This is a genomic window from Duganella sp. CY15W, assembly GCF_009857555.1.
In the GTDB taxonomy this organism is placed as follows: Bacteria; Pseudomonadota; Gammaproteobacteria; order Burkholderiales; family Burkholderiaceae_D; genus Rugamonas; species Rugamonas sacchari.
The window spans coordinates 1,774,501-1,889,843 of the sequence record NZ_WWCQ01000001.1; the positions used below are offsets into that span (position 1 = coordinate 1,774,501).

Annotated in this window: 67 protein-coding genes and 1 pseudogene (2 of these 68 only partly in view); 36 read left to right on the forward strand and 32 right to left on the reverse strand. The window is 63.2% G+C overall.

What is annotated here, in order from left to right; genetic code table 11:
- Together GTP58_RS07845 and GTP58_RS07850 are read right to left on the reverse strand one after the other, a co-directional pair.
- Positions 1-177 carry the 5' end (the start) of an XrtA-associated tyrosine autokinase gene (locus GTP58_RS07845; protein ID WP_161076923.1) on the reverse strand. 561 nt of this gene lie to the left of the window's left edge, so 177 of the gene's 738 nt are visible here — the first part of the coding sequence; it begins with the start codon at positions 175-177; the stop codon falls past the left edge of the window.
- A 9-nt stretch (positions 178-186) separates the two neighbouring features.
- Complete coding sequence (locus tag GTP58_RS07850; protein WP_161076924.1) at positions 187-1,713, reverse strand: XrtA system polysaccharide chain length determinant; 1,527 nt, start codon at positions 1,711-1,713, stop codon at positions 187-189.
- Between the two features lie 126 nt (positions 1,714-1,839).
- On the opposite strand from GTP58_RS07850, the gene GTP58_RS07855 reads away from it, so the two are divergent.
- Complete coding sequence (locus tag GTP58_RS07855; protein WP_161076925.1) at positions 1,840-2,433, forward strand: XrtA/PEP-CTERM system exopolysaccharide export protein; 594 nt, start codon at positions 1,840-1,842, stop codon at positions 2,431-2,433.
- A 78-nt stretch (positions 2,434-2,511) separates the two neighbouring features.
- Positions 2,512-3,273, forward strand: coding sequence for a long-chain N-acyl amino acid synthase (locus tag GTP58_RS07860; RefSeq protein ID WP_373924710.1), 762 nt, complete (start codon positions 2,512-2,514; stop codon positions 3,271-3,273).
- Here GTP58_RS07860 and prsT read toward each other — a convergent pair.
- A complete protein-coding gene (prsT, locus tag GTP58_RS07865) occupies positions 3,251-5,800 on the reverse strand; it encodes an XrtA/PEP-CTERM system TPR-repeat protein PrsT (protein WP_161076926.1) in 2,550 nt (849 codons plus the stop codon). The two genes, GTP58_RS07860 and prsT, sit on opposite strands and share 23 nt — an antisense overlap.
- 131 nt (positions 5,801-5,931) lie before the next feature.
- Between prsT and GTP58_RS07870 the strand changes: the two genes are divergently transcribed.
- Complete coding sequence (locus GTP58_RS07870) at positions 5,932-7,212, forward strand: nucleotide sugar dehydrogenase (RefSeq protein ID WP_161076927.1); 1,281 nt, start codon at positions 5,932-5,934, stop codon at positions 7,210-7,212.
- Positions 7,212-8,279, forward strand: a complete 1,068-nt coding sequence (locus tag GTP58_RS07875; protein ID WP_161076928.1) for an SDR family oxidoreductase — start codon at positions 7,212-7,214, stop codon at positions 8,277-8,279. The genes GTP58_RS07870 and GTP58_RS07875 overlap by 1 nt, the downstream gene beginning before the upstream one ends.
- Here GTP58_RS07875 and GTP58_RS07880 read toward each other — a convergent pair.
- The 10 genes from GTP58_RS07880 to GTP58_RS07925 all read right to left on the reverse strand — a co-directional run bounded on the left by GTP58_RS07880 (position 8,273) and on the right by GTP58_RS07925 (position 17,175).
- Positions 8,273-9,175, reverse strand: coding sequence for a LysR family transcriptional regulator (locus GTP58_RS07880; protein WP_161076929.1), 903 nt, complete (start codon positions 9,173-9,175; stop codon positions 8,273-8,275). The genes GTP58_RS07875 and GTP58_RS07880 overlap by 7 nt on opposite strands.
- 9 nt (positions 9,176-9,184) lie before the next feature.
- Positions 9,185-9,607, reverse strand: coding sequence for a hypothetical protein (locus tag GTP58_RS07885; protein WP_161076930.1), 423 nt, complete (start codon positions 9,605-9,607; stop codon positions 9,185-9,187).
- Between the two features lie 369 nt (positions 9,608-9,976).
- Positions 9,977-10,399 (reverse strand): Hpt domain-containing protein, encoded by a 423-nt coding sequence (locus GTP58_RS07890; RefSeq protein WP_229215459.1) that lies wholly within the window; start codon positions 10,397-10,399, stop codon positions 9,977-9,979.
- A 34-nt stretch (positions 10,400-10,433) separates the two neighbouring features.
- Positions 10,434-11,306, reverse strand: a complete 873-nt coding sequence (locus tag GTP58_RS07895) for a proteasome-type protease (protein ID WP_161076931.1) — start codon at positions 11,304-11,306, stop codon at positions 10,434-10,436.
- Between the two features lie 40 nt (positions 11,307-11,346).
- On the reverse strand, positions 11,347-12,150 hold the full coding sequence (locus GTP58_RS07900; RefSeq protein WP_161076932.1) for a transglutaminase family protein: 804 nt from the start codon (positions 12,148-12,150) through the stop codon (positions 11,347-11,349).
- Positions 12,151-12,165: 15 nt separating this feature from the next.
- Positions 12,166-13,113 (reverse strand): alpha-E domain-containing protein, encoded by a 948-nt coding sequence (locus tag GTP58_RS07905; RefSeq protein WP_161076933.1) that lies wholly within the window; start codon positions 13,111-13,113, stop codon positions 12,166-12,168.
- A gap of 11 nt (positions 13,114-13,124) precedes the next feature.
- Complete coding sequence (locus GTP58_RS07910; protein ID WP_161076934.1) at positions 13,125-14,555, reverse strand: circularly permuted type 2 ATP-grasp protein; 1,431 nt, start codon at positions 14,553-14,555, stop codon at positions 13,125-13,127.
- 75 nt (positions 14,556-14,630) lie between these two features.
- The gene (locus GTP58_RS07915) at positions 14,631-15,377 is read right to left on the reverse strand and encodes an ABC transporter substrate-binding protein (RefSeq protein ID WP_161076935.1); all 747 of its coding nucleotides are present in this window, start codon (positions 15,375-15,377) and stop codon (positions 14,631-14,633) included.
- Between the two features lie 44 nt (positions 15,378-15,421).
- Complete coding sequence (locus tag GTP58_RS07920; RefSeq protein ID WP_161076936.1) at positions 15,422-16,489, reverse strand: ABC transporter substrate-binding protein; 1,068 nt, start codon at positions 16,487-16,489, stop codon at positions 15,422-15,424.
- A 110-nt stretch (positions 16,490-16,599) separates the two neighbouring features.
- Positions 16,600-17,175: a PRC-barrel domain-containing protein gene (locus GTP58_RS07925; RefSeq protein WP_161076937.1), complete on the reverse strand. Its 576-nt coding sequence runs from the start codon at positions 17,173-17,175 to the stop codon at positions 16,600-16,602.
- Between the two features lie 186 nt (positions 17,176-17,361).
- Between GTP58_RS07925 and GTP58_RS07930 the strand changes: the two genes are divergently transcribed.
- Positions 17,362-18,198 (forward strand): ferritin-like domain-containing protein, encoded by an 837-nt coding sequence (locus GTP58_RS07930; RefSeq protein ID WP_161076938.1) that lies wholly within the window; start codon positions 17,362-17,364, stop codon positions 18,196-18,198.
- On the opposite strand, the gene GTP58_RS07935 is transcribed toward GTP58_RS07930, so the two are convergent.
- From GTP58_RS07935 to GTP58_RS07965, 7 genes are all read right to left on the reverse strand, one after another.
- Positions 18,156-19,679: a PepSY domain-containing protein gene (locus tag GTP58_RS07935; RefSeq protein WP_202413514.1), complete on the reverse strand. Its 1,524-nt coding sequence runs from the start codon at positions 19,677-19,679 to the stop codon at positions 18,156-18,158. The two genes, GTP58_RS07930 and GTP58_RS07935, sit on opposite strands and share 43 nt — an antisense overlap.
- Before the next feature lie 8 nt (positions 19,680-19,687).
- Positions 19,688-19,963 (reverse strand): hypothetical protein, encoded by a 276-nt coding sequence (locus GTP58_RS07940; protein WP_161076939.1) that lies wholly within the window; start codon positions 19,961-19,963, stop codon positions 19,688-19,690.
- Entirely contained in the window at positions 19,960-20,235 is a 276-nt protein-coding gene (locus tag GTP58_RS07945; RefSeq protein WP_161076940.1) for a hypothetical protein, read from the reverse strand. Before GTP58_RS07945 ends, GTP58_RS07940 begins: the two co-directional genes overlap by 4 nt.
- Positions 20,236-20,237: 2 nt before the next feature.
- Positions 20,238-21,143 (reverse strand): alpha/beta hydrolase, encoded by a 906-nt coding sequence (locus tag GTP58_RS07950; RefSeq protein WP_161076941.1) that lies wholly within the window; start codon positions 21,141-21,143, stop codon positions 20,238-20,240.
- Positions 21,143-23,557, reverse strand: a complete 2,415-nt coding sequence (locus GTP58_RS07955) for a TonB-dependent receptor (RefSeq protein WP_161076942.1) — start codon at positions 23,555-23,557, stop codon at positions 21,143-21,145. Before GTP58_RS07955 ends, GTP58_RS07950 begins: the two co-directional genes overlap by 1 nt.
- 91 nt (positions 23,558-23,648) lie before the next feature.
- The gene (locus tag GTP58_RS07960) at positions 23,649-24,641 is read right to left on the reverse strand and encodes a FecR domain-containing protein (RefSeq protein WP_161076943.1); all 993 of its coding nucleotides are present in this window, start codon (positions 24,639-24,641) and stop codon (positions 23,649-23,651) included.
- Positions 24,632-25,126 (reverse strand): sigma-70 family RNA polymerase sigma factor, encoded by a 495-nt coding sequence (locus GTP58_RS07965; RefSeq protein WP_229215460.1) that lies wholly within the window; start codon positions 25,124-25,126, stop codon positions 24,632-24,634. The genes GTP58_RS07960 and GTP58_RS07965 overlap by 10 nt, the downstream gene beginning before the upstream one ends.
- Before the next feature lie 173 nt (positions 25,127-25,299).
- Here GTP58_RS07965 and GTP58_RS07970 point away from each other — a divergent pair, with 173 nt between their 5' ends.
- Positions 25,300-26,955, forward strand: coding sequence for a hypothetical protein (locus GTP58_RS07970; protein ID WP_161076945.1), 1,656 nt, complete (start codon positions 25,300-25,302; stop codon positions 26,953-26,955).
- Here GTP58_RS07970 and GTP58_RS07975 read toward each other — a convergent pair.
- The gene (locus tag GTP58_RS07975) at positions 26,942-29,314 is read right to left on the reverse strand and encodes an acyl-CoA dehydrogenase (RefSeq protein ID WP_161076946.1); all 2,373 of its coding nucleotides are present in this window, start codon (positions 29,312-29,314) and stop codon (positions 26,942-26,944) included. The two genes, GTP58_RS07970 and GTP58_RS07975, sit on opposite strands and share 14 nt — an antisense overlap.
- Before the next feature lie 219 nt (positions 29,315-29,533).
- Between GTP58_RS07975 and GTP58_RS07980 the strand changes: the two genes are divergently transcribed.
- The 18 genes from GTP58_RS07980 to GTP58_RS08065 all read left to right on the forward strand — a co-directional run bounded on the left by GTP58_RS07980 (position 29,534) and on the right by GTP58_RS08065 (position 62,369).
- Positions 29,534-30,259, forward strand: a complete 726-nt coding sequence (locus GTP58_RS07980; protein WP_202413517.1) for an autoinducer binding domain-containing protein — start codon at positions 29,534-29,536, stop codon at positions 30,257-30,259.
- A 96-nt stretch (positions 30,260-30,355) separates the two neighbouring features.
- Entirely contained in the window at positions 30,356-30,985 is a 630-nt protein-coding gene (locus tag GTP58_RS07985; RefSeq protein ID WP_161076947.1) for an acyl-homoserine-lactone synthase, read from the forward strand.
- A gap of 56 nt (positions 30,986-31,041) precedes the next feature.
- Positions 31,042-31,824 (forward strand): class I fructose-bisphosphate aldolase, encoded by a 783-nt coding sequence (locus GTP58_RS07990; RefSeq protein WP_161076948.1) that lies wholly within the window; start codon positions 31,042-31,044, stop codon positions 31,822-31,824.
- Positions 31,825-31,834: 10 nt separating this feature from the next.
- A complete protein-coding gene (locus tag GTP58_RS07995; RefSeq protein WP_161076949.1) occupies positions 31,835-33,472 on the forward strand; it encodes a class I adenylate-forming enzyme family protein in 1,638 nt (545 codons plus the stop codon).
- A gap of 50 nt (positions 33,473-33,522) precedes the next feature.
- Positions 33,523-33,987, forward strand: coding sequence for an OsmC family protein (locus tag GTP58_RS08000; protein ID WP_161076950.1), 465 nt, complete (start codon positions 33,523-33,525; stop codon positions 33,985-33,987).
- 8 nt (positions 33,988-33,995) lie between these two features.
- Positions 33,996-38,168 carry a beta-ketoacyl synthase N-terminal-like domain-containing protein gene (locus tag GTP58_RS08005; protein ID WP_161076951.1) on the forward strand — a complete coding sequence of 1,391 codons (4,173 nt, stop codon included), beginning with the start codon at positions 33,996-33,998 and terminating at the stop codon, positions 38,166-38,168.
- A complete protein-coding gene (locus tag GTP58_RS08010; protein WP_161076952.1) occupies positions 38,158-46,950 on the forward strand; it encodes a non-ribosomal peptide synthetase in 8,793 nt (2,930 codons plus the stop codon). The genes GTP58_RS08005 and GTP58_RS08010 overlap by 11 nt, the downstream gene beginning before the upstream one ends.
- Before the next feature lie 60 nt (positions 46,951-47,010).
- Positions 47,011-53,229, forward strand: a complete 6,219-nt coding sequence (locus GTP58_RS08015) for an alpha/beta fold hydrolase (RefSeq protein ID WP_161076953.1) — start codon at positions 47,011-47,013, stop codon at positions 53,227-53,229.
- Positions 53,222-54,862: a 4-hydroxyphenylacetate 3-hydroxylase family protein gene (locus GTP58_RS08020; protein WP_202413518.1), complete on the forward strand. Its 1,641-nt coding sequence runs from the start codon at positions 53,222-53,224 to the stop codon at positions 54,860-54,862. The genes GTP58_RS08015 and GTP58_RS08020 overlap by 8 nt, the downstream gene beginning before the upstream one ends.
- On the forward strand, positions 54,852-56,189 hold the full coding sequence (locus GTP58_RS08025; protein WP_161076954.1) for an MATE family efflux transporter: 1,338 nt from the start codon (positions 54,852-54,854) through the stop codon (positions 56,187-56,189). The genes GTP58_RS08020 and GTP58_RS08025 overlap by 11 nt, the downstream gene beginning before the upstream one ends.
- A gap of 56 nt (positions 56,190-56,245) precedes the next feature.
- Positions 56,246-56,689, forward strand: a complete 444-nt coding sequence (locus GTP58_RS08030) for a GyrI-like domain-containing protein (protein ID WP_161076955.1) — start codon at positions 56,246-56,248, stop codon at positions 56,687-56,689.
- A gap of 41 nt (positions 56,690-56,730) precedes the next feature.
- A complete protein-coding gene (locus GTP58_RS08035; RefSeq protein WP_161076956.1) occupies positions 56,731-57,378 on the forward strand; it encodes a DUF6434 domain-containing protein in 648 nt (215 codons plus the stop codon).
- Between the two features lie 110 nt (positions 57,379-57,488).
- Entirely contained in the window at positions 57,489-58,229 is a 741-nt protein-coding gene (locus tag GTP58_RS08040; RefSeq protein ID WP_161076957.1) for a 4'-phosphopantetheinyl transferase superfamily protein, read from the forward strand.
- 1 nt (position 58,230) lies between these two features.
- Positions 58,231-59,040 carry a thioesterase II family protein gene (locus GTP58_RS08045; protein ID WP_161076958.1) on the forward strand — a complete coding sequence of 270 codons (810 nt, stop codon included), beginning with the start codon at positions 58,231-58,233 and terminating at the stop codon, positions 59,038-59,040.
- On the forward strand, positions 59,037-59,879 hold the full coding sequence (fabD, locus tag GTP58_RS08050; RefSeq protein ID WP_161076959.1) for an ACP S-malonyltransferase: 843 nt from the start codon (positions 59,037-59,039) through the stop codon (positions 59,877-59,879). Before GTP58_RS08045 ends, fabD begins: the two co-directional genes overlap by 4 nt.
- A gap of 53 nt (positions 59,880-59,932) precedes the next feature.
- A complete protein-coding gene (locus GTP58_RS08055) occupies positions 59,933-60,592 on the forward strand; it encodes a TenA family transcriptional regulator (RefSeq protein ID WP_161076960.1) in 660 nt (219 codons plus the stop codon).
- Positions 60,589-61,032: a cupin domain-containing protein gene (locus GTP58_RS08060; protein ID WP_161076961.1), complete on the forward strand. Its 444-nt coding sequence runs from the start codon at positions 60,589-60,591 to the stop codon at positions 61,030-61,032. Before GTP58_RS08055 ends, GTP58_RS08060 begins: the two co-directional genes overlap by 4 nt.
- Positions 61,033-61,052: 20 nt before the next feature.
- Complete coding sequence (locus GTP58_RS08065; protein ID WP_161076962.1) at positions 61,053-62,369, forward strand: 3-dehydroquinate synthase II; 1,317 nt, start codon at positions 61,053-61,055, stop codon at positions 62,367-62,369.
- An 84-nt stretch (positions 62,370-62,453) separates the two neighbouring features.
- On the opposite strand, the gene GTP58_RS08070 is transcribed toward GTP58_RS08065, so the two are convergent.
- A complete protein-coding gene (locus tag GTP58_RS08070; protein ID WP_072782024.1) occupies positions 62,454-62,762 on the reverse strand; it encodes a hypothetical protein in 309 nt (102 codons plus the stop codon).
- A 178-nt stretch (positions 62,763-62,940) separates the two neighbouring features.
- On the opposite strand from GTP58_RS08070, the gene GTP58_RS08075 reads away from it, so the two are divergent.
- Positions 62,941-63,789 carry a cysteine synthase family protein gene (locus GTP58_RS08075; protein WP_229215461.1) on the forward strand — a complete coding sequence of 283 codons (849 nt, stop codon included), beginning with the start codon at positions 62,941-62,943 and terminating at the stop codon, positions 63,787-63,789.
- 5 nt (positions 63,790-63,794) lie between these two features.
- Here GTP58_RS08075 and GTP58_RS08080 read toward each other — a convergent pair whose 3' ends face one another.
- Complete coding sequence (locus GTP58_RS08080; RefSeq protein WP_161076963.1) at positions 63,795-64,040, reverse strand: hypothetical protein; 246 nt, start codon at positions 64,038-64,040, stop codon at positions 63,795-63,797.
- 244 nt (positions 64,041-64,284) lie between these two features.
- On the opposite strand from GTP58_RS08080, the gene GTP58_RS08085 reads away from it, so the two are divergent.
- A complete protein-coding gene (locus GTP58_RS08085; protein ID WP_161076964.1) occupies positions 64,285-65,682 on the forward strand; it encodes a hypothetical protein in 1,398 nt (465 codons plus the stop codon).
- Positions 65,683-65,686: 4 nt separating this feature from the next.
- Here the strand turns inward: GTP58_RS08085 and GTP58_RS08090 are convergent, their stop codons facing one another.
- The 5 genes from GTP58_RS08090 to GTP58_RS08110 are packed head-to-tail and all read right to left on the reverse strand — an operon-like array spanning position 65,687 to position 71,432.
- Complete coding sequence (locus tag GTP58_RS08090) at positions 65,687-66,715, reverse strand: ABC transporter substrate-binding protein (RefSeq protein WP_161076965.1); 1,029 nt, start codon at positions 66,713-66,715, stop codon at positions 65,687-65,689.
- Positions 66,712-68,553, reverse strand: coding sequence for an SLC13 family permease (locus GTP58_RS08095; protein WP_161076966.1), 1,842 nt, complete (start codon positions 68,551-68,553; stop codon positions 66,712-66,714). The genes GTP58_RS08090 and GTP58_RS08095 overlap by 4 nt, the downstream gene beginning before the upstream one ends.
- Positions 68,550-69,842, reverse strand: a complete 1,293-nt coding sequence (locus tag GTP58_RS08100; RefSeq protein WP_161076967.1) for a TAXI family TRAP transporter solute-binding subunit — start codon at positions 69,840-69,842, stop codon at positions 68,550-68,552. The genes GTP58_RS08095 and GTP58_RS08100 overlap by 4 nt, the downstream gene beginning before the upstream one ends.
- A 17-nt stretch (positions 69,843-69,859) precedes the next feature.
- Positions 69,860-70,672, reverse strand: coding sequence for a substrate-binding domain-containing protein (locus tag GTP58_RS08105; RefSeq protein WP_161076968.1), 813 nt, complete (start codon positions 70,670-70,672; stop codon positions 69,860-69,862).
- Complete coding sequence (locus tag GTP58_RS08110; protein WP_161076969.1) at positions 70,665-71,432, reverse strand: substrate-binding domain-containing protein; 768 nt, start codon at positions 71,430-71,432, stop codon at positions 70,665-70,667. Before GTP58_RS08110 ends, GTP58_RS08105 begins: the two co-directional genes overlap by 8 nt.
- Positions 71,433-72,115: 683 nt before the next feature.
- On the opposite strand from GTP58_RS08110, the gene GTP58_RS08115 reads away from it, so the two are divergent.
- The 10 genes and pseudogenes from GTP58_RS08115 (at position 72,116) to GTP58_RS08160 (ending at position 107,579) form a co-directional block, all read left to right on the forward strand.
- Positions 72,116-73,489, forward strand: a complete 1,374-nt coding sequence (locus GTP58_RS08115) for an MFS transporter (RefSeq protein ID WP_161076970.1) — start codon at positions 72,116-72,118, stop codon at positions 73,487-73,489.
- A 64-nt stretch (positions 73,490-73,553) separates the two neighbouring features.
- Positions 73,554-89,558, forward strand: a complete 16,005-nt coding sequence (locus tag GTP58_RS08120) for a non-ribosomal peptide synthetase (RefSeq protein ID WP_161076971.1) — start codon at positions 73,554-73,556, stop codon at positions 89,556-89,558.
- Positions 89,555-93,061 carry a non-ribosomal peptide synthetase gene (locus tag GTP58_RS08125; protein ID WP_161076972.1) on the forward strand — a complete coding sequence of 1,169 codons (3,507 nt, stop codon included), beginning with the start codon at positions 89,555-89,557 and terminating at the stop codon, positions 93,059-93,061. Before GTP58_RS08120 ends, GTP58_RS08125 begins: the two co-directional genes overlap by 4 nt.
- 227 nt (positions 93,062-93,288) lie before the next feature.
- Positions 93,289-100,863 (forward strand): annotated as a pseudogene (locus tag GTP58_RS08130) (amino acid adenylation domain-containing protein); the annotation flags it as partial.
- A gap of 454 nt (positions 100,864-101,317) precedes the next feature.
- On the forward strand, positions 101,318-102,268 hold the full coding sequence (locus GTP58_RS08135) for a TauD/TfdA family dioxygenase (RefSeq protein ID WP_161076974.1): 951 nt from the start codon (positions 101,318-101,320) through the stop codon (positions 102,266-102,268).
- A gap of 28 nt (positions 102,269-102,296) precedes the next feature.
- Positions 102,297-103,214, forward strand: a complete 918-nt coding sequence (locus GTP58_RS08140; protein WP_161076975.1) for a TauD/TfdA family dioxygenase — start codon at positions 102,297-102,299, stop codon at positions 103,212-103,214.
- 57 nt (positions 103,215-103,271) lie between these two features.
- Entirely contained in the window at positions 103,272-104,423 is a 1,152-nt protein-coding gene (locus tag GTP58_RS08145) for a hypothetical protein (protein WP_161076976.1), read from the forward strand.
- Positions 104,424-104,425: 2 nt separating this feature from the next.
- Positions 104,426-105,826, forward strand: a complete 1,401-nt coding sequence (locus tag GTP58_RS31300; protein WP_161076977.1) for an alpha/beta fold hydrolase — start codon at positions 104,426-104,428, stop codon at positions 105,824-105,826.
- Positions 105,827-105,831: 5 nt separating this feature from the next.
- Positions 105,832-106,824 (forward strand): isopenicillin N synthase family oxygenase, encoded by a 993-nt coding sequence (locus tag GTP58_RS08155; RefSeq protein ID WP_161076978.1) that lies wholly within the window; start codon positions 105,832-105,834, stop codon positions 106,822-106,824.
- A gap of 14 nt (positions 106,825-106,838) precedes the next feature.
- Complete coding sequence (locus tag GTP58_RS08160; RefSeq protein WP_161076979.1) at positions 106,839-107,579, forward strand: SDR family NAD(P)-dependent oxidoreductase; 741 nt, start codon at positions 106,839-106,841, stop codon at positions 107,577-107,579.
- A 31-nt stretch (positions 107,580-107,610) separates the two neighbouring features.
- Here the strand turns inward: GTP58_RS08160 and GTP58_RS08165 are convergent, their stop codons facing one another.
- The 4 genes from GTP58_RS08165 to GTP58_RS08180 form a co-directional block, all read right to left on the reverse strand.
- The gene (locus tag GTP58_RS08165) at positions 107,611-110,505 is read right to left on the reverse strand and encodes a patatin-like phospholipase family protein (protein ID WP_161076980.1); all 2,895 of its coding nucleotides are present in this window, start codon (positions 110,503-110,505) and stop codon (positions 107,611-107,613) included.
- 164 nt (positions 110,506-110,669) lie between these two features.
- The gene (locus tag GTP58_RS08170) at positions 110,670-111,254 is read right to left on the reverse strand and encodes a cohesin domain-containing protein (RefSeq protein ID WP_161076981.1); all 585 of its coding nucleotides are present in this window, start codon (positions 111,252-111,254) and stop codon (positions 110,670-110,672) included.
- A 70-nt stretch (positions 111,255-111,324) separates the two neighbouring features.
- Entirely contained in the window at positions 111,325-114,237 is a 2,913-nt protein-coding gene (locus tag GTP58_RS08175; RefSeq protein WP_229215462.1) for a M12 family metallo-peptidase, read from the reverse strand.
- Between the two features lie 283 nt (positions 114,238-114,520).
- A protein-coding gene (locus GTP58_RS08180; protein ID WP_161077325.1) for an NAD(P)/FAD-dependent oxidoreductase crosses the window boundary here: on the reverse strand, positions 114,521-115,343 show its 3' portion. It continues 362 nt past the right edge of the window; the window shows 823 of its 1,185 coding nt (coding positions 363-1,185); its start codon lies beyond the right edge, outside the window; it ends in the stop codon at positions 114,521-114,523.

A 115,343-nucleotide genomic window follows, 5' to 3' on the forward strand; every position in this document is an offset into this window, starting at 1 on the left:
ATTGCCGTGATGAATGGCGGGAACATCGTGTTCACCGCGGGCGTTGCGCAGCAGCGGTCTTTTGATCAAGCGAAAATCCTCCGCCACTGCAGTACGGCCGCCATCCTGGGTGACCATGCCAAGCTGCTGCAGGCGGGCCAGGTTAATCTCAACACTGCGCGGAGCAATCACGTCCATGCGGCTCTCCTAGTAGCGCAACAAGGTGACACCAATGACGCCAAGGTAAGCCAGCAGCAGGCTGGCCACGGCCGCGAAAAACAGCCAGTTGCCGCGTCGGCGCCGGCGCTTCTGCGCCTGAGTCCAGTTCATCGAAACGGTGCCGATGACATGTATTCCTGTGCGGCTGAGCAGTTCTGCCGGGCTAAGAAAAGTCGGGCGTATCTGGCTGATCAGCAATGCCGCCGCCACGCCGGTTAGTAGTGCTGCGCCAAGCGTGACGGTATCGAGCAGCAGGCGGTTGGGGCCGATGGGGGCGAGCGGCACGGTGGGCGGGTCGATGATCTTGAACGACATCATGTCGGTTGTGGCGCTGAGGTCGCCCGAGAGCCTGGCCGCTTCACGTCGGCCGATAAGTTTTTCGTAGTTCTCCTTGTTGATCTGATAGTCCCGGTTGAGCTGTGCCAGTGCCGACTCCACTTCCGGTACCGCATTGGCCTGGGCCAGCAGGCGCTGATGGCGTTGCGTGTACTCTTGCACGCGTGCCGTCATCGCCGCCACGCGCGCTTCCGCCTCGGTCTGTGCAATCTTGAGCTGTTGCAGCATGGGGCTATAGTTTTTGCCAGGATCGTTATTCTGCTTGAGCTTGCTTTCCTCGCGTTTGCGCGCCTCCAGCTGGGCGACCAGCCGCTTGGCAGCGATAATGTCGGGATGTAACTCGGTGTATTGCAGGCGCAAGGCATCAAGACTTTTGTTAAGCGCGGTAATCCGTCCGTCAAGTTCGGGATTGTCGACGGCAGCCGGCCCGGCAGCGGCACCCAGTATCGGTTCGTCGCCACTGATCTGGCTGGCGATGGCGTTGCGGGCTTGTTCGGCCTCGGCCAGTTCAAGCCGCGCGGCATTGAGCGCGTCGGATGATTGCATCAGCTGGCTGCCATAGTCCGTCCCTTGGCGCGGCAGCAGGCCGGTATGCCTGAGTTTGAATTCCTTGACGTTGTTCTCTGCGGCAGTCAGCTTGTCTTCATACGACTTGATCTGGTCATCGATAAACTGCACTGCCTTGCGCGTCTCACCACTCTTGCCTTTGAAACTGCCTTCCACAAAAATCGTTAGCAGCGCCTGCACCACGTCGCGCACCGTACGTGGATTGCGGTTGTTGTAGGTGATCGTATAGATATCGTAGTTGGCCGTGCCGTTGATTTTGATTTTATTCATCAGTTCATCCAGCTGTTGCTGCTGGTCGCGTGGCGTGCGGTCGTTGAGGTCCAGATCCACCATGCGCATCACACGCTCGACATTGGGGCGGCTCAGCAGGGTACGGCTCATGATGGCGACCTGCTGTTCAACGTTGGGCACGCTGGTCATGCCGGCCAGCAGGGGTTTGAGGATGCTCTGGGTGTCCACGAACACGCGTGCGGTGGTCTGGTAGTCGTCCGCCAGCATGGCCACCTTGACCCAGCCGGCGGCGGCGACCAGCCAGGCGATGGCGACTGCGTACCAGCGGTATTTCCAGATGCCTTTCAGGCTGGATATCAGCTGACTGATCAATTCCTCCATATTCCAGTCTCCAGACGCAAGGCCACAGTGAATTCCGATTATATTTTTCTCAACTGGGCAGTCGTTGAGGCAGATCAAGCAGCGTCTGGCAGGATTTCTCAATCATTGCAGTGAGGAGGAACCATCATGCGTGCCTTGATTGTTTTATTGCTGCTGCTGACAACCGGCTGTGCCCATCACGTATCGCTGGACGCGCCGGACGTGGTGCCAGTCCAGGCCGACTACCAGATCGGCGCTGGCGATGTAGTCAACATCAATGTCTGGCGCAATCCCGAAGTTTCGCTGAGTGTCCCGGTGCGGCCGGACGGAAAAATTACCACGCCATTGGTGGAGGACTTGCAGGCGGCGGGGAAAACCGCCACGGCGCTGGCGCGCGATATCGAAAATGCGCTGAGTAAATACATACAGCAGCCGGTGGTGACCGTGATTGTGACCAGCTTTGTCGGCCCCTACACGCAACAGATACGCGTGATCGGTCAGGCCGCCAGGCCACAGGCGCTGGCCTACCGCCAGGGCATGTCGCTGATGGACGTGCTGATTGCGGTCGGCGGCATCACCGATTTCGCTGCCGGGAACAAGGCCAGCATCATCCGCACGGTAGAGGGCAAGCGCCAGAGCGTTGCCGTGCGGCTCAAAGACTTGCTGCGTGACGGCGATATTTCCGCCAATGTTGCAATGCTGCCCGGCGATATTCTGGTGATCCCGGAAGGCTGGTTCTGAAAAAAATCGAATTTTTCGGGAACTTTCGAGCTGAGCGGGAGGTCTGACTGTCATGTACTACTCGACAGGAAGCCAACCGTGCAATACGACGACGCTATTGTTTCATTTGAGGTCAACAGCGAAATGCGCGACCTCGTGGTCGGCGAAGGCCAGGCCGAAGCCGCACTGGATCATCCCTTGGATCAGCAAACCTTTCATATCCGTATGGCGAATTCTGAAGGACGACGCGAGGCCGCCAGCCTGTTGTTAAAGAAGATGTATGGCTGGCGCGGTTATTCGGTCGATCCTGCGGCAAGCCATGTGCCGAATAAAATCACACTGTTTGCCGAAACTGGCGGCGAAACCGTGGGAACGATGTCGCTGTGCCTGGACGATGCCGAAATCGGCCTGCCCGCCGACGAAAACTTCCGCGACAAACTGGACCAGCTACGCGCCGACAGCCGGCGGCTATGCGAACCATCCAAGTTGGCCATCGACAAGGGGGTCTCCAAGCGCGTATTCGCGGCGCTGATACACATTTCCTACATCTATGCCCACAACATCCACGGTTATACCGATTACGTGATCGAGGTCAATCCACGTCACGTCATGTTCTATAAGCGTATGCTGGGCTTCCGTGATTTCGGCGGCAAGCGCGAATGTACCAGGGTGGGCGCGCCCGCCGTGCTGCTGCGGCTGGAACTGGATTATATGGGCGAGCAAATCCGCAAATACGGCGGCCTCATGGAGCAGAGCGCCGACGTGCGCTCCTTCTACCCATATTTCTTCCCTACCGGGGATGAGCCCGGTATTACGGGGCGTCTCATGAAGGATGGAATTATTGGGCCAGCAATGCCTTGACGGCGTCGCGATGATCGAAGTCCTTGATGGCAAGCAGCGGCTCCAGCTGTTCACGCGCGGCGCGCTGGTCACCCGACTTCGACAGCGCCACCCCATAGTGAAAGCGCAGCTCCGTGCTGGTGGGCGCTTTCGCCACCGCCTGTTTGAGCAAGGGTAAGGCGCGGTCCAGCCGACCCTGTTCTACCAGCAGCCAGGCCAATGTATCGCTCATCGCCGGGTTGTCCGGCGCGAGTTTATACGCCTGCTCGGCGTACGCCAGCGCCCGCGGATCGCGCTGTTGCTGATACAGCCAGGCCAGATTATTCAAGGCGACGGCATGGCCGGGCACTTGTTTCAGCACTTGCTCGAATTGTGTGGTGCTGGCGGGATAGTCCTTCATTGCCAGCAGACTGCTGGCGTAATAGAGGCGGGATGCATGGTCGCCCGCATGACTGGCCAGCCATTTTTTCATATGGATGGCGGCTGCCGCAGTCTCTCCGCCCTGAATGAGCGCGCTGTACAGCGCTTGCGCCGTGACCGGAGATGGCTGCGCTTCGTACGCCTTGATATATAACGCGACCGCCTTGCGCAAGGCTTCCCGGGCGCCGTCGCGATCGTGTACCGCGTCGCGGGCCGCTGCAAGCTGCAACAGGGTGTCAGGCGATTCTGGTTGCAGACTTGCCAGCTTAGTCCAGCTATCCAGGGCAGCTTCCGTCTGGCCGCTGCGGGACTGCAAGCTTGCCACCAGCGTCAGCAGCTGCGCATGCGAGGGATAACTGGTCAACAGCTTTTGTCCCAGCATGAGCGCCTTGGCGGTATCGTTGCTCCGCGCATAGAACTGCACCAGTCTGAGCGCGGGTTCCAGCGCCTCCGGTCTGGCTTGCGTGGCGCGCTCCAGCCAGTTCCTGACGATGTCTGGCCGTCCCTGCGTCGCGGCCAGACTGGCAAGCGCCAGCATGAGATCCGCGTTACTCTTATCCTTGGCCAGCGCCGCTTCCAAGCGCTGACGTGCTTGCTCAGGTTTTTTAGTGTTGATGTCCATGGTGGTCAAGTTATCCATTGCGGGCAAGAAGAGGGGATCCAGTTGCAAAGCGCGCTCAAAGCTGGCGCGGGCGCTGGTGGTGTTACGTTTCATGAGCAGCACGCCGCCTTTGAGGTTGTGCACCATGGGATTGTCGGGATACTGGGATTCCAGCCGCAGCACTGCGGCCAGCGCTTTGTCATATTGATGGCTGCGCAGCAGACTCATCACCAGCAACGCGCCAATCCGTGATGATTTGCTGTCCAGCCCTGCCGCTTGCTCCAGCTCGGCAATCGCCAGATCGTTATTGCCTTCCCCCAGATGACTCATGCCCAATGCCGCATGCAGCATCGGTGCCTGCGGCGACAGCTTGCTGGCGCGCTCGAAATAATCGGCGGATTTGGCGTACTCGCGCAGCCGCATGTACAGCTCACCGGCCAGCGCCATCATTTCCGGATCGCGCTGCTGGCTGTCAAATAGCGGCTCAACCACGGCCAGCGCCTGTGCCGGCGTGCCGGTATTGATCAGTACCGAGGCCAGCAGTTTGCTGGCGTAGGGATGGCCGGGAGAAGCCTGCAGAAATTTACGCAGATGCTGTTCCGCCTGCGCATACGCTTTCTTGCTGCGCAATACCGCCCCCATCAGCAAATTGCTGGGCAGGTGGTCCGGTGCCGCGCGTAGCACCAGCGCCAGATGATCCTGGGCTTGCGTCATTTTTCCTTCACGGAACTCCAGCAAGGCCTGCGTGTAGATCAGCATGAGGCTGTTTGGGGTTGTCTGACGCGCAATCTGGAGTTCTTTGCGTGCCTCCTCCAATTTGCCGGACTGGATGTATAAACTGGCCAGGTCCACATGCGCTTGCACCTGGGCCGGGTGCAGTTTCAGGATGCGTTGGTAGGCCGTCAGCGCCTCGGCATTGTTGTCCAGCAAACGCAGCACATCGCCGAGCAAACGTAGCGCCTCAACGTCGTTGCCTTGCTGGGCCACTGCCTTGCGCACCAGCGCCAGAGCGTCTTCCTTCCTGTCATCCTGTAGCGCAAGCCGGGCCTGGCCGAGCAAGGCGGCGACGGTGCCTGCATGCTGCGCGGCGATACGCGTGAAGACCGCGCGCGCCTCGTCGTCGTGATGAAGGCCGAACAGGGCATGTCCGCGCAACGCAAGCCAGTCCGCTTGTTGATCGTCCGCCGGTAGTTCGTCGAGCAGCCGTTGATACTGTCCTTGCAGCAGCAATACTTTGCCGAGCGGCGGCCACACGGCGGCCGGGGGCACTTTTAACGCCAGCGCCCGGCGCAATTCCTTGTCGGCGGAGGGCATATCGCCGATATCCAGATACAACTGCCCCAGCATCAGGCGTGCCTGGCCATTGTCTGGCGCGCGTTGCAACACATTTTTCAGCTGGATGATGGCTGATCGCGCCTCGCCGCGGGCAGCGTATTGCCGCGCGTCCGCCAACAATTCGTTTTCACCGTGCGTACGGCTGCAGCCAGTCAGCAGCACCAATACCAGACAAGTTCGCATCAGCATCATGAGGATCTCCCGAAAACCCTAGAGTAAAAACGATGGGCGCAGCACTCGTTGATCGGCCGCAAACGGCGCAGCGATGGGCTTTCGTAAAATCGGTTGACGCAGGTTCAACATTCTTTCAAGGGGTGGCTCAAATGGACGTTGTTGCCGTTGTCGGACTGGGTTATGTGGGCTTGTCGCTGGCCGTTGCTTTTGGCGCCAAACGCCGTACCATCGGCGTGGATTTGTCCGCGCGCAAAGTGGCAAGCTACCGCCGCGGCATCGATCCCAGCGGCGAGGTCAGCGCCGCACAGTTTGCCGCCGCACGCTGGCTGGAAGTGGGTTGCGATCCGGCCGCGCTTGCCGAAGCGGACTACATCATCATTGCCGTACCGACTCCAGTCGACCCTGCGCACAATCCGGATTTCTCCGCCTTGCTGGGCGCCAGCCAATCCGTCGGGCGATATATGAAACCGGGGGCGGTGATCATTTACGAGTCCACCGTCTATCCCGGCGCCACGGAAGAAGTCTGCATTCCCGTCCTCGAGCAATGCTCGGGCCTGCACTGGCAGCGCGACTTTCATGTGGGTTTTTCGCCGGAACGCATCAATCCAGGCGATACCGAGCATCGCCTGGCGACCATCTGCAAGGTGGTTTCCGGGGATGATGTAGCCACGCTGGACCGCGTGGCCGCGCTCTACGAAGAGGTGGTTACTGCCGGCGTGCATCGCGCCTCCTGCATCAAGGTAGCGGAGGCGGCCAAGGTCATCGAGAACACCCAGCGCGACCTCAACATCGCGTTGATGAACGAACTGGCGATTATTTTTGACCGGCTCGACATCGATACGGCGGAAGTGTTGCAGGCGGCCGGCAGCAAATGGAATTTCTTGCCGTTCCGTCCCGGGCTGGTGGGCGGGCATTGCATCGGCGTTGATCCCTATTATCTGACCCATAAAGCCGTCATGCTTGGCTATCATCCCGATGTCATTCTGGCGGGGCGGCGCATCAATGATGGCATGGCCAAGTTTGTGGCTGAAAAAACCGTCAAGGAAATGGTCCGCGCCGGCTTCAAGCTGCGTGGTTGCCGCGTCAATGTGCTGGGGCTGACCTTCAAGGAAAACTGTCCGGACCTGCGCAATTCCAAAGTAGCGGACCTGATCCGCGAGCTGGAATCCTATGGTTTGCAAGTCCATGTGCACGACCCGGTGGCCGATGCCGACGAAGCCATGCACGAGTATGGCATCCGCCTGCGTCACTGGGACGAACTACCGTGCGCCGAAGCCTTGATCAGCGCGGTCGCCCACAAACAGCTGATTGAGCGCCCGCTGGGCCAGATGCTGGACAAGGTAGCGCCCAGCGGCTGCTTCATCGACCTCAAATCCCAGTTTGATGCGCAGGCGTTGCGTCAGGGCGGACTCAGCGTGTGGAGGTTGTGATGAGCGACTACGAAAACGGTACGCCCACCACGAGCACTTACCAGATCGTCCGCGAGCAGTTGGGGCAGGCGCAGCATCGTTGGGTTATCACGGGAGTGGCCGGCTTCATCGGCTCCAACCTGCTGCAGGCGCTGCTGGAACTGGGACAGCACGTGGTCGGTGTCGATAACTTCCTGACCGGCTACCGGCACAATCTGGATCAGGTGCGGGACCTGGTTGGCGACAAGGCATGGCGCCATTTCGAGTTGATCGAAGGCGATATCCGCGATCTTGCCGTTTGCCGTCAGGCGTGTGACCATGCTGATTACGTGCTCCATCAGGCCGCGCTCGGTTCCGTGACGCGCTCGCTGACCAAGCCCTTGCTGTACAACGAAATCAACATCACAGGGTATTTGCAGGTGCTTGACGCGGCGCGCATGGCAGGGGTCAAGCGTCTGATCTACGCGGCATCCAGCGCCACGTATGGCGATCATCCGGGATTGCCGAAGCAGGAGCAGCACATCGGCGCGGCCTTGTCGCCCTACGCACTGACCAAGCACGTCAACGAGCTGTATGCCGGCGTGTATGCGCGCTGCTATGGGCTGGAAACGATCGGGCTGCGTTACTTCAACGTATTCGGCCCACGCCAGGATGCACTCGGAGCCTATGCAGCAGTCATACCGCAGTGGGTGCGGGCCATGATAGAGCAGCGTCCGCTGGTCATCAACGGCGATGGAGAAACCAGCCGGGATTTTTGCTATGTCGCCAACGTCGTTCAGGCCAATCTGCTGGCTGCGCTGACCGGCACATCCGGCGCCGTCAATCAGGTGTATAACGTGGCGTTGAACACCCGGACCAGCCTGAACAATCTGTATCTGCTGCTGCACGAACTGTTGGTGGATCGTTACCCCCATTTGCACGACTATCAGCCAAGCTACGGTCCCTTCCGCGCAGGAGATGTGCAGCATTCGCAGGCGGATATTTCCAAGGCGACGGAGCTACTCGGCTACGCGCCCACGCATGATTTGCGGCGTGGGCTCAGGCAGTTCTTGCACTGGTACGAGCGACACCTCGCCACCCATCACTGATCCCAGGGCGTGCCCGCCAGTTCCTGCACCAGGAAATCGATCATCACCCGTACCTTGGCGCTCAAGTGGCGGCGGCTGGGGTAGACCGCCAGCACATCCATATCCGGCATCTGATAGTCGGGCATCACACGCTGCAGCCTGCCGGCGCGCAAGTCATCGCCGACCAGGAAAGTCGGTTGCCAGATAACGCCCAGGCCGCCCAGGGCGGCGGCGCGCGCGGTATCGCCGTTGTTGGTGTGCATCGCGCAGCGCACCTTCACCGCATGCGGCTGGCCGCTGGCGTCCAGCATCTGCCATTCATCGGCGCTGGCGGCGTAGCTATAGCCTATGCAGGTGTGACGCAGCAGGTCGGACGGGGTTTGCGGCATGCCGTGCTGCTGGATGTAATCCGGTGACGCGCACAGCACGTTGCGCGAGGTTGCCAGCTTGCGCGCCACGTTGGACGCCGAACCGGCGCGCGAGATACGCACCGCCATGTCATAGCCTTCCTCGACGATGTCAACCACGCGGTCAATCAAAGACACATCCAGTTGCACTTCGGGATACAGCCGCATGAACCTGGCCCACAGCGGCGCCAGATGCAGCACGCCAAAACTCAGCGGTGCATTGATGCGCAACACACCGTGCGGCTGCATGGTGGCGGACGAAACGATCGCTTCCGCCTCGGCGACATCATCAAGAATGGATTTGGCGCGCTCAAACAACGCTTCGCCGCTGGACGTCAGCGACATCTTGCGCGAGCTGCGGTTCAGCAAGCGGGTCTGGAGATGGGCTTCCAGGTCGCTGATATAGCGGGTGACATTGGCAGGAGAGGTGTCCAGCGCCTCGGCGGCGCGGGCAAAGCCGTCGCGCTTGACGACTTCCACGAACACTTCCAGTGCGCGTAGCCGGTCCATGCCGGGCTCTTAGTGCGCTACATAATTGGCGGTAGCCGCTTCCTTGAGGACGCGGCTGGTGTTCAGCGTTGTCCCGGCGCTGCCGGAACTGGCGACACCGGTTTCGTGGGCCATACCGACCAGGCCGACGGCAGCCTGGGCATCGCCCGCACTGGCAGCACGTTCAAACAGGGCCATGGCTTCCCGGCGCTTGGAGGGATTGGACAGGTAGCGCAGCGCCAGCTCGCGCTGGGCCACTGGCGACCCTTGATCGGCCCACTCCTGCAGGCGGCGTTCGGCAGCTGGTTGGCCGTTAGGGCCGATTTGCATGGCAGCAGCTTCAATCACCGATGACGATGGAATTGCGTCTTCCTGAGCCTGGCAGGCGATGAGTGCACCGATGAGCACCAGCACCGAAGATACCAATACACCAGACTTGTTGAATAATTCCATAAATTTAACATCCTTGATTAAAGCTTGGCCACCGGTCACCGATGGGCCACGATGCGCTGCACCATTATACTTGCGCCTGGGCAAATTGTCGATTACGCAATAGCATGCAAAATGCAATCCAAGACGCAGCATTCTACAAAGTCGCTGCAAACCGTGGCGCACGCTCTGACATTTGACAAGCTTGCCGACCCAGACTTCAGTTGCTGGCGATATTAGCATGAAGAATTTCTACCGCCCGTTCTCAGATGGCGAATGGGGGTAACAATTGTAACCATTCGTTAATGGCCAAAATAACCATGCGCAGCCTGCTCCTGCTGTGCAATGCAGCAAAAACAGGGCTTCATAAATCGTGAATGATAGAGGTGGGTACTACACGCCCTGAGGCATATTACGTTGCAGCCAGTCATCAGCATTGCGTAATACCAATTGATACTCGGATTCAAGCGTGGTCAGCAAGGGAGGGATGAGCTCGGTATGTTGTTCGGCAATCGCCTTTTCCAATGACAGCGAGGCCGTCACCAGGCGCTTGGCGCCCAGCGTACCGATGGAACCGCGCAGCGTGTGCAGGATTTTGCCCGCATCGGCCAGGCGCTGCTCACGCAAGGCCGTCGCCGCCAGCTCAATCGGCGCCATGCGGGGTGCGACAGCGTCGCGGACGATTTTCGACACCACAGCCAGCGCCTTATCGTCATTCCCCATATATTTCAACAACATATCGACCGAAAAGATGCTTTCTGCGGAATTGGATGGAATGGCGTCGGTCATGCGGTACTCCGGGGACAGGGTTGTCATTATCCTATCATACGCCTTGGTGGCGCCACCCCAATTACTGTTGCCCGTCGTGAAATTGTTGCGACAAAGTTTGCAACGGCCCATGCGCGCTCGCCGGCACCGTCCCGCCCGGTGGTGTCACACGTACAGGCTGATTGACGGTGTTGGCCGCATGCAACACATTGTCCGCGATGCCGGGCGCCGCATTCCAGACCGGTGCATCCAGCCCCTCAAAGACGCTCTTCAACTGCTGGCCCCAGGTGTTGCGTATCATCTGGAAGTACGCATTACGGTCATCAATTGTTACAAAATGGGTCAGCGCCAGCTGATCGCTCTCATATACCAGCAGGTCCAGCGGCAGGCCGACCGACACATTCGAGCGCAGCGTTGAATCCATGGAAATCAGCGCACACTTGGCCGCGTCATCAAGCGAGGTGGCTGGTGTGACCACGCGGTCGATGATCGGTTTGCCATACTTGGCTTCTCCGATCTGGAAATAGGTGTTCTCGTCACGCGCCTCAATGAAGTTTCCGGCCGAATAAATCTGGAACAGCCGGCAGCGCTCGCCCTTGATCTGGCCGCCGAAGATCATGCTGACGTTGAACTCAATCCCGAACTCCGACAGCGCCTGCGCATCGCGCGCATGCACCTGGCGCACCGCCTGGCCCAGGATGCGCGCCGCCTCATACAGATTCGGCGCGGTCCAGATGCTATGGCCATCGTCGGTTTTGAGCTCTGCCACCAACTGGCGTATCGATTGCGAGATCGACAGATTCCCCGCCGTCATCATCACCATCAGGCGCTCGCCGGGTATTTCAAACACGCTCAGCTTGCGGAACGTGCCGACCTGGTCCACACCAGCATTGGTACGCGAATCGGATAAAAATACCAGCCCGGCATTCAGGCGCATGCCCACACAATAAGTCATCGTCGCACAGTTTTAAGATGGTTAATCGAGGTTATCCGGCTCATTGCGGCACGATCTGTACGTCCACACTCAGCGACTCGGTACCGCCGCCGCGCCGCACGCCGCGCACAGGTGCAGCGCCGTCGTAATCGCGGCCTATGGCGAGGCGGCAATAGGCATCGGACATCAGGCGCGCATGGGTGACGTCGATGCTGACCCAGCCCGCATACCCCTTGTCATCGGCCCAGGCATCCACCCAGGCATGGCTGGCAGCATGGCCGGTATTGCCTGGATCGATATAGCCGGACACATAGCGCGCCGGAATCCCGTGCGCGTGGCAGCAGGCCAGGAATAAATGGGCATGGTCCTGGCACACCCCCTGGCCCAGGGCGAGCGCGTCGCTGGCCGTAGTGGACACCGCCGTCGCACCGCTTTGATACCGGACTGCACCAAAGATGTGCTCGGCCAGCGACATCAGATCCCGCGTCATCGCCTGGCCGTCCGGCAGGCAGGACGCTGCCAGCTCCTGGATGCCGGGCGTGGCGGCGGTCAGACGTGTCGGCACGGTAAAGATCAGCGGCGATTGCGTATCGCCGGCCGGCACACGCCCGCGCTCGGGCGCCGTGGTTTCCACCACGCCCGTGGCCACGATCGACAGCGTCTGATGCGGCGTCTCCATGGTCATCATGTGCGACAGATTGCCGTAGGCGTCGGTATAGGCGTGCAGATGGCCCGGCGCCGACAGCTGCCAGGACAGCACATGCTGCTGCGGTTCAATACGCGGCGTCAGATGCAGCTGCTGGATGGTGTAGGCCAGCGGCAAACTGTAGGTGTAGCGTGTTTCATGCCGGATGGTCAGTTGCATGGAAGGGCCTTTCGCTTATGCCGCCAGCGGCACCAGGAAATCGCGGCTGACGCGGTTGCCCAGTTCGTAAATATCCGCCAGGAAGCGGGTCAGGGTATCGTGCAGGCCCTCGGCCAGGATGTCCTCGATCTTGCCGAATTGAAGCTCCGCGCGCAGACGTCCGGCAAAGCGCTCGGTATCGGCCGATACATCATTCCGCACCTCGTGCAGGTTCTGCACCACTTCGTCCATGCACGCCAGCAGCGAGCGCGGCATGTCAGGGCGCAGCATCAGCAGCTCGGCGATGCGGGCCGGCGTGATGACATCGCGGTAGACCTTGCGATAGATTTCGAAGCCGGAAACCGAGCGCAGCATCGCGCCCCAGTAGTAAAAGTCGCGCTGGCTCATGCTTTCGCCGCTCTCCGGCGCGCCGCTGTGGTATTTGACGTCCAGGATGCGCGCCGTGTTGTCGGCACGTTCAAGAAAAGTGCCCAAGCGGATGAAATGCACCGCCTCATCGCGCAACATGGTGCCCAGCGTGACGCCGCGCGACAGGTGGGAGCGGTACTTGACCCATTCGAAGAACTTGCTGGGATCGGTTTCCAGCAAATCCGTTTGCAGCCGGCGCTGCATGTCCAGCCAAGTCTGGTTCTGGATCTCCCAGACTTCGGTGGTCAGCGTGCCGCGGACAGCGCGCGCGTTCTCCCGCGCCTGCGTCAGGCAGGCAACAATCGACGACGAGTTACCGGGATCGCGCACCATGAAGTCGATCACCTCGCGTCCTTCGAGCGACTGGTATTGCTGATCGAACGCGTATTGCAGCTCGGAGATGCCGAGCAGGGCACGCCAGCCCTGCGTCTGCTCCTGCACCGATTGCGGCAGCATCGAGGTTTGCACGTTCACATCCAGCATGCGGGCGGTATTTTCAGCGCGTTCGGTGTAGCGCGCCATCCAGAACAAATGGTCGGCAGTGCGGCTCAGCATGGCATGTCTCCTTATCGTTCCAGTATCCAGGTGTCCTTGGTGCCGCCGCCTTGCGACGAGTTCACCACCAGCGAACCTTCCTGCAAGGCCACGCGCGTCAGGCCGCCGGGCACCATGGAAATGGTCTTGCCGGACAGCACAAAGGGACGTAAATCGATGTGACGCGGGGCAATGCCGTTTTCCACATAGGTCGGGCAAGCGGACAAGGCCAGCGTCGGTTGGGCGATGTAACCGTCCGGCCTGGCAATCAGGCGCCGGCGGAAGTCTTCGATCTGCGCCTTGGTCGAGGCGGGGCCGACCAGCATGCCGTAGCCGCCGGCGCCATGCACTTCCTTGACCACCAGCTCGGGCAGATGCGCCAGTGTGTACTCCAGCTCTTCTTTCTTGCGGCACTGATACGTCGGCACATTGTTCAATATCGGCGCTTCCGACAGGTAAAACTGGATCATGTCCGGCACATAGGGATAAATCGACTTGTCGTCGGCCACACCGGTGCCGATGGCGTTGGCCAGCGTCACGCGCCCGGCGCGGTAGACCGACAGCAGCCCCGGCACGCCAAGCGAGGAGTCGGGCCGGAAGGCCAGTGGATCGAGGAAATCATCGTCGAGACGGCGATAGATGACGTCCACCCGCTTCGGCCCGCGCGTGGTACGCATGAACACCGTGTTATCGCTGACAAACAAGTCCTTGCCTTCCACCAGCTCGACACCCATCTGCTGCGCCAGGAAGGCGTGCTCAAAATAGGCGGAGTTGTACATGCCCGGCGTCATGACCACCACCGTGGGATCGTTGATGCCCATGGGCGCGACCGAACGCAGGTTATCCAGCAGCATGTCGGGATAATGGTCGACCGGCGCAATCTTGTTGCGCGCGAATAGCTCCGGGAACAGCCGCATCATCATCTTGCGGTCTTCCAGCATATAAGACACACCGGACGGCACGCGCAGATTGTCTTCCAGCACGTAGAATTCGCCCTGGCCGGCGCGCACGATGTCGACGCCGGCGATATGCGCGTAAATGTCGGACGCTACATTAATCCCTTGCATCTCCGGCCGGTACTGCGCATTGCGGTAGATCTGCTCGGCCGGAATGATGCCTGCCTTGATGATGTTCTGCTCGTGATAGATATCGTGGATAAACATATTCAGCGCCTTCACGCGCTGCACCAGCCCGGTTTGCAGCTGCTTCCATTCAGGCGCTGGAATAATGCGCGGGATGGTATCGAAGGGGATCAGCCGCTCGGTGCCGGCATCGTCGCCATACACGGCAAACGTGATGCCGACGCGGCGGAAGGTCAGATCCGCTTCGGCGCGCTTGCGTTCGATGGTTTCCGCCGACTGGCGTTGCAGCCAGCCGCAGAATTCGCGGTAGTGTTCACGGACGTCGGCGCTGGCTGTGTGTGCCAGGCCGTCAACAGTCATTTCATTGAAGAATTTTTCCATATCGAACATTCCCAGTTGAGCACACATATCCTTCTATCAAGAAGTGTGCCAATGGAAATGCCCGGTTTTGGTGCATCAGCGCGAATCGGCCAATGCCTGTTGTCGGTAGCGCTCGATCAGGCCGCTTTCGCGCATCTTTTTCAACACCACGCCGAGCCGGCCTGCCAGATCGGCGTGTTTGCGGTTCAGATAGCAATAGACGGCGCTCCGCTCGATGACCGAGGCCTGCCGTATGCCAAGGTTGCGGAATTCGTCCGACGACAGCAAGGGTTCCACCACCTCGATATTGTCCACGTACACATCGATGCGTCCCAGCGCCAGTTTACGCAAGCCCAGCTGTGCGCTGCGTACGCTGGTCAGATTGGCGGCGGGAACCACGGCGGCCAGCTTCTTGCCCATGACCAGGTAGCCAGCGCGGTATTCAACGTGATAGCGGGTATCGCGCAATCCCTCCCAGCCGGCGGCGGGTGTGATGTCGGTCCGATGGACATAGCTGGCGGTGGTCACAAACATGGTGGGCTCCGGCACGCGCACCAGCACCTGCTGCATCTCCTGGTATTCCAGGTTGCGGACCATTTCGCCGTCGACATTGCCGGCCAGCGCTTCGGCGGATGCGCGGCTGGCGGGGTAGTTGTGGATTTCCAGCGTGACGCCGAGCTGGCGGAATGCCTCTGTGTAGATCAGGGTCAGCCATCTGGCGGCGTAGCGGTCAGCCTCCGTGACCAGCCCGGCCAGGACAATGCGCTGCGGCGCCGGCGCCGCGTACACCAGGCTGCTTGCGGCAGTGGCCGCCGTGACCATGAGAAAACGCCTGCGCCGCATGGCGGCCCCTGTCTCCAGATGAATTATGGGGCAAGTATAGCAACTTATTGCGTCAGATCGATTTGCCAGAAACCATTGGCTGTTTCCTTTTTGCGCGCCGCCAGCGTCGGCGGCAAGCTCACTTGCAGCGCCGCCAGACGGGCCGGGTCGATGAGTACCGTCGGCGTGCTCTGGCGCAGAATCGGCAGCACATCCGGCTTGGTGTGGCGCTGCAGGATTTTGGCCGCCTGCGTGCCCGCCAGCTGGCCGACCTGTTTGAAATCCGCGCCCACATACAGCGCTGCGCCCGGTACGCGGACCATGGCCAGCGTCACCACCGGCACCTTGTTTTCAATGCCAAAGTCGCCCAGGTCCATGGCGGCCTCGTAGCGATGCAGACCGTAATAGGTGTCCAGCGGGACGGCAAACATTTCGACGCCGCCCGCATGCAGCTCCTTGAGCGAGGGCGCGATATGGTCTGACTTGTTGACCAGCCGAGCGCTCACTTCGAGCCCCAGCGGCTTTCCTTTCACGGTGGCCGCCGCCACGTTGGCAACGCCATTCTCATCATCCGTATGCACCATGCCGATCCGGCGCACGGACGGAAACACATCCTTGACCAGCTTAAGGCTGTCGGTCATATCGGTGTACAGCGTGGAGCCCGTGGCACCTTCGCCCGCGTCCACCAGCGACACGCAGCCCGCATCCTCGGGATTGGCCACTGCCGTGAACACCAGTGGAATATGGGCATCCGCCATCATGCCGCGCGCATACTTGGTGGCGGGCGTGCCGATGGTCAGCACCAGATCCGGCTTGGCCTCGACAATGCGCGAGGCTTCCTGGCGGATGCGCAGCAGCACGCCGAGCTTGCTCCAGAAGCCGCCGTTCTCGACGTCGAAATCAATCGTGGACTTATGCACGCTGAGGTTTTTGCCATCCACCAGGCCGCTGGCTTGCAGGGACTTGAGAAAGCCATTCAGCGCATCGCGATAGGGTTCGATGTCGGTTACCTGCAGCACCTCGACCTTGAACACGCGCGTGTCGTCCATGGTTTCAGCGGGCAGCGGTTCAAAAGCGTGGGCGGGGAGCGCTGCGGCGAGCGCGAGGAGGGCAGTAGCGAAGGTTTTTTGCATGGCTGGTCATAGCGCTATCGATGCAGCGATTAAACCAGAGATGCCCGCCAGGCATGCCGTCTATCGCATGCCTTGGCGAGCCAATATGTGCGCCGGTAAAGCCAGCGTAATTAGTAGTTACCGCGGTTACGGGCAGGGTCGTCGCTCAGCGTACCGGACGAACCGGCGGTGCCGCCGATATTACCCGTGCCGCCGGTGCCGATACTGCTGCCGTAGCCAGGATCGCTTTGCAGACTGCCGCTGCTGGTGCCCATCACGCTGCCGCTGGCGGTCACGCCGCCTGGCACGTTCTGGCTGGTGCCATAGAAGTTGTGGAGCTGGCTATTGAATTCGGCGCTGGCCATATCCGGCCAGTTGTCCTTGTCAAAGCCCGGTGCGTTTTTCAGATGGTCCTTCGAGACGTCCAGCAGGAAGCGCTTGTTGGCGGTGTCCAGTTGCAGCGCTTGCCATGGCACGGCAAACAGCTTGTCGCCCATGCCCAGCCAGCCGCCGAACGACAGCACAGCGTAGGCCACCTGGCCATTGCGCATGTCCAGCATGATTTCCTTGATATCGCCGAGGTCTTCGTCCTGGCGGTTGTACACATCCTCGCCGATCAGCGTGTCCGCGCCCATCAGACGTGGGCCGGGGCCGGTGTCCTCATCGCTGCGGTAGATGCCATAGGTGTCGCGGTCCAGGTAGCTCATGATAGTGGTCTCCAATTGGTTAATAACGCCCCGCGTCAGTGGACGTGGTGACAGCGCTAATGATGCGTTCCGCGCGATAGTTGAGGTATCGGTGCGCGTGCAGTGTCGGTGTAGGACAGGGACTAGTTCCGCAGGAACCAAGCGCGCAGTGATAAACTATCGCCCTCGCTGATTTGAAAGACCCGTATGGCTGTACCTCAGGAACTGCGCGCCCGCGCACTGCATTGCTTGATCGAAGCCGATCCGGACGCCAAGGTGGCGGCTGTGTATGCGATGGCGGCAGCGGTGCAGGAGGGCGGCTGCACGCCGGATCCAGCCGCCGAACTGGCGTCGTCGGCCGCCATTCCCGGCCGCCCCGACAAGCCGGAACTGGTGCCGCCGCTGAAAGTAGGGCGACGCTCCATGAACACCACCGAAGGCCGCGCCATGCTGATACACGCGCTGGCGCACATCGAGTTCAACGCCATCAACCTGGCGCTGGACGCCATCTGGCGCTTCCCAGGCCTGCCAGCCGCGTACTACACGGACTGGCTGCAAGTGGCCCGGGAAGAGGCTTACCATTTCTCACTGCTGGACGCACACCTGAAAAAGCAGGGCTACCGCTACGGCGATTTCAGCGGCCATGGCGCGCTGTGGGAAATGGTAGAGAAAACCTGCGACGATGTCCTGGCCCGCATGGCGCTGGTGCCGCGCACGCTGGAAGCGCGCGGCCTGGACGCCAATCCGCCACTGCGCGCCAAGCTGGCCCAGGCCGGCGACCAGGAAGCCGCGGCCATCCTCGACATCATCCTGCGCGACGAGATCGGCCACGTGGAAATCGGCAACCGCTGGTACGGTTACCTGTGCCGCCTGCGCAGCCTGGAACTGATGCCGACCTACTATGAACTGGCACGCCAGTACAATGCGCCGACCCTGCGTGGCCCCTTCAATCTGGAGGCCCGCCGCCAGGCCGGTTTCACCGAGAGCGAACTGGAAGCGCTTCAGGCAGGCGCCCAGACGCTGGCCGTCACGCCCGATACCTGACGCCGCCGCGCGGCCAGCGCCAACCGGATAAACACCAGTGCAAAGCACACCGCCGCAATATCGACGCCGTAAGCGTGGCCCGGCAAGCCACGCCACAGCGTAGCGGCCGGGATCAGCAGCGTGGCAAGCGCCGCAAACCACAGCAGTTCAGCGCCGGCCCTGGCCGCACCGCGCCAGAACGCCCATCCGCAGCACGCCACAAATACCGTGTAGTACAAAGGCATATGCCATTCAGCGTGCAGCAGTTTGGCGGCGGCGATAATCACGGAGATGCCGGCCATGCTGCCGACGCAGACACCGACCGTGCCGGCAGATAGCCAGTAGGCGGCCCGCGTTTGCAGCACCGGTTCGCCGCCGCGCTGGTTCTTGCGCCGGGTTTCAATCCACAGCAGATTACCGGTGTAGAACAGCACAGCGCCGCCCAGTCCCAGCGCAAGGTAGGCCCAGCGCACTGGCTCACCGGCAAAGGTCCCGAAGTGAAGCGAAAAGGCTGCCGATACCGGCTCGGTCCAGCTATTCTGCTTGCCCGGGAAGTAGGACGTGTCCACGATCTGGCCGGTGACTGGGCTCATTAGCAGAAAGCCTTCACGGCGCAGCATGAAGCGGGCATCGTTGCCGCTCACGCGCACCGTGGCGCCCACGGTGCCGGGTGCGCGGTACTGCATCGAGACCGGCTCAAACTCGGGCGCAAAGTCACGCACGCGCGCCAGCAGCTCCTGCGGGGACAGCATGTCGGCCGGCTGTTTGTCCGGCCTGACCGCGTTATTCGGACTGGAAGCCTTCATGATCTGTGCCATATTGCCGTTGTAGACCAGCTTTTCCTGAATATCGTAGATCTTGTCATGTAGCCCAAAGATCATGGCGGTCACCGCAATCACGATATGGAACGGCAGGCTGGCGATGCCGATGGCGTTGTGGGCGTCAAGCCACATCCGTTTGAGATTTTTCCCGACGCGCAGCGCAAAGAAGTCCTTCACGAGCGATGGCAGCAGAATGATCGTGCCCGACACCAGTGCCACGGCATATGCCAGGCTGACCAGGCCCATGATGAACTCCGTGACCTCCGCATCGCCAGGCAAGCCGCCCGTTCGGTGCAGATGATCGATAAATTGCGCCAGGCCGGAAGGCTTGGCCTGCACGACACGCAGGCTGCCATCTTCGGTGTAGTCCGCAGTCCAAGGCTGGCGGTCGCCGCGTCCCTTGGTCCAGGTGATGCGTGCCGGGATCTGCGCTTCATCGTGCAAATGCAGCGTGAATTCCTTGCGCGCATCGGTACGCGCAGCCAGCGTCTCCTTGATGAGCTGCGGACTGCGGTCCAGCGGCGACAACGCTGCACGCGCAGGCGACGCCGCCCAGCGTGACAGCGGTTCTTCAAACATCGTCAATGCGCCCGCGTAAAAAGCGATGAACAGCACAAAGCCGCAAACGATGCCGGTCCAGGTATGGACGGATTTATAGATGCGTATGATATCGGCGCGCATGGCGAACCTCAGGAAAGGAATTGGCGACAGGCCGCCAGCGCGGCCGCAGCCAGCACGGTCGCGCCGCCCAGCCAGCGCCAGGCCTGCGCGCCGCTACGGAAGAAAAACACGAAGGACATGATGGCCGCCCACACCGGCGCCGTCACCCACATCGTGGTCTGGAACTTGTTCGGCGCACCCGGGCCGCCCGGCGTCAACCAGGCAAACAGGCCGCTGAACAGCAGCGACAGCACACATCCCAGCAGCATCCCCGCCAACGATTTGCTGAACCAGTCCTTGCTCATCGCTCGCTCCTCAGCTTGCGCCATGCGGCCAGATACGGCAGCACGGCAAACAGGATCATGGTCAATGTGAGTACGGCAAACAGCGCGGTCGCAACGTGTGCCTGCGTTAGCCACAGCAGCAGCGAAACGGCCAGTGCCGACCACGCGGCAGGCCGCGCCACACCTGCAGACAGGGCCTCGCTGCGCCACTGCTGGCGTGGTGCCGCCAGATAAAACAGCACCGCAGACAGCAGGTTAAGCGCCACGGCCAAGGCAATCACTCCGCTATGCATGCTCACTCCAGGAAGAATTCCAGCCCGCGCGACAGCGCCGGGAACAGGGCTGAACCATGATTTTCCCGAGGCAGCTCAATGAAGCGCACACGTTCCAGGTTGTAGGCAGAGCGTTGCGCATCCAGCTGCGCGGCCAGGTCCCTGGCCTCATCCACCATGCGTTTCTGCGCTAGCAGCGCGGAACGGTCGTTGGGCTTGGCCGACGCTGGTGCAGGCGACTGCTCCAGCTCCCCAACGGTCAGCAGCACGCGCGCCTTTTGTGCACGTGGTGTGGACAGACCTTTTACTTCGTTCAGCACATAGCGGTCCGCAAACCAGATCGACGGGCTGGCCGCGATATAAGTCTGGAAAGCGGCCGGCCGCGTGAACAAGGCATGCAGCGTCAGCATGCCGCCGTAAGAATGGCCGAACAAGGCCTGGCGCTGCGGATCAACCGCCACGCCAGCCTGTATCACGGGCTTCAGCTCCTGCTCGATAAAATCAAGGAACAGATCCGCGCCACCTTCGCCTTTGGCCGCCTTGCCGCCTGCTGGCGGCGTGTAGTCACGCGCACGGGCTGCGGTATCAAAGTCTTCTCCACTGGCGTAGCCGATACCGACCACCACCGGCGCGTGCAGACCAGTCACCTTGCTGCGGCGCGCGACAGTGCGCGCCATCAGCGCCACGCTCGGGAAAGCGGCATTGCCATCCAGGACGTAGATTACCGGGTGACCGCCTGCCGGCGCTGGCGTTTCCGGCACGCTGATGAAGATGCGATAGCGGTGTCCCGTGCGGGCAGACGCCAGATCCAGCTGTCTGGCCTGCGGCAGGCTGGCGGTCTGCCAGTCTTGCGCAGGCATGGCGGCGAGAGCGGGCAGCATCGCGCCGGCCAGCAAACCCGCGCCAGTGCGAAGGAAGGCGCGGCGCATCAGAAGTCCACCGAGGCGGACAACTTGTACACGCGGCCTGCGCCTTGCGTTACGTAGCCATCGTTGAAGGAACCAGCCCAGTAGCTCTTGTCAGCGACGTTGTCCACGTTGGCGCGCAGCTGCACCAGATGGTCCTGGACGCGCAGGCTGTAGCGGGCGCCCAGGTCCAGGCGCGTCCAGCTATCGATCTGCTGCGTATTCAGGCTATTGACCCACTGGCTGCCCGTGTACACCACGCGGGCATTCACGATCAGGCCATTCACGCCTGGAACAGTCCAGTCGCCGCCCAGGTTGGCCTTCCATTTTGGCGTGCCGTAGATGGTTTTTCCGGTCAGCGCCACAGTCGAAGCCTTGGTCATCTTGGCGTCAGTATAAGCCGCGCCGCCCAGCAGGCGCAGTTGGCCGCCGATCTCGCCAAAGGTGTTCCACTCGACGCCGCGATTGCGCTGCTGGCCATCGTCGTTATACGTGTTGGAAGCCGTATCCTTGACCATGCTGGGGCGCTCGATCTGGAACACGCTGACGGTATTGCCATAGGCGCCCTGGTCCCACTTCACGCCGCCTTCCAGCTGCTTGCTTTTGTACGGGGCAAACACCGTGCCAAAATTCTTGGCCGTGGTGTCGGTAACGGTGCCGCCCTGACTCAGGCCTTCGATGTAATTGGCGTAGAGCGCCACCGATGGCGACCATGGCTTCACGACGATGCCCACGGCAGGCGTCAGCGCGCGCTTGTCGTACAGCGTAGGCGTGCCAGTCAGCGTGCGGGTTTTGACTTGCTGTTCGCGTGCGCCGAGGATGAGCAGGACCTTGTCATCGGCGAAGGACAATGTGTCGGCCAGTGCGACGCTGCGCAGCGCGGCGTCGCTGACCTTAGGCGCAGGACCGGGATCAGGTGCCAGCGCCGGGTTGACCGGGTGGTAGATATTGGAGCTGTAGTTGGCGCTGGTGTTGACCGTGGCCCGGCCGGTATCGAATTCGAGCGAGGTGTAGCTGGCCACGACCTGGTGCTTGACAGGTCCTGTGACGAAGCGGCCACGCACACCGATTTCACCCGAGGTGGTATCGGTGGTGCCACGCTGATTGAAAGTATTACCGACATAGTCACCAGCCGCATTGCGTATCGCCGCGCGGGTACCATTGATATAGCCTTCGTAGGTGTAGCTCAACTGCCCCAGTGCCGCGTAGGCAGTGATGGCATCATTGAACTCATAGCTGCCGCGCACCGCAACAGCATCGTTGGACAGTTTGCCGTGGATGCCGCGCAGCAGATTGGTGCCGGTCTTGGGCGGCGCGATCACGCCGGTGGATGGAAAGGACGCCATCCACGAGCTGCCATTGTCGATATTTTCACGGTTGGTGTAGGCATCCAGCGCGAGGTTCAGCTGCGTGCCGCGATAATCCAGCGCGATGGCCGCCAGCGTGCGTTTCTTTTTCTGATCGTCGACGCCGACCTTGCCGTCGCGGTAACCGCCGTTGAAGCGCACGCCATAGCGGCCGTTTTCACCGAAGCGCTGTCCCGCGTCCAGATGCACGCCGAACTGTGAGCTGGAGGTGTAGTCGGTTGTCAGGCGCAGCAGAGGCTTGTCCTCGGCACGCTTGGGAATCAGGTTGATCACGCCACCCACGCCGCCCTGTGGCGACATGCCGCCCAGCAGGGCGCCCGGACCTTTCAGCACTTCCACGCGTTCGATGAACTCCGTCGGTGCGTGACCATATGGCGACAGCCCGTACAGACCGTTAAAAGCCAGGTCTTCGCCGCCGACTTCAAAGCCGCGAATGCTGAAGTTTTCGTAAATGTGGCCTTCCGACGTGGTGAAGCGTACCGAGGGATCGTTCATCAGCACCGCGGCGACAGTCGACGCCTGCTGGTCTTCGATCAGCGCCGCCGTGTAGCCGGTGGTGTTGAATGGCGTGTCCATGGTGCTGGCGCTGCCCAGGATGCCAAGCTGCGTACCGCGTGCGACCTGGCCGCCGGCATAGGCGCGCGGCAGTTCGTCGGCCAGCAGGGTGGAGTTGACCGTCACTGGCGCCAGCGCCTGTTCGCCACGCAGAGGCGCGGCGGGTGCAGCTGCGGCGGCCGGCTTGGCCACCAACACGTAGCCCGCACTGGTGCGCGCAATGGCATAGGGCGTATCGCGCAGCAGGGCGTTGAAGCCTTCTTCCACGCTGTAGCTGCCTTTAAGGCCTGCGCTGCGCAGTCCCTGGATCTTGTCCGCGTCCAGCGCGATGGCGGCGCCGGATTGCTGGGCGAAGCGGTTCAGGGCGTCCGACAGCAGGCCGGCCGGGATGTCATACTGCGCCGCCGCGCTTTGCGCATAGGCGTTGCCAGCGGCGCTTACCGCGATCGCGCCGGCGAATGCCAGGCGCAGGGCGAGGCTCAGGGGAGCCAGTTTGGTACGTGCTTGATGATGCATGGATTCTTCTTTCCGTTGGTCTGATTTGCGTGCTTACATAGACCATGACGCGCCAAAAACGCGAACCGGAACTCGATATTGAAAATATTTTTTACTTCGATGGCGCCGCTGGCGCATCCACCAGCACCACATAAGGCGTGATGGTGCGGATACGCAGTACCGGGAAGCTGTTGAGCAGCAGGTGCAGGGCGCGATCCGTGTCATCCAGCGGCAGCACCGCGCTGACCCGCATGGCCGCAATCTGGCTTGCATCGTAACGAATCACGCCGCGATGATGGCGTGCCAGTTGATCCAGCACCTCGGCCAGCGGCCGGTTTTGCACCACCAGCTGATGATCGCGCCAGGCGTCGGCGATGCTGCCCGCATCGACGTGGGCAACCGGCCCCACGCTGTCCGGCGTAATGCGGACCTTTTCGCCGGCAGCCACCACGGTGGCCAATGCAGGACGGCCAGCCGCACGAACTTCCGTTTTTGACTCCAGCATCGCCAGCTCAGTGGCGTGTGCGCCGCGTTCAACCGTGAAGCGCGTGCCCAGTGCGCGTATGCTGCCGTCTTCCGTCTGCACGAAGAATGGTCGCGATGGATCGCGTGCCACATCCACCATTATCTCGCCTTGCAGCAGGCTGACCACGCGCTGGCCCTCGCTCATGTGGATGTTGACGGCGCTGCCGCTACTCAAGGTGAGCTGGCTACCATCGGCGAGGATGCGCGTCTGCCATTCGCCAGCGCCGGTGCGCGCATCCGCCAGCAGCAGCGACGGCTGTGTCAGAGGCACGCCCAGGCTGAGCGCACCAGCCGCAATGGCAACCGCGAGCGCCGTCACGGTGCGTGCAACCACTCGCTTGCGCGATGCGCGTCCTGCGCTGGTCAGGGCGGCGCGGGCGGGGCGGCCTTCATGGGCGTCGAGTTGTCCAAGCATGGCTTGCATGCGCAGCGCGGCGGCGGCGTGGCGGGGATCTTCCTGTTGCCAGGCTTCGAAACCGGCGCGCGCCTGTTCGCGTTCGGCCTTGTCGTCAACGGTCAACGAGACGATCCATTCGGCCGCTTGCCTGCTGATGCGGTTTTGCTCCGGGCTTACAGGCATGACTGGCCCACAGCCTCGTCGCAGCCAAGCAGCGCCTGCACCAGGTACTTGTGCACCATGCGGGTTGAGACACCCAGACGCTGCGCAATCAAGGCGTGCGGTTCGCCGTCGAGGAAATGCATCAGGAAGGCATCGCGCGCGCGGGCGGACAGCTGCTCCAGCGCGTAGGCGATACGCTCCAGCGACTGCACCGCCTGCAGCACTTCCTCCGGCGACGGGAAGCAGGGCAGTTGTTCCGCAAGCAGTCCCAGCTCCGCCAGATAGGCCTGCTCGACCGCCTGACGCCGGCCGCGGTCCACCAGCAGCCGCTTGGCGGTGGTGGTCAGAAAAGCGCGCGGCTCATCGAGTTGCGGCAGCTTGTCGCCGACGGTAATCAGGCGCAAAAACGTGTCTTGTGCAACATCGGCCGCGTGATGCCCGCAGCCCAGACGTTTGCGCAGCCATCCCAGCAGCCAGGCATGGTGCTCGCCATACAGCGATGCCATGTTCTGTTGCAGTGGATACCTCGCGCTTGTCATTCAGGGTTCAAATGCTAATAAGAATTATTCTCATTCTATCCTGAACTCAGCCAAATACGCAACACTGTGACATTTGGATATCTTTTTACTATGTTCGATAGCGAACAATAGAGATTTTCTCTTGTCGAGGAGTTAATAAAATGCACAAGCTCAAAACGCTGCTGTTTGCCGTGCTGGTGAGCGTCAGCCAGCTAGCGCTGGCAACACCGGACTGCGATCAGGATATGTCCAGATTAAAGACCTCGGACAAGGTGGAATGCGCGCGCCTGGCATCCATCGAGGCCCAGCAGGCGAAGAAAATGCTGGAGCAGCGCCTGGCCAACTACATCAACAGTATTAACTCGCTGCCCGAGCGCAGCCGCGATCGCGCATTGATGGCCGACCGGGCGCTGGAAGGCAAGAAAGTACTGGAAAATGTCACTACCGCCTCGACGGAACTGGACAAGGCCTACGAGAAGATCCGCAATGCAGAGCTGCAGTTGAAAGCCACGCCCGGCTACGTCTCGCTCACAGATACCGAGATCGCCAAAGCCAGCGAACTCGCTCAGCTTGCCAAAAAGGCGATCGAGCTTAGCAAGTGCGCGGATCAAGAACTGGAAGACAGCATTGTCAGCTTGGCCGACGCAAAGACGCCAGAAGCCAAAAGAGCCGCGCTGATCGCGCTAAGCCTGCACAACAAGGATGCGGCGGCAAAGAAAGACGCTGCGGATCAGGCCAAGGCCGACATGCTGGCCAGCGTCATCAAACTCGCCAAAGCTGAAAAGGCGGCCTATCTGCCCGCCGACAAGGACATGGAGACACAGCTGGATCAGGTCTGGACCCAGAACTGGAGTGCTGTTGCCGCCGCCAATGACATGATGCTCAAGCTGATGCAACCGGTCGATGGAAAATCCACCACCGCCGGCGTCGCTTCACCAGGCAAAAGCGAGATGCTGCGCGAGCGCGCATTCCTGACCTTCATGGAAAACCATCCCCTGCTGAACTCGGAAGTCAGCGGTTCTGGTGTGCAGATCAGCAGCACGGGCGGCGAGGGGACGGTCGCCGTCAAATATGTGCTGCAATGGGAACGCACCAGCAACCAGCGCCTGGCGGTAACGGTATCGGCGCCGTTCAGCAAGGATGACAAACACAAGGTCGTCAACAACAGCGTCCTGCTGGACAAACTCAGCAATGACACCCGGATCAAGCTCGATTACACAAAAATTGGTGGCGAAGCGACCGCGCCCATGCTGCCTGGCGGCTACCATCTGTGGGGCGGTAGCGGTGAACTGGGCTATCAGGAGTTCTCCTACTACGACAAAAAAACCGCGTTTGCCGATCCCAACAACCCGGTGGCCACCCAGACGCATAACAAGTCCTATACGCTGGCAGCGTATGCGGGCTTTGCACCGAAAGACTGGGACACCTTGTTCCTGCTGCGCTATGCCCATCAGTACAAGCGGGATGGCGCGGACAATACAGTGGTTTGCCCGGCAATGGCCAAGGACGCAAGCTGGGTGGAATGCAACAGCCTGCCTTTGGGCGAACCGGCAGGCAAGAAGTCCAACACCGTCAGTGCCGAGGCGCGCTACCAGTCCAAGTTCCTGGCGTTTTCCACCATTCTCAGCTACGACCGCACCAACAAAATACGCTCGCTTGCGATTCCGATTTACCTGCCGTTCAACCTCGGCCTGGGCGCCTATAACAGCAATCAGCCGCAGTTCACCGCTGGTGTGATCGCTGGTTGGCGCAGCGACACCAGAGGTTCCCTGGGGTTCTTCGCCGGCATGCCGTTCTCGCTGGTTACGCCGGAGTGATGACGGGGCTGGCTGGCGCCGACATGCGGCGGCGCTGGTCGGCATCGGCCGCCGCGTTCAGGTCCGGCGGGAAGTCGTCGACGTGCACCGACAGGTCGGTATAGCGCGCGAAGTCAGACATGGCGCGGCGTTCTTCCGGCGTCATTACACCCTGTGCGGCGGCATCGGTGATCCAGCGCTCCATCTCGGGCAGGCTTTGCGGGATGGGCTGCAGCTTGCCCGATTTGACCGCCGGCTTGAGACGGTGCTCGATGCCTTCCACCATCGCCAGCAGGCCGAATGCCAATTCTCCGCAGGCCACCGGATCGCGCAGGTCATCGGCCAGGAAGCTGCCGGCCAGCAGCCGTTCGCGGGCATCGCCATGGGTCTGCATGGCTTGCGCCACCTGGGCGCCCAACTTGTCCGACGGCGCCTCATACGGCAGACCAAACGGGAATACCAGCAGGCGCGTGAAGGCGGCGGCAAACCGGTTCGGGAAGTTCTGCAGCACGCCATCCAGCGCCAGTTGGGCCTTTTGCAGGGCGTCCTGAATCGACCAGTGAACATAGGGCGCGTCGGCTTCCTGCCGGCCTTCGTCTTCATAGCGCTTCAACGTCGCGCTGATCAGATACATCATCGACAGCGCATCGCCGAGGCGCGACGAGATGCGCTCGCGCCGTTTCAGGTCTCCGCCAAGGATGAACATAGACATATCCGTCATCAACGCAAAGCAGGTGGACAGGCGGCTGACGGCGCGGTAATAGCGTGCCATCTCGCCGGGGGCCTTGTCCGGTGCGGACGCAGTGAGCCCGCCCGTCAAGCTGTACCACACAGCGCGCAAGGCGTTCGCGCAGGTAAAGCGCATGTGGCCGAAGAAGGCGGCGTCGAAATCCAGCAAGCCTTTGCGCTGGTCGCTCTCGGTGGTGGAGCGCATTTCTTTCAGCACGTAGGGATGGGCGCGTATCGCACCCTGGCCAAAGATGATGAGGCAGCGCGTGAGGATATTCGCGCCTTCCACCGTAATCGCAATCGGGATTTGCTGGTAAGCGCGCGCCAGGAAATTGGATGGTCCCATGCAAATGCCCTTGCCGCCCAGGATATCCATGCCGTCGTTGACGACCGCACGGCCGCGCTCTGTCACATGGTATTTGGCGATTGCCGAGATGACGGCAGGCTTTTCTCCCAGATCGACGGCCAGCGCCGACAGCCTGCGCGCTGCATCCATCATGTACAGATTGCCGCCCATGCGGGCCAGCGCTTCCTGCACGCCCTCAAACTTGCCAATCGCCGTATTGAACTGGCGCCGTATCGCGCAATAGGCGCTGGTGCCGCGCACGGCCAGCTTGGCAGTCCCCACGCTGGCGGAGGGCAGCGAAATGGAGCGGCCTGCGGCCAGGCACTCCATCAGCATGCGCCAGCCTTTGCCGATTTTCTGCGGCCCGCCGATGATCCAGTCCATCGGAATGAATACGTCCTTGCCGCTGGTGGGGCCGTTCTGGAATACCGCATTCAGCGGCCAGTGACGGCGGCCTATCACCACGCCAGGATGGTTGGCCGGGATCAGCGCGCAGGTGATGCCTGGCGTCGAGCCTACGGGCAGCAGACCGTCCGGATCGACCACGCGGAACGCCAGGCCGAGCAGGGTGGCGATCGGTCCCAGCGTGATGTAGCGCTTGTTCCAGCTCACGCGCAAGCCCAGTACCTCGCGGCCTTCGTGCCGGCCCATGCACACTACGCCGGTATCCGGTATCGCTGCGGCGTCCGAGCCTGCATAAGGACTGGTCAACGCGAAGCAGGGGATCTCTTCGCCCTTGGCCAGGCGCGGCAGATAGTAGTCTTTCTGCTGGTCGGTGCCGTAATGCAGCAGCAGTTCGGCCGGTCCCAGCGAGTTGGGCACCATGACCTGCACCGCCAGCGCCGAGCAGCGCGTGGACAGCTGCATCACCACCTGCGAATGCATGTAGGCAGAAAACGCTTTGCCGCCATACATCTTGGGAATAATCATGCCAAGGAAGCCTTTGTCGCGCGCAAACTGCCACGCTGCCGCCGGCAAGCCTTGCCACACCTGGGTCGCTTCCCAGTCATCCACCATTTCGCATAACTGGCGCACTTCGTTATCCATGAAGGACTGTTCTTCCACGCTCAGTGCCGGGCGCCGGATCTGCAGAAATTTGTTCCAGTCGGGACGGCCGGAGAACAAATCGGCATCCCACCAGGTGGTGCCGGCTTCCAGCGCATCGCGCTCGGTATCGGACATGGCCGGCAGGATGCGTTTGAACAGTGCGTAAAGATGCGGGGTGACCAGGCTGCGGCGCAACGGGCCGTAGGTGAACACGAGAATGATGGCGGCCAGAACCGCTGCGATTATCCATAGGATCATATTGATCTCCTTTTTGTTAATCGGACGATAGCGCGCTTGCTCTGCGGTTACTGTGCGGTTCCGCACGTGTGAGCAGGCACGTTAATGACCCCAGGAAACTCACGAAATTTCACAGTTGAAAAATCACGACACTCGGGCGGTTTACTCCGGCCAAGTAGCAGTTTTGTAATATGCTTATTATATAATTTCACTATTGCTAATATAACAAGGGGCACTGTAATGCGCGGTACAGTCGATAACTGGCAAGTGGAGTTGATGGATACGCTGAGCAATGAATCCGATGTGGAACGCGCCTTCGATGCGATTGCCGCTTGCGGCAGGCTGCTGGGCTTTGAATACTGTGCATACGGGATCCGCGCGCCGTATCCGCTGTCCAATCCACCCACCGCGCTGTTCAGCAACTACCCTGCCGATTGGCAGAAATATTACCGATACGAAAACTATCTGAGCTGCGACCCCACGGTACAGCACGGGCGGATGTCGCGCGTGCCCATCGTCTGGAACGATACGTTGAGGTCGGCCTCACCGGCATTCTGGAGCGATGCCAAGGCGGCAGGTTTGTGCCACGGCTGGGCGCAGTCCTGTTCCGATGGCGCCGGTTGCGTGGACATGCTGACGCTGGCCCGTTCCCATGAACCCGTCACCGCCACTGAACTTGCGCGCAACGAAGCCAAGTTCCGATGGCTGGTGCAGACCGCGCACCTGTACCTGTCGCCGCTATTCACCTCCAAGTTGGCCTCGCCCAGCATGGACAAGCTCACCGTGCGCGAAGTGGAAGTGCTGCGCTGGACCGCAGATGGCAAGTCGGCGTCGGAAATCGCCGAGATTTTGTCGCTGGCGACTGACACGGTCAATTTTCACGTCAAGAACGTCGTCCGTAAACTGTGTACCGCCAACAAAACTGCGGCCGTGGCGAAAGCCGCCTTGCTGGGCATGCTGGGCTGAAAGCCCGGCGTTACGTTATTTCGCTACCAATGTTGGTAGTTATGCGATAGGTCAAATTCCGATGTAATGATGCCTCGCTAACAAGCAGGGGGCAGCATGAGAATTACTGTCGGAACCGCCAGTACGCTGGGACCAGAGCGCATGGCCAAGTTGACGCGCTATCGGCACCAGGTGTTCGTTGAGAAACTGGGCTGGGACCTGGACCTGCGCGATGGCCAGGAACTGGACCAGTTCGACCACGACGACACCGTCTACCTGGTGGCGTGGGACGAACAGGACCGGGTTGGCGGCTGCGCCCGTTTGCTGCCCACCACGCGCCCCTATCTGCTGCAGGAAGTTTTTCCCCAACTGCTTAATGGCGCACCGGCGCCGCGCTCCGACGAGGTGTGGGAGCTGTCCCGCTTTGCCGCCGTCGATCCGGAAGCCGTCAGCACGCCTGCGGCTGGCCAGCTGTCCTCGGCAGCCACGCTGCAACTGCTGGCCGCCGCCGTCGAAAGCGCCGCCGAACGTGGCGCGCGCCGCCTGATTACCGTCTCCCCACCTGGCGTGGAGCGCCTGCTGCGCCGCACGCCATTCCGTATCCGCGCCGCCGGTCCGCGCATGGACGTGGGCACCCACGCCCTGTTCGCGTGCTGGATAGACGCCGCCAACGATTACGACGAACGCGCCGTGCTGCCCAGGCGTCACCACATGCCGGAGCCGGCGCTGCTTGCGGCCTTGGCCTGATCCCCCGCGCGGCGTACCGCTGCGTATGAGTCCCGAACAATACAGAGGAGCACATCATGGTTGGAGCAAAACGTAACCGCTGGTCGCGGGTAGTGCATCACCAGACCGGCCAGGGCTTGATTATCCCGGTCGACCACGGCCTGACCTCCGGCCCGATCTCCGGCATGGAAAGCTCGGACAGCCTGGTGCGCTGCCTGTCGCATCCGGCCGTGAGCGCGGTGGTGGCGCACAAAGGCATGCTGGAACGCCTGGCGTTGTCGGGTTGCCTGCTGGGCAAGGGCATGATCCTGCAAATGAACGGCATGATGTCGCTCGCCACCCAGCCCAATCGCAAAGAGCTGCTGGCGACAGTGGACACCGCACTGCGCCTGGGCGCGGACGCGTTGAGCGTTGACCTGGTGTTCGACAGCGTCAACGACGCGCACAACCTGGCGCTGCTGGGTTCCGTGGTCGACCAGGCGGCGCCATACGGCCTGCCGGTGCTGGTGATGGCCAAGTATTTTCATGCAGGCGGCAATACCAGCAGCGAAGTCACCATCGCCGGCATGCGCCGGGTGATCCGCGCGGCGTGGGAACTGGGCGCGGACGCGGTCAAGATTCCCCGGCCTGACACCATCGCCGACATTCCGGTACTGCTCAAAGGCCTGAGCAGCGACATTGACGTGTTCTTTGCCGGCGGCGCGCGCAGCACGGATGAAGAAACGCTGGAGTTGCTAAGCGCAGGCCTGGCCGCCGGCGCCAAAGGCTTGTGCGTGGGCCGCAACGTCTTCCAGAATCCGCATCCGGAACACCTGCTGGGTGCCCTGAGCGCGCGTTACGCCCAACATGCGGTCGCGTGAGGAGATGGACGTGACTCAGCAAGCTCCTTTGCTCAACGCCCAGCAACGCTACTGGCTCAAGTTGAACCCCGGCCTGGGCGCCGGTAATTTCCTGCATGTGGCTGCGGGGCTGAATCCTGACAATGAGCAGCCGCTGCTCTGGTCGGACCAGCCTTACTACCTGATGGGCGAAGCGTGCCACGCGCCGTTGTCGCTGCGCGCACTGAAGCAGGCGACCGACACGCTGGCCGCCTGGTACGCCGCGCAGGGTATTACGGCCAAAGATCCGGTTGCCGTCTACGGCAGCAATGGCATTCACTATCTGCTGCACTACATGGCGCTGACCGCGCTGGGCGCGATCCCCGTGCTCACCAATGGCAATATGCAGACCGCCATCGCGCTGCAGCACTTCAAGCGCGTGGGCGCGGTGGCCGTGGTGGCGGACCACGCGCAGTTCGAGGCGCTGCAAGCACTGATGCAGGCGGACGACTTCCGCTTCATGGTGGACATGGCGCAGATCCGCGCGCAGGGGGAAGCAGCGCTGCCGGCTGGCTATCCGTATCGCCACGATCATCTCGATCCGGTCATGATTACGCACAGCTCCGGCACCACCGGCATCCCCAAGCCGGTGCTGCTCCAGCATGGCAAATGGTTCCACGGCATCCGCCACCTGCTTGGCCTGCCGCCGGCGCAGGGCGCGGAGCGTTATCTCTCCAGCCTTCCCGTGTCGCACAACGCAGCAATCGCGTACAGCATGCACGCCATCCTCTGCGGCGCCGCGCTCATGATCGTGTCGCGACCCGAAGGCGATGCCGTACTGGGATGTATTGAAGAATTTGCGCCATCCACGGTGGTGTCCTTCCCATCGACGTATGTCGGCATGGTGGCCAGTGGACTGGAAGGCCGCAAGCTGGACTCCGTCAACAACTGGATCAACAGTGGCGACGCCGCGCACGAAGCGCATATCCGCCAGCTGGTGAAGCACGGCTATCACTATCGCGGCCAGCAAAAATTGCCAGGTTCGCAGTTCATCGACGGTCTGGGCTCGTCCGAGATGGGACACTCCAGCTTCCGCGTGGTCTACACCGCTGGCGACCAGAACTTCGACCGCTGCGTAGGCCTGCCGCAGGAATGGGTGGAAGCCCGCGTGCTGGCCGATGATGGCAGCGAGATGCCAGTCGGCCAGGTCGGCAAGCTGGGGATCAAATCACCCAGCGTCACCAGTGGCTACTGGAACGACTCGCTGCTGACCCACCGCAGCCAGCTGGCCGGCTACTGGCTGACCGGGGACCTGGTCTACCAGGACAACATGGGCTGCTTCTATCACGTTGACCGTATCACTGATGCCATCCGCACCGCACAGGGCGTGCTGTATAGCCTGCAGACCGAGGAGCTGATTCTCAAAAATCAGCGCGATGTGCTGGATTGCACCGTGCTGGGCGTCGCTGCGGCCGATGGCATGCAGGATGCGGTGGCGTGGGTCTATCCCCAAGCCTGTGCGCAAGTCGACGCGGACCAGCTACTGGAGCGCATCAATGCCGACCAGCTGGCGAAACAGCGTCCGGCACTGGCGCGCGTGGTCATGGCGGGCGAGGGCGATATTCCGGTCGGCGTCACGGGCAAGGTCATGAAGAACGCGTTGCGGCAGCAACTGGCGCAGGCCGCGTAATCAACCATTCAATCAACCATTCAATCAACTACAGAGAAACGGACATCAACATGGCAGCAGAACACGCGTTTGTATGCGAAGGTAAATGGAACGGTACCCTGATGGAAGGCGAAGGCCGTCTGCACGCGGGCGCCGTCGAACAGCAAATCAGCGTTCCGGCGGAACTGGGTGGCAAGGGCCGTGGCACCAATCCAGAAGAACTGCTGGTCGCCGCCGCCAACTCCTGTTATCTCATGACGCTGGCCGCGATCCTGCAACTGGAAGGCGTGGCGTACGAAGAACTGCGCAACAGCAGCCGTGGCATCTTCGCCAGCACCCCGACTGGCCCTGTGCTGACCGCAATCGAGCACCAGCCGGTGGTGTATCTGACCGCCGCCGGCCGCGCACTGTTTGGCGGCGCCGTGCAGGGCTGCTTCCTGCAGGCGGAGCGTGGCTGCATGGTGTCCAAAGCCTTGGCCGACAACGTCACGGTCAGCGCCCAGGGCCGTGTCGACGTCATGCTGGCACAGGCTTGAGGTAAGCCATGGTCAAGCTACTGAACTGGTTGGCGCAGGCGGCATCGCCGCGGCGCACCGCCCCCGAGGCAGCGCCTGCAGCACCAGCCGCATTCAGCGGCACGACCACTGCGAGCGAAGTGGCTGGTCCACGCCATGCGTTCCCGTTTGAACAGCGCCTGGAGCGCCTGTTCTTCGATCGCAGCACGGCGTGGAGCGACCGCATCGCCGCGTTTGATGAACCAGTCGCTGGCACGCCACGCCAGCTGCGGTATGGCGAATTGCGCCAGCGCGCATTGGTGCTGGCCGCGCATTTGCGGCAGATGGGCGTGCAGCCAGGCCAGGTCGTGGGCGTGTATCTGGAGCGCTGCGCCGATCTGCAGGCTGCCATCATGGGGATATGGGCGCTGGGTGCGGTGTATCTGCCGCTGGACCGCACCTTCCCGCAAGCTTATCTGCAGGCGCTGTGCGACATCGCGCGGCCGGTCGCCATGCTGACCACCAGCGCGGGCGGCTTCGCTGCCGGCCAGCTTCCCCAACTGGCGCTGGATACGCTGGATTACAGCAGCGGCGCCATCGCAATCGAGGCACTGCCCGTCATGCCGGCCAGAGCGCCAGCGCTGATCATGTTCACCTCCGGCTCTACTGGCCAGCCCAAAGGCGTGCGCCACAGCCAGCTGCAACTGATTAACCGGCTGTACTGGATGTGGCAGGAATACCCGTTCCGCTCCGGCGATGTGATCGGCCAGCGTTCGCCGATCAACGTGATGCCGTCGATGTGGGAACTGTTGGGCGGATTGCTGGCCGGCGTGCCGACCGCCATCGCGCCGGAAAGCACGGTCCGAGAACCGGGCGCGTTGTTTGGCTGGTTCGGTGCTCGTGAGGTCAGCCACCTGACATTGAACCCGCAACTGATCCAGCTGCTGCTGGACCTGCGCCAGAACGGCGCCCCGCATCCGCAACGCCTGCGGCGCGTGATTAATGGCGGTCCGTTGAGCGCCGCGGTACAGCAGCGCTTTCTGCTGGCGTTCCCGCAGACGGAAATCCTGCACGATTTCGGCTGCACCGAGACCAACACCTATTTGCACGATGCGGTAGACTATCCCGGTGCGGCCGTCGTGACCGTGCAGGGCGGCTATCGCCCCATCGCCAATACCACGGTGCGGCTGCTGGACGCGCATATGCAGCCCGTCGCGCGCGGCGCCGAAGGCGAAGTCTATCTGTCCGGCCCTTGCCTGGCCATGGATTACCTGGGCCAGCCAGCGCTCACCGCAGAACGCTTTTTGCCGGGAACCGTCGCCGGCTTGCCCGCCGCAGAACGCCTGTTCCGTACGGGCGAGATGGCGCGCATGGCGACCGATGGCACGTTGCGCATGACAGGCCGTTACGATCACCAGGTCAAGATCAACGGCCTGCGCGTGGAACTGGAACACGTGGAACTGGTGCTCAGCGAACATCCTGCCATTGCGGAAGTGGCGGTGGTGGCGCAGCAGCTGTCGGAACTGCACGTACGCCTGCTGGCGTTCTGGGTCGCACGCCCCGGCATGGACGCTGACGTCCAGCCGCTGCGCGCCTTTGTCGCATCGCGCCTGCCGGCACATATGGTCCCGGGCAGTTACACCCAATTGTCCGCGTTGCCACGCCGCCCGAATGGCAAGATCGACCGCGTCGCCATGCAGCAGGCGCAAGGCGACGTGCCGGTCATGCCGAAATCTGCGGCCAGTGTGCCGCAGGCCACTGAGCCTGTGCTGATCACGGTGGCCGCTGAACTGCTCGGCGTCGCCCCTGAAGACATCGACCCGCAACGCGAGTTCGATAGTCTGGGCCTGGATTCGGCCATGCTGATGAGTTTTGCTACCAGCGCTTCGCTGATGACGGGACTCGACGTGCAGGTAGCGCGCTGTTTCGACTATCCCAGCATTGCCTTGCTGGCCCGCCATCTGGATCAAACGGGCGCTCCTGCGCCTGCCGCTTCCGAGAGCGCTGCCAGCACCACCGTCAACGCGCAGGATGGCATTGCGATTATCGGCATCAGTCTGCGCGTGCCTGGCGCGCACGACTACCGCAGTTTCTGGAACAATCTGAAGCAGGGTATTGAAAGCGTCGGTCCCGTGCCCGCCGAGCGCTGGGACGGTGAAGCGTATTACGACGCCGATATGTCCGTTCCGGGACGTTCCAACAGCAAGTGGGGCGGCTTCCTGTCTGACATCGACCAGTTCGAGCCACTGTTTTTCAACCTGGCGCCAAAAGAGGCGGCGCTGATGGACCCTCAGCAGCGTCTGTGCCTGATGGAGTCCTGGCGTGCGCTGGAAGATGCCGGCTATGCGCCCGACAGCCTGCACCAGCAGCAGGTGGGCGTCTTCGTCGGCGCGCGTGAGCCAGACTACGCAGGCCTCGGCACCCGTCAGGGACAGCTATCGAGCGCAGCGACGCTGCTGGGTAGCGATATGTCGCTGATCGCCGCGCGCATTTCCTACTTCCTCAACCTGAATGGTCCCAGCCTGGTGGTCGATACCGCCTGTTCCTCGTCGATGACAGCCTTGCACCTGGCCTGCCAAAGCCTGCGCAGCGGCGAGTCGGACATTGTGCTGGCCGGCGGCGTTTGCCTGACGCTGGACCCGGAGTTCTACGTCGCCAGCAGCAAACTGGGTATCTTCTCGCCGACCGGCCATTGCCGCGCGTTTGATGCGGCAGCCGATGGCTTCGTGCATGGCGAAGGCGTTGCCTTCACCGTCCTCAAACCACTGCAGGCGGCGCTGCGCGACGGCGACCATGTCTACGCCGTCATCCGTGGCACGGCCTTGAACCAGGACGGCCGTTCCAACGGCATCACCGCACCTAACGGCCTCGCACAAACCAGCCTGCAAACAGGCTTGTACCGCAAGCTGGGCATCGACGCCGCCAGCATCGGCTATGTCGAAGCACACGGCACCGGCACGGCGCTGGGCGACGTGGTTGAGCTGCAGGCGTTGACGCGCAGCTTCCAGACGGATACTACGCAGACTGGTTTCTGCGCCATCGGTTCGGTCAAACCCAACATCGGCCATCTGACCACCGCTGCCGGCATGGCGGGGTTGGTCAAGACCGCACTGTGCCTGCATCACGCGACGCTGGTCCCGTCGATCAACTACCAGACGCCCAATCCAAAAATCGACTTCGATCGCACGCCGTTCTACGTCAACACCGAGGTGCGGCCGTGGGCAGCCGGCACGGATGGCGTACGCCGCGCGGTGATTAATTCGTTCGGCATCGGCGGCACCAACGGCCACTGCGTGCTGGAACAGGCGCCGGCCATGGCTGCGCTCACCGAAACATCGCGCTGCCATCTGGTGCCGGTCACCGCGCGCACGGAGGCGGCCCTCAGCGACAAGCTGCGCGATTTGCAGCAGTGGCTGCGAAACGACGGCTGCGAGGCTTCGGCAAGCGCAGTCGCCTACACCCTGAGCTGCGGCCGTAGCCGTTTCGACCACGGCGTGCTGCTGGCGTTCTACGACCTGTCCGAGTTGAAGGCTTTGCTGGAAGACGCCAATGCGAACGGCCGCTGGACGCTAAAGCGCCAACCGCCCGCATCCACCACGCTGCGCGAGCAGGGAGACGCGCTATGGCATCAGCTGTCGGCGGGCGCCCGGCGCAGCGACCTGGATGCGCTTGCGGCGCTGATCGTGCAAGGCTATTGGCCGAACTGGGCATCCTGGTTCACGCCGCAGCAACGCCGCCGCATCGCGCTACCTATTTATCCGTTCCAGACAGAGCGCTGCTGGCTTGCTGCGGCAGTGGCGCCACGCCTGGCTGTGGCGATGCCCGTCGCCGCAATCGTCCAGCCGGCAGCCGTTCAGGCGATACAGCCTATGCCTGATATCGCACTGCCGTTGGCCGCAGTTCGCGCCATTCTCGGTGCGGAATTGGGGATGGCGGCGGACGCCATCGATCCCGACGCTTCGCTGTCCGACTACGGCATGGAATCCGTCAAAGCCATCAACCTGCGTTTCCAGATCGAAGCCCAGCTTGGCGTTGACCTGGAGGTGCAGGACATCGTCGGTGCAGACAGCGCAGCGAGCCTCGCGCGACTGGTACAGCAGGCCGGCGCCATCACCGCCGTGGAAGACGAAGCGCCGCTGGACGACGTCTCCGAAGAGCAGCTTATCGCTCTGTTCAACCAACTCTCGACCAACCCGGATCGGTCCTACTCTCATGCAAATTGACGATTTCAAGAACCTGACGCTGGCCGACAAGAAGCGCGTACTGGCGCAGATGCAGGCGCAAGCGGCAGAACAGCGTCACCCAACGCTGTTGCGCGACGACCGTGCGGCAGATCAGCCATTCCCGCTGACCGACCTGCAAGGCGCTTATCTGGCAGCCAAATCCAATCCGGTACGCCTGGACCGGGCAGGTTGTCACGTCTATCTGGAATTTGACGTTGCCGGCCTTGACCCGGCGCGCCTGGAACAGGCCTGGCATGCCGTGGCGGCTGTCCATCCGATGATCCGCGCCGAAGTGATGACCAACGGGAGCCAGCGGATACACCGCAGCCGCGCCTTGCCGGCATTTGTCTGCGAAGACCATACCAGCGAAGCTGCGGCGGAGCAGGGCGCGCAACGCGTGCGTCAGCAGCTGTCGCACAAGCTGTATCGTGCCGGCGACTGGCCGCTGTACGAAATCCGCATCACGCGCGGCCCGCAAGCCAATAGCCGCGTGCATGTCAGCATGGACTCCTGGATTGTGGACGCCAAAAGTGCAGACCTGATCTACCGCGAGTGGCGCGCTGCCTACGACCAGCCCGGATTCCGGCCGGAAGCGCCCGCACTCGAATTCCGCGACTTCGTGCACAGCATGGAAGCATTCAAAACCAGCGCAGGCTACGTACGCTGCCTGAATTACTGGCAGGAGCGCCTGCGCGATTGCCCTGACGGCCCGGCATTGCCTTACACCGCCACCATGCGGCAAGGTCCGGCGCAGGAAAATAACCGTCAACGCCTGTCGTGGCGTTTGCCCGCGTCCGCGTACGCAGCATTGCAATCCGCACTGGCGGACCGCAAGCTGTCCTCCACCGCTGGCGTGCTGACGTTGTTTTGCGAAGCCCTGCGCGGCTGGAGCGAACAGGCGCGCTTTGGCCTGATACTGACGATGCAGAACCGGCCGCCTATCCATGCCGATCTGGCGCGTGTCGTCGGCCCATTTACGTCCACCGCACTATTTGATGCAGATGTCGCCCCTGGCCAAAGCGTAGCCGAACGCGCCCAGTCATACAGCCAGCAGCTGCTGGCCGCGATGAATCACGGCTATGTCAGCGCCATGGCCGCCTTGCGCAGCCTGGGGCCAGGCCGTCCCGCACGCAGCTTCCCCATCGTCTTTACCAGTTTGCTGGGCGCGGCGCAGCCATCGCAAGAACCCAGCTGGAGCCAGTGCTTCGGTTATGGCGTGGCGCAGACCCCGGATACCGCCTTGCATTGCCAGTTACGCGACATCGACGGCGAACTCGAAGTCACCTTCGACTGCGTGCCGTCCTGGTTTGCAGACGGCTTCCTGGAACAGTTCCGCAACGGCTTTGATGCCTTGCTGCTCCGTGCTGGTAGCGATCCGGCATGCTGGGAATCCGCCAGCGCCACACTGATCGCCGCACCGCAATTGCCGTCGCTAGCAGTATCGGCGGCCGCACAACGCAGCGTACCGATGACCACCCTGCAGCGAGGCTACCTGGCCGAGCGCATGCGCCAGCCCGGCAGCGCAGCCGGCTACATCACGCGCAGCTTCGCCTTCGAACATCTGGACGTGGACACCATGCAGGCTGCCCTGGCCGGACTGCTGAAGGACCACCCGATGCTGTCGGCGGTTGCCGGACAACGGGGCAGTTTCGAATGCGCTGATGCCGTTGCGAGCTATCGCATTCCCGTCACCCCGCTGGGCAACGATGCGCCAGATCTGGCCGCACAACACGCACAACTCCTGCGTGAATGCGGCGCCGAACGCCAGTGGCCCGCGTTACGCCTGCACATGATGACGCGTGCGGACGGCAGCGGCTACCTGTCCACGGTTTTGGACATGATGGCGTTCGACGGCCATTCCTCGTGGCTGTTCTACGACGAATTGTTCCGGCGTTATTCGGGACAGGGCGGTCGTCCGGAATCGCCGCTGTGGAAACCATGGCTGGTGGCACGCGGCAGCCATACCGATCTGCCGGTGCAGTCGCAATACTGGCGCCAGCGCTTCAGCGCACTGGCGGCTGGTCCGGTGCTGCCGGCGGCGGATGGCAGCGGGACCGAACGCTGGTCGCACACGATTCAGAACAGCGCGGCGCTGGAACAGCTGGCGGACCGCCACCGCGTCGGTGTGGAAGCGCTGCTGCTGGCGGCCATGGCCTCGGTGCTGTCATTTGATCGCGCTCCGATGGCGATTGGCGTGGTGGATTATGGCCTGCGCTATCCGGAATCGACTTACGGTTTTGGCGACGCCACCCGTTTCGCCTGGGCCGAAACCGCGCAACCGCTACACCAGAACGTACTGGAACTCGCGCGGCAGCTGGAAGCACAATTGCAGCACGACCGATTCCATGCATTGGCCGATCCATTTGCGGGCTTGCGCAGCGTGCTGGCCGAAGGCGGCGAACTGCGTCAACGCAGCGTCGTGCTGACCAACTGCCTGGATGCCCCTCAGCCGCATTGGCCTGGCATTACCGTGCTGGATGCCGCATCCGATACGCCCGGCGTGGATCTGGACAATCTGGTCCATCGTTCCCCACAAGGTATCGTGCTGTGCTGGACAGTGCGCCGCAGCTGCGATCTGACGCGCCTGTCCGCCAGCTTCGCCGCTTATTGCGCCGCACTGGATCAACTGACGATAAACGCTGATGCATTGCTAGCACCGGTCGCCATGCCGCTCGACAAAGCGGCACAGGGCCGTATCGCACAACTGGCGCAATGGAATGCGACGGACCGCGACTATGACCGCGAGGTTTGCGTCCACACCCTGATCGAACGCCAGGCCCAGGCCACGCCATATGCCGTCGCACTGGTCGGCGACGACCAGGTGCTGACCTATCAAGAACTGGATCGCCGCGCCAACCGTCTGGCGAACTACCTTCAGCAGCAAGGCGTACGCAATGGTGATCTTGTCGCCGTGATGCAATCGCGCTCGCATGAGCTGATCGCAACCCTGCTGGCGATTCTCAAATGCGGCGCCGCCTTTATTCCGCTGAATGTGGAAGATCCGCAGCAGCGTCTGGAACGCGTGCTGGATCAGGCGCAGGCCCGCTTTGTCGTCTCAACGCGAGCCCATTACGGCCGCTTCACCGATAACCACCGCCGCGTCCTGCTGATCGATGCCGACAGCGCCACCATCGAACAACTGTCGGCCAGCTTTACTCCAGCCCAACCGGTGCAGGCGGAAGACCGCGCCTACATCATCTTCACCAGCGGCAGCACAGGCACGCCAAAAGGCGTAGTGGTACGCCATCGTCCAGTGATTAACCTGATTGAATGGGCTGCGCGCGAATTCGGCTTCAATCCATCTGACCGTGTCTTGTTTGTCAATCCGCTCAGTTTTGACCTGGCGATCTTCGACCTGTTCGGCATGCTGGCTTACGGCGCCAGCATCCGCATCGTCAGCGATGTGGACCGCACCAACGCGCTGGCCGTCGCCCAATATCTGCGCGATGAGCCGATCACGTTCTGGAATTCGGCGCCGGCCTATCTGCAAATGGTGCTGCCGTTCCTGAAAACGAACGCCAATGGCAGCGCGGTCCTGCCACGCCTGCGCATCGTCTTCCTCAGCGGTGACTGGATTCCGCTGGCGATGCCCGATGCAACGCGCGCACTCGCGCCGCAAGCCCAGATCATCAGCCTTGGCGGCGCCACCGAGGCGACCGTCTGGTCGAATTTCTATCCCGTCGGCGCGCTGGACCCGGCCTGGCGCAGCATCCCTTACGGCCGTCCGATCCAGAATTCCCGCTATTACGTGCTGGATGAACAACTGGCGCCGCTGCCGGTGGGCGAGGCAGGTGACTTGTACATCGGCGGCGAATGCCTCAGTGATGGCTACATCAACGAGCAGCAGCTGACTGCGCGCGCCTTCATTCCCGATCCGCTGCATGAAAGATCCGGCATGCTGATGTATCGCACCGGCGACCGTGCGCGCTTCTTCGCTGATGGGAATATCGAATTCCTGGGGCGTATCGATCAACAGGTCAAGCTGCGTGGCTACCGCGTTGAACTGGGCGAAGTGGAAGCCGCGCTGGAAGGCTGCGGCCTGGTACGTGCAGTAGCGGTGGTCCGCAACGATGCGGGCGGTCAGCGCCTGGTCGGTTTTGCCTCCGCCAGCGACAAAGTGGCGGCCGGCGAATTGCGTGATGAAGGCATGTGGCAGCAGCTGAAAGCGCGCCTGCCTGCTTACATGGTGCCGTCGCAGATCATCGTACTTCCAGCGCTGCCGATTACGCCAAACGGCAAGGTAGACCGCAAACGCCTGGGCCAGGACACGCTCGACAGCCTGACCGCCGGTGCCGTCAACGCGGGGGAAGAGGTATCGGCTGCAACCGCAGTAGCGGCTGCGCCACAAGACCCGCGCCAGCTGGAAGAAAAGCTGGCACAGTGGCTGTGCGCCGGTGTGGTCGAAGTATTCGGCGCAGAACTGGGCAGCGTCGCGCTGGACGACAATCTGGGCTACCTCGGCTTCAATTCGCTCCACTACACACTGCTGGCCGCAAAACTGGCCAACGAGCTGCAGGTCGCGCTGAATCCCGCGCTGTTCTTCCGCTACACCAGCGTAGCCGAGATTCTGGAATATCTGCTGCGCGAGCATGCAGGGCAGCTGACGCAAGCCTTGATGCCGGCCGTCGTGGAAGTCATCACGCCAGCCCCGGTCAGCGTCGCACAGGAACCCAAAGCCGCAGAACGCGCTGCCGTCGGCGCCATTGCCATCATCGGCATGGCCGGCGTGATGCCGCAGGCCGCAGACCTGCAAGCTTTCTGGACCAATCTGCAGGAAGCGCGTGATTGCAGCACCGTGATCCCGGCAGACCGCTGGGATTGGCGCGCGGTAGACGGCGATCCTCACGGGCCAGGAAACTACACCAATGTCCACCGCGCCGCCTTCATGGACGATGTGGCCTCGTTCGACGCCAGCTTCTTCTCCATCGCCCCGCGTGAAGCGGAATTGATGGACCCGCGCCAGCGCATGCTGCTGGAAGCGGTATGGGCTTGCCTGGAAAATGGCGGCCAACGCCCGGGCGCACTGCGCGGCAGCCAGACCGGCCTGTTTATCGGCGCCACCGGCGACGAATACGCTACGCTGTCCTTGCAGCCGGGCCGCGAGATCGACCGCTTCACGCTCTCCGGCGTGTCGCGTACTATCCTGTCCAACCGCATCAGCTACCTGTTTGACTGGCACGGTCCGAGCGAGGTGGTTGACACCGCGTGCTCCAGTTCACTGGTCGCCGTACACAACGCGGTGCGCGCGCTGCAGAACGGCGACTGCTCGCTGGCGATTGCAGGTGGCGTCAACATCATGATCGACCCTGTGCCGCATGTCTGCCTGAACAAAATCGGCATGCTGGCAGCTGACGGCCGCTGCAAAACTTTCGACGCCCGTGCGGATGGTTATGCCCGTGGCGAGGGTATCGGTCTGGTCCTGCTCAAGCCACTGGAGGACGCCATCCGCGACGGCGACCCAATACACGCGGTGCTGCGCGGTACGGCCGTCAACCATGGCGGCCGCGCCAGCGCATTGAGCGCGCCAAATCCGGCGGCGCAGGTACAGGTCATCAGCAACGCGATCCGCGCGGCGGGCATGGACTGCGGCCAGCTCGGTTACATGGAAGCCCACGGTACCGGCACAGCACTGGGCGATCCTATCGAGGTGGAGGCGCTCAAAGAGACCTTTGCAACGCTGCGTCAGCAGGCCGGCCTGGCGCCGGTGTCGGCGGGTAGTGTGGCGCTGTCTTCGGTCAAGCCCAATGTCGGCCACCTGGAAGCGGCGGCCGGGATAGCGGGCATGCTCAAAGCCGTCATGTGCGTCAAGCATGGCGTGCTGCCTGCGACGTTGCACCTGGAACAGCTCAATCCCAATATCGAGCTGGAAGGCAGCCCGTTCTACATCGTACGCCAGACGGCAGACTGGAAACGGGCGATGGACGCCAGCGGCACGCCAGTACGCCGCGCGGCCGGCATCAGCTCCTTTGGTTTCGGCGGCGTCAATGCCCACGTCATCATCGAGGAATACCAGCCAGCCGCACCGGCCATCGCCGAGGACAACACGCTGTGGCCAGTGCCCTTGTCCGCGCAAACCGAGGCCCAGCTGCGCGACATGGCGCTGGATCTGGCGGCGTATATCGATCGCGTGACTCCAGGCTCGCTGCGTCTGTGCGATGTCGCCTACACCTTGCAGACGGCACGCGACAGCATGCAGGAGCGCCTGCTGCTGGCTGTCTCGTCGCTCGACCAGCTGTCTGCATTGCTGCGCACCTTTGTGAACGGCGCGCCATTGCCCGCCAATGTATGGAGCGGCATGGCCAAAACCGCACCGATGCGGCCAGCCAAAGCAGGCAGCGCGCGCACCGCGCCACCACGTGCATTTATCGCCAATGACGACATCGAAATAAAGGCGCTGCTCGACGAAGCGGGTCAGCTCTGGAACCAGCATGGCGCAGCTGCCTGGCCCTGGGCCGGCACGGCACCGCAGGATGCGCGCCGCATCGCCTTGCCGGGTTATCGATTCGCTCGTACCCGCTACTGGCTGCCAGCCATGAGCGGCAGTGCCGCTCCGGTAGCGCAAGCAGCGATCGTACCGTCCATGACGGCCGACGGCGTGATCGCGCTGGCGGCTGATGCTGCAGTATTGCGCCAGCACGACATCGGTGCCCAGGGGGTGCTGCCTGCGGCGGCTTATCTGGCGATACTGCGTCAAACTGCACTGGCCACCGCAAATACCACCGACTGGATAGGCTTCGGTGACATCGTCTGGATGCAGCCCTACACCTCGACTGGCGGCGGCACGCTGAAACTGGAATGGAATACCACCGCCCAGAGCCGCATCCGCTGCATTCTGGTCAGCGAGCAGCCGGGCCAGCGCATCGAACACTGTAATGCCGAACTGCTGGCGCCAGCGTCGCGCCCCGCAGAAGCCGCACCGCTACACAGCGGAGAGGGTATGCAGCAACTGCCACAGGATGCCTGCTACCGCTTGTTTGAGCAGGGAGGCATGCGTCTCGGTCCGCTGTATCGCACTGTGCGTCATCTGGCCTGGAACGACAGCAGTGCCGTGGCCCAACTAGGCTGCGTGGCGGGCGCGGATGCCGACGCGCGCTGGATGCTGACGCTGGACGGCGCGCTGCAAGCGATGGCGCTGCACCAGCAACTGCTGCGTCCTGGCAGTCCACCTAGCGTGCCGTTCCACATCCGCCGGCTGTATCTGGCGGCAGACTGCCCGCAACAATCCGTGGTGCACTTTCAGATTTCCGCCACCAGCAGCCGGCTGCCTAAATATGAGGCGCAGCTGCTGGACACGGAGGGCAGGGCGATTGGACGCATCGAAGCTTGCGCGGGCAAGGCTATCAATATCGCTGCTGTGCAGCCGATCCAGCCCGCTCACCACTACGTGCCGCACTGGCAGGTTGTTCCTGCTGGCACGGCGGCGGCATCACAGGTCCTGCTGCTGTCCGATAGCCCGCTGCATCCGGCTGCGCTGCCTGCCGGCTGGTCGTCGGCGCAGCGTCAAAACGGCATCCAGTCAAGCGACGAAAGCGCATGGAGCGCGCTGCTGACCACCGCCGGCACTCCGCCCGCAGTCATTCTGCTCGACTACCGCAACTGGAGCAGCAACGGCGATGGTGCCGGCAGCATCGGGCAATCGGCAAATGGAGAACCACTTTATCAGGCGTTCGATGAAGCATTCGCGCTGGCCCGCGCCGCGATGCGCAGCCGCCTGCGCCAGCCATTGACGGTCATCGCCATCACCGGTCCGCAATCCGGTCCGCATTCGGCGGCGGTGCAGGCGCTGGGTTCCTTCGGCCGCGCAGTAAGCAGCGAATCGCCAAAAATCCGCTTCTGCGCCGTCGAGCTGCATGGAACCACAAACGATATGGCCGATATGGCGGCGATGGCAGCCATGGTGGCTCAGATTCAGGCACGTGCCGCAGGCGCCAATCGCCCGGTCAACTACCGATACGACGCCCGCAACAGTCAGTTGTCCGCCGCCAGCCTGCAGCCGATGGCAGTCCCCGCCGCTGGCCGGGCCGCGCTGCCGGAAGGTAGCGTGGTGCTGGTCAGCGGCGGTGCAGGTGGTATCGGCCGGCTGGTCGCCAGCTTCCTGCTGGCACGCGGCTGCCGTGTCGCGCTGCTGGGCCGTACAGCGGAAAACGAGGCACGCCAGCAAATGCGCGCAGGCGGACTGCCAGATCATGCGAACTGCCGCTATTTGCAAGCCGATGTGGCCGACGCCACCCAGGTAGCGCAAGCCGTGGCGCAGGTTCGGGCCGAGTGGGGACCAATCCGCGCGGTGTTCCATGCAGCTGGCTCCCGCGCCGATGGTTTGCTGTTGCGTAAAGACGCAGCGGGCAAGCGTGCAGCACTGGAAGCCAAAGTGAGCGGCGCACTGGTACTGGATCACGCCACCCGCAATGAGCCGCTGGACTACTTCGTCTGCTTCTCGTCGCTGGCTGCCTACATGGGACCTGTCGGCCAGACCGACTACGCCTATGCCAACGCCTTCCTCAACAGTTTCAGTCAGGCGCGCAACCAGCAGATGCGGGAAGGGCGCCGCAGTGGCCTGAGCTACGCGGTCGGCTGGCCATTATGGCGCGACGGCGGCATGCGTATGGATGACAAGGAACGCGAGTACATCCGCCAGCTGCACGGCATGGAAGAACTGGCGACGGATGCAGCGATGCAGTGCCTGTTCGGCATCCTGGGCGGCACGCACGACAACATCGCGCTGGCCGTCGGCGACAAAGACAAGATCGATCGCGCCCTTCTGGGCAACCCGGCGGACGCCTGAGGCGACGCTTTCATAGAACACCCTGCAGCAGCAGGCATTTTTGATGATCAAGGAGATGGTATGGCAATCGGTGATGCAGGCTTAAACGCCTCGTGGCAGCGGCAGGTGGAGGCCATGGTGCGGCAGGCCATCGCGCTGGAAACCAAGCTGGATGAGCGAACACTCAGCAACGATACGTCGTTTGAGGAATATGGCATTGAGTCGGTGATGGTGGTCGCCATCACGCGCCGCCTTGAGGAAACCTTCGGCGAGCTGGCCAAGACGCTGTTCTTTGAATTCCAGAGCATAGGTGAACTGGCTGCGTATCTGGCGGAAGAATATCCGCAAGCCGCCACCGCTACGCCTGCGGCAGCTCCCGCACCGGCAGCGACCACACCGGCGGTGGCGCCAGTCGCCGTGAGCGTGGCCGAACCAGTGGTCCATGCCGCACCGGCATATATCCCACCCGTGATGCCCGCACCGGCGCCGCAAGCCGCCGCCAGCTCCATTCATCGCAGCGACGACATCGCCATCATCGGCATGAGTGGCCGTTTCCCCATGGCTGACACCATGGAGCAATTCTGGGAAAACCTGACCAATGGCCGCAACTGCATCTCCGAAGTGCCACCGGAGTTGTGGGACTGGCGCGAGATCTGGACCACCGAAAAAGGCGTGGAAGGCAAGTCCTACACGCGCTGGGGCGGTTTCATGAACGACATCGACAAGTTCGATCCGCTGTTCTTCAACATCTCCAACCTGGAGGCCAACTCGCTTGATCCGCAAGAACGTCTGTTCCTGCAAACGGTCTACCACACCATCGAAGATGCCGGCTACGCCCGCGAACATCTGTCCGGCCGCAAAATCGGCGTGTACGCAGGCGCCATGTGGGGCCAGTACCAGCTATACGGCGTGGAGACCGCGAACGCCGGCTCCTCGTACAGCTCCATCGCCAATCGCGTTTCCTACTACTTCAACTTCACCGGCCCAAGCATCGGCCTCGATACCATGTGCTCGTCGTCGCTGACCACCGTGCACCTGGCCTGCGAAAGCCTGAAACGTGGTGAAACCGAGCTGGCCATCGCCGGTGGCGTCAACATCACCACCCACCCGAACAAATATCTGTTCCTCAGTAAAACCGGCTTTGCCTCGACCGAAGGCCTGTGCCGCAGCTATGGCGATGGTGGCGATGGCTATGTGCCGGGCGACGGCGTCGGCGCGCTGCTGCTCAAACCATTGGCCGCCGCCGAACGCGATGGCGACCGCATTTACGGTGTGATCCGCGGCAGCGCGATCAATCACGGCGGCAAGGCCAACGCCTACACCGTACCGAATCCGAAACTGCAAGCGACGCTGATCCGCGATGCACTGCAAGCTGCGAACGTCGACCCGCGCACCATCAGCTATATCGAAGGCCACGGCACGGGCACCGCGCTTGGCGACCCGATCGAGGTACGCGCGCTGACGCAAGCCTTCACCGACCACACCAGCGATACCGGCTATTGCGCCCTGGGTTCGGTCAAATCGAACATCGGCCACCTGGAATCGGCCGCCGGCTTTGCCGGCATCGCCAAGGTGCTGCTGCAAATGCGTCACCGCCAGTTGGTGCCGTCAATCCATGCCGAAACGCTGAACCCGAATATCGATTTCAGCAAAACGCCGTTTGTGGTGCAGCGCACGCTGTCGCCATGGAATCCGCCGGTCATGCGCGAAAATGGCCGCGACATCCGCGTACCGCGTCGCGCCGGCATCAGCTCTTTCGGTGCGGGCGGCGCCAATGCACACGTTATCATCGAAGAGTACACCGGCAGCACCGCCACCGCAGTGCGCCAGCCGGAGGCGCGCCAGCTGTTCGTTTTCTCCGCCAAGAACCATGAACAACTGCACGCAGTGGTTCGCCAGTTCCTCGCTTCGCTGACGCCATCGGCCACGCTGGAAGCCAGCGCCGCGCAGGATGCGGGCGAAGTCCTGGGCAGCATCGCCAACGTGCTCGGTATTTCCGCCCAACTGCTGGACGCGGCCGACCGCTGGTCCGACCTGGCGCTGGTTGACAGCGTGGCCGAAGCACTGGCCCGCCAGCTGAATCAGGGTTACGGCTGTGCGTTGAATGCCACGCAGGTGCGCGAAGCCGCCAGTTTCGGCCAATTGAGTACGCAAGTCTTCGGCGGTGCATCGCTGTCCGCCACCGGCAACGATGCCGAACGCTTCGAACGCATCGCCTACACGCTGCAGGTTGGCCGCGAAGCGTTGCCGCGCCGCCTGGCGCTGGAAGCGGAGAACTTCGCAGAACTGCGCGACAAGCTGGAACGCTTCCTTGGCGGCGACGATGGCATCGATGCTTGCTGGACCAGCCCACGCTCGCAACGCGACCGCGTGCAGGCTGATGGCGAACACGATGCTGAGTTCCTGCGCTCCATGGTGGAAGGCCGCCGCTGGAACAAACTGGGACGCCTGTGGTGCCAGGGCGCCAATGTGCCATGGATGGAAGGCTATCGCGGCCTGGGCATCCGCCGCATCGACCTGCCACTGTATCCGTTTGCCAGGGAACGCTGCTGGGTGCAGACCGCCGCGCAGCCTGTCGCTCCGGCCATGGCCGCTGCGCCTGCAGGTCTGGCCGCTTACCTGAACCCGCAGCGCAGCATCGGCGGCAGCCTGCATTTCGATCTGCCCGCAGCCACCGGCGGCGCCATGACCATATTGGGACAGGCCGCCGACTACTTCCAGGGTGTACACAGCCTGGCCGCAGTGCGCTGGCGCCATGGCGCTGCCGATGATGCGGCAGCCGCGCGCAGCCTTGATATCGGTGCCGGTTCGCCATGGCCGCTGGTGCGCCTGACGGATACCGAGCAGGCACTGGCCGGCAGCGCCGAATTGCGTCCGGCCGACGGTGGCAATCAGCCAGTATCGGCGCCGACCGATGTCGCCGGCTGGCACTCGCGTTGCGACCGTTCCTTGACGCCGATGAACTGGCCAGCCGGGCAGGCGGGCAATTGCGCGCTGACCGAAGTTGGCAGCGGCGACGGCTTCGCACTGGCGCACTACCGTTTGAGCGGCGCGGGCGCCAAGCCGTGGGCAAGCGCCGCCGCGCTGTTGGATGCTGCAATCGCCGTGGCCGGCGCCGCTGGCATGGTGCAGGACTACGTCGCTGGCGTTGAGTGCCGCGCCGATCGTCTGGCGCTGATCGGCGAACCAGGTGCAGAAGGTTATCTGTTTATCCGTGCCGGCCAGGCCGGCAGCCTGTCGGTTGATGTGCTGGACCGCGAAGGCCGCATCACTGTCAGCGCCCAGGGTGCTGGCATCGATCAAAGCGATCCGCTGTTTGAACGCATGTTCTATCAGCCGCGATGGATAGACGCCAGCGCGACTGAACTGGCGCCGGCCGCACCAGTTACCACCGGCGCCACGCTGCTGGTTTATCCTGCGGCTGCCGCGTTTGTGGCCAGCGCGCTCAAAGAACGCATCAAAGGCCAGGTGCATGAAATTGTCCTGGCGACGAAAACCGAAGTACTGTCCGAGCGTGCCTGGAGCGTGTCGCCAGACGACGAAATGGCGATCCCCGCCTGCATGCAGCACGTGGGACAAGTGGGCACCGTCTACTTCCTCGGCGGCCTGAATATCGACCAGTGGCATCCGCGTACATCCAAGGAATTCCGCGCGCTGCAAAACGGCAGCGTCAACGTGTTGCTGCGCGTGGTGCAGGCGATTGAATCCGCCAATACGGCCCGTCAGCGCTGGGCATTGCGTGCGGTGACCAACGCGATATTCAACGCAGTAGACGGCGACATCATCCAGCCGTTCACCGCTGGCGTAGCGGGCCTGGCCAAGGCATTGCCGAACGAGCTGCCGCATGTCTCCAGCCAGCTGTTCGATCTGGCGCTGCCGGAAGGCAGCCAGGAACTCTCGCCGGCGCTGCTGGCGGACCTGGACCGCGTCGTCACCGGCGTCGCCGATGGCGTCCAGCTGGCCCTTCGCGCTGGCCGTGCACTGCGCCGCACCTTGCTGCCGGCCGTATTGCCGCCCGCAGCTGCGCCACAGCTGAAAAACGATGGCGTCTACCTGATCGTCGGTGGCGCCGGTAATGTGGGCGTGCGTATCAGCCAGTATCTGGCCAGCCACTGCGATGCCAATATCGCCTGGATTGGCCGCCGTGCTGCCGATGATGAGATTGCAGCCAAGCTGGCTGCCATCGATAGCAGCGGCGCACGCGTGCGCTACTACGCCGCAGATGTCAGCGACGACAAGAAGCTGGCCAAGGCCATCACACAGGTGGAAAGCGAATTGGGCGCGCTGCGTGGCGTATTCCATTCCGCGATGACGTTCGCGGGTGGCCGCCTGGCGACGCTGACTGAAGAGGACTTCAACAACGCCTTGCAAGCCAAGACAGCGGGTTCGCACGCCCTGTACCGCGCATTGCGCGGCAAGGTTGTGGACTTCCTGATGTTCTTCTCATCGGGCGAATCGTTTGTCGGCAACAAGGGCTGGGGCGCCTACACGGTCGCCTGCAACTTCCAGGACGCCTTTGCGCTGCATCTGCGCCAGGAAACCGAGTGGCCGGTGCATGTGATTAACTGGGGCTTCTGGGAAGGGAATGACCGTGGTGATCCCGAACTGCTGCGCGCCAAAGGCATCTTCCCGCTGAACGCGGAGCAGGGTGGTGAGGCGATCATGCGTCTGGTCGCTTCGGGCCAGGGCCAGGTCATGGCGCTGAATGTGAGCGACGCGGTACTGCAACGCATGGGCGTGCAGCTGCCGGAGCGCCAGGAGAAAACTGATATGACGGCGTTTGCCGTTACCGCCGTCTCCGCCGCCACGCCGGCAGCAGCGCCAACGCCGGTGCGCCAGGCTGCCGAGCAGGCCAGCCAGGTCATCGGCCAGATCGCCCAGCAAAGCAAGGTTGGCCATGTCCAGGCGGCGCTGACCGAGGAAGCGGTGGCCCATAGCGTGCGCGCCATTGTCGCTGACACGCTGATGATCGAGCGCGAAAAAATCGACCTGGACGCCGACCTGGCGGACTTCGGCGTGGACTCGCTGATCGTCGTGAACCTGCACCGGGCGCTGGAAGAACTGGCCGGTACGTTGCCCGCTACGCTGTTCCTGAACTACCAGTCGGTACGCGAGGTGGCGCAATTCCTGATCGCCAACCACGTCGAACAGGCAGGGCGTCTGCTAGGCGGTGGCGTGGCTGCAGGTGAGGGGGCGGAAGCCACGGCGGCAAGCGCACCGGCCAATACATCGATCGACGCCACGGCTGCAATCACCACGAAGCCAGCAGCTTCCACCACAGACTACGCCGGCGCCAAGCTGCTGCGCCGCATACCCGGCAACGAGATCGAGCAGTTCCTGTTTGGGTACGGCGACCAATACCGCGATGGCCAGCTTGCCGTCACGGGCGAGGCGCCAGGCAGCGCCCAGAACGCGTCGCCGGACGATCTGCAGCACTGGCTGATTGACGTGCCATCCTGCCCGCAGGTCGAAGTGTTCGTCACTGGCCAGGGCACGCCGCTGCTGTTCATGCCGGCCGTCGCGCTGACGGTGCCGGTATGGCTGCAACAGATCCTCTCGCTGCGCTCGCAGTACCGCCTGATCGTGATTCACGCGCCGGGCTATGGCTTGAGCAAAGGCATCCGCGCCGCCAACACGGCCGGCGTCTCGCAGGTATTCTCCGAGGTGTTGAGCGTGGTGCAGCCCGACCAGCCGGTACATCTGGTGTCGTCCTGCTTCGGTTCCATTGCGGCGTCCCACCTGGCGCGCTTCCATGCCGATCAAGTGGCTTCGCTGACCATGGTGGGCGGCTTCTATGACGGCGCCGACTTGCCGCCAGTGGCGGGCGCCGACCTGTCCATCGACGAAATCATGCAGATGATTCAGGTGGTTTCCGGTTCGCTCAAGCAGGACTTCGACACCGTCGCCGCACAGTGGGACGAAAACGATGCCCGCCGCCAGGTCACGGAACGCATGGGCGGTCTGCTGATCGGCAGCCAGTGCGCGAATCCGCTGGTGGCCATGCGCTACCTGAACGAGATGATGACGCTGTCCACGCTGGACTGGGTGGGTGAACTGCGCCAGCCGGTGCAATTCCTGTATGGCGACCTCGATACCGTGATCCGCCCGGTGCACTCGCAGACCATGCATGCTCACCTGGCGGGTTCGGACCTGGTTGAAATCAGTGGCTCCGGCCACTACCCGTTCCTGACCCACAGCGCTGAATTCGACCGCCTGCTGACCGCATTCCTGCACCGCATCGGCGCTGGCGCGGCAGCCATTTCCGATACGCCGACTGTTGAAGGAGGCACCCATGCGTAATCATTCAAATCCTTTTACTTCGCTGGACTATCAGCTGGAAATGCGGCTGGACCATGCCCACGGCGCGCTGACCGGCCAGGCCTATCTGGACAGCCTGGACGATAACCGTGAAGTCTGGCTGGACGGCCAGCGTGTCCGCGTGACTGAGCACCCAGCCTACGCCGGTCTGCGTAACGAGATGGCGCGCCTGTACGACCTGCAGCACAGCGACGCGCTGCGCGAGCAGATGACGGTCGCCGTGGCGGATGCCAGCTACCGCATCAGCCACTCGTACACGCTGCCGCAGGACGACGCCCAGCTGGACGCCAAATGGTCCAACTCCCACCTGTGGATGCAGAACAGCTGGGGCCAACTGCCGCGCGTTCCGGACTTCATGGCCAATGTGGTGGTTGGCCTGCACGACTATCAGGCCGAACTGGCGAAAGTCGATCCGCAGTTTGGCGTCAACGCGGCGCACTACCATGCGTACTGTGCCCGGCATGACCTGAGCATCACGCATGCCATCGGCGATCCGCAGATCGACCGTTCGTCCGGTCCGGCTGAAAGTGCCGACCTTGCACTGCGCGTCATCAAGGAGACACCCGAAGGTGTGGTGATCCGCGGCGCCAAGCAGCTGGCTACCATGTCGCCGTTTGCGCACGAGGTGCTGATTTATATGTCACCCACCTTCGCCATGCGCGAGCGTCCCGAATTCGTCATCTGGTGCGCCTTGCCGATGCAGGCGCCAGGCCTGCGCATCATGTGCCGCGAGGCGCTGGCGCGGCCGGAAAACAGCTTCTCCCATCCGTTCGCCAGCCGCTACGACGAGCAGGACGCCATGCTGTTCTTCGACGACGTGTTCGTGCCGCGCAACCGCATCTTCCTGCTGCGCGACAGCAAAACCGCATTCGAGGGCTTCCGCCGCCTCAACGCCTGGTCGCTGTACGTGGGCCAGATCCGCTTCTACCACCGCATGCGGACCACGCTGGCGGTAGCGGCCATGGTCAGCGATTCGATAGGCGTCAGCAGCTTCCGCGAAGTGCAGGGTAAGCTGGGTGAGCTGACCACCTATGTCGAAATGGCCCGCCTGGCGCTGCTCGGCATGCAGCAGGAGCGCAGCCGCACCGCAGGCGGCCTGCTGGCGCCGGGTTCGACGCTGGGGCCGGACACCTTTGCGGCACAATTCGGCACCCGCGCCAGCGAGATCCTGCGTGAACTGGGCGCCTCCGGCCTGCTGATGCAACCGAGTGAAGCGGACCTGGCGACACCCGAACTGCGCCCGCTGCTGGAGCGCTACATGCGCGGCAAGGACATTGATGTTGACCGCAAATCGCGCCTGTTCCGCATGGCGTGGGACCTGACCTGCGACAGCTACGGCATGCGCCAGGAACTCTATGAGCGCTGGAACCGCGGCGACCTGGCGCGCAACCGCATCGCGTTGTTCAACCAGTTCGACCGCAGCGAGATCGGCCAGCGCATCCTTGACGAGATTTCGGTGCCAGCACCATTACCGGCCGGCCGCGAGCTGCACGCCGCGCCGATCCAGCTGGACCGGCCGCTGCGTGCCGCCGCCAACGACATCGCGCCAGCGCTCACACCACATATGAATCCCCCATTATCACCAGCCATTGAAGGAAACCAGCATGAGCAATAAGCCGCAATCCTCCCAGCAGCAGATGCCGCCCGTGTGGGCCATCGTCATCCCGGTGTTTATCGAACTGCTGCTGACATTCTCGATCTTCTTCTCCGACTCCTACTTCCTGAGCCGCCTGTCGGACCAGGCGGCAGCCAGCGTCGGCACCGTGATTCCGATCTTCATGGTCTTCGTGCTGGTGTTCATGATGATGGCGCAGGGCGCCAGCAACGTCGCCGGCCAGTTCATCGGCGCCGGCAAGCCGGAGGAAGTCTCGCGCGTCTACTGCGCGGCCATCGTCATCAACCTGCTGCTGGGCGCCGTGACGGCATTGGTGGTGGGTCAGACCGCACCGCAAATCGCCGCCGGCCTGGGTCTGGAAGGCGCGGAACTGCTGGATGCGGCCAACTTCCTGCACTACATCGCACCGGCCATGCTGCTCATCAGCGTCAAATACGGCCTGGCGTGCGTGTTTGTCTCGCAGGGCAAAACCATCTGGAATATGTTCGGCGGCCTGCTGGCCATCGTGGCCAATATCGGCCTGAATCTGCTGTTCCAGCAGCGCGGCATGGGCATCTACGGCGTGGCGCTGGCCACCATCCTGGCACAGGCGCTGGTGATCGTATTCTATCTGGCGGTCATCGTCAGCAGCGGCCTGGCGCGCTATCGCTGGTCCGCCTTCTTGAGCGCACCGGCCGTGCCGCTGCGCACCGTGCTGCGTATCGGTGTGCCGTCCGTGGTGCAGCCGGTGTCGTCGGAACTGGCCATGCTGGTGATTGCCGCCGCTGCCGTGCGTCTGGGCACGGAGGCGATGGCGGCACGCGTGTACGTGATGAACCTGGCCACGCTGGCCATCTGCTGGGCGGCGGCGGTCTCGATCGGCAACCAGGTACTGGTGGCGATACTGGCTGGCGCAGGCCAGCCGCAGGCGGCCGACGCCACGCTGCGCAAAAACCTGCGCATTGCCATCGCGGGCAGCCTGATTATCGCGGCCGCGCTGCGCGCTTTCGGTCCACAGCTGATCGGCGTTTTCACGACAGATCCCAAAGTCATCGAGATCAGTCTGGGCCTGTTGACCATTGGCCTGGTGCTGGAAGCGGCGCGCTCGTTCGGCACCCTGACCAGCTTCGCATTGAAGGCGGCCGGCGACGCCAACTTCCCGGCGCTGGTGGGCGTGGGCACCACCTGGCTAGTGGCCGTGCCGCTGGCGCTGTACCTGTGCCTGGCCACGTCGGCCGGCATGGCTGGCTTGTGGATAGGCCTGGCGGTGGATGAAGGCCTGCGCGGCACGATCAACTACCTGCGCTGGAATTCCGGCATCTGGCAGGGGCGCTCGGTAACTGCGTGATCGTCCAGCCTCAAAATGCCTTAATATTCACATTGTTTTTTATATAAGGAGTAAAAATGACTATGCATTACGACCTGGTGACGATGGAGCCTGTGACCATCGCCGGCATTACCCTGCGCACCGATAACAGCGAAGCGGGCATGCAAAAGATCCAGCAGCACTGGGGCCAGTTCTTCCAGCAGGGCGTCACCGCCAAGGTGGCGCGCGCTGTCGATCCGGCGATCTACGAAGCGTATTTCGACTACGAGAGCGATGCCAACGGCGCGTACACGCTGATGCTGGGTAACCGCGTGCCATCGGGCGACGACGTGCCGGCCGGCCTGCACCAGGTAACGCTGCCAGCCGCCACCTACGCCAAGTTCACGATCGACGATCCGCGCGCGATCCGCCAGGCCTGGGAACATATCTGGAGCCGCGCAGACCTGCACCGCACCTACAGCGGCGATTTCGAAGTGATCGGCGAGAAAAGCGCCGACATCTACGTGGCGGTACAACAGTGAACCAGCCGCGCCCGCAACGACAGCCGGCCAGGAAAACCGGCATGCTGAAAGTCCATCCGGACCGCCCCGCGCTTGCCGAAGACATGGCGCCGGATGCGCTGGACCGCTATTACTGGTACATGGCGGAACTGGTGGCGTACTGCCGCGAGGCGGGCCTGCCGTCCAGTGGACAAAAGCATGAGGTGGTCGAGCGGGTGCGCGCGCATCTGGCGGGGCGGCCGCAACCGGCCAGCAAGCCCCGTGCTGCACGCCAGGTCAAGGTGCCGGCGCGCAGCCTGCCGCCAGGCGGGCCACGCAAGCTGGCGCTCGACCAGCCTATCGGCCCGGATTACAAGTGCGATGCCGAGACGCGGGCGTTCTTCGAGTCCGAGATCGGTCCGCACTTTCATTTCACCGCGCACTTGCAACGCTACCGCCGCAATCACGTGGGCGCACCACTGACTTACGGCGACCTGGCGCGCGAATGGGTGGCGGAATTCGAACGCCGCAAGGACAAGAACTACAAGTCGACCTTGATGCACACGTGGGAGTACAACAACTTCGTGCGCGCCTACCTGGCCGACAAGCCGCGTAATGCGGGCAAGACCATGAAGGATGCGGCGGCGGCGTGGAATGCCGTGCGCCAGTCCTGTGGTCCGCGCGACTACGCCAGCAGCATCGCCCGCGCTTCACCGGAAGTGGAAAGCTGACCCCTGGCGCCGCTGAGGCGGCGCCACACCTGAACTGATTTTTTTAACGGTGCGGCCGCGCCGGGGGAGCACTCATCCCTGCATCTGCCGCCAACAAGGAAAACGCCACGATGCACAGCATGCCGCACGCGCCAGCCCGACGACCGCCAGCAGGTGAACTGCACGCCTGGATGGTGCAGCTTGACGACTGCCTGGCGACCGACGACGACTGCCTGGAAGTGCTCGACCAGTCCGAGCGTGCCCGCGCCGGCCGCTTTGCCTTTGCGCCGCTGCGCCGCCGTTATCTGGCGGCGCATGCCGCTTTGCGCGGAATCCTGGGCCACACGCTGGGCCTGGCGCCGGAGCAGGTGGCCTTGAGCAGTGACGCCAACGGCAAGCCGCGCCTGGCCGATGGCATGCCGCCGCTGTCGTTCAATCTCTCGCATTCGCATGGCATGGCGGTGGTGGCGCTGGCCCCGCAAGGTGAAATCGGCATCGACATCGAATGCTGCGCGCCGGTGCCCTTGCTGCTGCCGCTGGTGCGGCGCCACTTCAGCGTGCAGGAAAAGCACGCCTTCTGGACGCTGGATGAAAACCAGCGGCTGGCCGGATTCTACCGCTGGTGGACCGGCAAGGAAGCCTGCCTGAAGGCGCTCGGTGTTGGCCTGAGCAGCCCGCTCGATGGCTTCAGCATTGAATTCCGGCCCGGCTACGCGCTGCGCATGCTGGAAGCGCCGGCGCCTATGGCGTCGATGCAGCTGCTGCCGCTGCACTTGCAACAATCTGGCTGGTGCGGCGCGGTCGCACTGGCGGACACACAACCACCGGTGCTGCGCATGCGGCACTGGTCCTGGCATGGATGGAGGATGTGACATGTTTGAACTGCAAACCCCGGCCGCCGAATCGCCCATACGGACGGTCCGCCCAAGGTCGCCCTGGATCGGTGCACAAACCCACGCGCCGCAGGCACGCCTGCGCCTGATCGCGTTTCATCACGCAGGCGGCAATGCCGGATTTTTTGTGCCGTGGGTGCGCTACTTCCAGGCCATGGACTGGATCGAATTTGTCGCAGTCCAGCTGCCGGGACGCGGACGCCGCCTCGGCGAAGCGCCATACGACAGCCTCGAGCCGCTGATGGCGGCGGTGCAGCAGGGCCTGGAGCCGCTGCTGGACCGGCCGTATGTGCTGTTCGGTTTCAGCATGGGCGCGATCCTGGCGTTTGAGCTGGCGCTGCGCCAGCAGCAGACGCAGCACCGCCGTCCTGCCGCCCTGATCCTGGCTGGACGCGGTGCACCGCGCACCCAGCCACCGGCGGTGCAGCGCGGCGCCTTTTCGCGCGAAAAAATCCTGCGCGAGCTGCAGCGGCTGGGCGGCACCGACCCCGCATTACTGGCCGACGGGCCGTTCATGGAAGTATTCATGCGTACCTTCCAGGCAGATTTCATGGTGGCCGACGGCCACCACTGCCCACAAGCGCAGACGCTGCAATGCCCGCTGCATGTCTGGGGCGGCGCTGATGATCCCGAGGTGCCGATCGAACGGATCTACCGCTGGGACGCTTTCTCTGGGCAGGGATTCGCGGGACGGCTGTTCCCCGGCGATCACTTCTTCCTCAAAAGCGCCCACGCGGCAGCCATGGACAACCTAATGGAAATTCTTGAAAAAGCAAGGAGAGTGCAATGATGACATTGATGTTCCCCGGCCAGGGGGCGCAGCACAAGGGCATGGGCAGCGCGGTATTCAGCCAGTTTCCCGAGCAGATGCGCCAGGCGCAGGAGATCCTCGGCTATGACCTGGCGGCGGTCTGCGCGGAAGGTGGTCCGAAGCTGAACGACACGGCCTACACCCAGCCCGCGCTGTACACGGTATCGGCCCTGATGCATATGGACCTGGTGCGCCGCAGCGGCATCCGGGCCGACTACGTCATCGGCCACAGCCTCGGTGAATACAACGCCATGCTGGCTGCGGGCGTGATCGACTTCGCCACCGGCCTGGCGCTGGTGCAGAAGCGCGGCGAGTTGATGGCGCGCCAGAACGGCAAGGGCGGCATGTTCGCCGTGCTGGACCCGGACCGCGCCGTGCTCGATGCCGTGGCGGCGGAGCTGGGCGGCGACTTCTCGATCGCCAATGACAATGCGCCGAACCAGGTGGTGTGCGCGGGCGGGACGGCCGCACTGGAAACGGCCAGCCGCCAGATCACGGCCCGCCAGGGCGGCAAAGTAGTGCCGCTCAAGGTCAGCGGCGCCTTCCACACCCAGCACATGGCGGCGGCAGCCGACGAGTTCCGCGCCTTCTGCGCCAAGCAAAGCTATCGCAAGCCCGCCATGCCGGTGATGTCCAACCAGTCGGCCCAGCCGCACGATGGCGCCGACTGGCCGGCACGCCTGTCGGCCCACCTGACGCACCCGGTGCGCTGGCGTCAAAGCCTGGCCTACCTGGCCGCCCAGGGACCGATGCTGTTCCAGGAAGTCGGTCCCGGCGCCGTGCTGACCGGGCTGGCCAAGGCTAATCTGCAGTCCTGATTATTCTTGATTATTCCTGACTATTCCAAGATCCCGACAAGGAGAACAACACCATGTATCAACGCATCACCGAAGAGCATGTGGAACGTCTGCGCAGCCATCCGTTTGTGCAGCGCTGCCGGGACGGCAGCATCACCGACCGTGAACTGAATATCTTCCTGACCCAGCACGCCAAATACAGCGCCTACTTCACGCGCTACCTGTGCGCGCTGATCGCCAATCTGCACGATGCGGGCGATGTCATGCGGCTGGCGGAAAACCTGGCCGAAGAACTGGGCTTCGGCGAAGAGGGCGGCGAGCCGCATGCGCGCATCTTTGCCCGCATGATCGAACAGTTTGGCATCGACCTGCAACAGGCGCCGGTGTTTGACAGCACCCAAAAGCTGATCAGCACCACCTTCCACTACTGCAAACAGCCCGACCCGGCGTATGGCCTGGGCGCGTTGTGCCTGGGCGCGGAAGCCATCGTGCCGGCGCTGTACAGCGACATCATCTCCGGTTTCGAAGCCAATGGCATCGCACCGGAGCGCCTGCATTTTTTCCGCATCCACGTGGAATGCGACGACGACCACGCCGACACCATGCGCGAGATTCTGCAACGTCTGCAGCAGGACAATCCACAGGGCGAGGAACGCATGCTGGAAGGCGCGCAGGCCATGATCGCGGCGCGCCTGGCGTTCTTTGACGGCGTCATGGAAGGAGCGCGCCAATGACCCAGCATTCTTCCCGCGATTTCGGCCGGGTGCCACCGCAGCTGCAGGCCGAGGTGCCGGAGCGCCTGGTGCATGTGGACGTCATGGGCCGCCACGGCGGCGATGACGCAGACTTCTCGCGTGACCGCCAGCACGCGGTGCACATCGTCGACCTGCCATCGAAAGTCATCAGCATGACCGTCGGCGGCCTGACGCCGGGCCAGCAGACGCGCCGCCACCGCCACAACTACGAAACCCTGATCTACGTGCTGGAAGGCCAGGGCATGTCGGTCATCGGCGACCGCGAGGTGCGCTGGCAGCGTGGCGATGCGTTCTATGTGCCGGTGTGGGCCTGGCATCAGCACATCAATCTGAGCGAAAGCGAAAGCGCCAGCTACCTGGCTTGCGAAAACGCGCCGCATTTGCAAAACCTGGGCATCGCACTGCGCGAAGAAGCCTGAACATCATGGGAAAGAACGACATGTTAGAGTTAGCCGAAAAAATCGACAGCGCCGCCCCCGTCTACACCGAGGCAGCAGTGCAGCCAGCCGTCGCCGACAGCACGCCGGTGCTGGGCGCGGGCGAAACGCAATGGTGGTTCGATGCACGCCAGGCCGGCAAGACCATCCTGCCAGCGTTGGAAGCCAGCAACTGCACCCACATCGTGCTGGATCACGGCCAGCACCGCAGCTTCGCCACCCGCAAGCAGAAGGTGGTCGCGGTCGATACCCCGTCGCAGCTCAAGGACCTGGAAGCGGGCGCCTGGGTGCTGACGCGCGATGACGCCGTGCGCCGCAAGGCGGTGGCGGCGGGCCACAAGGCCGGCCTGTTCATCAACGTGGTGGACCTGCAGGCGGAATTCCCTTATTGCATATCGGTCTGCGAGCGTGGGGACGACTTCGTGGTCATCGATATCGCCCACGCCACCTACATCCCGTACGAACTGCTGCTGGCCAAAACCGAAGGCAAATCGACCATGATCTTCCGTAACGTGCCGATCAAGGGTCTGGACGGCGTGGTCGATGATGTCAACCAGTCGCTCAACGCGTTTGCCACCATGGAGCACGGCATCGGCGTGGTGATGCGTACCGAGCAGCCGGAAGTCATCGCCAGCCTGACCCAGGGCCTGGCGCGGCGCCAGGACAGCGCGCTGAAACTCGTGAAAGCGCGTGTCGAACAAGTACAGCACACGGGCCTGGGCCACCGCGTCTGCGTCGATACCACCTCGCTCATGAGCGCGGAAGAGGGCATGATTGTCGGTTCAACCGGCTGGGGTGGATTGTTCGTGTGTTCGGAAACCCACTACCTGCCGCATATGAACCTGCGCGAATTCCGCGTCAACGCCGGCGGTGTGCACTCCTACATCTGGGGACCGGACGACAATGTGATGTATCTGAGCGAGATGCAGGCCGGCGCCGAGGTGCTGTGCGTGGACCTGCATGGCAATTCGCGCGTCATCACGGTAGGCCGCGCCAAGATCGAGCGCCGTCCGCTGCTGAAGATACGCTGCAGCGTGGCGCTCGATGAGGTGTCGCCGGAACTGCGCGCGGCAGTGGCAAACGCCAACGCGGCGGCGCGTGATGTCACGCCCGACCACGAAACCACGCCGCTCGAAGATCCGAACCGCATCTACCTCAACACCTTCCTGCAAAACGACTGGCATGTGCGGCTGATGGGCGGTGACGGCAAGATCCGCCACGCCACGCTGGTGCAGCCGGGCGACACGCTGCTAGCGCACGTGGCGCTGCCGGGCCGTCATACGGGCCTGAAAGTGGCGGAGCACATCATCGAGAAATAAAACGGGCAACGCGGACAAGGGCGCTTGTCCGCACATTTTCATCGTAACGCGCTGCGTTTTTCCCTCCTGTGTTTTGGCAGCGCGTTACGTTTTTTGACGCCTCAGGGCCGTCAACTCTTCCAGCAGCAAGGCGTTTTCCCGCCGCAGCAACTCCACCGTTTTATGTGCCTTATCCAGCTCGGCGATGAGCCGGCGTGGCGATCCATCGTCCGGAATTTCCTGTGACGCGTTACGGGAAATGACGATGGCCGTCTTTTCTTCGCGCTTGCGGTCGCGGTAAGCTTTTTGTCGTTCGGCACTGCTCATGGCATTGCCGGTGGTGGGGCGTCCGCGGCCGCGCTTGGCGCCGGGCATCGCGAGTTCCAGAGTTTTGTTGTCGGCCGCTTGCTTCATGAGTCCCTTGACTGGTGTGTTCAATTACAGTGACGCGTTACGTTAATACTATCGTACTTATGGAAAGAAGGAAACATCTATATCATTAGTACAAATTTGCATAACGCTAGGAGCCCATGTGGTGTCACAAGTGAAGGATTCCGTTCTGGAGGCAATTGGAAGCACGCCTGTCGTTAGATTGTCCCGGGTTTTTCGTCATGCCCACGTGGTCGCCAAGCTGGAGTACATGAATCCGGGCGGCAGTATCAAGGACCGCATGGTGCGGCACATGCTGCAACGCATGCCGCAGGGTACGGAGCGCGTGGTGGAAGGATCGTCCGGCAACACGGGCGCCGCCCTGGCCATGGCCAGCGCCGTGCTTGGCCTGGATTGTGAAGTGACCATTCCCGACACCACCAGCGCGGAAAAGGTCAAGCGCATAGAAGCGTATGGCGCGCGTGTCCATCGCTGTGCCACCAGCGCGCCGGCCGAGGATTATGCCAGCGCCGCCAAGCGCATCGCACAGGAGCAGGAGGCGCATTACCTCGACCAGTACTGCTCCCGCCTCAACAGCGAAGCCCACTACACCGATACCGGACCCGAGCTGTGGCAGCAGCTGGCCGGAGAAATCGATGTGTTCGTGTGTGGCATCGGTTCGGGCGGCACCATCTCCGGGATCGGCCGCTACCTCAAGGAACGCGATCCCCGCATCAAGGTCATCGGCGTCGAACCGCTGCACTCGGCCTATCGCAAACAGGTCACGGACCGGCCGGCGAACGGCACCTTCCAGACGGTGATTGAAGGCCTGGGCAAATCCCGTCCCTCCGTCAGTTTTGATCCGGCCGTGGTCGATGACGTGGTCCAGGTGCCGGACCAGCAAGCGCTGCTCTGGCTTGAGCGCCTGGCACAGGAAGAGGGCATCCTGGCCGGCGGCTCCAGCGCTTGCGTGGCGGCCGGTATCGCGCAACTGCTGCCGCATTATCCGCAGCAGCGGATTGCCACCGTGTTCCCCGACTCGGGCATGTTCTACCTGTCGAAGTACTTCTAGCCAGGCTACAGCCCGTGTTCCAGCACAATGGTAGCGCCTTCGGTGCCGACGGCGGCATGGGGGCCGCCATCGAGGCCGAAGTACACCACACTTAACTGCTTGAGATGGCCCACCGCCGGGTCGCCGCCCATCGAATCATTGGAGATGTCGATGTGGCGGTTATTTCCCTCCACCTTGTCCTGAATCTGTTTGGTGACGTCGGCGTAGTGCCCCGGTATGCCATAACTGGCTGTGACGATTCTGAGTGTCATTGTCATTTCCTTCCATAGTCGCGCACTTGAAAACCTGGCATTGCCGCGACAGTGCAGCGTCAGGCGTACCGGCGACTGCCGGTGCAAACCAGATTAGCGTCGGCGCCGCCGCCGTTGCTGACCAATCCTGACGCGCCGCGCGGGCGCCGTCAGCTTGTGTCAGCGAGTGGCGCAAACGCCGCCGCAGAATCCAATGGAGCCGGCGCATGCTGCGCCGGACGCCATTTGACCTGGGAGGTGGACCATGAAATTCCTGTTCTGCGTGTTGCTGGGCGTACTGGCGCTGGGCAGCGCCCATGCCACGGACGAAGCGGTCTGTCCGGCGCGTGGGGGCAGCCAGCAGTCGGCCCCGATTGACGCCGCGATTGCCCGGCTGGACAACGCGCGGGTTGCCTTGCCGTCGCCCAGCCTGGCCAGCGGCGCCTTGAGCTATCTGACGATTTATCCCAACTTTGCCGAGCGGCTGGACCGCATCTGTGTGCTGGGCTACTTTGAATTGCGGCGCGGCGCGCAGGTGCTGTCGCTGCCGTTCACGGTCGACAGCGTGGAGGTGGTCAAACTGCCCAGCCAGAGCACGCCGGAGCAGACGCAGGCCAATACCCGCATCTTCTTCCGCGTGCCGTCGATTGCCGATTTCGACAACCAGACCGAAGCGCAACGGTTCTGGCGCTTCTGGGACCGCGACCAGACCCTGCACCTCAAGATTGCCGCGTTTGCCTACGCCGACGAGGTGCGCGGCGAGCCATACTTCGGCCGCGACCTGCCGTTGACCGTGTCTGGCAAAGGCGGCAGCGTGGTGGCGGCGCTGCTGTTTGCCGTGTTCTTTTACCTGCTGGCCGCGGCCGCCATTCCCACCGGCGCGCGCAGCATCGACGCCGATGGCAAGCCCGGACGCCGCTGGCGTGGCGGCGCGGGCCGGCTGCTGCCGTGGAATATCACCGGCGCCAACGGCCAGGCCAGCCTGTCGCAATTGCAGATGCTGATGTTTACGCTGATCGTCGCCACCCTGCTGTTTTACCAGTGGCTGCGCACGGGACTGCTGCAAGAGCTGTCAACCGATCTGCTGTATCTGATCGGCATATCCACGGCGGGTACGGCGGCCAGCCAGGTCGCCACCAACATCCGCAAGGATCTCGACCCGCTCATCTACCAGTATGTGCAGCAGCTGGGCTGGTTCACCGCGCCCATTGCCGAGATCCAGGGCAAAGGGCGGCCCAGCGGGCTGCTGCTCACCAACAAGCGCTTCGACATCTACAAATTTCAGATGCTGGTGTTCACCTTTGTGATTGCCGCCTACGTGATCGCCAGCGGCGCCAATGAACTGGGCAATATCCAGATTTCCGCCACGCTGCTGACGCTGATGGGCATGAGCCAGGGTGCGTATGTGGGCGGCCGGGCCGCGGCCGACCAGCTCTCGCCGCTGCAGGACCAGTTGCGCGGCATGCAGAACCTGCAGCAGCGCTACCGCGACAATGCCGACCCAAATGTGGCGCTGGAATTGCGCCGCCAGTTCCAGCTGGCGGCGGCGCAGGCGGGCGCCACGTTTGGCGTGATCTACAACCGGGTGCTGCCATCGCATATGCTGGACATGCCGGTGGATGCGCTGGCCGCACTGGCACCGTCGGCCCCACCGGCCACCTGACGCGTCACGGGCGGAACTGGTTGCCGGTACGCGCCGCCGCCTCGTAGACCATGGGCAGGGAAAAATGACGCGCCCGCATCCGCGTACCGTTCATGGTGACAATGAACTGGCTCGATGCGATGATGGGCAGCGTGGCGGGATCGCGATGCTCCAGCGCGATCTGCAGCGCGCGCCGGCCGGCCACTTCACCCTGTTCGTAAGGGGAACTGCCGATCGCCAGCATGCCGCCGTCTTCGGTATAAAAGCCGTTGAAGCAAATCACCGGCACGGCGGCATTGGCCTCGGTCCACGCCACCACCTCCGCCGCCGGCACCAGCGCGGGATCGGTGGCGGAGCGGCGCAAGGTGCGGTAGCCGCTGACCAGCACCACGTCGTGCTCGGCGGCCAGCGCCTTGACGCCGGCCTGCCATGCGGGCCAGTTATCGACCAGCAGCACCTTGCCCAGCACCAGCGGGTCCCATCGATAGTGTTGTACCTGGCTGGCATCGCCGTCCACAGTCTCGGACTGGTCGCCCAGGAAGGCGACGCGGATCGGATGCGGCAGCGCCTTGAAATCGGCGGCGCTGCGCAGGGCTTCGCGCATGGCGTCGAGCGGTATGCGCTCCAGCACGCCGGTCACGTTGGCCGCGTGCACATAGCCATAATCGGCGGCCTCGCGGTTGACTCCGGCGAAAACGATTTTGATGCGCTTATCGTTGACGAAATAGCGCGCCGCGAATTCCTGTGCATCGTCGTCAATGGCAATCACCACGTCCGGACGCATGGCGGCAATCACGTTGCGGGCGGCGATCCCCGCGCTGGTCTTGAAATCGGCCGAGGGATGGCGCTTGGTGTCCATGTAATACCAGCGCACCTGGTACAGGTATTTGCGGTCGAATACACGGTTGAGACCGAGGTTGACATCTCGCACCCAGGCGTAGTCCGGCGCATAGCTATGCAGCACTAGGATGCTGGGCTTGTGGATGTTGTACCAGCCGAACAGCAGCAGCGCGCCGCACATGAACAGGCCCAGCATGAGTTTTTCAGGTTTCATCGTATCCCCAGCATTTTCCAGTATGGGAAGGCGGCGTAGACAGCCAGCAGTCGCGCCAGGTTGAGCACAGCATTCAGCAGCAGGAAGCGGGTGTCGTCGTAAAACGGCTGCTCGCGGTTCATCTGCTGCATGGGCAGGTAATAGCTGCACTGGTAGGGAAACCACCAGATTTCGGAAAACATCAGGATGATGAAGCCCACCAGCCATTCGTTGACGCCGTTGACCTGGGCCAGCGGCATCAGCACGGTGGCCAGGATCACGGCCGTGGCATTGATGGGCGCCGCCAGCCGGATGATATTGATGACCACGAACAGCAGCAGCACAAACCAGCCGAAATGGTCGCGCATATTGACGCCAAGATTGGGCAGACGGGTGGCCAGCTCATGGTCCAGCCCCAGGTGATTGAAGGCTGCGACGATGCCGGTAATCCCGCTCAAATACAGCAGAAAGGTCCAGTCGACCTTTTCCTTGAGTTCCTGCTTGCCCAGCGTGCCGCACAACAGCAGCCCGAACAGCATGGTGAAGCCGAGCCACGGCGCCTGCACCTTGTGCACCGCGCCAGTGACGATGCCGACCACCATGAACACCGTGCCCAGCAGGGCCGCCTTTTCGCGGTTGGTGAGCGGTCCCAGCAGGTTGCACTGCTCGTCCAGGCGCGCCCGCGGCAGATGCGGCATTTCCACGTTGCGGCAGCCGAACGCCGCTGCTGCAGCCTGGGCCAGCAGCAGCACGGCGCCCGATACCAGCGCGGCCTGTAGCCATCCCATCCATTGAAAATGGTCCTGGCCCTGCGGCGACAGCAGGCCGAACACCGCGAAGTTGACCGATTTACTCGTAATGAAAATCGCGGAAAACAGGGTGCCGCCGCCAAAACAGCTGACGGCCAGCCGGGTAGCCGCCGCGCCCGGCTGGCGCAGGCGCAGGTTGTCCACCATGTCGGCATAAAACGGCGCCAGCAGCGCGATGCGGCCGTTGGCCGTGGGAATAATCGGCGTCAGCAGCAAACCGGTGGCGAACAGGCCGGCGTTGTGCCAGCCCTGGTGGTTGGGCAGGCGCCGCAGCAACAGCAGCATGGCGCGGTAACTGAGGCCCGAACTGACCACCACCGTGCCCAGCGCGAGCGTACTGAGCGCCATCAGGAAACCATCGGAGGCAAAGCCGGACAGGATCACCGGCACCGGCACCAGCCCGGTCAGCAAGGTCGCCATCAATGCAAACAGCGCGGGAATGTAGTCGTCCACCAGATTGCAGATCCACATGGCGACCGTGGCGGAGAAAATGGCCAGGAAGATCACGCCGCCGCGCTCGATGCCCAGCCGGTCGCCGAACGCCAGCATCAGCAGGGGCAGGGTGGTGACCAGCAGCCAGCCCGGTGCGGCGTGGCGCTGATAACCGCTGCGCGGTACCGGAGTTTTGGGCGGCCGCGCCACGGTTTCTCCGGCCAGATGGCTGGTCAGCGAGAACAGCAAATCGGTTTGCAGCCGGGGATTGGCTTCGACCAGCGCCTGGATGGCGGCGCGTGGCAGGCACAGTACGGTCACGTCTTCCGCCGCCACCGCGCTGGTCAGGTACGCATGGGCGTTGGACGCAGCCTCTTCGCCGAACCGGCCGGCGCTGACCGCACGCCGGCTGCCGCGCGGCGATACCAGGATAACCGCGCCCGCCACCAGCAGGTAGCAGCAATCGGCGGCCGAACCAGCCGCGTAGATGCGCGCGCCGGCCCGGAACTGGCGCCGGCTCACCTGCGCCAGCAGCCGCGCCAGGCTGGGTCGGCTGGCGCGGCCAATCAGGCTGTCGGCGAGCAGGCGGGCGGCATCTTCCTCGTTGAGCGCATTCATAAGTCATCTCCCTGGGCCTGGCGCAGGCTGTCGAGCCGCTGGCTGATGGCTGTGATGGCCGGCAGCGCATGGTCATCGCCGGCCGCTAGTGCCCTGATGCTCGCCAGCCGTGCGTGGAATTCGCTGAGCACCTGCGTGCTGAGCGTGCCGTGCAGCAGGCGGTCATCGACGGCGGCATCCAGTTCCGTGACCTGCGCCACGCAATCAGGCGAGCCATCTTCCGCCGGCACCGATTTAAACCACTTGAGGACAACCAGCCCGGCCGAGAACACCGACATGCTCAGCCCGATTGCCGCCTTCAGCTGGTCCAGCAGCGCGCGTGACAACAAGGGTTTGTCACGGTCGATGAAGCGGCGCGTGCCTTCCGAAAGCGCCGAACTGCCGGCCGACAGGATGGCCGCCTCGTCGAGGTGGATCTGCAGGCGCGACTCCAGCGTGGGGCTGTACAGGCTTTCCAGCAGCTTGACGATGGCCTTGGTGTCGACATGGCGGTTGGCCACCAGCAGCAGCTTGATGCCCACGGTCTTGATCGGGCGGGGCGGCACCGGCGGCGCCGCGCTGTACATGAACGCGCCGATCTCGGCATCCGCAGCCCAGGTATGGCGCAACGCAAAGGCCGAAGCAAACGGCACTTCCAGCAAGTGATAGCCCTGCTGTTTGACCAGATAATCAACCACATCCGATGGCGCAAACGAGGTAATGACGATCACGTCCGGCAGCCGCTCGCCATGCTGCTCCAGCAGTTTTTCGGTGGCGATGTTGGACTCCACGTAATCGATGTCTTCGCGCAGGCCGGCAAACGTGAGGATCTGATGCGCCACCAGCCGGGTGCCGCCCTTGCGGCTGTTGAGGTTGACGCGGTGCCCGCGCAAATCGGTAATCGACTCAATCCCGGGACGCGCCAGAAAATGCAACAGCTCCGGCGCCACGGTCGCCACCTGCACCACATCCGGGCTCGGCAGATCCAGCCCGCCCTGGATAAAGGCCAGGTCCAGCTGGTTGGCCGCGACCAGCGCCAACGCTTCCTGCGAGCCGCCAGTGGGCCGCAGCGTCAGCGTGATGCCGCTGTCCACCGCCACCTGCTGCAAGGCGCGCGCGAGAAAATGCCGGTTGCCGGTGAGGTCGCCGCCTGAAATCGTCAGCGCGTAATTGCGCGGCACCAGTTCAAACAGCGACGCGGCAGCCAGGCCGCAGAGTGCCGGCAGGGCGGCCAGGACCAGCCAGCGCGCCGGGCGGCTGTGTTCGCGCCATCGGCGTATCAGCGTTTGCAGTATCAGGGGCAGGGACATGGGTAGACTCTCCAGGGTTAGCAAACTGCGATCAGGCCCAGGCTGGCGACAATCGCCTGGCCAGCGGCGCTGCGGGCAAAGTGGACGAAGGCCTCACGTTCGCCGCCCGCCGCGCCGTGCAGCAGCAGGTGAAAGCCCTGGGTGTAGGGATAGCGCCCGGACAGGACCGTGGCCGTGCTGGCGGTCACGCCATCAACCGGCAGCACGGCCGCCAGTTCCTGTCCGCTGCGCGCATGGCCAGCCTGATAAGCAATCGCGCCCGGCTGCGCTGCGACGGCGGCAGCCAGTGCCGCGTCGTCCGGCGCCTCGCGTGCTTCCGGCGCGAATTCGCTACCATCCAGCAGCAGCTGTTCAGTCGACTGGCGCGGCGCGGTGTTACGCGGATGGGCATGCACGATCACCGGCAAATCCGGACCGCCGAGCGTGCGCCAGTTGATGATGTCGCCGGCCAGCAGGCCACGCACTTGCGCCCGCGTGAGGTTGGTCACGGCCAGGTCGGGATGGGCAATGATGCGGATGTCGCTGCGCGCAATCAGATAGTGGCGTGCGCCGGGACCGTCCTCCGCATCCGACAGCACGCGCGCCATGGCCGCGACGTCGATGGCGCGGCGGCTGGCCGCGATATAGGCTGGCAGTGAACCGCCGCGTTCAACGATGACGTCCAGCGCCGGCCGCTCGCGCTGGAATGCGCGCATCAGCGCCTGCAGCAGCGGCAGCATGGCGTCGGCGCCGCTGACCAGCAGCGCGTGGCGCGCGGGCTGGCGGCGACGGCTGCATGCTGCCAGCGGCAACGCAGCGCCCAGCATGAGGCAGGCCTCGCGCCTATTCACGGGATTCTCCCCTGGCTGGCGCGGTGGCGGTGCGCGCGGCGTGCGCCATGAAGCGGGTCGCGGCCGGCGATGGCGGACCCAGTGTCACCAGCATCATCGGCGCGTACAGCGGGTATTGCTGCGGCGATGACTCTGCGGCCAGTCCATCAATCCTGAGTGCTTTCACGCGGGCCGGCAGCACCGCCATTTGCGGCATGAAGGTGATGGTGTCAGGACGGGCGGCCGCCTGCGCCAGCCGCGCCGCCGCGCCCAGCACCTGGCTGGAGGCGGTATATGTGTCCTCGCTGCCCAGTACCAGTTGCCGCCAGCTGATGGAGACGCCCCCGGCTGGCGGTCCCACCAGCACCTCGATGGGCCTGTCCAGTCCGCCGACCGCGTGCCAGTTGGTGGTCCTGCCGGTGAAGATATTGTTGAGCTGCCGCAGCGTCAGCGCCTGGACTGGATTGGAGGGATGCACCACCGCCAGGATGGCGTCACGGCGAATGATGGTGGCATGCAGCGGCGCCCCGCGCGCCACCGCCGCGCTGACGATGCTTTCCGACGCGGGACCGCTGGCCATGGCAATGTCGGTGGTGCCGTCGATCAGCGCCTTGAAGCCGCGCGCGCTGCCGCAGCCGCCGTTGATGACAACCCGCACATCGTGCAGCTGCATATAGGCTTCTGCGGCCAGTTGCATATACGGCTGCAGCGTGGTCGAACCGGTCAGCTGGAGCGCTGCTGCAGCCTCCGGAAGCGGCGCGCGCGGGAGTGGGGCGTTCATATAGGTCCATTGCTGTTTGTTGTCAATGGATAAATATTAGGCGGGCAAAAGCACCGCATTCTGACGCTATCTGGCAAGCGGCCGGAGAGAGTAATCGGCGTCACGAAACCACTTCACTACCAGTCGTTTCCTTTGGGAATTCCAGCGAATTGTCACAAAACTGACTTTTATATTTCGGACATAAGCTGACCTGCAGATCGGCTATATTCGATGCCGTTTTAAGCTTATATATTATTCAAATTTACTTTTTATATTTCGAAGAAAATATTCAAAATAACGAAATGAAATTTTCTCTAAGAAATTATTTAAATTTGATGACATGATATTCAATCTTAAAAAATATACGTTCCTATTCGTCATCCTACGCCGCATTCCACCTAACATAGCAATCCGCAAGCCTCTTCCCTATGAGATGTTGGGTAACTACTTAATAACAATCCGTTCTGGCTGATCTCTATGTAGTATTTTCATGTCGCTGAGAATAAACATGACTATACAACTTCGTGTTATTTGGAAATTCTAATTTACTGCATGTAATTTTAATAATTAACTTGCGATATTCAAAAGGTTTACAATAAAATATTGTGGTCAGTGTTGCATGAATTCAATAATAACGATTAAAACAAGTCACTTTTTATCCGCACGAATATCGGCATCCTTTTGGCGATCAGCAAAGGCATTCAATGCAAGTACCAATAGAAGACCAGTTTGGTGTTCAGCCTGTCGTCAGACCAGACCGTCCGGCGTCTGTGCGGCTGACATTCCTGCTGTTGTGGCTAAGCGAATCGGCGTTTGACCTGGGGTCTACCCTGATCAGTTTTGCTATCGGCGTGTGGATCTATTCCCATACCGGCTCGGTGCAGGACTATTCGCTATCGGTGCTGGCCGCCGCCGTGTCCTCGATGCTGATCATGCCGTTCACCGGCGCGTTCGTGGACCGCTACAACCGGCAATGGGTGGTGGTGTGCTGCGATCTGGTGTCGATCTTCAGCACCGCAGCCATCGTGCTGGCGCTGTCCGTTGGCCAGATCGGCGTGGAAGTGCTGTATGTCTATACGGCGCTGTCGGCAGCGGTGGCCTCGTTACGGCGCTCTGCGGTGCGCGTGGTAATCAGCAGCTTCGTGCCCAAGGACCGGTTCACCCAGGTCAGCGGGCTGAGTGGCGTCTCGCGCGCTGTGGTACAGGTGGTAGCGCCCAACGCGTCGGGCTTTCTGATGGCGCACCTGGGCCTGCAAGCCGTGATGGGCGTGCATCTCAGCCTGCTGACGGGTGGCGCGCTCCTGGCGTTCAGCGCGCTGTCGAGGGTACGCAATGCCATACGCGGCCGCCAGTCCATAAATCCGCAACACTCATTCCTGGTCAGCGCCAGAACCAGTTTTCAGGGCGCGATCGACTATCTGAAGGACAGCCCCCTGATGCGCAGCCTGCTGCTGTACGGCGCTTTGGTGCAGTGCCTGCTGGTGCTGGCCACGGTGATGCTCACGCCGCTGGTGCTGTCAACCCACTCGACCGACGTGCTGGGCCTGGTCATGTCGGTCGGCGTGGTGGGCGCACTCGCCGGTTCGCTGCTGGCTGCCACCTCAATCATCAAGCGCCATCTGATGTTGTGGGTACTGATCTGCGATGCGATCCAGTCCGCCGCCATTCTGGTGGCGGGACTGAGCACGTCGCCCGTGATCTGGTGTGTGGCCGCGTTTGCGTGCCTGTTTGGCGGCAGCGCCTCCGTCGCCTGTTCCGGTGCGCTGTGGATGCGCAAGGCGCCGCTGGCGCAGCAGGGCAGCGTGTTTGCGGTGCTGTCGGCGTCCAACCTGCTGGTCATGAGCCTGGTGCTGCTGATCGGCGGCTATCTGGTCGATGCGGTGCTGGAGCCGGCCTTCGCCGCCGGCGGCGCCTGGACCCATTCGGTCGGCAGCTGGTTCGGCACCGGCAAGGGACGCGGCATCGCCTTCCTTTTCTTCGTCGCCGGCGCCTGTGGTTTTTTGTTGAGCGTTGTGGCTTTGGCCAGTCCCAAGTTGCGGCAGCTGGAAAGCCTGGTACCTGAGCGGTCGGACGATTGACCGCGATTGCGGACGGTCCGGCATCGTCCTTAATTGAACCACCAACAAGGAAAGTCTCACGTCTATGAACAGCGAAGCTCTCTACCCACTCAGTTCGCCCCAGCACGCGGTTTGGCTGGATCAGTCCCTCGCGCCAGACCTGCCTTCTTATAACATCGGCATTGTGGTGCAGGTAGATGGCTCACTGGACTTCGACTGTTTCGAGGCCGCCATCGAGCACGTGGTCCAGACCAGCGACGCCCTGCGCATCGTGCTGGAACCGGGGGAAGACGGCTGCCAGCAGCACTTCGCGGCCGGGATCGGCCCTTCGCTGCAGCGCTTCGACTTCCGTGGCGAAGAAGATCCGGAGGCGCACGCGTGGTCGCATATCAAACAGGCATTCAGCACGCCGTTCGATCTGTACGCTTCGCGGCTGTGGTTCATGCACTGGATGGAAATTGCCCCTGGCCGTGCGCTGTGGCTGGTTTGCTTCCACCACCTGGTATCGGATGGCATGTCGATTTCCCTGTTCGGCAGCGCGCTGGTCGAAGCCTATAACCGCCTGCTGCACAAGCAGGCGCCGGAGGCGGCAGTCCCTTCCTATAGCGACTTCGTCACCTGGGATGGCGAGTACTTTACCTCGCCCCGCTATGTCAAAGACCGCGAGTTCTGGCTGGAGCGGTTTGCCCAGCTGCCGGAGCCGTTGTTTGAGCCGGGCGTCAGGAAAGGGCGCTCAGAGCGTCCGTTCGGACAAGCCGTGTGGCAGCTGGAGCGCGCCGCCTACACGCGCCTGAATGAAGTCGCCGCCGAACATGGCGGCTCCAGCACGCATTTCCTGATGGCGGTGCTGGCGGCTTACTTTTCGCGCACATTCAATCGCAGCGGGGAAGTGGTGATCGGCATGCCGGTACACAACCGCACTGGCGCCACGCAGCGACGCACGGTTGGCATGTTCTCGTCGGTGATTCCGGTCGGCGTGCTGGTTGACCACGAGCAGCCGTTCTCCCGTATTTTGCAGGATGTTGCCGCTGAATTGAAACGCGGCTACCGGCACCAGCGCTTCCCGCTGACCGAGATCCATCGCCATCTGCTGTCTGGCGTCAGCGACCGCCGTGGTCTGTTCGACATCCAGCTGTCGGTCGAGGGCTTTATGGGCGACCTACAGTTTGAAGGGGACATCCAGACCAAAACCTTCCCGCTGCATAACGGCTACGAGCGGCAGCCGCTCGGCATCTATGTCAGGGACTACGAGCAGGAAAAGCCGGTCCATATCGAGTTCAATTTCGACACCGGCTTGCTGACGCTGGATGAAGTCCGCCAGCACGTCACGCGCATCGAACGATTCACGCTGGCGGCAATCGCGGCGCCGGAAGCCAGTTTGCTTGCACTGCCTGTGATGGATGATGCGGAGCACCGGCTGGTCATTGAGGCCTTCAACAACAAACAGCGCGACTACGGCGCCGAAACAACCGTTCACGCACTATTCGAACAGCAGGTGAGCCAGACGCCTGACGCAGTCGCGCTGGAATATGAAGGACAGCGGCTCAGCTACGTTGAGCTCAACCGCCAGGCCAACCAGTTGGCGCTTTATCTGCGCGAACTGGGCGTGCAGCCCGATGACCGCGTGGCCTTGTGCTTCGAACGCGGTATCGGCCTAATCGTCGCCATAGTCGCCACGCTGAAAGCGGGCGGCGCCTACGTTCCGCTCGACCCGGTACTGCCCGATGAACGGCTGGCCCATATGCTGCAGGACAGCGCACCGGCCGCTTTGCTGATCCAGCAGCATCTGCGTGACCGTTTCGCCGGCCAGGCCAACCTGGTCGTCACCGATGACGATGCGCCTTGGCGCCACTATTCCCTCAACGATCTGCCAGCCGATGCGCTCAGCCCGTCGAATCTGGCGTATGTGCTCTACACCTCAGGCTCGACCGGCCTGCCGAAAGGCGTTTGCATGCCGCACAGCGCGCTGGTCAACCTGCTGCGCTGGCAGCGTGATGATCTGCCGCTGCCAGCACGCACGCTGCAGTTTGCAGCTCTTGGCTTCGACGTCGCCTTCCAGGAAATCTTCTCGACCCTGTGCAGCGGCGGCACGCTGGTGATGCTGAGCGAATCGCTGCGGCAGGACCTGCCGGCACTGGCCGACTGGATGGGACGGCAAAACCTGCAACGCCTGTACCTGCCGTACATCGCCCTCAACAGCCTGAGCGAGCTCTGGTCGCAGCAGGATCAGCCATTGCCCGCCTTGCAAGACCTGATGACGGCGGGCGAGCAGTTGCGCGTCACTCCCGCGATCCGTCGCCTGTTCACGCAGTGCCCGCAGGCGCGCCTGCACAACCATTACGGTCCGACCGAAAGCCACGTGGTAACAGCACACGTGCTGACTGGCGCCCCTGACAGCTGGGAAAATCTGCCGCCAATCGGGTCGCCCATCGCCAATTGCCGCCTGTACCTGCTCGACGACAACCATCAACCAGTACCGGTAGGCGTGGCGGGCGAAATCTATATCGCGGGCGTGCAGGTGGCGCGCGCCTATCTGGGACGCCCCGACCTGAGCGAGGAACGTTTCCTTGCCGATCCTTTCGTCAACGGTGAGCGCATGTACAGGACCGGCGACCTGGGCCGCTGGCGCGAGGACGGCGCGATTGACTATCTGGGCCGCAACGACTTCCAGGTCAAGATACGCGGCTTCCGCATCGAGCTGGGCGAAATCGAAATGCAGCTGGCGCGGCTGAACGGCGTGCGCGAAGCGGCTGTGGTGGCGCGCGAAGACCAACCCGGCGACAAGCGCCTGGTAGCCTACATCCTTGCCACGGAGCGGACGCCCGATCCGGCGCAATTACGCGCAGCACTGGCCGACAAGCTGCCCGAATATATGCTGCCGTCCGCTTTTGTCACACTGGACGCCTGGCCGCTGACGCCCAACGGCAAGCTAAACCGCAAAGCCTTGCCGGCACCGGCGGGCGATGCCTTCGTCCAGCGCGCGTACGAAGCGCCCGTTGGCGAGGTCGAAATCACGCTGGCCCAGATCTGGTCGGAGTTGCTGGGCGTCGGCCAGGTTGGCCGTCAGGACGATTTCTTCGAGCTCGGCGGGCACTCGCTGCTGGCCATCCGGCTCGTCGAACAATTGCGCCGGCGCGACTGGTTCATCGATATCCGCGCCCTGTTTGCGCAGCCTGCGCTATCTGCACTGGCAGAAGCCATCCGTCAGGGCCAGCAACTGGGGCTGGCCGAAGTAGACGTGCCCGCCAATGCGATTCCACCGCATTGCACGGCCATCCAGCCCGGCATGCTGCCACTGATTCAGCTGGATGCCGTCCAGATCGACCGCATTGTCCAGGCGACGCCGGGCGGCGCCGCCAACATCCAGGACATTTATCCGTTGGCGCCGCTCCAGGAAGGCATCCTGTTCCACCACCTGTTGCAGACAGACAGCGATACTTACGTGCTGCCGACCTTGTTGCGCTTCGATAGCAAGCAACGTCTGGACCACTTCCTTGCTGCGCTGGACCAGGTCATCGCCCGTCACGACATCCTGCGCACGGCGATTCTTTGGGAAGGTCTGGACGAGCCGGTGCAGGTCGTCTGGCGCGAGGCGCATCTGCACATCGAAAACCTGGCGTTCGATAGCGCGCAAGGCGATACGGCAACCCAGCTCCAGGCACATACCGCACTGAGGCACGCGCGTATCGACGTCCGCCAAGCCCCGATGCTGCGTGGTTTTGTGGCGCCTGATGCAGACGGCCAGCGCTGGTGGCTACAACTGCTGTACCACCACATTGGACTGGATCACACGGCGCTGGAACTGGCGATTGCCGAGGTGGGCCTGCTGCTGCAAGACCGTGCAGCCGAACTGCCCGCGCCTGTACCGTTCCGCAATTTTGTCGCCCAGGCCCGGCTGGGCATCAGTACCAGCGAGCATGAAGCCTTCTTCCGCCAGATGCTGGGCGATGTGGACGAGGCGACGGCACCGTTCGGGCTGGTCGACGTGCAGGGCGATGGCTCGCATCTGGCGCACGTCAGGCTGGCGCTGGAATCTGCGCTGGCGCAACGTTTGCGACGCCTGGCCAAGGCACGTGGCGTCAGTGCGGCAAGCGTGTTCCACCTGGCTTTGGCGCAAGTGCTGGCAGCGAGCACGGGGCGCGATGATGTTGTGTTCGGCACAGTGCTGTTTGGCCGTCTGCAGGGTGGCGCTGGCGCCGACCAGGCGATGGGCCTGTTTATCAACACGTTGCCGGTTCGTGCGCGTTTAGGCGAGCAGACGGTGGAGCAGGGATTACGGCAGACGCATGCATCGCTGGTGGCATTGCTGCGGCACGAACATGCGCCGCTGGCCTTGGCGCAGCGTTGCAGCGCATTGCCGACCAATACGCCGCCGTTCTCGGCGTTGCTCAATTATCGCCATAGCCAGATCAAGGGCGGCGGCGCCGAACTACTTGATGGCATCGAGTTCATCGGCGACCGGGACCGCACGAATTACCCGTTTAGTCTGTATGTCGATGATTTCGGCCAGGACTTTGGGCTGACGGTTCAGGTCCACGATAGCGTATCGGCGCAGCGTGTCGCCACATTTATGCTGCAATCGCTGGAAGCGCTGGTTGATGCGCTGGAGCGCAATCCGCAGCTGCCATTGGCGCAACTCGAAGCGCTGCCAGCGGCAGAACGCCAGCAAGTACTGTACGGCTTCAATGATACGGCGACCGATTATCCGGTGGCGCTGCTGCATGAGCTGGTCGAACAGCAGGTTGCCCGCACGCCGGACGCCATTGCCGTGCGCTTCGAGCAGCATCAGCTCAGTTATGCCGCATTGAATGCACAAGCCAACCAGCTCGCCCGTCACCTGCGCCAGCTTGGCGTCGGGCCTGACCGTCTGGTGGGCGTGATGCTGGAGCGTAGCGACGCCATGGTCATCGCGCTGCTGGCCGTCGTAAAAGCGGGTGGCGCCTATGTGCCGCTGGATCCGGCTTACCCGGATGACCGTCTGGCGCACATGCTGGCCGACAGCGCACCGGTGGTCGTGCTGACGCAGGCCAGCCTGAGCGCACGCCTGCCAGATCCTGCCCAGGCCCACCTTGCGCTCGATGCCAGCGCGACCACAGCGATGCTGGCCACCTATGACTGCTCCAATCTGGCACCAAGTGAAACGGGGCTGGAATCGCAGCACCTGGCCTACGTCATCTACACCTCCGGCTCCACCGGCCAGCCGAAAGGCGCGATGAACGAACATCGCGGCATCGTCAACCGCTTGCAGTGGATGCAGCAAACTTACGGGCTCGGCGCGCAGGATGTGGTACTGCAAAAAACGCCTTTCAGCTTTGATGTCTCGGTGTGGGAATTCTTCTGGCCGCTCATGAGTGGTGCGCAACTGGTGGTCGCGCGTCCAGAAGGCCATAAAGATCCGGCCTACCTGGGCCACATCATCCGTAAAACCGGGGTCACCACGCTGCACTTCGTGCCGTCAATGCTGCAAGTATTCCTGAGCCAGCCGGAGGTGGTGGCACAGTGCACCAGCATCCAGCGCGTGATCTGCAGCGGTGAAGCGTTGCCAGCCGCACTGGTGCACGGCGTTCGCAGCCAGCTGCCGCAGGCCGAGCTGCACAATCTGTACGGCCCGACCGAGGCAGCGGTGGACGTCACCGCATGGGCATGCACCGGCGAAGAAACCACGGCGGTGCCGATTGGACGCCCGATTGCCAACACCCATATCTATATCCTCGACGAATATCAGCGTCCGGTGCCGGTCGGTGTGGCGGGCGAGGTCTATATCGGCGGCGTGCAGGTGGCGCGTGGCTATCTGAACCGGCCTCAGCTGACGCGAGAACGCTTCCTGGCCGATCCCTTTGTCGCTGGCGGGCGCATGTACCGCACCGGCGACCTTGGCCGCTGGCGCGCTGACGGCGCGGTCGACTACCTGGGCCGGAATGACTTCCAGGTCAAGCTGCGTGGTTTCCGCATCGAACTGGGCGAAATCGAGGCGCAACTGGTGCGCCAGCCCGGCGTGCGCGAAGCGGTCGTGATCGCCCGTGCCAACGGCGCCGGGCTGATCGCCTACGTGGTGCAGGACGGCGCCACCGATGCAGCAGTCCTGCGCGCCGAACTGGGCAAGCATCTGCCGGACTACATGATCCCGGCCGCCTATGTGCAGCTGGCCGCGCTGCCGCTCAGCCCGAACGGCAAGCTGGACCGCAAAGCCTTGCCGGCACCGGATGACGGCGCTTTCACCCGTCTGGCGTACGAAGCGCCTGTCGGTGAGGTCGAACAGGCGCTGGCACAGATCTGGAGCGAACTGCTCGGCATCGAGCGCATCAGCCGGCACGAGCAATTCTTTGAACTTGGCGGCCACTCCCTGCTGGCAATCCGCCTGCTGGAACAGCTGCGCCGAAACGGCTGGTCGCTCGACATCCGCTCGCTGTTTGCCCATCCTGGCCTGGCTGGCATGGCAGCGGCGATTCAGGCGACCAACCAGTTGGCGCAGTCCGCAGTCCAGGTGCCGCCCAACGCCATCCAGCGAGATTCCAGGGCCATCACGCCCGCCATGCTGCCGCTGGTGGATCTCGATGAAACCCAGATTGCCAGAATCGTCGAGGCGACACCAGGCGGCATCGCCAACATCCAGGACATCTACCCGCTGGCGCCGCTGCAAACGGGCATATTGTTCCACCATCTACTACAGACCGAAGGCAACGCCTACGTTCTGCCAACCCTGCTGAGCTTTGATAGCCAGGAAAGATACGCTGCTTTCGTTGCCGCACTGGGTACGGTCATCGCACGCCACGACATCCTGCGCACCGCGGTCCACTGGCAAGGCTTGGCCGAACCGGTGCAGGTGGTGTGGCGGGAAGCGCCATTCAATATTCAGCTGCTGGCATTTGACGGCGACGTCGAAGCCCAACTGCTACAGCATGCCGATCCGCGCCGGTTCACACTGGACCTCAGCCATGCGCCGATGCTGCACGGCTTTGCCGCTGTTGACGCCCAAGGCCAGCGCTGGCTGTTGCAGCTGCTGTATCACCATCTGGTCATGGACCATACGACGCTGGAAGTCCTTACCCAGGAAATCGCCCTGATCCAGCAGGGACGCGAATCCAGCCTGCCTGAACCGGTTCCATACCGGAATTTCGTGGCCCACGCACGGCTGGGCGCCAGCGAGGCTGAGCACGAAGCATTCTTCCGCAAGATGCTTGGCGACGTCACTGAACCTTGCGCGCCGTTTGGCATCCTGGATGTGCAGGGCGATGGTTCGCAAGTCGCACAAGCGCGCCTCACGTTGCCGAGTGAGCTGGCGACGCGCTTGCGCCGCCAGGCGAGCCGGCGCGGCATGAGCGCGGCCAGCCTGTTCCATCTGGCGTGGGCGCAGGTGCTGGCGCAGTGCACGGGAAGCGCGGACGTCGTTTTCGGCACGGTACTGTTCGGGCGTATGCAGGGCGGGGAAGGGGCCGACCGGGCCGTCGGCATGTTCATCAACACCTTGCCGCTGCGCGTTTCGCTTGGTGACAGTGATGTCGAAACTGGACTGTCGCAAGTACAAACGGCGTTGACGGAACTGCTGCAACATGAGCATGCCGCACTGGCGCTGGCCCAGCGTTGCAGCGGCCTGCCGGCCAGTACGCCGCTGTTCTCGGCGCTGCTGAACTATCGTCACAGCCACACGGCGGAAGTGGACGAGGTTGAAGTGCTGGAAGGCGTGCGCTTCCTTGGCGTGCGCGATCGCACCAATTATCCGTTCGGCCTGTATGTCGACGACCTGGGCGCGGGCTTTGCCTTGACCGCCGAAATCCATGTTTCCGTATCGGCGCAGCGCATTATCGGCTTCATGCAGCGGGTGCTGGAAGGGCTGGCGACAGCACTGGAACAGGCGCCGCACACGCCGATGCACGGCATTGCAGCATTGCCGGAAGCCGAGCGTGACCTGGTGCTGCATCGCTTCAATGACACGCAACGCCGCTACCACGTTCCAGCTCTGGTGCACCAGGCTTTCGAACAGCAGGCGGCACTTCATCCAGAGCGTACAGCGCTGGAACTTGATGGAGAATGGCTGAGCTATCGCCAGTTGAATGAGCAAGCCAACCAGCTGGCCCGCCATTTGCGCAGCCTCGGCGTTGGTCCAGATGCGCGCGTCGCCATCTGTGCGGAACGTAGCCTGGCCATGGTCATTGCCATGGTCGCCACGTTGAAAGCCGGCGGCGCCTACGTGCCGCTTGACCCAAGCTACCCGGACGAGCGCCTCTCGCTGACGCTGCGCGACAGCCAGCCGGTGGTGCTGCTGACCCAGCAAACCCTGCTCAAGCGTCTCGATAGCGCGCAAGCGGCGGTGCTGCTGCTTGAGGATCAGCAGCCGTGGTCCACGAACGACGTCAGCAACCTGACGGCGGATGGCATTGGCCTGCAATCCGAGAACCTGGCTTATGTGATCTATACATCCGGTTCCACCGGCGTACCGAAAGGCGTAGCGATGCCGCACCGCGGCCTGGTCCAGCTGCTGGCCTGGCAACAGGAACAGCTGCCGGAACCGGCGCGCACGCTGCAGTTCGCAGCACTGGGCTTCGACGTCGCGTTCCAGGAAGTTTTCTCGACCCTGTCCAGCGGCGGCACGCTGGTGCTGCTGCGTGAAGCCCTGCGGCAGGATTTGCCTGCGCTGGCTGAATGGCTGGGCGGACAGTCCATCGAGCGCATGTTCCTGCCATATATCGCCCTGAACCATCTCAGCGAACTGTGGTCGCAGCGGGCGGCGCCGCTGCCGATGCTGCAGGACGTGATCACCGCCGGCGAGCAACTGCGGCTCACACCGGCCATCCGGCGCATGTGCGCCAGCCACACCGGGGTGCGTCTGCACAACCACTACGGGCCGACTGAAACCCACGTGGTCAGCGCGCATGTACTCGAAGGCGATCCCGATGCGTGGGACGATTTGCCGCCGATCGGCGCGCCAATCGCCAACAGCCGGCTGTATCTGCTGGACGCGCACCGCCAGCCAGTGCCGCTGGGCGTGGCTGGCGAGATCTATATCGGCGGCGCGCAGGTGGCGCGCGGCTACCTGAACCGGCCAGAGTTGACCGAGGAGCGTTTCCTGGCCGATCCGTTTGTCGATCACGGACGCCTGTACAAAACCGGCGACCTTGGGCGCTGGCGTGCGGACGGCACGATGGACTTCCTCGGCCGTAATGACTTCCAGGTCAAGCTGCGCGGCTATCGCATCGAGCTGGGTGAAATCGAAACTCAGCTGGCACGGTTGCCTGGCGTGCGCGAAGCCGCCGTCATTGCGCGCGAAGACCGTCCCGGTGATATCCGCCTGGTGGCGTATGTGGTCGCTGTACCCGATGCGCCGCCTCTGGCGCCGGCACAGCTGCATTCGCAGCTGGCCGAACGCCTGCCGGACTACATGGTGCCGCTCATCTACATCCCGCTCGACGCGCTGCCGCTGACGCCAAACGGCAAGCTGAACCGCAACGCGCTGCCGGCACCGGAAGGCGCAGGCCATATCCAGCGTGCGTACGCCGCACCGCAGGGCGAGAATGAGCAGGTGCTGGCACGGATCTGGTCCGCATTGCTGGGCGTAGAACAGATCGGCCGTGAAGACAACTTCTTCGCGCTGGGCGGGCATTCCCTGCTGGCCGTACGCCTGGTTTCCCAGGTGCGGCAGCAGCTGAATGTGGAGTTGCCGCTGGCGACACTGTTTGCGCATCCGCAACTGGCGGCGCTGGCCGCACAGGTGGCGCTCGCCAACCGCAGCACCTTGGCTGCCATCACGCCAGTCGACCGCAGCGCGCCGTTGCCGCTGTCCTATGCCCAGCGGCGCCTGTGGTTTATCGACCGTATGGACGCGCAAGCCAGTGCGGCCTACCACATTCCCGGCGCGTTGCGCCTGCGCGGGCCGCTCGATCAGGCCGCGTTGCAGAGCGCGCTCGACAGCGTGATCGGCCGCCATGAATCGCTGCGTACACGCTTTGTCACGGTCGATGGCCAGCCGTGGCAGGTGATCGATGCAGCTCAGCCTTTCCTGCTGGAGCACCTCGATACGACGCTGCCGGCGCTGGACCAGCTGTGCGCCACGCTGGCAGCAGCACCGTTCGACCTGGCGGCGGGGCCGCTGATCCGCGGCCATCTGCTGCGCCTGGCCGATGACGACCATGTGCTGCTGGTGACCATGCATCACATCATCTCTGACGGCTGGTCGCTCAGTGTGCTGATGCGCGAATTCTCCGCCGCCTACCGTGCCTTGCGGCTCGGCGAAGAAAACCAGCTGCCACCGTTGGCGATCCAGTACGCGGACTACGCCGCATGGCAGCAGCAATGGCTGCAAGGCTTGCTGATCCAGGACAAGCTGCAAGCCTGCGTCGAACCGCTGCGCTGGGCGCCCGCGCTGGTGACGCTGCCGACCGACCGTCCTCGGCCAGAACTGCAGGATTATCGCGGCGCCAGCATCGAAGTCAGCCTGGACGCCGGCCTGAGCAGGGCGCTGCGCGACCTCTGCAACCAGCATGGCACGACGCTCTACATGACCGTGCTGGCTGCCTGGGCCGCCGTGGTAGCGCGCCTGAACAGCCAGAGCGAAGTCGTGATCGGCACCTCGCATGCCGGCCGCAACCGCATCGAGCTGGAGCCGCTGATTGGCTTCTTCGTCAACACGCAAGCGCTCAAGATCGATCTGGACGGTGGCCCCAGCGTGGCCGCGCTGCTGGCGCAAGTCCGGCAGACGGCGCTGCGCGCGCAAGAGCTGCACGAAGTGCCGTTCGAGCAGGTGGTGGAAGCGCTGAACCCGACGCGCTCCATGTCCCATCACCCGGTGTTCCAGCTGATGCTGACATGGCATAACACGCCGGACGTGGCGCTTGATCTTGCGGATCTGGCCGTGGAACGCCTGGATAGCTTGCCCGGCAGCGCCTCCTTCGACCTGTCGCTGGACCTGGAAGAAGCGGGCGACCGCATCGTCGGCCAGCTTAACTACGCCACCGCGCTATTCGATGAAAGTACCATCCAGCGCCACTGGGGCTACGTGCAAGCGATGCTGCGGGCGATGGCCGCCGACCAGCGCCAGAGCGTCGAGCAGATCACGCTGCCTGGCGATGCCGAGCGCGCCTTGGTGCTGGACGGCTTCAATGCGACGCAGCGTCCGCACGGCGCACCGCAGCTGGTGCACACGCTGTTCGAGCAGCAGGCTGCCACCCAGCCCGATGTGCTGGCGCTGATGCACGGCACGCAGCAGCTGAGCTATGGCGCCTTCAACGCCCAGGCCAACCAGCTGGCCCACTATCTGCGCGCGCTGGGCGTGCGTCCGGACGACCGCGTCGCGCTGTACATGGAGCGCAGCATCGACATGATGATCGCCCTGATGGCAACGCTGAAAGCGGGCGGCGCCTATGTGCCGCTCGATCCGGTGTATCCCGACGAACGGCTGGCGTATATGCTGCAAGACAGCGCACCGTCGGTGGTGCTGACGCAGCCGCATCTGCAACACCGGCTGGCACTCCCGCCCGGCTGCCGCGCCATCGTGATCGACAGCGAGGCGGAGGAACAGGCCGCCTGGGGCACGCTGTCGGCCCGCAATCCGGAGCCTGCTGATGTCCAGCTCGATGCGTCGCATCTGGCCTATGTGATCTACACCTCGGGTTCGACCGGCAAGCCCAAAGGCGTAATGGTCGAGCATCGCCACCTGTGGCATCAGGCGGCGGTCCTGAACGAGCTGTATGGCTTTACGCCGGAAGACCGGGTATTGCAATTCTGCGCGCTGACGTTCGACGTGTCGGTCGAGGAAATCTTCAGCGCCTTGCTGCATGGCGCAACCCTGGTCCTGCGCACCGACGCCTGGGTGACAGACCCGCAAGGCTGGTGCCAGCTGTGCGCCGAGCACGCGCTGACCGTCGCCAATCTGCCGCCGCTGTTCTGGCAGCGGCTGGCGCTGGAGCCGGAAGTCGCGATTCCCTCCCACCTGCGTCACATCGTGATTGGCGGCGATGGCGCCAGCACTGCGGCGTTTGACGCCTGGTGGCAGCGCCCCGGCCATCGTCCTGCCTTGAGCAACGCCTATGGCGCGACCGAAACCACGATCAACGTGACGGTCGCCCGTTGCGCACCACAATATCAGCCCGGCAATATCGGCCGGCCCGTTACCAATAGCCGCGTCTATGTGCTAGATGCGTACCGCCAGCCAGTGCCGCTGGGCGTGGCTGGCGAGCTGTACATCGGGGGCGTGCAGGTGGCGCGTGGTTATCTGAACCGGCCCGAGCTGACCGAAGAGCGCTTCCTGGCCGATCCGTTTGTGGCACACGGCCGCATGTACAAGACCGGCGACCTGGGCCGCTGGCGCGCGGATGGCACGCTCGAGTTCCTGGGCCGTAACGACTTCCAGGTCAAGCTGCGCGGCTTCCGCGTCGAGCTCGGCGAGATCGAAACCCAGCTGGCGCGTCTGGACGGCGTGCATGAGGCCGTGGTGATCGCCCGCGAAGACCGGCCCGGCGACAAGCGCCTGGTGGCCTATGTGGTGGCCACCCCTGATGCGCCGCGTCCCGATCCGGTACAGCTGCGCACGCAACTGGCCGAGCGTCTGCCAGAATACATGGTGCCGCTGGCCTATGTACCGCTGGAGGCGCTGCCGCTGACGCCAAACGGCAAGCTGGACCGCAAAGCACTGCCGGCGCCGGACAGCGACGCCTACATCCAGCACACCTATGAGGCGCCACAAGGCGAAATCGAGCAGGTGCTGGCGCGGATCTGGTCCGAATTGCTGGGGATCGAGCAAGTGGGACGCCAGGACAATTTCTTCGAGCTGGGCGGCCATTCGCTGCTGGCAGTGCGGCTGATTTCACAGTTGCGCCAGCAGCTCGATATCGAATTGCCGCTGGCGGCGCTGTTTGCCCATCCGCAGCTGGCTGAACTGGCGACCCAGGTAGCGGTCGCCGGCCAGAATACGCTGAGTGACATCGTGCCGGCAGACCGTGGCGCACCGTTGCCCTTGTCGTATTCGCAGCAGCGGCTGTGGTACGTCACCCAGATTGATGCGCAAGCCCACGCGGCCTACCACATTCCAGGCGCATTGCGTCTGCGCGGTGCGCTGGACCGGGCGGCGCTGCATGCCGCCGTGTCCGGCATCGTGGAGCGCCACGAAGTCCTGCGTACCCGTTTTGTCGTCACGGGCGGCCAGCCGGGCCAGGTGATCGGCACGTTCCAGGACCTTGCGCTTCAATACAGCGATCTAACCGGCATCGGCGAGGACGAACTGCAAGCCATCTGCCGGCAAGAGGCAGTCGCACCATTCGACCTGAGCCAGGGTCCGTTGATCCGCGCCCACCTGCTGCGCCTGGCCGATGATGACCACCTGCTGCTGGTGACGATGCACCACATCATCTCGGACGGCTGGTCGTTGAGCGTGCTGGCCAGCGAGTTCTCGTCGCTGTACCGCGCATTCCGCAATGGCCAGCCTATGCCCTTGGCGCCGCTGGCGATCCAGTATGCCGACTACGCCGCATGGCAGCGCGAATGGCTGCAAGGGCCGGTGCTGCGCCAGCAATTGCAATACTGGGTGCAGCAGCTGCAGGATATTCCGGAACTCATCAGCTTGCCAACCGACCATCCGCGTCCGGCAACGCAGGATTATCGCGGCGCCACCTTGCAGGTCGCGCTGGACAAGGAGCTCAGCCGAAAACTGCGCACGCTGAGCCAGCGCCACGGCGCCACCTTGTATATGACGGTGCTGGGCGCCTGGGCCGCCGTGCTGGCGAAGCTCAGCGGACAGTCGCAGATAGTGATTGGCAGTTCGGAAGCAGGGCGTAACCGGGCCGAGCTGGAGCCATTGATCGGCTTTTTCGTCAATGCACAGGCAATCCGCTTCGATCTGGAGGGGCCGCTGAGCGTGAGCGAACTGCTGGCGCAGTCCCGGCAGCTGGCCTTGCAGGCGCAAAACCATCGCGATGTGCCATTCGAACAAGTGGTGGAGGCGCTCAATCCAACCCGCTCCATGGCCTACAACCCGGTCTATCAGGTTCGGCTGGCCTGGCAAAACACGCCCGAAGTGCGCGTCGATCTGGACGGGCTCACTCTGGAAAGCGTTGGCAATAGCGCCGGCAGCGCGCAGTTCGACCTGTCGCTGGACCTGGAAGATGCGGGTGACAGCATTGTCGGCCAGCTCAATTACGCCACCGCGCTGTTCGAACACGGCACGATACAGCGTCATTGGGACTACCTGCAGACCATGCTCAGCGCCATGGTGGCCGACGACAGCCAGCGCATCGATCAGATCCCGCTGCTGGGCGAGGAGGAGCGCGAACTGCTGCTGCAAGGCTTCAACGCGACGCAGCGCGGTTATCCGACCAAAACCCTGATTCACGCCTTGTTTGAAGAACAGGCCGCGGCACAACCGGACACGCTGGCGGTGTTCTACGAAGGGCAGCAACTGAGCTACGGCGCCCTCAACCAGCGCGCGAATCAGCTGGCGCACCATCTGCGCTCGCTCGGCGTACGGCCGGATGACCGGGTGGCCTTATACCTTGATCGCAGCATCGACATGGTGGTCAGCCTGCTGGCCACGCTCAAGGCGGGCGCGGCCTACGTGCCGCTGGACCCGGTCCACCCCGACGAACGCATCGCGCATATGCTGGAGGACAGCGCGCCGGTGGCGGTGCTGACCCAGGTAAAACTGCGCGGCCGCCTGAACCAGCCGCCAGCCTGCCCAGTCATCGCGGTGGATGCCACGGCGTGGGAAGTGGCGCCATGGGCGGCAGCGCCAGCCAGCAATCCGCTGGCTTCGGATGTGCAGCTCAACGCTGCGCACCTGGCCTATGTGATCTACACCTCCGGCTCAACGGGCACGCCGAAGGGCGTCATGGTCGAGCATCGTAATGTGCTGACCTTCTTGCGCGGCCTGGAAGAGCGCATCCACGGGACGGCGCCGGATTGCCGCCGCATCGCCTGGAATTCGTCATTTGGTTTCGATATGGCGGTGAAGGCCTGGGGCCAGCTAACCATGGGCCGCAGCGTGTTCCTGTTGCCGGAAGAGACGCGGCTCGACGCTGGCGCCTTGCTCGGCTACCTGGAACAGCATGGCATCGAGGCCATGGAGTGTACGCCATCCCATTTGCGCATGATGCAAGGGGCCGGATTGGGGCAACAGCGGGTGCCGTCGCTGCGCAAGCTGCTGCTGGGTGGCGAGGCTATCGACGCGGCAACCTGGCGCACGCTGGCGGCATTCCCGGACGTTGCGTTCTTCAATATGTACGGTCCCACCGAGTGCAGCGTGGACGCTGCCTGCGGCCCGATCACCGGCGACGTACCGCAAGTGGGCAGCGTCATGCCGAACGCCAGGATTTACCTGCTGGACGCGCAGCACCAGCCCGTGCCGCTGGGCGCCCCCGGTGAAATCTACATCGGCGGGTCTGGCGTCGCACGAGGTTATCTGCACCGGCCGGAACTGACGGCCGAACGCTTCGTCCGCGATCCGTTCTCGTCTGACAGTGAGGGCCGCATGTACAAGACCGGCGACCTGGGTCGCTGGCGGGCTGACGGCACCATCGAATACCTGGGCCGTAACGACTTCCAGGTCAAGATCCGCGGCTTCCGCATCGAACTGGGCGAGATCGAAGCGCGTCTGGCACGGCTGAGCGGCGTCCGGCAAGCGGTCGTGATCGCGCGTGAAGACAGTCCGGGCGACCAGCGCCTGGTGGCTTACATCGTCCCGGAAGCGGACGCACCGGCGCCAGATCCGGCCAGTCTCCGCAATGACCTGAGCACCCAGCTGCCCGACTACATGCTACCCGCGTCGTATGTGGCATTGCCGGCGTTGCCGCTCACGCCTAACGGCAAGCTGGACCGCAAGGCCTTGCCCGCGCCTGAGGGCCAGGGCCTGGTGCAGCGCAGCTACGAAGCGCCCGTCGGCGAGGTGGAACAGAAGCTGGCCGCCATCTGGGCCGGTCTGCTGGGCGCCGAGCGCGTGGGGCGGCACGACAACTTCTTCGAACTGGGAGGGCATTCGGCATTGGCCATCCAGCTGATCTACGAGATGAGCGAAAAGCAGCTCCAGGCCGATGTGCAGATGATCTTCAACGCACCGAGTCTGGCGCATTTGGCTAGCTCAACTATTCAACTTGAGGAGGTCGAACTGTGAGTGCAATAGAACTGCTGGACAAGCTGGACGCGGTTGGCATCTCGCTGCGTCTGAACGGGGACAAGCTATCGGTGGTGGGCGACCAGCGCAAGCTTGCGGATAACGAACTGATGGCATCGCTACGTTCACACAAACACAATCTGATCGAGCTGCTGAAACAGCGCGCCAGCGCCGATCCCATGCACTATGTGATTCCGGAAGGAACACAGACGATTACGCCGGACATGCTGCCATTGGTCACGCTGGAACCGGCGCAGATCGACCAGCTGGTGCGCGCCACACCGGGCGGCGCGGCCAACATCCAGGACATCTACCCACTGGCGCCGCTACAGGAAGGCATTCTGTTCCACCACCGCGTGCAGGCAGAAGGCGATATGTATGTGATCCCCACCTTGCTGCGCTTCGACAGCCGCGCGCGGCTGGACGGTTTTGTGGCCGCGCTGAACCAGGTCATCACGCGCCACGACATCCTGCGTACCGCCGTGCATTGGGAAGGGTTGACCGACCCGGTGCAGGTGGTGTGGCGGCAGGCGCATGTTGAGGTGCAGATGCTGGCGGCCGATCCCCACGCCGGCGACGCATTGAGCCAGTTGCAGGCGTACGCCGATCCTCAGCACCTGCGGCTGGATGTCCGGCAGGCGCCGATGCTGGCGGCTTATGCAATAGCCGATACGTCCACCCAGACCTGGCTGTTGCAGCTGCTGCACCATCATTTGATACTCGATCACACCGCTTCGGCGCTGTTGATCGAAGAAATCGTCCTGATGCTCGAGGGCCGGCAGGCTGCCTTGCCTGCGCCGGTGCCATTCCGCCGTTTCGTCGCGCAAGCGCGGCAGGGTATGGATCTGGCCCGGCATGAAGAATACTTCCGCCGCATGCTGGGCGATGTGGATGAACCCACCGCACCGTTCGGCCTGCTGGACGTGCAAGGGACTGAGGCGCGCATCGGCAAGGCTACGGCACAGCTGACGCCTGCACTTGCAGCACGGCTGCGCTCGCAGGTGAAGATACGCGGCGTCAGCGCGGCCAGCCTGTTCCATCTGGCCTGGGCCAAGGTACTGTCGCTGTGCACGGGCCGCGAGGACGTCGTGTTTGGCACCGTGCTGTTTGGCCGCATGCTTGGTGGCGCTTCCATCGCGCGGGCGATTGGCATGTTCCTCAACACACTGCCATTGCGCGTACGCCTGGACAGCGATCAGGTCGAGCAGGGTCTCAAGCGCACCCACGGCGCGCTGATCGAACTGCTGCGGCATGAACATGCACCGCTGCCTCTGGCTCAGCGCTGCAGCGCGCTGCCAGCCAACACTCCTTTGTTCACCAGCTTGCTGAACTACCGTTACAGCCATGAAGAGGAGGGCGGCGGCGTCATCCTCGAAGGGATTGAACATCTGGGTGGTCATGACCGCACCAACTACCCGTTTGTGCTGCATGTTGATGATTTGGGCGAGAGTTTTACGCTGAGCGTGGAAATTCATGACAGTGTGCCGGCACAGCGTGTGGCCGCGTTCATGCTGCAATCGCTGGAAGCGCTGGTCGATGCGCTGGAGCGCAATCCGCAGCTGCCATTGACGCAGGTCCAAGTGTTGCCAGCGACAGAACGCCATGAAGTGCTGTACGGATTCAACGACACGGCCACCGATTATCCGGCGGCGATGCTGCATGAGCTGGTCGAACAACAGGTTGTCCGCACGCCGAACGCCATTGCCGTGCGCTTCGAGCAGCATCAGCTCAGTTATGCAGCATTGAATGCACAAGCCAACCAGTTGGCCCGTCACCTGCGCCGGCTTGACGTCGGGCCGGACCGTCTGGTCGGCGTGATGCTGGAGCGTAGCGACGCTATGGTCGTCGCGTTGCTGGCTGTCATAAAAGCGGGCGGCGCCTATGTGCCGCTGGATCCGGCTTACCCGGATGACCGTCTGGCGCATATGCTGGCCGACAGCGCACCGGTCGTCGTGCTGACGCAGACCAGCCTGAGCGCTCGCCTGCCAGATCCTGCCCAGGCCCACCTGGCGCTCAATGCCAGCGCGACCACAGCGATGCTGGCCACCTATGACTCCGACAACCTGGCGCCAGCTGACGCGGGGCTGGGATCGCAGCACCTGGCCTACGTCATCTACACGTCCGGCTCCACGGGCCAGCCGAAAGGCGCGATGAATGAACATCGCGGCATCGTCAACCGCTTGCAGTGGATGCAGCAGACTTACGGGCTCGGCGCGCAGGATGTGGTGCTGCAAAAGACGCCTTTCAGCTTCGATGTCTCGGTATGGGAATTCTTCTGGCCGCTCATGAGTGGCGCGCAACTGGTGGTCGCGCGTCCTGACGGCCACAAAGATCCGGCCTACCTGGGTGACATCATTCGCGAAACCGGTGTCACCACGCTGCACTTCGTGCCATCGATGCTGCAAGTATTCCTGAGCCAGCCAGAGGTGGTGGCACAGTGCACCAGCATCCAGCGCGTGATCTGCAGCGGCGAAGCGTTGCCGGCCGCACTGGTGCACGGCGTTCACACCCAGCTGCCGCAGGCGGAGTTGCACAACCTCTACGGCCCGACTGAGGCAGCGGTGGACGTCACGGCATGGGCATGCACGGGTAAAGAAACCACGGCAGTACCGATTGGCCACCCAATTGCCAACACCCATATCTATATCCTCGACGAATATCAGCGCCCGGTGCCGGTCGGTGTGGCGGGCGAGGTCTACATCGGCGGCGCGCAGGTGGCGCGTGGCTATCTGAACCGGCCTCAGCTGACGCAAGAACGCTTCCTGGCCGATCCCTTTGTCGCTGGCGGGCGCATGTACCGCACCGGCGACCTTGGCCGCTGGCGCGCGGACGGCGCGGTCGACTACCTGGGCCGGAATGATTTCCAGGTCAAACTGCGCGGTTTCCGCATCGAGTTGGGCGAAATCGAGGCGCAGCTGGTACGCCAGCCCGGCGTGCGCGAAGCGGTCGTGATCGCCCGTGCCGACGGCGCCGGGCTGATCGCCTATGTGGTGCAGGACGGCGCCACTGATGCGGCATTCCTGCGCGCCGAACTGGGCAAGCATCTGCCAGACTACATGATCCCGGCCGCCTATGTGCAGCTGGACGCGCTGCCGCTCAGCCCGAACGGCAAGCTGGACCGCAAAGCCTTGCCCGCCCCCGACGGCGGCGCCTTCATCCGTCTCGCATATGAAGCGCCGGCCGGTGAGATCGAACAGGCATTGGCACAGATCTGGAGCGAACTGCTCGGCATCGAACGTATCAGCCGCCGCGACCACTTCTTCGAGCTCGGCGGTCACTCCCTGCTGGCGATCCGTTTGTTGGAGCAGTTACGCCAACGCGGCTGGTCGCTCGACATCCGCGCGCTGTTCGCCCATCCCGGCCTGGCGGCCATGGCAGCCGCCATTCAGCTATCGCCAACATCCGGTTCGCATGCCATTGACGTGCCGCGCAACGCTATTCCAGCGGCGTTTGCGGCATCCACTATCCCAGAAAACGAAGAAACCGAGGAGTTCCGACTATGAACATGGAAGTAGAAAACAGCGCCATGAATGCACAGGGCCTGATCGAGCTGTTTGGCGAAAACCAGGTCGAAGTAAGGGTGGAGCAAGGCGAACTGGTCATCAAGGCGGCGCGTGGCTTCATGACGCCGAATGTGATCGCCTCGCTGAAACTGCACAAGCGCGAACTGCTGGCCTGGGCCGAAGCGCGCCCGGCCGGCACGCAGCATGCGCCCGCCGTTGCTGTGCAATCGAAGATCACCCCCGACATGCTGCCGCTGGTCCGTCTGACGCAGACGCAAATCGACCGCATCGTCCAGGCGACGCCTGGCGGCGTGGCCAATGTCCAGGACATCTATCCGCTGGCGCCGCTGCAGGAAGGCATTTTGTTCCACCACCTGTTGCAGCAGGAGGGCGATGCCTACCTCAACCGCCTGTTGATGAGTTTTGATCACCAGGAGCTGCTGGACCGTTTCCTGCGCGCCGTCAACCAGGTGATCGCCCGCCACGACGTACTGCGCACCGCCATGCACTGGGACGGGCTGGAAGATCCGGTCCAAGTAGTGCTGCGCCAGGCCCAGCTTGAGGTGCAGACGCTGTCGTTCGACGATGGCGACGTGCAGGCACAATTGCAGGCCCACGTCGATCCGCGCCATTTCCGCATGGATGTGCGCCGCGCGCCGTTGATCCAGGGCTTTGCTGCGTTTGACCAGGATGGACAACGCTGGCTGCTGCAGCTGCTGTACCACCACCTGGTCATGGATCACATCAGCCTGGAACTGCTGGTGCACGAGGTGGTGATGTTCATGCAGGGGCGCGAAGCGGAGCTGGCGGAACCCGTACCGTTCCGCAATTTCGTTGCGCAGGCCAGGCTGGGCAACAATAAAACCGAACACGAGAATTTCTTCCGCCGCATGCTTGGCGACGTCGACAGCAGCACCGCGCCATTCGATCTGCTGAATATTCAAGGCAACGGCGCAAACACGGTGCAGTCGCGTCACGTGCTGGACACTGCGCTGGCGGATCGTCTGCGCCGCGTGGCAACGGCGCACGGCGTCAGCCCGGCCAGCGTGTTCCATCTGGCCTGGGCGCAAGTGCTGGGCGCTTGCACGGGGCGCGACGATGTGGTGTTTGGCACGGTTCTGTTCGGCCGCATGCAGGGCGGGGCGGGGGCTGATCGCGCCATGGGCATGTTCATCAACACGCTGCCGCTGCGGGTGAAGCTGGGCGTGCACAGTGCGCTCCACAGTGTCCGCGAAACCAGCCAGTTACTGGTCGAATTGCTGCATCACGAGCAGGCTCCACTGACGCTGGCACAGCGCTGCAGCGCCCTGACCGGCAGCGCCCCGCTGTTTTCCGCTTTGTTGAACTACCGTTATAGCCGCCCGGAGCAGGCCAGCGAAGGCGAAGTGATCGACGGCATACACCATATCGAAAGCCGCGACCAGACCAATTATCCGTTCGTGCTGCATGTCGATGACCTGGGCGAGGGGTTCCGCGTCACGACCGAAATCGTTCATTCGCTCTCCGCCGAACGCATTGGCGGCTTTGTGCTACAGGTGCTGGAAGGTCTGGTGTCGGCACTGGAAAGCGCAGCCGACACGCCGATGCAGGCGATTCCCGCGCTGTCGCGCGCTGAACGCGAACAGGTGCTGTACCGCCTTAACGCCACGCGCCGTGAGGACGGCCCCGAAGCGACCGTGCATGCACTGTTTGAACAGCAGGCTGCACGGACGCCGGATGCGGTGGCGCTGGAATTCGAGGGACAGCGGCTTGCTTACGCGGAGCTCAACGCCCGCGCCAACCAGCTGGCGCACTATCTACGCGAACTGGGCGTGCAGCCGGACGACCGCGTGGCGCTGTGCTTCGAGCGCGGCATCGACCTGATCGTTGCCATTGTCGCCACGTTGAAGGCGGGCGGCGCCTACGTCCCGCTCGACCCGGTGCTGCCCGATGAGCGCCTGGCCCACATGCTGCACGACAGCGCACCAGCGGCGCTGCTGACCCAGCAGCATTTGCGCGACCGTTTCGCCGGCCAGGCACATCTGGTGGTCACCGATGGCGACGCGCCCTGGCGCCAGCATCCGGCCGACGATCTGCCGGCCAGCGGACTCAGCCCGGCAAATCTGGCGTATGTGCTGTACACCTCGGGCTCGACCGGGCTGCCGAAAGGCGTTTGCATGCCACACCGCGCCCTGGTCAATCTGCTGCGCTGGCAGCGTGATGATCTGCCGCTGCCGGCGCGGACATTGCAGTTTGCAGCGCTGGGCTTCGACGTCGCCTTCCAGGAAATCTTCTCGACCCTGTGCAGCGGCGGTACGCTGGTGATGCTCAGCGAGTCCCTGCGCCAGGACCTGCCGGCCCTGGCCGATTGGATGCGCGCACAGGATTTACAGCGTTTGTACCTGCCGTATATCGCGCTGAACAGCCTGAGCGAACTTTGGTCGCAGCAGGATCAGCCCTTGCCAGCCCTGCAAGACCTGATTACGGCGGGCGAACAATTGCGCATCACGCCGGCCATCCGGCGCCTGTTCGCCCAGTGTCCACAGGCACGCTTGCATAACCACTACGGCCCGACCGAAAGCCATGTGGTGGCTGCGCATGTACTGACCGGGCCGTCCGAAAGCTGGGAAGACCTGCCGCCGATTGGTGCGCCCATCGCCAACAGCCGTCTCTACCTGCTCGATGCCAACCGGGAGCCGGTACCGCTGGGCGTGACGGGTGAAATTTATATCGCGGGTGTGCAGGTTGCCCGTGCCTATCTGGGACGACCGGACCTGAGCGAGGAACGCTTCCTGGCCGATCCTTTCGTGGATGGCGAGCGCATGTACAAGAGCGGCGATCTGGGCCGCTGGCGCGCGGACGGCGTGATCGACTACCTGGGGCGCAACGACTTCCAGGTCAAGATACGCGGCTTCCGCATCGAGCTGGGCGAGATTGAAACCCAGCTGGCACGACTGGACGGCGTGCGCGAGGCGGTGGTTGTGGCGCGCGAAGACCAGCCCGGCGACAAACGTCTGGCGGCTTACCTGCTTGCCGGGGAAGCCACGCCAGAGCCGGCGCAGTTGCGCGCTGCGCTGGCCGACAAGCTGCCCGAATACATGCTGCCGTCGGCGTTTGTCACACTGGACGCCTGGCCGCTGACGCCAAACGGCAAGCTGGACCGCAAAGCCTTGCCGGTACCGGATGGCTATGCCTTCGTCCAGCGCGCCTACGAGGCGACCATCGGCGATATCGAAACCACGCTGGCGCAGATCTGGTCGGAACTGCTGGGTGTTGAACAAGTGGGCCGGCACGACAATTTCTTTGAACTGGGCGGCCACTCGCTGCTGGCCGTGCGCCTGGTGTCGCGCCTGCGCGAATGCCTGGGCATCGAACTGCCGTTGTCGGTGCTGTTCACGCATCCGCGGCTGGCGGATCTGGCATTGGATGTGGCCGAAGCGGGCCAGGATACGCTGAGCACGATCGCCAGGGCAAACCGCTCGGCGCCGCTGCCGCTGTCGCTGGCGCAGCAACGGCTGTGGTTTATCTCGCGCGTCGATGCACGCGCCAGCAAGGCCTACCACGTCCCGGATGCGGTGCGCTTGCGTGGCGCGCTCGACAAGGCGGCGCTGCAGGGCGCGCTGGACCGTATCGTCGCGCGGCATGAGGTGCTGCGCACGCGCTTTGTCGGCATTGGCGGCCAGGTGCGGCAGGTCATCGATGAACCGCGCGGCTTTGCGCTGACGCATCAGGATCTCGACGGCGCCAGCGCGCTGGAACTGGACCGTATCAGCAAGGAGGAAGCCAGCCAGTCCTTCGACCTGGCGCTTGGCCCGCTGATCCGTGGCCGTCTGCTGCGATTGGGGGATGATGACCACGTGTTGCTGGTTACCACCCACCACATCATTTCCGATGGCTGGTCGGCCGGGGTGCTGGCACAGGAATTTTCCACCCTCTACCAGGCGCTGCGCAATGGCCAGCCGGATCCGCTGCCGCCGTTGCCGATCCAGTACGCCGATTACGGTGTCTGGCAACGCCAGTGGCTGCAAGGACCGCTGCTGCAACAGCAGTTGCAGCAATGGGTACAGCAGTTGCAGGGCGCGCCAGCGCTATTGAGCCTGCCGACTGACAGGCCGCGTCCGCCGATGCAGGATTATCGCGGCGCCAATGTCGACATCAATCTCGATGCTGAACTGACCCAGGGCCTGAAAGCGCTGAGCCAGCGCCACGGTACGACCATGTACATGACGCTTGTGGCAGCCTGGGCGGCGGTGCTGAGCCGCCTGAGCGGACAGGAGCAGGTAGTGATCGGCAGCTCGCACGCCGGCCGCAGCCGGGTCGAAGTCGAGCCGCTGATCGGCTTCTTTATCAATACGCAGGCGCTCAAGATCGACCTCTCGGGCCGCCCCAGCGTGCAGTCGCTGCTGGTTCAGGCAAAACAGATGGCGGTACAGGCGCAGAGCCTGCAGGATGTGCCGTTCGAACGCCTGGTGGAAGCACTCAACCCGCCGCGTTCGCTGTCCCATCATCCGGTGTTCCAGGTCATGCTGTCCTGGCACAACACGCCAAAGGTACAGCTTGAACTGCCGGGGTTGACGGCGGAAACGGTCGGCGGCGCACCGGAATTCGCGCAGTTCGACCTGTCGCTGGAGCTGCGTGAAATCGATGACCGCATCGGCGGCCAGCTCAATTACGCCACGGCCTTGTTCGACGAAGCCACCATCCAGCGCCAATGGACCTATCTGCATGCGATGTTGCGCCAGATGGTCGCGGACGATGCCCAACTGGTCGATCAGATCGATCTGCTGAGCCCTGCCGAACGCAGCCTGGTGCTGGACAGCTTCAACCAGAGCGCCATCCCGCCGGCGCAAGGCGGCCTGATTCATGCCCTGTTCGAACAGCAGGCTGCGGCCCAACCCGAAACCACTGCGATTGTGTTTGAGGGGCAGCAACTGAGCTACCGCGAGCTGAACGAACGCGCCAATCAGCTGGCCCATCACTTACGCGAACTGGGCGTGGGGCCGGATGCGCGCGTCGCGATTTGCGCCGAACGTAGCCTGGACATGGTGATTGCCCTGTTCGCCACGCTGAAAGCGGGCGGCGCCTATGTGCCGCTGGACCCGGTCTATCCGGACGAGCGTCTGGCGCACATGCTGCAGGATAGCGCCCCGGTGGCCGTGCTCACGCAAGCGGCGCTGCGTGAGCGGCTGGACCTGCCAGGCGGCAGCGCCTGCCTGGTGCTGGATGCAGCGCCCTGGGAACAATCGGCCTGGGGCAACGGGCCAAGGCACAATCCCGACGCCAGCCAGATCGGCCTGTCGGGCGAACACCTGGCCTACATGATCTATACCTCGGGTTCAACCGGCACGCCCAAAGGCGTGATGGTGGAGCATCGCAACGTGCTGACCTTCCTGCATGGGCTGGAAGCGTGCATCCATGGTGTGCAGCCAGATTGCCGCCGCGTGGCCTGGAATTCGTCGTTCGGTTTCGATATGGCGGTCAAGGCCTGGGGCCAGCTGACCCGGGGCCGGACGGTTTACCTGATCCCGGAAACCACGCGCCTCAGCGGCGAAGCCTTGCTCGGTTTTATCGAGGAGCACCGTATCGAGGCGCTGGAGTGCACGCCGTCGCACCTGCGCATGCTGCAGAACGCAGGTTTCCTAAAAGGGCGCGCGCGCACGCTGCGCAAGTTGCTGCTGGGTGGTGAAGCGATCGATACGGTCACGTGGAATGAGCTGGCGGCGGTGGAAGACACGCTGTTCTTCAATATGTATGGGCCGACAGAGTGCAGCGTTGACGCCAGTTGCGGCCTGATTGACGGACGTACGCCGAATATCGGCCAGGTCATGCCTGGCGCACGCATCTACCTGCTGGACGAAGCACGGCAGCCGGTACCGATCGGCGTCGCTGGTGAGCTCCATATCGGTGGCGCCGGTGTGGCGCGCGGCTATCTCAACCGCGAAGAACTCACGGCCGAGCGTTTTGTGGACGATCCGTTCGCCGCCGGCGCCCACGCACGCATGTACAAAACGGGCGATCTGGGCCGTTGGCGTGCCGACGGCAGCATCGAATACCTGGGCCGTAATGATTTCCAGGTCAAACTGCGCGGTTTCCGCATCGAGCTCGGCGAGATCGAGGCCCAGTTGAGCCGCCTGGACGGTGTGCGCGAGGCTGCCGTCATCGCGCGCGAAGACCAGCCCGGCGACAAGCGCCTGGTGGCCTACATCGTTGCGGCGCCGCATGCGGCTGCGCCCGACCCGGCACAACTGCGGGCGCAACTGAGCAGCACGCTGCCCGATTACATGCTGCCGTCCGCCATTGTGACGCTGGAGGCCTTGCCGCTGACGCCTAACGGCAAGCTCGACCGCAAGGCCTTGCCGGCGCCCGAAGGGCAGGGCCTGGCGCAGCAGAGTTACGAGGCGCCCCAAGGCGAGATCGAGCAGATGATTGCGGCCTTGTGGTCGGAACTGCTGGGTGTCGAGCGCGTCGGCCGCCACGATAACTTCTATGACCTGGGCGGCTATTCGCTGATGGTGTTCGAGGTTATCGAAGGACTGAAGCAGAAGGGCTTCCAGGTGACGCTGCAAGACATCCTGCTGGCGCAGAAGCTCAGCGAACTGGCGCAACTGCTGACCGCCCACCATGGCGGCGCCCAGACGTCCGACCAATGGGTCACGATCCGCCGCGGCGGCCAGCGCCAGCCACTGATCTTTATCCATGAGCCCAGCGGCGAGGTGCTGTCTTATGACCGCCTGGCGCGGCATATCGACGATGAGATCGGGCTGTACGGCATCCGTGCCGACCGCAGCACGGTCACGGCTGGCAGCAGCTATGAACAGATCGCCCAGCGCTATGCGCAGATCATCCGCGACGCGCTGCCAGGCGGGCCTTACCGTTTGGCCGGCTGGTCGGCGGGCGGTGTGTTGGCGTACGAGGTTGCGCGCCAGCTCATGGCGCAGGACCAGACGGTGGAGTTTGTCGGCCTCATCGACAGCTGGCATCGCGGCACGGACCACGGTGTCACCCGCGAAATCGACCTCAACGACAAGAAAATGCTGCTGGTGTCTTACATCGAATACCAGGGCTACAAGCTGGCTGATACCGAAGTGGCCAAGCTCATGGCGGCAGCCGACCTGCCGGCGGCACTCGATTGTGCCAAGCATCACGGCTGGCTGAGCCAGGGGCTGGCGGTGGACGAGTTCGATGCAAGGGTGGAACTTGCGTTTAATCTGCGCGTGGCTGCGCACCACTATGCGGCACAGCCGCTCGCTGTGCCGGTGCATCTGTTCACGGCGCAGCCGGACAAGCCGTCCGATCCGGCCAATGGCTGGCGCCAGGTGGCAGGCGCGCGGCTGCAGGTTCACCCCATCGGCGGCGACCACTGGAGTCTGATGATGGACCCGGTACGCGCCGGGCACTTGGGCAGCGCCATCGCATCCGTGCTGGCCAGCATCGATGGCACGGCGGCGCGCGCCGAAGCCGCCAACCATCCCGCAGCGGTCGTCATCAGCAGCGGCGACGGGCATGGGACCAAGGTATTTTGCATACCGGGCGCCGGCGCCAACGCTACGTCGTTCCTGGATCTGAGCGCCAGCCTGGCGCATGGCGCCACCTATATCGGCCTCGAGGCGGAGGGCTTGCTGGGCCAGGCCAGCACGGTACAGGCCGCCGCCCGGCATTATGTGGAAGCGATCAGGACCGTGCAGCCTGCCGGACCGTACTACCTGGCCGGCCATTCCTTCGGCGGCTGGATCGCGCTGGAAGTGGCGCGGCAACTGATCCAGGCCGCTCAGGTGGTGGCGCCGGTCGTCGTGATCGATAGCGAAGCGCCACGCGCGCAAGGCCATAGGGCGCGCAGCGAGGCGATGGCCGAGTACATCTATCTGGTCGAGCTGGCCGGCGACACCAGCCTCGGCATTTCCGACGGCGATCTGGCGCGGCGCGACGAAGCGGCGCAAATCAAGCTGGTGTTCGAACGCATGAAGAAAGCCGGCCTGCTGCCCGCGAAAGCCAGGATCACCGCGCTCCAGACCGTCATCGAAACGTTCTTACGGCAGTGCACGATCGGCTATCTGCACGAACAACCCTTCGGCGGCAGCCTGCTGCTGTTGCTGGCCACGCCGGAGCAGGGCGGCGACGCGGTGGACCTCAACGCGTGGCGCCGCGCCGAACCGGGGCTGCGGGTGGTCAAGATCGACGGCAGCGACCATCTGTCGATCCTGAAAGCGCCGTATGCCGGCCTGGCGGCCGAAGAAATTCTCAAGCAGTGGTATCTGGGTTAATCGGGGAATGCACATCATGGACAATATCTGCGACACCGCGCCGCTGGAAGTGAGCAGCACCAGCGGTTTCCCTTACCTGATCGAAGCCAGCCAGGAGGCGGATGGCTACGCGTGGTTTGAAGCCTCGGCGCCGGATCTGCTCAGGCTGCTACGCAACACGGGCGCGCTGCTGTTTCGCGGCTTTCCGCTGCACAGCGCAGAGGATTTCAGGCGCGTGGTGGGCGCCATCGCGCCCCAGCTGCGCGGCTATGCGGGCGGCACCTCGCCTCGAAGCCAGGTGGCCGAGGGCGTGTATACCTCGACCGAGTATCCGCAGCATCTGGAGATCCCGCTGCACAACGAGATGTCCTATAGCTGCCAGTGGCCGGAGCTGCTGTTCTTCTTTTGCGCCACGGCGCCGGCCATCAATGGCGAAACGCCGATTGCCGACTCCCGGGCCATCCTGAAGCGCATGCCGCCCGGGATCGTCGAGGAATTCGCGCGCCGCCAGCTCATGTACGTGCGCAACCTGGCGTCGGCCGAATCGCGCTACAACTCCTGGACCAAGGCGTTTGAAACCACCGATAAGACCAAGGTGGAGGCCTATTGCCGCGACATGGACATTGGCTACGCCTGGCAGGCCAATGGCGGCTTGCGGATCGAGGAAATCCGGCCGGCCTTGCAGACCCACCCGGTCACTGGCGAACGCGTCTGGTTCAACCAGGTCCATCTCTGGCATGCCTCCAACACCCCCATGGCCAGCAGCGTCACCGCGCACATTGAAGCCGGGCTGCCGATGGCGGCGTATTACGGCGACGGCGGCAGGATCAGCAATGACACCCTGGCGGCGGTACGGCAAGTGCTGCAGGCCGAAAAAAGACTGTTCCGCTGGCAGCAGGGCGACCTGCTCATGGTCGACAACGTATTGGCTGCGCATGGCCGCATGCCGTTTGACGGGCCACGCAAGATTCTGGTGGCGATGTCTTGAAGCGATCAACTTTACACGAAGGGAAATCATGAATATCTCAGGTACGCAAGGCGAGTCGCTCTCGCAATGGATTCAACGTCACCGCAAGGATATCGATGCGGCGCTATGGTCCGATGGCTATGTGCTGTTCCGTGGCTTTGAGGTGGGCGGGCTGGACGGGTTCGAAAACAGCGCCGCAGTGGCGTGCGACATGCTGTACAAGCATTACGGCGATCTGCCGCTGGCGAGCGCCAGCGACAATGTGTATTTCGCCACGCCGTATCCCAAGCACCTCGAAATCCAGTTCCACAACGAGGCTTCGCACACCCATACCTGGCCGTCGCGCCAGCTGTTTTACTGTCTGGAGCCGGCGCCCGAGGGCGGCGAGTGGACATTGTCGGACGGCCGCAAGGTGCTGGCTGCACTGCCGCCGGAGATGCTCAGCGAGTTCCGCGCCAAGGGCCTGGTCTACCGCCGGCGCTTTATTCGCGGCCTGGATGCCTCGTGGCAGCAGTTCTTCAAGGTGGATACGCTGGAACAGCTGCGTGACAAGATCGCGCCCACCGGCCACGAGATCGATGCGCCGTCCGAAAACGATGTGACCGTTTCGTTCCGCACCCACGCCGTGCTGCAGGTGCCGGAACGCGGCACCGAGGCCTGGTTCAACCAGATCCTGCTGCACCATCCGGCCGCCTTGCCGCAGGAAGTCGATGCGCTGCTGCGCAAGCATTTTTCGCGCGATAAATTCCCCCGCACGGTGTTCTTTGGCGACGGCAGCGAGATCCCGGCCGAATGGGTCAAGACCATCGATAGCGTGCTGAACCAGTGCTCGACCCGCATTCCGACCCAGACCAACGACGTGCTGCTGGTGAATAACCTGCTGCTGGCGCACGGCCGCAGGCCGTATTCGGGCAACCGCCAGATCCGCGTCGCGCTGGGCGATATGCGCGCCCATGCGACGGCCTGAACGCGCATCGCTTCAACCCAATTGATGGAGAACAGGATGATAGAACGGCAGCATGTTGTGAACGAATTTTTCCCGGAAGCGGATGCCATGCGCGAGGCTTACGACCTCAAGGTCAAGGATCCCTATAAACAGACCGTGAGCTGGCAGTACTTCTGCGCGCCGCAGATGTACACCTATCTGCGCACGGTGCCGCAACAGATGTTCCCCGAGCCGCTGTTCGGCCGCTTCATGCAGCACATGAAGCAGTGGTGCATCGACCACCTGGGGCTGGTGCCGATGGGCGTGCCTAATCTGCACCTGATGATTAACGGCTGCACGCTGGGACTGCACAGCGATTTCCACAACGGCACCTGGGGCTTTGTCTATTCGCTTACGCGCTGGCAAAGCCGCAAGTTTTCCGGCGGCGAGACGCTGATCATGCGCGATGGCGTGCCCAGCTACAAAAAGCACCATGTGCAGGGCGAGTCGCTGTACGAGCTGGTGCCAGCGCAGTTCAACCAGCTGCTGCTGTTTGACGACCGCATCGTGCACGGCACCCAGACCATCGAGGGCAGCATGGACCCGATCGAAGGGCGGCTTGCGCTGGTTGGCCATCTGCGGCCAACTTCGCCCATCGTCAAGGGCGCGCTCGATCCGGCGGGTGGGCGCAAGGTGATCCTGGACTTCCATCGCCAGTTGGCGGAGCAGATCACGGCGTACAAGGAGGTGCAGGGCACGTTGACGTTCCGGCTGGCGATCGCCGCATCCGGTGAGGTGGAATCGGTGACCATCCTGACCAATAATCTGGTGACGCCGGCCACCGGCTACGCGCCATCGGCGGAGGTGGACCAGGTCAGAAACCTCATCCAGCGCGCTGCGGCGGCACTGCGCTTCCCGGCTGCCAACGGCAAATCGACCATAACGGCGTCGGTGCTGGTGCCGCTGCCGGATCTCAAGGCCATCGAGATCGTGGTGCCGCATGCCGCCCGTCCCGCCCGGCTGCAGGAGGTGCTCAAGGCCCAGCTCAAGGACATCGAGGCGCAGGGGTTCCAGATCGAGCATGCGGGCGACGAGTTTGCGGTGCGCGAGCCGCTGGCCGGCAGCATCAGGATCGAATCCAACCGGATCGCGGCAACCTTCGATCCGCCGATGTGGGTGCCGTCGCAGCGCGATCATTTCCAGGTGAACTTGAAGGAAAGCCTGGGCATGCTGGCAAGGATAGGCGGGTGAGCGTGATCGACTTTCTCCTGGTCGGCGGCACCGTGCTGTTTTCGCTGGCATCGCTGGTGTCGCGGCGATCGCGCGCGCCGCGCGCCATTGGCATGCTGTCGCTGCTGGCTGCGGGCTGCCTGCTGCAGGTGCTGCTGGAGGGCTGGTACTGGCAGTTCACGCCGGTCTACCTGCTCATCCTGCTCGGCTTGCTGCGCGCTGTGCTGCAGGACGGGCCACGGTGGCGCATGGTTGCCGCGCGTACCGGACAGGCGGGCGCCGTCTGTGCGCTGGGCATGAGCTGGGTGTTCCTGCCGGTGCCAGACCTGCCGGCGCCAAGCGGGCCGTACGCCGTTGGCACCGAGGTATTCCGCTGGGTGGATGCGACACGCCCGGAACCGGCCACCGATGCGCCGCAGGACAGGCGCAACATCATCGTCCAGGCCTGGTATCCGGCACCGCGCGGCGTCGCCGGGGAACATGCGGTCTACCTGGACGGCCTCGGGCATTTGCCGCGGTTTGTGTCGGTGGTGCCGAGCATGGTCATGACGCGCTACGACCGCATCAATACGCATGGCTTGCTGGCGGCGCCACTGTCGGACGACCGCGCCAAATGGCCGGTGGTGCTGTTTTCGCCGGGCTATGGCGCCTCGCGATCGTTCTACACCAGTCTGCTGAGCGACCTGGCCAGCCGTGGCTTTGTGGTGCTGGCGGTCGATCATCCGTTTGAGGCGGCAGTGACCACGCTGGCCGATGGCTATATCGCCACGCCGGTCGAGCGCTTCGCCGCCAATGACCCGTACCGGCTGGCTTATATGAGCGAGCATCTGGACATCCGTACGGCGGACATGGATGCCGTGCTCGACCAGTTGGCCCGCAAGGACCGCTGGGGGGCGCTGTCCGGCCGCATGGACCTTGACCGTATCGCCGCGATCGGCCATTCCTTTGGCGGCGCGACGGCGGTGGCTGTGATGGCCAGGGATAGCCGGGTCAAGGCGGCGGCGAACATCGACGGCACCCTGTACGGGACGCTGGCCGAGCGCCACCTGGGGCGGCCTTTCCTGCTGGTCGAAAGCGACCATGGCGAGACCGGCCATTCGGAGATGTACCAGCGCGGCAACCAGCGCCTGATCGCCAACCTGCGGGACCAGGGCTTCCGCTACCAGATCGCCCGCGCCAACCACTACAGCTTTACCGACGCCCCCCTGATGTTCTCGCCGCCGGCGCGCTGGCTGCTGGCGCAGCTGGTGGGCGGGTCGCGCGGCCCGACGGAGACGCTGCACGCCACCAACGACATCGTGGCGGCGTTTCTGCAGGGGCCATTGACGGGCAGGCCGGCGGATATCGAGCGCGCAGCCAGGCGCTACCAGAACATCCAGGGCGGGCCAGTCCAGGGCAACGCCATGACTTTAACAAGGAGGTAAGTGCTGTGACTATTCATTCCTTCCCAGTATTCAATTATGAAGACATGGTGAACGGCGCCATCACGCCCGACCATGTGTTTGACACCTTGCGGAAGCACGGCTACTTCTACCTCACGCGGCTGGAACAGGTGGTGCCGCCACGGCTGTTCAAGTCGCTGCACGAGAAAGCGCGCCATTTCTTTGCCTCGCCACTGGAGCAGAAGATGGCGTACTACATCGGCGCCTCGCCCAACCACCGCGGCTATGTGCCGGTCACGGAAAAGGGCGCCTATAGCGACGAGAAGATCCGCGCCTACGAAGCCTTCGACATCGGCTATGACAGTGCCGAGGCGCCGGGGCGCGGATTCAAGCTCGTTGGTCCGAACCGCTATCCGGGCCATGTCGATGGCATGGATGCGGCGCTGCAGGCGTATTACGACGCCAATTTGCGCATCGGCACCGAGCTGCTGCGGCTGATCGCGCGCGCGTCGCAGCTGGAAGACAGCCATTTCGACCGCTATATCACGCGCCCGGCCTCGCAGCTGCGCCTGATCCACTACCTGGAAAACGATGTGCTGGTGGGCCAGGACGACGCCAGCATGGGCGCCCATACCGACTACGAGGTGTTCACCATCATGCACCAGTCGGCGCCGGGCCTGCTGGCGTTCGACCAGGTGGGCCGCAGCTGGAAGAATATGCCGGTGTTCAAGAACACGCTGCTGGTGCTGGCAGGCGACATGCTGGAGTTCATGTCGGGCGGCCACATCAAGTCCCTGCTGCACCGGGTGGTGTCAACCGGGGAAGAACGCTACAGCTTCCCGTTCTTCATGAACCTGGATTTCGACACCGAGCTGACCGTGCTGCCGGCGTGGGGCCGCAGCGACAAGAGCGTGGTGGTCGGCCACCATCTGCTGGGGCAGCTGTACCGCGACTTCCCCTACATCAAGGAGCGCGTCGACAGCGGCCAGTGGGTGCTGGATTTTGCGATCCCGAGCCATAACGAATACGAACAAATCTAATCCAGGAGGCAGCGATGCAGGGACTCAGCAACAAGAACGTGGTGGTGACAGGGGGCGCCAGCGGCATCGGCAAGGCAACCGCCCAGCGCTTTGCCGAGGAGGGCGCCAGGGTCGTCATTATTGACAGGAACGGCAAGGCGATCGACCAGACCATGACCGAACTGCCTGCGCTGGTGGCAGGCCTGGTGGCCGATGTGTCGGACCCGGATGCCGTGGCGCAGGCTTTCACGGCGATCGACCGCCATTTCCAGTCGATTGATGTGCTGATCAATAACGCCGGCATCAGCATTCGCCATGCCGGCATCCGCAGCATCGAACCGGCACAATGGCGGCAGGTGATAGACACCAACCTGAATGGCATCTTCTACGTGGCCAGGGAAACGCTGGCGCGCATGCAGCAGGGCGTGATCCTGAATATGTCGTCGGTCAACGGGCTGGCGGCGTTTCCGCACTATGCCGACTACAACGCCTCCAAGGCGGCGGTGCTGGCGCTGACCCGGACCATGGCGGTCGAACTGGCGCCGGCGATCCGCGTCAATGCGCTGTGCCCGGGCGCGGTCATGACGCCGATGCAGCAGGCCGAATATACCGAGGAGATGTTTGCGGCGGTGAACGCGAATATCCCGCTGGGCCGCCATGCCGATCCGGCGGAAATCGCCGCTTTCTTCGCCTTCCTGGCGTCGGATGAGGCCCGGTTCATCACCGGCCACCATTACGTGATCGACGGCGGCGAGATCGCCAGGGCCTCGGCATAAATTAGCGTTACGCGTAACGCTAATTTACAAGTTACGGCAAGGCGGCTGTGGCCGGAGCGTCAGGCGTGAACTCTTTCAGGCAAGCGGACAAATCCACCTTGTTCGCCTGCTGCTCCAGCGCCAGGCGGGCGCTTTCGGACAGGTACCAGCCGAGCGGAACCAGGTTGACGCTGCTCTCCTGATCCAGCGTGCACGGCTGGAGCTTGTTGGGATCTTTTTTATCGCTATACCACAGGGCGTTACCGGCCGGCTGCCGGCCATGTGCGCCCACGCCGGAGACATGCAGCAAGGTGGCGGGCGGCCCGAATGCATCGGCATAGAAGGTCTGGCCCGGTGTTTTCAGCGGCTGCATCAACGCATTATCCCGGTCCTGGTGCGCCGGCGCTTCGTTTTTCAGACAGCCAGCCAGCGGCGCCAGCCGGCGTTTTTTTTCGCAATCGGCGACTGGCTGGCCATTGCGGATCAGGATCAGGCGGATCGGATTTGTTTTATAGCGCTCACGGATGGTGGGCATCAGGTCCGCCAGCGCTGTTACGCCGCTATTGTCGTAGTAGCCGCCGTCGGCCAGATGGCGAAAATCCTTCTTCCCCGGACCTTTTGCAACCGCCAGCGGGTTGATAAACGGGAAGCGCGCTGCGGCATGGGCTGCCGTCACCAGACGCGGTTCGCCGTCCAGTTCCTCGATGATGTCGTTATTGGTGGGAATTTCATACGGTTCCAGCTTGACGGTCGAAAAGGTGTTGCGGTTGCCCGTTTCGACGGCGGTGCTGTTCAGCATGAGTTCCGGCTCGCCGGGCCAGGCTGGGCTCAGTGGCTGCGCCATGGTGCGGAACGCCGCGATCCAGGCGCGCTCAAAGGGCAGGGCGCGGCTGAGGTAAGCGCAGCCTGGCACGACGCACAGACTGGTCGGTACGATACGCGCCAGCACATCCTCCATCATGAACGCTTCCAGCATGGGCGATAGCGGGTCCATCTTTTTGAAGCCTTCCTTGATGCACTCACTGACCAGCGTCTTTTGCTGGCGCAGGCAGGCGCGGTAGGCTGCCGCCCCCAAGGCGCCGCCGGAGACGCCGCTGACCACCAGCAGCCGCTTGGACACCTCCTGCTTCGGCTCCTCGTGCAGCTTGGCCAGCATCAGCGCGGTCCAGTAAGCACTGCGGATGCCGCCACCCTCGGCGGCCAACACGTACAAGACCTTGGACGTGTCTTCCCGCTGGTGTAACTTGGTGGTCAGCAGGTCTCGCTTCACCTTCGCTGTCAGCATGGAAGCCGGCTCGCTATAGTGTTCCGCGAAGCGTAGCCCGCCAAATAGCAATACCACCAGCAACAGGGTATAGCCAAGGAACAGCAGGCCGCCGCTGGCCGTCGGGCTGCTGAGCGTCTTCCGGTGCGTATGTGTGAGCAACCACCATACGGCTGCCAGCAACCCGATGATGATTCCGCCCACCAGTGCCGGATATTCCTTGACCGAGTCCGGTGCAGCGCCATGGGCTAGCAAGGAGAACTGGTGGTTGTTGGTCAGGTTGTACAGGCCCAGCACGCCTATCAGTATGAGCAGGAACAGGCCCCAAGGCACCGAAGTGCGCTGTTCGATCAGCGACAGTACCCCGGCCACGCCCAGCCACCAGGTCAGGCTCAGGCAAAGTTCCGCAAATGCTTGCGGCTGCAAGCCCGGCATCAGGCGCAACAGCAACAGCAGCGACAGCGCCACCAGCGGCAGCGCGGTCGGCGACAGCAGATCGGCCAACGGCTGGAAAACTGCGGGCACGCCACGTGGCAACCGCGACCGCTCCTCCAGCAGGTGGCCAATGCCCATCGCGTTGTAGTAGCTGGCCAGATTATCCTTGTGCAAGGACTGACGTATTTTGACGAACAGCCAGCACAGCAGCACCACCAGCGCCACGAAAAAACTCAGCCAGCCGATTACGTTGCCGTCGTCCAGGCCCCGCATGCGCAACGACGCCAGTGCATCGCCGGTGACGTAGCCAAGCAGAATCACCATCATCAACGCCGGCAGCAGAGCGAGGAAGCGCGCCCATTGCTGCGCGAAGTAGCCCACCGAGGACGACACGGCGCCTGTGGTGAATTGCGGCAGGCTGATACGCTCGACCATGCACACCAGCCGCGTCCACAGAAAACAGGAGTAGGCGAACATGGCGCCTGCCAGCGCGTTGAGCACGATCACCGTCACCCGCGTCGGCCAGTTGCCCTCACCGTCGACCATCGACAGCACCACATCGCGGCACTGATCCATCACCAGCGTAAAGCCCGCAAACAGCGCCAGCGCGCCCAGCACGTAACGGCTGCGGCCAACGACGCCCATATAACCATGCCATTTTTCGCGGCGCAGCTGTACTACCGCGTCGCTGCAATGGAAGCCCAGCCACCAGGCCAGCATGTAGTACAGCGCGGGCAGCAGCGCGGCAAACAACAACGGGAACTTGAGCTTATTAAACACGTCGGCATGCGCGCCGAAGTAATGCGGCACGGGGTAGCCCAGCTTGCTGAAACCGGACAGATTCTCGGCCAGGTCATCCAGGACCAGTAGCAACAGCAAGTACGGCGTTATTCGCCACAGTGCCCTTAGCAGCCAATTCCCCGGCGTAAAGCGGATATGCAGGGCCGAGGTGGCGCCATAGATAAGCAAGCTGTACAGTGGAATGAAGCAGAAGGTGTCGAGCAGCAGGTAATACGTGGGGCCGTTGTGGAAGACCGGCAGGGAATCCCAATAGATGATGGCCTGGCGGATGCCGCCCGCGTTATCGGTATTGCTGGCCCAGCCCATGAAGTCTTCGATACCGAAACCAGCCGGCAGGCGCAAGGCCTGCTGCATGGCAAACAGCCCCAGCGCGACGATCGTGGCCCGGCTGGCGATCCATGCCTTGCGGGTGGTGGCGAAAATGTGAATTCGGTTGCTGAACGACATGAGCAGTTTCCCAAAGAAGGTTAGCGATGCTGATGTTTGTAGGCCTAGTCCTACAAACGAATACTCTACGCTGTCTTTTTGAAAACTATCTCTCGAATTGTCACTTCAATAATTTTTAAAGCCAGAGGCGCCGCCTGGCGCAAGCGCCTCTGGCTGCCACCTCGCTAGCTGACCTGACGGCGGCGCAGCGCCGCCAGACCGATCAGGCCCACGCCCATCATCAGATAGCTCTGTGGTTCCGGCACGGCGCTGGTCACCAGCGTGTTTGTAGCCAGTTGCGGCGTGATGTCGCCGTTGAGCGAGTTCACAAACGCCACATCGGTAAAGCTCAGCGTGCTGGTGCCGGCGCCGATGACATCAAAGCGCAGATGCGCCAGTATGCCGCCGCCGTTGGCGCCCGACACTGGACCAAACCGGGTGCCATATACATAGAACACCTGGCCCGGTGTACCGGACAGATCGGCCACGCCAAAGTCAGTGGCGCTGCCAGCCGCCCCCAGGAAGGCGCCTTCGCTGGCGCTGGACGCCCGCAGGTAGGCCGGATTGAACAGCAGCGAGAAATTGTAGCCATACAGGTCGCTGACACCGGAAATGGTGATGTCCAGATCGATGGTCGAGCCGACCACGCCACTCGACGGGTTGGCCACAATGCTCAGCACCGGATCGGCCGCGTAGGCCGACGGTGCGGCAAACGCGGTGGCCAGCAGTGCGGCGCCGGCCGCGTATTTCAGTTTATTCATACTCAACATGGTTATTCCTCAGGCTAGGATTCGGGATCGGCGCCGCCACGGCATGGCGGCGCCGTTCAGGTGCTGCGGCTTAGATGTGGCAGCCGCCCGCAATGCGTTGCGACACCTGCGTCAGGTCGCGCACGTCGATCACGCCATCCTGGTTCAGGTCGGCACGCGCATCGTAGCCAGCCTGGCCGCTGCGTTTGCCCAGCGCGCCCTTGATGATGGCGTAGTCGTCGCAGCCGAGGCTGCCGTCACCATTGACGTCGCCCACCAGGCGGATCGTGAAGTTGGCATTGGAGACGTCAAAGAAGACGTTGCCCACCGCTTCCACCTTGATGCGCGCGGTAGTGCTGCCCACCAGTGGCAGCGTGACCGCCTTGCTGCCGTTGTTGGCAGTGCTTTCCGCCAGCGTGTACGGATAGGTGTTGCCGCCGTCGACGGACAGGCTGATCTTGACGTTGGCCGTGCTGACCGGGGCAGCATTGGTGTTGGCCACGCTCCAGGTCACGGTCTGGGTCGACCCTGCATCGAGCGACACCGCGGTGTTGGGCGACGTCACCAGGAAGGGGCCCGCGCCGGGCGCCAGTGCCAGCACGGTGCTGGCGTTGCCGACACCGCCACGGCCATCACGCGCGGTCAGGCGGAAGTTCAGCAAGGGCGGATTGGCGTTGGCGCCGTAGCCGACGTAGGCTGCGGTTGGCAGGTATTCCGAGAAGCACTCGATCTCGGCCGGCGTTGGCGTCGCCGAAGCGGCCGGGCAGGCACCGGTTTCAGCATTGGTGTTGTTGGCCAGGATCTGCGCCAGGTCCGGGAACACGCGGGTCGGATTGGTGCTGACGTGGTTTTCACCAGGCGAACCATACTTGATGGTGTCGTCGGCGCTGACCACGGCGCGCACGCCAAACTGGCGGAACAGCGGACCGTTGGTCTTGGTATTGCTGACCAGACCGGTACCGGCGCCGGCAGCGCGGTCGTTCTGTTCCCACAGATAGGTCAGCGTATCGCCTTCCGCATCCACGGCGCTGCCGGTCAGCGCGAACGGCGTACGCACCGGGATGACGTAGCTGGCGGCAACCGTCACCACGGGCGAGGTATTGCCCGTGAACGATAGCGCGCCGCGGCGGGTAGTCGGGCCACCGGCCGTGATTTCCCCGACATAGCCGGTGCAAGCACCGCTGCAATCGGTGAGCTGCAGCGGCGCCACATTGGTGCCGAGCAGCGCGCCGCTGAAGGTGAAGGTTACGCTATTGTTGCTCAGCGTGCTCACAGTGACGACGCCACCCGCAGGCCAGCCGCTGATGCCTTCAATCGCCGCCTTGAGGCCGGAGGTGGTGAAGTTGCTGCCGTTGATGATGGCGACCGACTTGTTGCCCTTGTAGCTCAGCTTGAACTGCTGGCCACTGCCAAAGTTGGACAGCACCAGGTTCTGCACTTCGCTGACATTGGTTTCAGCGCCTGCGGTGTAGGCGACGATTTCATCGAAGCTGCGCTGCGACCAATAGGCGTCGCTGTGGGTTTGCAGGTTGTCGGTGCCGCAAATGCCGGCGTAGGCCATGATCGACGAACCGCTGCCCGGTTCCACCGACGTGCCGGCGTTGCGGTTGCTGCCCGAGCAACTGCCGATCACGCCGTTGAAGGTATGGTTGCCGGCAAACTGGTGACCCATTTCATGCGCCACGTAGTCGACTGCGTAGAAGTCGCCGACCGGGGTTGGAATGCCGGTGCAACCCTGGGCTTTGTTACTGCCACCCACCACGCCCAGGCTGGCGATGCCGCCACCGTCGAGGCCCAGCGCGATGTGGCCGATGTCAAAGTTGCCAGCGCCTGCCAGCAGGCCGGCGACTACGCGGTTGCGGGTCAGCGTCGCGCCGCCGCAGCTCGACACCTGGGAGGCGGTAAAGCACGCGGCGCCGCCGCAAGGACCGTTGGTGCCGGTCATTTGCGCGGCGGTGTCGAGGTTCAGCGCGTCGGTATTGTTGATCAGCACCAGGCGGATCGCAGTCTCATCTTCATAGACCTGGGTTACGCGGTTGATCAGGCTGACCTTGGCAGCGGTCACGTTGGCCGAGCCGCCGAAGTAGGTGGCGTAGGACGGATCGGTGACCAGCGCCAGGCGGTAGGTACGCAGCTGGTTGCCGGACGCCGGTGCGGCCGCAACCTGGTCGTCCACCACGTGGTAGGCCACGGTGCTGGTACTGCGGCCGTCGCTGGCGCTGACCTCGAAGGCGCCCGTGTTGCGCGATGGGTCGGCCACCAGCGTGGTGTTGATTACGCCTTCGCTGTCGGCGTTGACCACCAGGCTCTGGCGGTTGCCACTGTCGCCTTCAGCACTGACCGAGACGGTAACGGCCGCACCCGGCGTGAAGCCGGCCCCGCGCACTTCGACCGCTTCGTCAGCGTGGTAGAAGCCTTTCGACAGCGCGACCTGGGCATCGGTCAATGGTGCTTCGCGCAGCGCGCCGTGCACGTTCGGCAAATCACGGCTGTGATAGCTGTTGTAGACACTGTCGTCGAGCACCGCTTGCGGATCGACATACCAGGCGCCTTTGGGCGAGCGCACCGAAGCGTGCAGGCCGAGCGGGGTGATGTCCATGCGCAGGCTGGCGCTGGGATCGTCGATGCCCTTGCCGGCATAGGTCTTGATTTCCGGATGCTTGGCGGCCAGGCCGTCTTCCATGATCGGCGAATCGACGATGGCAAAACGCTGGTAGCCGCCATCCGGATGCGGCAGCGAAATGATCAGCGGCGTGATGGCGGCGTCGGCGCTGCGCTCCAGTGGCGCGCTCCTGGCGAAGCCCTGCAAACCGGAGCGGTTCAGCTTGGCGGCGTGGAATTTGCGTGGACCGGAGGCGAGGGCGGTGGCCGCATTGGCGCTCCTGCCGTCGCCGACGTCCTGCCAGAAGTCGCCAGTAGGCAGGGTCTGGGCGGTAAGGTCTGGCGCGCTCACGGCAGCCGAGCCGGGGATGGCCCAGCCTGCAGCCATGAAGGCAAATAACATGCGTCCAGTGGTAGAACGCAAAGTGGTCCCGGTCTTTTTGAGGCGGGGTGTCGACGGGTGGTCTGATCGTTTCATGCCTGCATTACCCTTTCGTCTTGTGGTTAGTCGAAAATCGGTCGTCCATTCGTGGCACAACAGTGATACTCAATGGAAACATACATTCCTTGGTAATAAGGCATGCAAAAGTTTCAACTTTAGTATTACTGAATTAGCTAAATGTCACAATACGTATTGGAAATTTTGTTGTCGATTGTGCACAACTCGCTGAAAGACGCTACGACCGTCACCACTCCGCCGGTGCGCCATACAGTTGAACGCCGCTGCATGCGGACGAGCGCAACGCCGCGCCAGCCTGCTCGCGCATGCCTTGTTCATAGAAACGGATCGCCTGGTCAAGCGTGCCGGCCGTTGCCGAAGCCAGTTGACGCACCAGCAGCTCGGCGTCCTGCAGGGCTGTATTGCAGCCCAGGCCGCTGGCAGGACTCATCACGTGTGCAGCGTCGCCGAGCAAGGTAATCCGGCTGGCCGTCCAGGCGACAGACGAGGGCGCTTGCCGCACCGGCAGCATGGCGCACAGGCCGGCAGGCGTCTCGTCAAACAAGGCTTTCAAGCCTGGCGACCACCCGTGCGTGACGGCGCTGATGCGATGCCGGAGTTGCGTATCGTTGGCAGGCAAATGGGCATGCCCGGCCAGACCAAAGCGCGCGCGCAGGCCGATGATGGCCCAGTACAGATAATCGGGGACCGCGCGCAGGCCAAATGTATCGAGCAGAGGCGAGGACGCGAACTGCATCGCGTCCACCACCACCGCCAGATTGACGTCGAATATCACCGACGTGCCTTCCCGCAGGAGCGGCGCGATCTGCGTCGGCATCCCTTTCTTCAGCGGCATTTTCCCGTAAATGCACACCGCGCCGGTGTCCAGCCCCCGCACCTGTGGGAGGTGCAGCGCCGCAACGCGCGAATTGCTGCCATCCGCGCCGACCAGCAAGCTGCTGCGACAGTGGCTGCCATCCGCAAAGCCGGCCACCACGTCGCCGCCATGCTGGTTCAATTCATGCAGCGCTTTATTGAAGTGGACCCGGTCCTCAATGCCGCACATGAGC

Excerpts from the sequence above, each read along its gene's own strand:
- GTP58_RS07930 (WP_161076938.1), top strand. The coding sequence starts at position 17,362 with ATGGCTGTACCTCAGGAACTGCGCGCCCGCGCACTGCATTGCTTGATC.
- GTP58_RS07965 (WP_229215460.1), bottom strand. The coding sequence starts at position 25,126 with ATGGCATCGCTGTATGGCGAGCACCATGCCTGGCTGCTGGGATGGCTG.
- GTP58_RS07890 (WP_229215459.1), bottom strand. The coding sequence starts at position 10,399 with ATGACAACCCTGTCCCCGGAGTACCGCATGACCGACGCCATTCCATCC.
- GTP58_RS08080 (WP_161076963.1), bottom strand. The coding sequence starts at position 64,040 with ATGACACTCAGAATCGTCACAGCCAGTTATGGCATACCGGGGCACTAC.
- GTP58_RS07940 (WP_161076939.1), bottom strand. The coding sequence starts at position 19,963 with ATGAGCAAGGACTGGTTCAGCAAATCGTTGGCGGGGATGCTGCTGGGA.
- prsT (WP_161076926.1), bottom strand. The coding sequence starts at position 5,800 with ATGATGCTGATGCGAACTTGTCTGGTATTGGTGCTGCTGACTGGCTGC.
- GTP58_RS07950 (WP_161076941.1), bottom strand. The coding sequence starts at position 21,143 with ATGCGCCGCGCCTTCCTTCGCACTGGCGCGGGTTTGCTGGCCGGCGCG.
- GTP58_RS07910 (WP_161076934.1), bottom strand. The coding sequence starts at position 14,555 with ATGGAAAAATTCTTCAATGAAATGACTGTTGACGGCCTGGCACACACA.
- GTP58_RS08115 (WP_161076970.1), top strand. The coding sequence starts at position 72,116 with ATGCAAGTACCAATAGAAGACCAGTTTGGTGTTCAGCCTGTCGTCAGA.
- GTP58_RS07880 (WP_161076929.1), bottom strand. The coding sequence starts at position 9,175 with ATGGACCGGCTACGCGCACTGGAAGTGTTCGTGGAAGTCGTCAAGCGC.
- GTP58_RS07915 (WP_161076935.1), bottom strand. The coding sequence starts at position 15,377 with ATGCGGCGCAGGCGTTTTCTCATGGTCACGGCGGCCACTGCCGCAAGC.
- GTP58_RS08120 (WP_161076971.1), top strand. The coding sequence starts at position 73,554 with ATGAACAGCGAAGCTCTCTACCCACTCAGTTCGCCCCAGCACGCGGTT.
- GTP58_RS08090 (WP_161076965.1), bottom strand. The coding sequence starts at position 66,715 with ATGAAACCTGAAAAACTCATGCTGGGCCTGTTCATGTGCGGCGCGCTG.
- GTP58_RS08175 (WP_229215462.1), bottom strand. The coding sequence starts at position 114,237 with ATGTTATTTGCCTTCATGGCTGCAGGCTGGGCCATCCCCGGCTCGGCT.
- GTP58_RS08160 (WP_161076979.1), top strand. The coding sequence starts at position 106,839 with ATGCAGGGACTCAGCAACAAGAACGTGGTGGTGACAGGGGGCGCCAGC.
- GTP58_RS08025 (WP_161076954.1), top strand. The coding sequence starts at position 54,852 with ATGAGCAATAAGCCGCAATCCTCCCAGCAGCAGATGCCGCCCGTGTGG.
- GTP58_RS08070 (WP_072782024.1), bottom strand. The coding sequence starts at position 62,762 with ATGAAGCAAGCGGCCGACAACAAAACTCTGGAACTCGCGATGCCCGGC.
- GTP58_RS08110 (WP_161076969.1), bottom strand. The coding sequence starts at position 71,432 with ATGAACGCCCCACTCCCGCGCGCGCCGCTTCCGGAGGCTGCAGCAGCG.
- GTP58_RS07905 (WP_161076933.1), bottom strand. The coding sequence starts at position 13,113 with ATGCTGAGCCGCACTGCCGACCATTTGTTCTGGATGGCGCGCTACACC.
- GTP58_RS07960 (WP_161076943.1), bottom strand. The coding sequence starts at position 24,641 with ATGCCTGTAAGCCCGGAGCAAAACCGCATCAGCAGGCAAGCGGCCGAA.
- GTP58_RS07985 (WP_161076947.1), top strand. The coding sequence starts at position 30,356 with ATGAGAATTACTGTCGGAACCGCCAGTACGCTGGGACCAGAGCGCATG.
- GTP58_RS08040 (WP_161076957.1), top strand. The coding sequence starts at position 57,489 with ATGCACAGCATGCCGCACGCGCCAGCCCGACGACCGCCAGCAGGTGAA.
- GTP58_RS08170 (WP_161076981.1), bottom strand. The coding sequence starts at position 111,254 with ATGTTGAGTATGAATAAACTGAAATACGCGGCCGGCGCCGCACTGCTG.
- GTP58_RS07895 (WP_161076931.1), bottom strand. The coding sequence starts at position 11,306 with ATGACTTATTGTGTGGGCATGCGCCTGAATGCCGGGCTGGTATTTTTA.
- GTP58_RS07975 (WP_161076946.1), bottom strand. The coding sequence starts at position 29,314 with ATGATCCTATGGATAATCGCAGCGGTTCTGGCCGCCATCATTCTCGTG.
- GTP58_RS07980 (WP_202413517.1), top strand. The coding sequence starts at position 29,534 with ATGCGCGGTACAGTCGATAACTGGCAAGTGGAGTTGATGGATACGCTG.
- GTP58_RS07970 (WP_161076945.1), top strand. The coding sequence starts at position 25,300 with ATGCACAAGCTCAAAACGCTGCTGTTTGCCGTGCTGGTGAGCGTCAGC.
- GTP58_RS08010 (WP_161076952.1), top strand. The coding sequence starts at position 38,158 with ATGCAAATTGACGATTTCAAGAACCTGACGCTGGCCGACAAGAAGCGC.
- GTP58_RS08085 (WP_161076964.1), top strand. The coding sequence starts at position 64,285 with ATGAAATTCCTGTTCTGCGTGTTGCTGGGCGTACTGGCGCTGGGCAGC.
- GTP58_RS08095 (WP_161076966.1), bottom strand. The coding sequence starts at position 68,553 with ATGAATGCGCTCAACGAGGAAGATGCCGCCCGCCTGCTCGCCGACAGC.
- GTP58_RS07925 (WP_161076937.1), bottom strand. The coding sequence starts at position 17,175 with ATGAGCTACCTGGACCGCGACACCTATGGCATCTACCGCAGCGATGAG.
- GTP58_RS08100 (WP_161076967.1), bottom strand. The coding sequence starts at position 69,842 with ATGTCCCTGCCCCTGATACTGCAAACGCTGATACGCCGATGGCGCGAA.
- GTP58_RS07875 (WP_161076928.1), top strand. The coding sequence starts at position 7,212 with ATGAGCGACTACGAAAACGGTACGCCCACCACGAGCACTTACCAGATC.
- GTP58_RS08135 (WP_161076974.1), top strand. The coding sequence starts at position 101,318 with ATGGACAATATCTGCGACACCGCGCCGCTGGAAGTGAGCAGCACCAGC.
- fabD (WP_161076959.1), top strand. The coding sequence starts at position 59,037 with ATGATGACATTGATGTTCCCCGGCCAGGGGGCGCAGCACAAGGGCATG.
- GTP58_RS08005 (WP_161076951.1), top strand. The coding sequence starts at position 33,996 with ATGGTCAAGCTACTGAACTGGTTGGCGCAGGCGGCATCGCCGCGGCGC.
- GTP58_RS08055 (WP_161076960.1), top strand. The coding sequence starts at position 59,933 with ATGTATCAACGCATCACCGAAGAGCATGTGGAACGTCTGCGCAGCCAT.
- GTP58_RS07870 (WP_161076927.1), top strand. The coding sequence starts at position 5,932 with ATGGACGTTGTTGCCGTTGTCGGACTGGGTTATGTGGGCTTGTCGCTG.
- GTP58_RS08020 (WP_202413518.1), top strand. The coding sequence starts at position 53,222 with ATGCGTAATCATTCAAATCCTTTTACTTCGCTGGACTATCAGCTGGAA.
- GTP58_RS08030 (WP_161076955.1), top strand. The coding sequence starts at position 56,246 with ATGACTATGCATTACGACCTGGTGACGATGGAGCCTGTGACCATCGCC.
- GTP58_RS08045 (WP_161076958.1), top strand. The coding sequence starts at position 58,231 with ATGTTTGAACTGCAAACCCCGGCCGCCGAATCGCCCATACGGACGGTC.
- GTP58_RS07850 (WP_161076924.1), bottom strand. The coding sequence starts at position 1,713 with ATGGAGGAATTGATCAGTCAGCTGATATCCAGCCTGAAAGGCATCTGG.
- GTP58_RS07935 (WP_202413514.1), bottom strand. The coding sequence starts at position 19,679 with ATGCGCGCCGATATCATACGCATCTATAAATCCGTCCATACCTGGACC.
- GTP58_RS08015 (WP_161076953.1), top strand. The coding sequence starts at position 47,011 with ATGGCAATCGGTGATGCAGGCTTAAACGCCTCGTGGCAGCGGCAGGTG.
- GTP58_RS08140 (WP_161076975.1), top strand. The coding sequence starts at position 102,297 with ATGAATATCTCAGGTACGCAAGGCGAGTCGCTCTCGCAATGGATTCAA.
- GTP58_RS08165 (WP_161076980.1), bottom strand. The coding sequence starts at position 110,505 with ATGTCGTTCAGCAACCGAATTCACATTTTCGCCACCACCCGCAAGGCA.
- GTP58_RS07955 (WP_161076942.1), bottom strand. The coding sequence starts at position 23,557 with ATGCATCATCAAGCACGTACCAAACTGGCTCCCCTGAGCCTCGCCCTG.
- GTP58_RS07900 (WP_161076932.1), bottom strand. The coding sequence starts at position 12,150 with ATGCAACTGACCATCCGGCATGAAACACGCTACACCTACAGTTTGCCG.
- GTP58_RS08035 (WP_161076956.1), top strand. The coding sequence starts at position 56,731 with ATGCTGAAAGTCCATCCGGACCGCCCCGCGCTTGCCGAAGACATGGCG.
- GTP58_RS07945 (WP_161076940.1), bottom strand. The coding sequence starts at position 20,235 with ATGCATAGCGGAGTGATTGCCTTGGCCGTGGCGCTTAACCTGCTGTCT.
- GTP58_RS08060 (WP_161076961.1), top strand. The coding sequence starts at position 60,589 with ATGACCCAGCATTCTTCCCGCGATTTCGGCCGGGTGCCACCGCAGCTG.
- GTP58_RS08065 (WP_161076962.1), top strand. The coding sequence starts at position 61,053 with ATGTTAGAGTTAGCCGAAAAAATCGACAGCGCCGCCCCCGTCTACACC.
- GTP58_RS07920 (WP_161076936.1), bottom strand. The coding sequence starts at position 16,489 with ATGCAAAAAACCTTCGCTACTGCCCTCCTCGCGCTCGCCGCAGCGCTC.
- GTP58_RS08000 (WP_161076950.1), top strand. The coding sequence starts at position 33,523 with ATGGCAGCAGAACACGCGTTTGTATGCGAAGGTAAATGGAACGGTACC.
- GTP58_RS07855 (WP_161076925.1), top strand. The coding sequence starts at position 1,840 with ATGCGTGCCTTGATTGTTTTATTGCTGCTGCTGACAACCGGCTGTGCC.
- GTP58_RS07990 (WP_161076948.1), top strand. The coding sequence starts at position 31,042 with ATGGTTGGAGCAAAACGTAACCGCTGGTCGCGGGTAGTGCATCACCAG.
- GTP58_RS07885 (WP_161076930.1), bottom strand. The coding sequence starts at position 9,607 with ATGGAATTATTCAACAAGTCTGGTGTATTGGTATCTTCGGTGCTGGTG.